Genomic DNA, 115343 nt, shown 5'->3' with positions numbered 1-115343 from the left:
ACGTCGTTTTCAAAAAGTTATGGTAGATGAACCGGATACTGAAAGTGCTATTTCTATTTTACGTGGTATTAAAGACAAATACGAAACACACCATAAAGTGCGTATAAAAGACGAAGCTATTATTGGAGCTGTAGAATTATCACAACGTTACATTACTAATCGTTTTTTACCTGATAAAGCGATTGACTTAATGGATGAAGCTGCTTCTAAATTACGCATGGAAATCAATTCTAAACCAGAAGAATTAGATGTGCTAGATCGTAAAATAATGCAATTAGAGATTGAAATTGAAGCCATTAAACGTGAAAATGATGAAACTAAGTTAAAATCATTAAATGCTGATTTAGCAAACTTAAAAGAAGATCGTAATGAAATCAATGCCAAATGGCAGTCTGAAAAAAGTGTTGTAGATACTATTCAGAATTTAAAAACGGATATTGAAAATTACAAGCATGAAGCTGAGAAAGCTGAACGTAATGGCGACTATGGAAAAGTAGCTGAATTGCGTTATGGTAAAATTAAAGAAGCACAAGAAGCGCTTGACAAACAACAAGAAGTTTTAGCCAATCAACAAGAAAATTCTTTAATTAAAGAAGAAGTAACCTACGACGATATTGCCGAAGTTGTAGCTAAATGGACTGGGGTTCCTGTTACTAAAATGTTACAATCAGAACGTGAAAAACTCTTATTATTAGAAGACGAATTACACAAACGTGTTGTTGGTCAGGAAGAGGCAATAGAAGCCGTTTCTGATGCGGTACGCCGTTCGAGATCTGGACTACAAAATCCTAACAAGCCTATCGGGTCTTTCTTGTTCTTAGGTACAACAGGGGTTGGTAAAACAGAGTTGGCAAAAGCTTTAGCTGAGTATTTATTTGATGATGAAAATGCCATGACACGTATTGATATGAGTGAATATCAAGAGCGCCATTCTGTAAGCAGACTGGTTGGAGCACCTCCAGGATATGTTGGTTACGATGAAGGCGGACAGTTAACAGAAGCCGTTAGAAGAAAACCCTACTCAGTTGTACTGTTAGATGAGATTGAAAAAGCACATCCTGACACCTTTAATATCTTATTACAAGTACTAGATGAAGGTAGGTTAACCGATAACAAAGGGCGTGTTGCTGATTTTAAAAATACCATAATTATCATGACCTCTAATATGGGAAGCCATATTATTCAAGAGAAGTTTGATAATATGAAAGGAGATATCCATACCACTATGGATTTAGCAAAAACAGAAGTGTTAGGTTTATTAAAACAATCTGTAAGACCGGAGTTTCTGAACAGAATTGACGATATTATTATGTTCACTCCATTATCAGAGGCTAACATTAAAGAAATTGTAAAATTACAATTGAATAGTGTTAAAAAGATGATTGCGCAACAAAACATAACTTTTGATGCTACCGATGAAGCTATTGCTTACTTAGCGATAAAAGGATACCAACCAGAATTTGGTGCGCGCCCTGTAAAACGTGTGATTCAAAAAGAGGTTTTAAATCAATTATCTAAAGAAATTTTATCAGGAAGAATAACTACTGATAGCATTATTTTACTAGATGCATTTGATGATAGACTAGTGTTTAGAAATCAATCTGATTTAATTGACGAATAAGAACACATAAACAATTGTAAATCAATAATTAAAGTGTCATTTTTTCATGTAAACAGTGAAAAAATGACACTTTTTTAAATTGGTATTTTTTTTGAATGGTTGTTATAAAAGATTAATGTTTAACTAAAAAAATGCAATGTTATGTTATTAAAAAGTACTGATTTTCCAGCCTTACCAAATGTTTTTAATGATTTTTTTAGAGATTGGTCAACCGCAAATTTCTCAGAGACAAACACGACGCTACCAGCTGTAAATATTAAAGAAAATGAAAATGAGTTTACCGTTGATGTAGCCGTTCCTGGAATGAATAAAGAAGATTTTCAAGTAAATCTTGAAAATGATGTTTTAACCATTTCATCAGAAAAACAAGAGACTACAAAAGAAACAAACGATCGCTATACACGAAAAGAGTATAGTTATAAATCGTTTAAAAGAAGTTTTACCTTACCTAAAGGTATTGTTGATAGTGAAAAAATTAAAGCTAGTTATAAAAATGGTGAGCTAAAAATTAACCTTCCAAAATTAGAAGCCGTAAAACCCAAACCTGCGAAACTAATTACGGTTGAATAACCTTAACCCTATAACTGCTTATTCTAATTAAAAAAGAATAAAAACCCGAGAATTCTTGTATGAATTCTCGGGTTTTTATATCCTTCAGTCAATAATTTGACTAAAAAACACTGACATGTATATCTTCTAAAACGATTTCAGACAGTTTTTTTAGGCTACCTTCTTCGTATAAGCTATCAATTGCATAAAAATCGATATCTGTATCCAAAGGCTTGTAATTGTTATAATCTACAAAACGAATTCCATCAACGATTTTTTCTTGTTTTACATCTCTAAAACGTACTCCTCCTCCATTTGTATGGTACTTATACGCTACATAATCTAATTGAAAGTTATCTTTAGCAAACCAATAAATAAACACATCGTCAAAGTCTTCTCCTCCCCCCTCTTCTGTGAAAGTTATCCTAACTTTATAGTATTCCTTTCCTTTAATTACAACTGACTCTAACAACTTTTTTTGAACTGCTTTATCGTTCAACCCCAAAGGTAATACAGAAAAATAGTGAACCGAGTTTACCGAATTGCTGTAGCGGTTTTTATCCTTTTCCGTTAACTCAACTAAGCGATCATTTACAAAACGCTTAAAACTATCATTTGATAGGATGTCTTGTATTTTTGTAGAATCATTTTGTATAACTCTTACTAGTTCAAAAGTTCCATTTTTTCTGGTTGCTTTGTAATTGTTTTTTCTGAAGTTGAAAGAAATTGTAGCATTTTCTATTTCATTTAATTTAGCATAGTCAATTGACTTATCTATTATTTCTTGAGCCGTAAACTTAGGTTTGCATGAAACAACTAATAAAAGTAGTAAAATGTATAAATATCGCATAAATTTTGGTTTGAGTTCATTTTTAATGTAACAAATTTAGGAGTATTCAAGAACTTAAGTTGTTAAGTTTAACACAAAAAAAATAGAGCTATATAACAATAGCTCTATTTAAAGGGGGATTATAAAGTATTGATTAAAACCTCATACCTATACCAAAACCAATAAGCAAAGGATTGATATCAACTTCGGCTGGTACAGTTGCTACACCTGCATTTACAGATACATCTGTACTTAGTCCTATATATTTAGCATCTACATTTAAAAACCATGTATCGTCTAAGTCGTAATCAAATCCTAATTGAAAAGCATATCCAAAACCATTCTCATAAGTTACATCTACGACCGCTCCTGGGTCTGCATTGTAAAAAATAGTATAGTTAACACCCGCCCCAACATAAGGCTTAAAATCACTTATATTAAAATGGTATTGTAGCGTTAATGTTGGAGGTAACAACCAAACATCTCCTAAGTTTACATTTCCTAACCCCGTATTTACCGCTTTTACATCATGGTTTGTAGTTCCTAAAATTAATTCAGCAGCAATATTTTCAGTAAAGTAGTAGGTAAAATCCAATTCTGGAATAAAACTTTTGCTTATTTCTACATCTCCTCCAATAGTACCAATTGTTGCAGATTCATTTGGTAAAACACTTACCCATCTAAAACGTGCTTGCCACTTTTTAAAGTCGTTTGTTTTAGAGGCTTCTTGTGCATTTACACTGCTAAAAAACAATGTTCCTAATACCATACTTAATATAATTTTTTTCATGACTATAAGTTTAAATTTTAAGCAAAATTACATCCCACTCTTCCCTAAAAACATGACTTAAATCATAGCTTAATAATTTTATTTAACAACTTAAAATTATGGTTATATTTGTGACTTATTTATGCAAAAAAAGATTAACATACAGAACAAAAAAGCTCGTTTTGAATACGAGATACTTGATAAATATACAGCAGGAATTCAACTTACGGGTACTGAAATAAAATCGATACGACAAAGTAAGGCTCGAATTACCGAGAGTTTTTGTGAGTTTAATGATAAAGGGGAACTTTTTGTTGTAAATATGTACATCGAAGAATACGCCTTTGGTCATCATTATAATCACAAACCTAAAAGTGAGCGTCGTTTATTGCTGAACAAACGGGAATTGAAAAAACTTGAAAAAGAAGTTGAAGCCAAAGGTAGTACCATTGTACCATTACGATTATTTATTAATGAAAACGGTTGGGCAAAATTAGATATTGCTTTGGCTAAAGGAAAGAAAACTCATGATAAAAGACAAAGCATTAAAGACCGTGATAATAAACGAGATTTAGCCAGGGTTAAAAAGGCTTATAATTAATGAATGATACTTTTTTAAATATCATACAGTGGAAGAAAATTGTATATTTTATTTTTATTCTATTCTTATTCAAATTTTCTTTTTTACACGGTTATGGTTTTAAAACAACTCTTTCCTTTCTTGACCTAAGTTTGCTATCCATTTCAAGTGCTTTCTTACTCGCTGCTGGTTATTTGACTAGTTTTTTCTTTAGAAATTCTCAAAAGAAAACAAAACTTCCTTTACAAAAAGTAAAAAAACTGGCTATTTATTTAACCTTGGCAGGCGTTGTTGTTGGATTGTGCTTATCTATAAAAGTGAACAAAGCTTGGTACGGACTCATATTTATAGTATGTCCCATAATTGTATACCTCTATTCTAAAAACAATACCCAAAAAACTTTTTTTAGCAATATTGTTACCTCATTTCTAAAACCTTTTGCTTTATTAACTCTTTGGTGGTTTGATTTTCCCCTTAATTTATCTATTGAACAATGGGAATTGTTTTACAACCTTCAACTAATTACCATAGCATATGTAATTATCTCTTTTCTAAGTAATATTGTAATGGAGATTATTATTGATATAACTAACGTAAATCAAGACAACCTTAACAAGCAAAATACATTACCCGTTTTATTGGGTAGAAAAAGAGCAAAAGACATCGCTTTAATGCTGTCTATTATAGGTAGTTTGTTTGTCTTTTCAATAGCTGTTGCCTTTATTAAAAATAAATTTATCTTTTCAACTATTATGTTATTAGGTACCATTCCTGAACTACATTTTATCTATCGATTAATGTTAGCTTCTGAAGCTAAGGACTATCAGCGTTTACGTAACCTTAGTTATGTAAATTTCTTTTTAGCCCTTTTAAGTATCCCTATCATAGCTTATTATATTAAATATGTTATCTACTAAACTGTCAAAATACTCTATTATTCTCGCTTCAAACTCTCCTAGAAGACAAGAACTTATAAAAAGCTTAGATATTCCTTTTACAATTAAAACAAAAGATGTTGAGGAAATTTATCCTGAGGAATTAAATCATACTGAAATAACTGATTTTTTAGCTGACTTAAAAGCTTCTCCATTCAAAGAAGAATTACGAGAGAATGAGTTATTAATAACATCAGATACTATTGTATGGATAAACAATGAGGCCTTAGGAAAACCTAAAAATTATGATGAAGCATTTCAAATGCTTAAAAAACTTTCCAATACCACACACGAAGTTGTCACCTCGATATGCATTACTAATAAATCATTTCAAACAACCGTAAATGATATTACGATTGTTCATTTTAGAGAACTTTTAGACGATGAAATTGATTACTACCTAACAACGTACAAACCATTTGATAAAGCAGGAGCTTATGGTATTCAAGAGTGGATAGGTAAAATAGGAATTGCTAAAATTGAAGGAAGCTATTTTAACGTTATGGGCTTTCCTATTCATAAACTTTACAAAGAATTATCAAAATTGTAGCTTTACATCTATATAAAAGATTATTTTTGACGCGTATTTACACAACACAAACTGATGAAAAAATATACTTACACAGAAAAAAAAGATACCCGATCTGGGTTTGGTGATGGTTTAACAGAATTAGGCCAAAAAAATCCTAATGTTGTAGCCCTATGTGCAGATTTAACGGGTTCATTAAAAATGAATGAATTTGCTGAAAATCATCCTGAGCGTTTTTATCAAGTAGGAATTGCTGAGGCCAATATGATAGGAATTGCTGCTGGGTTAACTATTGGTGGAAAAATTCCTTTTACAGGTACATTCGCTAACTTTTCAACTGGTAGAGTTTATGATCAAATTCGTCAATCAGTTGCTTATTCTGATAAAAATGTAAAAATTTGTGCTTCACACGCAGGATTAACTTTAGGGGAAGATGGAGCTACTCATCAAATTTTAGAAGATATTGGACTAATGAAAATGTTGCCTGGTATGACTGTAATAAATACTTGTGATTACAGTCAAACTAAAGCTGCAACTTTAGCGATTGCAGAATATGAAGGACCTGTATATTTACGTTTTGGACGCCCAAAAGTACCTGTATTTATGACCGATCAGCCTTTTAAAATAGGAAAAGCAATTCAACTTACTGAAGGTACCGATGTTACCATTGTTGCTACTGGTCATTTAGTATGGGAAGCTTTACAGGCTGCTGAACAGTTAGAAGCAAAAGGTGTTTCTGCCGAAGTTATAAACATTCATACAATTAAACCTTTAGATGAAGAAGCGATTTTAAAATCTGTAGCAAAAACAAAATGTATCGTTACAGCTGAAGAACATAACAAATATGGAGGATTAGGAGAAAGTGTGGCTCGTTGCTTAGCGACTCATACACCGACTCCACAAGAATTTGTTGCTGTAAATGACAGCTTTGGAGAATCTGCGACTCCTGATGAATTGATGAAAAAATATGGTTTAAATGATGAAGCCATAGTAACAGCAGTTGAAAAAGTTATTTCTAGAAAATAAAAATATAGATCCTCAAACAATAAATGCATCACTTTTCAGGTTTAAGGTGATGTATTTTTTTATGTAAAAAGTAAAATTTAACCCAATTTATAACAGTGTAAATTAATAACAATGAAAAAAGCAATTTTTATCTTATGCCTTCTAATTGGAGGTTCTCAATTAGCACAAAGCCAAATACAAGGTGGTATTAAAGGTGGTATCAATTACAATTCAGATTCTTTTTCTGACGTAAAAGACGACGTTTTTAGTGGAGCAAAAAGTAAAACAGGTTTTCATGCTGGTGCATGGTTACGTATAAAATTACCTGCTACTGGTTTGTACATTAGACCAGAATTGGTATATACACAATTAAGTAACGAAGTTTCGTATGAACCTACAGGTTTTTCTGCTAAAACAACTACTTATGATATCCAAAAAATTGACATCCCTGTTTTATTAGGATTAAACTTTTTAAAAGTAGGACACGTTTTTGCAGGACCTTCTTTTCAGTACATTTTAGATTCTGATTTTGATATTGAAGATCTTAAACAAGTAAATTCGGATGGTTTTTCTGTTGGTTTACAGTTAGGAGCTGGTGTTGAGCTTGGTAAATTAGGTTTAGATGTACGTTGGGAAAGAGCCTTATCGGATACAGAAGCAGAGTTTGTAGATTCTAATGTAGGGAATGTAAATTTTGACACGCGTGTAAACCAAATTATTGTAGGTTTATCATATAGATTCTAAAACCCTTTTAAGTTTTAAACATAAAAAAACCGAAGTTTTAGACTTCGGTTTTTTTATTATTTATTTTTTTCGAATAGCTCGTTAAAAAATGTCCCTATTCAAATAATCAGGCACTGTAGGTTTGTTTGGATCACTAAAATCGTTTGCCGGATTTCCGTCTCCATTTTTATCTTCATTTTTCGACAAAACACCATCGCCGTCGTCATCTGTATCTAAATAATTAGGCAAGCCATCTTGATCAGTATCATCATTTCTAGGATTTCCATCGCCATCAGGATCTTCATTAATTGAAGCAACCCCGTCTTGATCATCATCTGTATCTGGAACTAAGTCCCATAATTCAAAATAAAATAATAGAATTGAATTAGGAGGTATTGAAGTTCTACTTGTATTAGCATACGCTAAACCAGAAGGAATAAACAAAATTCCTTTCCCGCCATCTTCATAGGTAATTGGTCCATCAGTGGTAACATTATTTCCTCCTTTAAAGTGAATGAAACTATAAGTCCACCCCCTAATTACACTATTTAAAGAAAACCAAGTTGTATTTTTGTCAAAATTAGGGCTTAAACTATCTCTTCTAACGATTCGTTGTCCTCTATATTTTGAATAAACAGAATCCATCACAGTAGGAAAACCTTTGTCAACATTTGGAGTTCCAACCCTGTTTACATAATAATACAATTTATAATTAATATCGTTTTCAGTTACTTCTTTAGTTACCAATTTGTCATCGTCGAACAACGATGTTTTTCCACTAATTATAGGTTTAATTGAGTCTAGTGCCTCGTCGTAATAATTGTTCTTTAAAAATACAACCAAAGAGTCATTGTCAATAAGTGCTTGAGCTTCATGGTCAAAATTATCAACTGAAGAATTGCTATCACTTCCACATGCATATAAAAGAGCACCTGCGATGGCAGTATAAACTAGATGTTTAAATTTTATCATTTAATTCTGAAATTTTAACGCGCAATTTACCATTTTTATACCTTTGTAAAAAACGAAACGATAAAAATTAACTTTTTATATGAGAATTGACAAATATTTGTGGTGTATTCGCTTATTTAAAACTCGTAGTATTGCCACAGATGCTTGTAAAAAAGGGCATGTTAAAATAGATGGAACGAATTTAAAGCCATCGAAAGAAATATTTGGTGGTGAAGAAATTACTATTCGAAAAAATCAAATTAATTATAAAATAAAAATATTAGATATCCCTCCTAACCGGGTTGGGGCTAAGTTGGTAGATTTATATAGAAAAGATTTGACCCCTAAAGAAGAATTTGAAAAAACAGATTTACTGAAATACGCTAAAGATTATTATCGTAAAAAAGGAACAGGACGTCCTACAAAAAAAGATCGTCGTGATATTGACGATTATTATGAAGATTCTGATAAAAATGATGTTAATTTGTAATCTCAAATTAAGTTAAAGTTAGCTAAAAATGACAGACGTAAATAATATCATTTTAAACAATACTCAAGTTGAACAAAAAATTCGTCGAATCGCTTTTCAAATTTATGAAAGCAATAGTAACGAAAAAGAAATTATTATAGCTGGTATTGCTGATAATGGATATTTTTTAGCTGAAAAAATTTCAACTATTTTAAGTGAAATATCTCCTTTAACTGTAACTTTATGTAAAGTTTTAATCGATAAGAAAAACCCTATAAATCCAATCACTACCTCTATTAACAGTGAAGAATATCAGCATAAAGCGTTGGTTTTGGTCGACGATGTTTTAAATTCAGGAACCACTTTAATATATGGCGTAAAGCACTTCTTAGAAGTTCCTTTAAAAAGATTTAAAACAGCGGTATTAGTAAACAGAAACCATAAAAAGTATCCTGTAAAAGCTGATTTTAAAGGTATTTCTCTATCAACTTCTATCAAAGAACACGTAGTCGTAGAGTTTAAAACCAACGAAACAATTGCTTACTTAACTTAATAAAGATAGTAAGTCTTCCACTACTTCCTCTTTATTTTTGTCATCAATAGTAATCTTATACTGAGCTTGATTGTAATAGTAACTTCGTTCAAATAAATGTTTAGCAACAAACTCTGTTAGTTCTTCTTTATTCAAACGAGCTACTAATGGACGTTGACTTTTTTCATTTGTTAACCTATTTACAATAGTATGGATGCTTGTTTTTAAATACACAGACTTTGCCTTGTTAAAACTTAATAACACCTCCATATTTCCAGCATAGCATGGAGTGCCCCCTCCTAATGATAAAACGAAATCGCCTTCTTTATCTAAAAGCTCCTTTAAATATACATGTTCTTGCTTTCTAAAATAGATTTCTCCTTTCTGTTCAAAAATTTCAGAAACTGTTTTTCTTTCCTTTTTTTCTATATATGCATCTAAATCAATAAATGGAGTTTGCATTTTTTCGGCTAAAATTCGTCCAATTGTCGATTTCCCACTCGCCATATACCCCAATAATACAATTTTCATAAACTAGTAATTAAGCAGTTACAAATATGAGTAAAAATTATTACAAAAAAGCTTTTTTGATTTAAAGAACAGTTGTATATTTGCAACCGCTTTCACAAAGAAGCAATGACCGGGTAGCTCAGTTGGTAGAGCATCTCCCTTTTAAGGAGAGGGTCCTGGGTTCGAGCCCCAGCCCGGTCACAAAAAGTTAAGCAAATGCTTAACTTTTTTAGTTTATGCACGTATGGCGGAATTGGTAGACGCGCAGGCTTGAGGGGCTTGTTTCCAACGGAAGTGCAGGTTCGACTCCTGTTACGTGCACAATAAAAAAGCACCCTACAAAATGTAGGGTGCTTTTTTATTGGTACCGTCAAAGGGGGTAATGCCCCAAAACTTGCTTCGAAAATCAAGAGCTTTTTCCTATAAATACCTCATGAACTTGCTCCGAGATAGTTGACCGCTGTAGATTATTCAAATAAAAAAAGGAGACTAAAAAGCCTCCTTATCGTAAATTTATATCAAATTACTTAGTTTAGTATGTAAGTATCGTAATCTAAATAACAAGTATCTCCCTGGACTATGGTTTTTATACCATTCCATGTTTTATTATGAAGCCCATCTCCTACTGTATAATTATCTACATACGGATTGTGTTTTGTATAATCTACCCATTTTTTTAAACTAAGGTTGTATTCATATTCATTAGAGGCTTTTACTCCATCTCTATAAACATAACACCCAGAATCACATTCTCCTACTACAGAAACTATTCTAAAGCGTTCACCCGCTTTTGCTTTTACCATAAAATCAATAACCTCACCATCAGCTACACTTCTTTTTTGATTGAATTTATAATAATCTAAGCCTACATGACCTTCAATTCCGTATCCCCAGTAAATTTTCCTTCCAGCTAAATACCAGGATCCTAATTCTTGATCATACTTTTCTACATAAAACCTACCAAAAAGCTCTCCTCCACTAGTTCCGTGATCGCTTCCATATAAAGCCACATTAGTTGGATCTACTCTTATTTTATCATAATATACTAAATCACATTCTTTGATAGTATACTCTAAATTTGAACTTACTTTGAATGGTCTATTATCATAGGTATAGTTCACTTTGTATGAAATAGGATATCCAGGATTATTAACTGATACCTCTGCTCCTTCTTTTAGAAATTCAACAACTCTATCTAAATTATTAGCCATGGCAGCTAAAGATGATGCTATTCCTGAAGTTGCATTTCCTCCTAATTGCTTTACTTTAACAGTCGATTCACTGAAAATAGACTTATATCTTGCTTCTATTTCTGCATTCACTTTTGTTCCAACTGCTTTATAAGCAAAATTCAATGCTGCTTCAACTTCTTTAGCACTACTACTCGACTCATAAATTAACGTATATAGTTTACCATAAGTTACAGACTCTATATACGAAGACGGATTTTGTTGCTCTTCACTTACCTCTAAATAATCAGTAACATAGGGTTGTAATCTATCTGGAGAAACATTGTTGGTAAACCACCCATTCTTTCCTATAATTCCTTCTTTAGGAGACACTGAAGCTGTAAAAAAACGTTGCCTCAAAGTAACTGCATATCTTGTTTTTTGACTAGAAAAGTCTAGCCCAAAACTACCAGATACTTTTACACTAGGTCCAGAGTATCCAGCATTTAAAGAAAGTTGAAATTGTTTTTCATCGTGAATTCGTTGAATACTAATATCAAAGCTAGCAGGAAAATTAGCTTCACTTTTATAGTACGCATTTAAAATAGAATTCAAATTGTCTTGTACTTTTCCTGGTGTTGGCGCTTCAATAATTCTTGAAGTAGAAGCAGATGTTCCTGATAACACGTTAACTCTTACCTCTACAGGATTCCTGTCTTCTCCTGAAATAGGTATCGACACTGGAGCTCCTTCTTGTATAGATCTTGCTGCTACTAAATTACCTGGCCATAATAAAGAACTATTGGCATCTAGAATAAAGAAGTCTGAATCTGTTTGAGTAAACGATATTTCTTTATCAACACAGTTTTCTTCCATCGCTAGTCTTTCAGCTTTGGATGACTTGCTATCGTGTAGTTCTTTGATATTTAAATTATGAATACCATCAGGAATATCTGATGTTATAAATTGTGCTATTTGTTCTGTGCTAGAATTTATTTCAGTATTGTGTAATAAATCTTCTTTTTGACATGAAATAATTGAAAAAAGGGTTAATCCAAGTATTTTTAGATTTTTCATTTATTTATTTTTAAAATTTAACATTGTACTAATTAAGACCTCGAGGAGTAATTAAACATCTAAAAATGTGTTTTCCCTACTTTTTTATTTATTTTTTTAAATTATTACACTGTTTTATGGTCTATATTTTACTTTTTACACAAACAAAAACCCCCGAAAGTAAAGAATAGTTAATTTCACAAATTATTAACGAGTATAAAGCCTATTATTCTTATTTTCGCCCTATGCAAAAACAATTATTATTTCTAGTAGCAATAGTATTTAGTATATTGTCTATTCAGGCGCAAGACAAACTAAAAGGGCAAATAATAGACTCAGAATCTAAAAAACCTTTAAGTGCAGCACATATCTTAAACCTCAATAGCGTTGTAGGTACCATTACTAATGAAAATGGGCTCTTTGATCTTGTTGCTCAAGCAAACGATACAGTATTGGTTTCCTATTTAGGTTATGCTTCTATTAAATTAAAAGTTACGAACGACCTTTTAAAAGGGAATGAAGTGGTTATATCTTTAGAAGAAAAGCCTGAAGAGGTAAAAGAAGTGGTTATTAAATCAACCAAACTAATAGGTGTTTTGGAAGTAGATATTAAGCAAGTTCCTAAAGATCGTTTTACAAGGATACATATCAACGGATTACCACAAACATATGAAGTTGGAAGACCTCAAAAAATTTCCTCTCCTATAGCTAAACTGTTGAATCCAGTAGATTTGGTATATAACCTCTTTGGAAGCAAACCGAAACAGCTTAAAAAATTAAAAAAGCTTAAAAAAGAGGATGATTTACGTAAAATGTTAGCTGGTAAATTTGATCGTGAAGTTATGATGGAATATCTTGAAATGGATAGAGCTGAGTTAAACAAACTATTATCTGACTGTAATTACTCTGAATATTTTATAAAAAAAGCTAGTGACTTGCAATTAATAGAAGCAGTTTTAAACTGCTACGAAAATTATAAAACCGTAAAAAAAGGGAAAATAGAACGAAACAGAATACCTGACCAGAAATAAATGAAAGCAGCAAAATTTTGCTGCTTTTTTTATGCTTCTATTTCAACCAAAAGAACTAAATTTACAGCTTTCAAAAACACACACAAACACAACTAATAATGATTCATTTCTTTGGAAACGTAAACAGCAAGGTTTTTGCTGTTCAAACAACAGAAGAATTAACATCTGAAACAATTTCGAAATTAACTTGGTTATTTGGCAACCAACCGAAAATAAATGCGGCGTCTATCGACGCCTTTTTTGTTGGACCCAGAGCAGCAATGATTACTCCTTGGAGTACCAATGCTGTCGAAATTACTCAAAACATGGGAATTTCTGGAATAATTAGAATAGAAGAATTTGAAGCGGTAGCTAATGATTTTTCTGATTTCGATCCGATGATTTCTCAAAAATTTGACGGGTTAAACCAAGCGACTTTTACCATTAATATTCAGCCTGAGCCAATTTTAGAAATTGACAACATTGCTGCTTACAACGAGCAAGAAGGACTAGCTTTAAGCAATGAAGAAATTACTTATTTAGAAGAAGTAGCTACTAAAATAGGAAGAAAATTAACCGATTCTGAAGTATTTGGATTTTCTCAAGTAAATTCAGAACACTGTCGTCATAAAATTTTCAACGGAACTTTTGTTATTGACGGTGAAGAGATGCCTACTTCTTTATTCAAGTTAATTAAAGAAACCTCTAAGCAAAATCCAAACGATATTGTATCTGCTTATAAAGACAATGTAGCTTTTATCCAAGGACCAAAGGTGGAACAATTTGCTCCTAAAAGTGCGGATAAACCCGATTTTTACGAAACAAAAGAATTTGAATCTGTTATTTCTTTAAAAGCAGAAACTCACAATTTCCCTACTACTGTTGAGCCTTTTAATGGTGCTGCAACAGGCTCAGGAGGTGAAATTCGCGATAGATTAGCTGGTGGAAAAGGATCGTTGCCATTAGCAGGTACTGCGGTATACATGACTTCGTATTCTCGTTTAGAAGAGAATCGCCCTTGGGAAAAAGGAATGGATGAACGTACATGGTTATACCAAACTCCTATGGATATTTTAATCAAAGCTTCTAACGGAGCTTCTGATTTTGGTAATAAATTCGGACAACCTTTAATTTGCGGTTCTGTATTAACCTTTGAACATGAGGAAGATGCTCGCAAACTTGGTTTTGATAAAGTCATCATGCAAGCGGGTGGTATTGGATATGGTAAAAAAGAGCAAGCATTAAAAGATACTCCGCAAGAAGGAGATAAAATAGTAATTCTTGGTGGTGAAAACTATCGTATTGGTATGGGAGGGGCTGCTGTTTCTTCTGCTGATACTGGAGAATTTTCAACGGGAATTGAGTTAAATGCAATTCAACGTTCAAACCCAGAAATGCAAAAACGTGCTGCCAATGCGGTTCGTGGTATGGTAGAAAGTGATGAAAACTTTATCGTTTCTATTCACGATCATGGAGCTGGTGGGCACTTAAACTGTTTATCTGAATTAGTAGAAGATACTGGTGGAAAAATCGACTTAGATAAATTACCAGTGGGTGACCCTACCCTATCTGATAAAGAAATTATAGGGAATGAGTCACAAGAGCGTATGGGATTGGTAATTGCTGAAAAGCATATCGATACCCTTCATAAAATAGCTGAACGCGAACGTTCACCAATGTACACGGTAGGTGATGTTACTGGAGATCACCGTTTTACTTTTGAATCTAAAACCAACGGAAACAAACCAATGGATTTAGCTTTAGAAGATATGTTCGGTAGTTCTCCTAAAACAGTTATGACTGATAGCACAGTAAATCGCAATTATGCTAATGTGGAGTATTCTAAAGAAAATTTTACTCATTATTTAGAGCAAGTTTTGCAATTAGAAGCGGTTGCCTGTAAAGATTGGTTGACTAATAAAGTGGACCGTTGTGTTGGTGGAAAAGTAGCAAAACAACAATGTGTTGGTTCATTACAAATCCCCCTAAACAATGTTGGGGTAATGGCATTAGATTATAAAGGTAAAGAAGGAATTGCCACTACAATTGGACACTCTCCTATTTCTGGATTGATTGATCCGGAAGCTGGAAGTAAAAACTCAATCGCTGAAGCCTTAACAAATATTGTATGGGCTCCTTTAAAAGATGGTTTGCAATCGGTTTCATTATCAGCTAACTGGATGTGGCCTTGTAAAAATGAAGGGGAAGATGCTCGTTTATACAAAGCAGTAAAAGCGGTTTCAGATTTTTCTATCGATTTAGGAATCAATGTTCCAACAGGAAAGGATTCTTTATCGATGAAACAAAAATATCCGAATGAAGAAGTAATTTCTCCTGGAACTGTGGTTATTTCTGCCGCAGCTAACTGTAACGATATTACCAAAGTAGTAGAACCTGTTTTACAACCAAATAAAGGAAACATCTATTACATCAACTTATCGCAAGATGATTTTAAATTAGGAGGAAGTTCTTTTGCACAAATCCTAAATAAATTAGGAAACTCTGCTCCTACGATTACCAATAATGAATTCTTTAAATCTGCTTTTACTATTTTACAGAATTTAATTAAAGAAGGAAAAATCGTTGCAGGTCACGATGTGGCGTCTGGAGGATTGATTACTACCTTATTAGAATTGTGTTTTGCAGATGTAAATGTAGGTGCCAACTTAGATTTATCTCCTTTAAATGAAGCTGATAGTATCAAATTGTTATTTGCAGAAAACTCAGGAATTGTTTTCCAAGCAACAGATGCTTCTGTCGAACAAACTTTAGCTGATAATAACATTGAGTTCTTTAAAATTGGTTCGGTTACTGAATCTGATCGATTAAATATTAAAAATGGTTCTGATGTTTTTGCTCTATCAATTGCTGAATTAAGAGACACTTGGTATAAAACGTCATATTTATTAGATCAAAAGCAAACAGCTAATGGTTTGGCTAAAGATCGTTTTGATAATTATAAAAACCAACCATTAAACTATACATTTCCTACATATTTTACAGGGAAGCTTGCTGATACTGTGGGAACTGTAACTAACAGACCTAAAGCTGCTATTATTCGTGAAAAAGGTTCAAACTCTGAACGCGAAATGGCAAATGCTATGTATTTAGCTGGTTTTGATGTAAAGGATGTTCACATGACAGATTTAATTTCTGGTCGTGAAACGCTAGAAGATATTCAATTTATTGGGGCCGTAGGTGGATTTTCAAATTCCGATGTATTAGGATCTGCTAAAGGATGGGCTGGTGCATTTTTATATAATGAAAAAGCAAATACTGCTTTGAAAAATTTCTTTAAAAGAGAAGATACGCTTTCAGTTGGTATATGTAACGGGTGTCAGTTGTTTATGGAATTAGAACTTATTAATCCTGAACATAATGAGCATGGTAAAATGCTTCACAACGATTCTAAGAAACACGAAAGCTCATTTACATCTGTAAAAGTTCAAGAGAATAATTCAGTAATGTTATCTAGTTTAGCTGGAACTGAACTAGGAGTTTGGATTTCTCATGGAGAAGGAAAGTTCCATTTACCGCAAACTGAAAACAAGTATAACATTGTGGCTAAGTATGGATATGAAGGCTATCCTAACAATCCAAACGGTTCAGATTATAACACAGCGATGCTATGTGATAAAACGGGTCGTCATTTAGTTACTATGCCACATATTGAACGTTCTACTTTCCAATGGAACTGGGCAAACTATCCACAAGACAGACAAGATGAAGTTTCTCCTTGGTTAGAAGCTTTTGTGAATGCCAGAAAATGGATAGAGAATAAAAAATAAGTAGAATACCACATTCTCAACTACAAAAAGCACTCTGTAAACAGGGTGCTTTCTTTTTTTTACAAAAGTAAACATACAATTCATGTATTCACAATTGTTAACTGCTTGTTTTTAGTTACAATTGTAATAACTATCCTGAATCATAGCTATTACAACATCTATGTTACACATATAGAAGTATAATTAGTTCTTTTTAATTATCATGCTTATAGGCTTAGTAATTTTAGAGTACTTATATAAGTGAGATGTTATTATGATACTGATTTTAAAGAATTTAAATAGAATTATAAAAAGAAGTCTATTATTTAGATGTATAAAGCGTTATTATTTATTTTAAAAGCATAAAACAAGCTATTAATAAGCGAATAAAGGTATTATAATGATCATTCTTAGACTAATTTACAACATTAAACACCTTATAAACCTATAATTTAATAATTACAATTGTAATTGTACAGATTTAGTTACTCTATAGTATTTGTCTATTATTTACACATAAATAACTGTATTCAAGTAAGTTATGTGCTATTACTTAAAGTTTTATATAGCCCGCATTGTATTAATAGTTTAAAAAAAGTATTTTTTTCTTGTTTACAATTATAAAATAACATATATTCACAACTGTAAACAACCCCTAATGTTTACATAAGTAAACAAATGATAGAAAGACTAAAACAGATATTAGATTATTACAATTTATCGGCGTCAAGTTTTGCAGATAAAATTGATGTTCCTAGATCTAGCATTTCTCACCTATTATCAGGAAGAAATAAACCGAGCTTAGATTTTATTATAAAAGTTGAAACGGCTTTTGATGAAGTAGACTTGAATTGGTTAGTATACGGTAAAGGGAATTTTCCTCCCAATATACAAAACCAGGAGAAAGAAGTTAGAATAGAGAAAAATGAAGCTCCTTCTCTGTTTACTGAAAATGTAGTATTTGAGCAAGAACCCAAAAAAAAATCAAATACGCAATTCTCAGAGAGTACTATGAAACCAAAAGAATCAACCGCTTTTAGAGAAATTAAAAATATTTTGGTTCTATACGATGATGGAACCTTTGAAGATTACAAAAAAAGATAATAGTATAAATGATTCCCTTATAATCCCCAAAGAATTTAATGGGTTGTAAAATTCAAGTAACCCCTCTGTATTTGTATCCCCTAACAAATCGTTTGGATTTTATGAGTCATTAAAAACTAAACTCCCCTAAAACTTACATCCCCTTTAAGTTGAGTTTAGACGAATGTCCCCTAAAGCAAACCCCTCATGCTTGTCCCCTTACAAGCAAATCAACCCCTTAAAATAGAAAAAGCCTGTATTATAAAAATAATACAGGCTTTTTACTTTTTATATGTAAGTTAAATTTTAGGTTAACATCCCTCCGTCAACTGATAATGTTTGACCAGTAATATATGAACTCATATCAGATGCTAAAAATACACAAGCATTTGCAATATCTTCTGGAGTTCCTCCTCTTTTTAAAGGAATTTCGTTTCTCCAACCTTCAACAACTTTTTCGTCTAATTTTGCTGTCATCTCAGTTTCGATAAAACCTGGAGCAACTACGTTACTACGGATATTACGAGAACCTAATTCTAATGCTACCGATTTTGAGAACCCTAAAATTCCTGCTTTTGATGCTGCATAATTTGCTTGACCAGCATTTCCTTTCAATCCAACTACAGAACTCATATTAATAATTGAACCTGCACGTTGTTTCATCATCGGACGAATAACTGCTTTGGTTAAATTGAAAACAGATTTTAAATTTACTTCGATTACTTTATCAAAATCATCTTCAGAAATACGCATTAACAAATTGTCTTTAGTAATACCTGCGTTGTTTACCAATACATCTATAGTTCCAAATTCTGCTAAAACATTTTTTGCCAACTCTTGAGCTGCATCAAATTCTGCCGCATTAGATTGATATCCTTTAGCGTTTACCCCTAATGCTTTCAATTCATTTTCTAAAGCAGTTGCTGCCTCAACAGATGAGTTATACGTAAATGCAACATTACATCCTTGGTTTGCAAACTCTAAGGCAATTCCTCTACCAATTCCTCTGGTAGCTCCTGTAATAATTGCTGTTTTATTTTCTAAAAGTTTCATTTATTAGTTGTTTTAATAGCGTCAAATATAAAAAGAAAATCCTGCTAAAGATTATTTTTTAGCAGGATTTTATTATGTTTTAATACCTAGGCACAATTGAGTATTCACCAATAACAGCTCTTGATTTAGCCAACTCATAACGATTAGTATATTTATCGTTAAACTTCATTCTTATGAATTGATCTTAGCATTTATTGTAACAAAAAAATCCAATATTTATTAAATATTGGATTTAATCAATTTATATTATATTTTCATACTATCCATTAGACCAAGCTTCTCCATCTACATCACCACAAGGATTTTCTGTAAGGGTATCTCCTCCATTTCTAATTTGCCCGCTTCTACCATCAGCACATTGGTAATACCAGGTTCTACCACCCGTTGCTTCTTTTAATTGACTTTTTGTTAATTCTTTTCCTAAATTTTTTACTTGATCTAATTTCATTTTATATATTTTAAATTAATGACTGCTTAAATATATAAAAATCCGTTGAATTTATGAATTCAACGGATTTAAAAATAATTTATGGTAAAATTTTAACAGTTTTTGTTAAAATTCTTTCTTTTAAGATTATGCTAAAACCTTAGCAACCATTTCTCCAATTTTAGCAGGAGATTCTACAACGTGTACTCCGTTTTCTGCTAAAATTTTCATTTTTGCTTGCGCTGTATCATCAGCACCACCAACAATAGCACCTGCATGTCCCATTGTTCTACCAGCTGGAGCAGTTTGCCCTGCAATAAAACCAACTACTGGCTTACGGTTACCGTCAGCTTTAATCCAACGAGCAGCCTCAGCTTCTAAGTTACCTCCAATTTCACCAATCATTACGATTGCTTCAGTTTCATCATCATTCATTAATAACTCAACAGCTTCTTTAGTAGTCGTTCCAATAATTGGATCTCCACCAATACCAATAGCAGTAGTAATTCCGTATCCTTGTTTTACAACTTGATCAGCAGCTTCATAAGTTAAAGTTCCCGATTTAGAAACGATACCTACCTTACCTTTCTTGAAGATAAATCCTGGCATGATTCCTACTTTTGCTTCTTCAGGAGTAATTACTCCTGGACAGTTAGGTCCAACTAAAGTACAATCTAATTGATCAATATAAGCTTTTACTTTTACCATATCAGCTGTTGGAATTCCTTCAGTAATACAAATAATTACTTTGATTCCAGCTTCGGCAGCCTCCATTATAGCGTCAGCAGCAAATGCTGGTGGCACAAAAATAATTGAAGTATCAGCTCCTGCTTTTTGTACAGCTTCATCAACTGTATTAAAAACTGGCTTTCCTAAATGCTCTTGACCTCCTTTGCCTGGCGTTACACCTCCAACTACGTTTGTTCCGTAATCGATCATTTGGCCAGCGTGGAAAGTACCTTCGCTACCTGTAAAACCTTGAACTATAATTTTTGAATCTTTATTTACTAAAACACTCATTGGTTTGCTTTTTATTATTTTTTTAAGACAGACAAAAATAACTTTTTAATTGTGTTTTCACAATTAATTTTAGGTTACTTTTTTTCTTTATTTGTTGCGTTTTTTAAATAGATGACTTCTCTTAGTGTTTGACGGTACTCACGCTGCGGTGTACCAAAATAAACTCCTTTTTTTAAGGATTTTGTCACTCCTGTTTGTGCCATTAAAACAGTTCCTTTTTCTATGGTTAATCCACTAATAATTCCTACTTGTCCCCAAATAGTAACTTCATCTTCAATCACTGTACATCCTGCAATACCAGTTTGAGCAGCTATTAAACATTTTTTACCTATTACCGTATCGTGCCCTATATGAACTTGATTATCAATTTTTGATCCAGCACCTATTAACGTATCTCCAGTTACCCCCCTATCAATTGTACAAGAAGCTCCTAAATCTACATTATCTTCAAGTACTACTCTACCTCCAGAAATTAGTTTATCAAAACCTTCTGGTCTGTTTTTATAATAGAATGCATCTGCTCCTAAAACAGTATTAGCGTGGATTGTTACATTATCTCCTATTATACAGTTATTGTTAATTGACACATTTGCATGTATTAAACAATTTTTACCAATAACTACGTTTTCTCCTATGAAAACATTGGGTTGTATAACCGTATTTTCTCCTATAACAGCAGATTCAGCAATACTGCTTTTTGAAGCTATGAAAGGATTATAATGTTTGGTGATTTTATTAAAATCTCTAAAAGGGTCTTCAGAAATTAGAAGTGATTTTCCTTCTGGGCAAGCTACTTTTTTGTTTATTAGTATGGTAGTAGCTGCTGAGTTTAGTGCTTTATCGTAGTATTTTGGATGATCCACAAACACTATATCTCCCTTTTCTACTACGTGAATTTCATTAATTCCTGAGATTGGAAAATGAGGTTCTCCTACAAATTCTACACTTAATAAAGCTGCTATTTGCTCTAAAGTTTGAGGCTGTTTAAATTTCATTTTTAAAAAGAAATTCCCGCTAACGCGGGAATAGTGTATTTATTCTTTAATACGTTCGGTGTAAGCGCCTTTTTCTGTATCTATTTTTATTTTATCCCCTTCATTAATAAATAAAGGAACATTAATTCTTGCTCCCGTTTCAACGGTTGCAGGTTTAGTTGCATTTGTTGCTGTATTTCCTTTTACTCCTGGTTCAGTATGAGTTACTTCCAAAATAACATGAGAAGGCATTTCTACTGATAACGGCATTCCGTCTTCAGTATTTATTAAAACAGTAACTACTTCTCCTTCTTTCATTAAGTCTGGAGCGTCTAATACTGATTTTTGAAGTGTAATTTGGTTATAATCTTCCGTATTCATGAAATGGTATATATCTCCTTCAGGGTATAAATATTGAAATTTATGCGTTTCTACACGAACGTCTTCAATTTTATGCCCTGCAGAAAAAGTATTATCAATCACTTTTCCAGAAGTAACACTTTTAAGTTTTGTACGTACAAAAGCTGGTCCTTTTCCTGGTTTTACATGTAAAAACTCAATGATTTTAAATATATCGTGATTATACTTTATACACAATCCTTTTTTAATATCTGATGTTGATGCCATTTATTTGATCTTTATAGTTGCTCTTATAAGTGCAATTTTACTAATTAATTTGCTTTAAAATATCCTTTCATGATTCCGCGATGTGAATCTTTGATAAACTGAATAATCTCGTCTCTTTCTGAAGTTGCTTCCATTTCAGCTTCAATTATATCAATCGCTTGTGAATTGTTGTAATTTTTCTGAAATAAAATTCGATATACATCCTGAATTTCTCTAATTTTTTCAGTTGTAAACCCTCTTCTTCTTAAGCCTACTGAGTTAATACCTACATATGATAATGGTTCTCTTGCTGCTTTTACATAAGGAGGAACATCTTTACGTACCAACGATCCACCGGTTACAAAAGCATGGTTTCCTACCGAGGCAAATTGATGTACTGCCACCATACCTGCAAGCACTACATTATCTCCTACAGTTACATGACCTGCTAATGTTGAGTTATTTGAAAAGATGCAATTATCTCCCACTTTACAATCGTGCGCAATATGACAATACGCCATTATTAAACAGTTATCACCAATAACTGTTTTCATTCTATCGGAAGTTCCTCTGTTAATGGTTACACACTCTCTTATGGTAACATTATCGCCTATTTCTACAATTGTATCCTCGTCATTATATTTTAAATCTTGAGGAATTGCTGAAATAACAGCTCCTGGAAAAATTCGACAGTTTTTACCGATGCGCGCACCTTCCATAATGGTTACATTAGAACCTATCCATGTTCCTGAACCTATTTCTACATTTGCATGAATGGTTGTAAAAGGTTCGATAACTACATTACGAGCTATTTTTGCTTGAGGGTGTACGTACGCAAGTGGTTGATTCATATTATTTTACTTTTGAAATTTGTGCCATAAGCTCTGCTTCACACACTAATTTTCCGTTAGCGTATGCATAAGCTTGCATATGGGCAATACCTCTTCTTATAGGTGTAATTAATTCACTTTTAAAGATTAGTGTATCTCCTGGTAATACTTTTTGTTTGAATTTAACATTATCCATTTTCATGAAATATGTTAAGTAGTTTTCTGGATCTGGAACTGTATTTAAGACTAAAACTCCTCCACATTGTGCCATTGCTTCTACTTGAAGAACACCAGGCATTACTGGTGCGCCAGGGAAATGTCCTACAAAGAAATTTTCATTCATCGTAACATTTTTCATCCCAACCACATGCTTATCAGATAACTCTATAATTCTATCGATTAATAAAAATGGAGGTCTGTGAGGTAAAATATCCATTATTTTATGGATGTCCATTAATGGTGGTTGATTTAAATCATAAGAAGGAACATTGTTTCTTTTTTCCTTTTTAATGATTTTAGCTAGTTTCTTAGCAAAAGTAGTATTTACAGAATGTCCTGGTTTGTTTGCTATTACTTTCCCTTTAATTCGAGTACCTGTTAAAGCTAAATCACCAATCACATCTAACAATTTATGACGCGCCGCTTCATTGGCCCAATGCAATGTTAAATTATCTAGTACTCCGTTAGGCTTTACAGTAATATTATCTTTGTTAAAGGCTTTCTTTAACTTTTCCATTGTACTATCAGACAATTCTTTGTCTACATAAACAATAGCGTTGTTTAAATCTCCTCCTTTAATTAAGTCATTTTCTAGCAACATTTCAATTTCATGTAAGAAACTAAATGTTCTTGCTGCTGAGATTTCTTCTTTAAACTCTGAAATTGTATTTAATGTAGCATTTTGAGTTCCTAATATTTTAGTTCCAAAATCTACCATAGTAGTTACCTGATACTCATCAGCAGGCATTAAAATAATTTCACTCCCAGTTACTTCATCTTTATATGAAATAATTTCTTTAACTACGTATTCTTCAATTCCAGCTTCTTGTTCAACAATTCCCGCTTCTTCTAAGGCTTCGATAAAGAACTTAGATGAGCCATCCATAATTGGAGGTTCTGAAGCGTTAATTTCTATCAATAAGTTATCGATGTCTAATCCAACTGCAGCAGCTAAAACGTGTTCAGATGTTTGTATTTGAACGCCATTTTTTTCAAGGTTTGTTCCTCTTTGCGTATTTGTTACATACTCTGCTTTTGCTTCTATTACGGGTTCTCCTTCTAAATCTACTCGCTTAAATGCAAATCCGTGATTTTCTGGGGCTGGTTTAAAAACCATCGTAACCTCATTACCAGTGTGCAATCCTACACCTGATAAGGTAACTTCATTTTGTATTGTTTTTTGTTTCTTACTCATCTTTTACTTTTTGAGCATTCAACTCTTTTTCTATTTTATGTACTGTAGATGCTAATTTTGGTAAATTTTTAAAGTGTACATAAGACTTGCTATAGTCTGAATATCCAAATGCTGGAGATCCTTGCACTACTTCTTCATCTTTTAAGCTTTTTCCAATTCCTGATTGCGCTTGAATTTTTACATTGTTTCCAATAGTAATATGGCCAACAATCCCTACTTGACCTCCAATCATACAATTTTCACCTATTTTAGTTGATCCTGCAATCCCTGTTTGAGAAGCTATCACGGTATTTCTACCGATTTCTACATTGTGGGCTATTTGAATTTGATTGTCTAACTTTACTCCTTTGCGAATTATTGTTGATCCTAAAGTGGCTCTATCGATAGTTGAATTAGACCCCACATCAACATTATCTTCTATAATAACGTTTCCTATTTGGGGAATTGCCTTATACTCTCCATTTTCATCTGGCGCAAACCCAAAACCATCAGCTCCAATTACGGTTCCTGAATGTATTTTACAATTAGTTCCGATAACGGTTTCAGAATATATCTTAACTCCAGCAAAAACAACTGTATTGTCTCCAATTGTAACATTATCTCCTATATAAGAATTAGGATAAATTTTAACATTGTTACCCAATACCACATTTTCTCCAACATAGGCATAAGCTCCAATATATTCGTTGTTACCAATGGTAGCTGAACTTGCTATAAAGTGAGGGTTTTCTCTTCCTTGCTTATTGTTTTTCACTTCATTATAAAACGCTAAAAGTTTTGAAAATGCTTTGTACGCATCTTCAACTTTTATCAAAGTTGTTTCTATTTCCTTTTCAGGAACAAAACTTTTATTTACAATAGCAACAGATGCTTTGGTTGTATATATATATGAGTTATATTTAGGGTTTGATAAAAAGGTTAACGAACCCTCCTTGCCTTCTTCTATCTTAGAAAGTGTAGATACTTCAGCCTCTGGATTCCCTTCAATCTCTCCTTCTAAAATATCGGCTATTTGTTTTGCTGTGAATTTCATTATTTGCAAAAGTAATTATTTTTGTTCAAATACCTCTTGATTAGAATTTGTTTCTAACTATTCACTCACTTCATTGCTTTCGGGTAACACAAATAATATTTCACTACAGGTTTTGTTAATGCTTTCAGGTTTAATTGGTCAGATGCCTTTGCAATGTCTTTTAACTTCCCTTTTTTTGTGTAAATCTTTATGGGTTTATCAGTATTGTAAGCTTGGTGCTTTATAGCATTAGAAAAAACAAAATATTCAAGTTCTTTTTCGCTTAATTCTACTCGTTCCCTGAGCTTTTTACGTATTTTTTCTATATACTCTTCTGTAAATGGTTTTTCTTGAATTTCAACCTTTAACAAGCTTCTGTCAATAATTTTTGTTGCTAATGTAGATAGTATAAAATCTTCGTGATGCTTCCATTCTTTTATCGCCGACAGTACATCGTAATCGTCTAACTCAGAAAAAATCTGTAGTGTTTTGTCTGTAAAATTTTCTTTGTTTATTGGGTTGTATAAGAAGTATGCAAGCGCTCTGCTAGAGGGAAGTTTTACTCCATTGGTAGCCAATTCTTTTGCCCTTTTTAAAATACTTACCAAAAGGTTTTCGGCTACCAATCCTGTTTTGTGTAAATAAACCTGCCAATACATTAGGCGTCTGGCAATGACAAATTTTTCTACGGAATAGATTCCTTTTTGTTCAATAACCAATTCATTGTCTACCACATTCATCATCGTTATTAAACGGTCAGACGATATATTACCTTCTGCTACACCTGTAAAAAAACTATCTCTTTTTAAATAGTCTAATCTGTCAATATCTAACTGACTTGATATTAATTGATATAAAAATTTACGTGGATATTTCCCTTCAAACACCTGAATTGCCAAGCTTAATGCTCCTTCAAACTCTTCGTTTAGAGCTTGCATAAATTTCAATGAAATTTCTTCATGAGTAATTTCATTCACAATACTGTGTTCTAATGCATGTGAATATGCTCCATGCCCGATATCGTGTAACAAAATAGCTATATACAAAGCATTTGCTTCCTCTTCTGAAATTGCAACGTTTTTCATTCGCAACACATGTACCGCTTTTTGCATCAAATGCATACAACCTATTGCATGATGAAAACGAGTGTGATTGGCTCCAGGATATACTAAGTTTGATAGCCCCATTTGTGTTACTCTACGCAACCTTTGAAAATAAGGGTGCTCTATAATATCAAAAATTAGGGAATTTGGTATAGAGATAAATCCATAAATAGGATCATTTATTATCTTTAATTTGTTGGTTTTTGATTTTTTCAAAATGTATAAATCCTTGAATTTTAAACAAAAAAATCATAATTTATCTACAAAAGCAAATTAACCAGCGTTTAATTAACGTATTTTTAGCTTTTAAAAATACAACAAAACTGCTTTTAGCCGTTATTTAGGTAATAAACAAGTTGAAAATTATGATGAGAAACATACACATTCTTTGGGTAGATGACGAAATAGATTTATTGAAACCACATATATTATTTTTAGAAAAAAAAGACTACAAAGTAACAACTTGCACCAATGGTACTGATGCTATTGACTTAGTGAGTGATAATAATTTTGATATTGTTTTTTTAGATGAAAACATGCCAGGTATTACTGGCTTGGAAACACTATCAGATATTAAACAGAAAAACGCGAACCTTCCCATAGTTATGATAACCAAAAGTGAAGAAGAGTATCTTATGGAGGAAGCTATTGGTTCTAAAATTGCAGACTACTTAATTAAGCCTGTAAATCCTAATCAAATTTTATTGAGTTTGAAAAAAAACCTAGACCATTCTCGCTTAATTTCTGAAAAAACAACATCGAGTTACCAACAAGAGTTTAGAAAAATTTCAATGGATTTAGCTATGGTCAATTCTTATGAAGAATGGGCTGAACTTTATAAAAAATTAGTTCACTGGGAACTTGAGTTGGAAAACATCAACGATACGGGAATGTTAGAAATTTTAGAGTCTCAAAAATCTGAAGCCAACTCACAATTTTTTAAGTTTATAAAAAAGAAGTATCAGCACTGGCTTACAAGTGATGATAAACCTACCTTTTCACATACTTTATTTAAAGATTATATAGTTCCTAATTTATCGAAGAACCAAGGGGTTTTATGGGTAATTATTGACAATCTACGTTACGACCAATATCGAATTTTAGAGCCTTTTATTAATAATTATTTTAAAAAAGAAGAAGAATACTCTTATTACAGCATACTGCCCACGGCTACTCAATATGCACGCAATGCTATATTTTCTGGTTTAATGCCATCTGAAATGGAAAAAAGATATCCTAATTATTGGAAAAATGATACTGATGAAGGAGGTAAAAACTTATTTGAAGCTACTTTTTTAGACGAACAAATAAAGCGATTGGGACTGAGTATTACACACGAATATTACAAAATAGTTTCTTTAAAAAGTGGAAAAGATTTAGCTGACAACTATAACGGAACACGACAAAATGATCTTACTGCTGTGGTTTACAACTTTGTTGATATGCTTTCACATGCTAAAACTGAAATGGAAGTTATTAAAGAACTTGCTGGTGATGATAAAGCATATCGTTCTTTAACTGTAAGTTGGTTTAAAAACTCTCCTCTTTACGATATCATTCAAAAAGCCCAAAAGTTAGGTCAGAAATTAATTATCACTACCGATCACGGTACCATTAATTGTAATCATCCTACCAAGGTTATTGGTGATAAAAACATTAGCTCTAACTTACGATATAAAACTGGTAGAAGTTTAAGTTATGAAGATAAAGATGTATACGCGGTTAAAAATCCAAAAGATATTTTCTTGCCCTCAGTAGCTATTAACAGTCCTTTTATATTTACAAAAGAAGATTTGTTTTTTGCTTACCCAAACAATTACAATCATTTTGTAAAGTACTATAAAAACACTTATCAACATGGAGGAATTTCACTGGAAGAAATGATTATTCCTTGTGCTGTTTATAACCCAAAATAGCTTTTTTAAAAATTAGTGTTGATATGAAAATTAAGTTTCTATTATTTTTATCTTTTTTTGCTTACTCCTACTCTTTAGTAGCTCAAGAAAATAAACTTTCTACTGCTGCTTTAGAGCTGACAAAAAATAAAGTTACTTACGATTCTAGTTACTTCTCTATACCTTACCCTAAAGGAGATGTTCCAGAAGACAAAGGAGTTTGTACTGATGTTATTATTCGCGCCTATCGTAAATTAGGAGTAGATTTACAGCAAGAAGTTCATAAAGATATGAAAGCTAACTTTTCATTGTATCCTAAAATATGGGGACTTAAAAATACTGACACTAATATAGACCATAGAAGAGTACCTAATTTAATGACCTTTTTTAAAAGAAAAGGAACTATTAAGAAAACTACTAAAAACCCTAATAATTATTTACCTGGAGGAGGAGGGTTAACTCATATTGGGATAGTTTCATCTAAAAAATCGCCAACCAATAATCAACAATACTTGATAGTACATAACATTGGAGCTGGTCAAGTTTTAGAAGATTGTTTATTCAATTTTAAAATTATTGGTCATTACAGCTATAAGAACAAATAAACTATAGTAATTTACCATCTACTTCTTTATTTTTGCTACTTATGAACAGAGATTATTCACTAAACGAATTAACAGCTGTAGCTGAAGAAATCATAGCTACTGCCCGCCATAAAACACTGCTCTTTTTTGGTGATATGGGCGTTGGTAAAACAACTTTAATTAAAGAGATATGTAATGTTTTAGGAGTGGAAGATATTGCCCACTCTCCTACTTTTTCGTTGGTAAACGAATACAAAACCAACTCAGGTAAAACCGTATACCACTTTGATTTTTACCGTATTGAAAATGAAGAAGAAGCTTATGATATGGGCATTGAAGATTATTTATACAGTAATAACTGGTGTTTGGTTGAATGGCCAGAAAATATTAAAAATTTACTACCTTTAGATACTGTTTCAATATCAATTAGCCTGTTAGAAAATGGGCTACGAAACATTCAATTAAAAACTAACTAAATTTAAATGGGGTCTATTTCACCTTTTACCAAAGAGCAGTTAATGCCACAAACCGAAATGCTTGAAATTAAAAAGCAAAAAGGAGAATTATTTATAGGGTTGCCAAAGGAAACTTATTTTGAAGAAAAACGAATTAGTTTATCTCCTGATGCTGTAGCTGCATTGGTGACTCATGGACATAGAATTGTAATTGAAACTGGTGCTGGAGAGGGTGCCAATTATAGTGATAAAGAATACTCTGATGCGGGTGCCAAAATATCATATGATGTAAAAGAAGCTTTTGCTTGTAATATTGTTTTAAAAGTAGAACCACCCTCATTAGAAGAAATTCAAATGTTAAATCCTCAAACAGTTTTAATTTCTGCTCTACAATTAAAAACACAAAACAAAAAATACTTTGAAGCACTTGCAAAAAAACGAATAACTGCAATTGCTTTTGATTATATTAAAGATGAACACGGTGTTTTTCCTATTGTAAAATCACTAAGTGAAATAGCAGGAATTGCGTCTATGCATATTGCTGCTGAACTTATGACAGCCTCTAATGGTGGTAACGGTTTATTATTAGGAAATATCGGGGGGGTTCCTCCTACCGATGTCGTTATTTTAGGAGCAGGAACCGTTGGTGAGTTTGCCGCTAAAACAGCCATAGGCTTAGGCGCAAGAGTTAAAGTTTTTGATAATTCGATAACAAAACTTCGCAACTTACAATCGTGTGTACAAGCGCCTATTTATACGTCAACCATACAACCTAAAACCCTACAAAAAGCTTTAATGCGCTGTGATGTAGCTATTGGAGCAATTAGAGGTAAAGATCGCTCTCCTGTGGTTGTTACTGAAGATATGATTGAACAAATGAAGGATGGGGCAGTTATTGTTGATGTAAGTATTGATAGAGGTGGGTGTTTTGAGACTTCTCAAGTAACTACGCATAGCAAACCTACTTTTGCCAACCATGGAGTGATTCATTATTGTGTTCCGAATATTCCTTCTAGATACTCAAGAACAGCCTCGGTGTCTATTAGCAATATATTTACACCTTATTTATTAGAAATTGCTGAAGAAGGAGGTTTTGAAAACGCCGCTCGTTTTGATAAAAGCTTGCGTAATGGAATGTATTTTTACCACGGAATTTTAACGAATAAGACTGTAGCTGACTGGTTTGATTTGCCTTATAGAGACATTAATTTATTAATTTTATAATTCGATTTTACTTACTTTTGCATTTCAATTTTTAAATTATGCAGTGGTTAAAACGTGTTGGTTATTATTTAATAGGAATTGCCCTAGGTAGTTTGGTTGTTCTTTTTATTTGGAAAGGTAAAGATGTCTCATTCGATTACGGAATGGATGCCCGCACCTTAAAAACTATCCGAATAAAAAAACGTTTGTTTTCTAACAATGCGCAGCAAATATTGGCTACTTCAAAGGTCGATACTGCTACCATTTCTACTATTTTAAGCCACGGAGATGTAAATTTTGGAAAGAGTAAGCCTCGCTTAAAGCCTTGTGCCGAGTACTTTATAACCGGAAAAGACAGTTTAAATCACATTGACTTATACGTTATACGCTGTGACTCTACAGCAACAATTGATAAGATAACAATTAACAACTAACAATTTTTATACTTGTCGTATAAACCTATTTTATTTACTATCATAGGAATTATCTTTTCTAGTCTCTTTTGTTTGGTTGTTTGTCTTTTTGCCTCAGAAATATAATCTGTAAATTCTCTTTGTTTACTTAAAGTAAATTCGTTAAAAGTTTCTTTTAGCCTATTATTGTTGTCCAATTCCAGCTGTAATTCCTCAGGAATTAGTAAAGGCTTTGTGTTCTTTTTTGCTTTTAATTCTTTTCCTTCTTCAGTATTTCTAATAGCTTCTAATACATATTGTTTAATAAGTACGGTATCAATCTCACCCAATTCATTAAATCGCCATTGACGCATTGCTTGTGTTTTACCTTCTTGGGCATTGATCAACACTTGGTCTTTATCTATTAAAAAACACCCCTGAAAAAACCACAAGCCGCAATAATTTTTAAAAGCCGATAAACCTACGATATTCTTCCCTTTATATACGTATACAGGAGCCCCCCATTTGATACTTTCTTCAAGAGGGAGTTCTAGAAAAACAGAACGCAAGAGGTTTAACTCTTGCGTCCACTTACTTTTATCTTGTATATAGTGTGTTACTTTAGGATTCATTATGCTATTTGCTCTTCTAAAGACACCATCCAGTTTACACCAAACTTATCTCTTAACATACCAAACTTCCCTCCCCAAAAAGCTTCATCAAAAGGCATCATTACGAAAGCTCCATCAGAAGAAAGTCCATTAAAAATAGCCACGGCTTCATCTTCATCTTCCGTATTTATACTTACTGCAAAATTATTCCCTTTGGTAAACGCTTCTTTTTCATTTAAGAAATCTGACCCCATAATAGAGAAATCTCCTGCTTCAACAGTACAATGCATTGTTAATTCCATTGCTTCTTCAGGAACATTTTTACAAACCTCTTCAGGTGCATCTTTAAACTGCATTAACATTGTCATCTCTCCTCCTAAAACATCCGCATAAAAAGTCATTGCTTCTTTGCAGTTTCCATTAAAATGTAAATAAGTACTTGCTTGCATATTATTGAGTTTTTAGTTAGCTATTTCACTAGTAAATTTAATACGCATTAAACGCAATTCTTCATCGTCATAATCTCCATCAAACTCATCCAATGCCTCTTGTATTTTATCGGTTTCAGCATCCATAAAGTACTCGTGAATTTCTTCCTGCTGATCTTCATCAAGTAAATCATCTACTGCATAATCAATATTAAGCTTGGTTCCTGAGAATACAATCGCTTCCATTTCCTTTATCAATTCAGACATTTCTAAACCTTTGGACTTGGCAATATCTTCTAGAGGTAATTTTCTATCAGTATTTTGTATGATATAAAGTTTTAACCCTGAATTAACACCTGTACTCTTCACTATTAAATCATCAGGACGCATAATCTCGTTGTCTTCCACATATTTTGAAATAAGTGCAACGAAATCTTTACCGTATTTTTTAGCTTTTCCCTCTCCAACACCATGAACTTTGGCTAGCTCATCTAATGTAACAGGGTATTTTAATGCCATATCATCTAAAGATGGATCTTGAAAAACAGCAAAAGGCGGAACTCCTAAACGTTTTCCTACAGTTTTCCTTAAATCTTTCAACATCGCTACCAACTTATCATCTACTCCTCCTGCCGATTTTTCATTCGTAATTATGGTACCATCATCCGCTGTTTTATAAACATGATTTTCTGTCATCATAAACGATGATGGATTTTTTATAAATGCTTTACCTTCTTTTGTTAGTTTTAAAACACCGTATTGTTCTATTTCTTTCTTTATGAAATCCGCCACTAAAACTTGACGAATTAAAGCCATCCAATAGTGATTGTCTTTGGCTTTACCAATACCGAAAAAAGGCTGAACATTTGTTCTATGCGACTTTAACAATGCGTTTTCTTTACCAATAATTGTGTTTACAATTTCTTTTGGTTTATACATTTCACTGGTATCTCTTATAACAGAAAGTAAGGTTACTACTTCATCTTTGGCTTCGTGCTTTTTCTTAGGATTTCGCATATTGTCGTCCATATCAGCACCTTCCCCGTTAACTTCATCAAACTCTTCGCCAAAATAGTGTAGTAAATACTTACGTCTATTCATTGAAGTCTCTGCATATCCAACTACTTCTTGTAAAAGTGCATGTCCAACTTCCTGTTCAGCAACAGGTTTGTTCGCCATAAACTTCTCAAGTTTTTCTATATCTTTATACGAATAAAAAGTTAAACAATATCCTTCTCCTCCATCACGTCCTGCTCTACCTGTTTCTTGATAGTAACTCTCTAAACTTTTGGGGATATCATGATGAATGACAAAACGAACATCTGGTTTGTCGATTCCCATACCAAAAGCAATTGTAGCCACTACAACATCGCAATCTTCCATTAAGAACATATCTTGATGTTTTACACGTGTTTTGGCATCTAACCCGGCATGGTAAGGAACTGCATTAATTCCGTTGACTTGTAAAATTTGTGCTATTTCTTCCACTTTTTTACGACTCAAACAATAAATAATACCCGATTTCCCTGGTCGTTGCTTTATAAAACGAATGATATCTTTTTCAACTTCTTTGGTTTTTGGTCGAACCTCATAAAATAAGTTTGACCTGTTAAAAGAAGCCTTAAATACATTCGCATCGGTCATTCCAAGAGTTTTAAGAATGTCCTCTTGTACTTTTTCTGTTGCAGTGGCAGTTAAGCCTATAATTGGCACATTATCAATTTGCTTGATAATGTTTCTTAGATTTCTATACTCAGGTCTAAAATCGTGTCCCCATTCAGATATACAGTGTGCTTCATCAATTGCTACAAATGATATTTTTTGCTTTCTTAAAAACTCCGCATACTCTTCTTTGATTAAAGATTCAGGAGCCACGTACAATAATTTCGTAATTCCCGATTCAATATCTGATTTTACCTGTGCAATTTCCGATTTATTCAACGAAGAATTTAATACATGGGCTATTCCATGGTTTTCAGAAATTCCTCGAATAGCATCTACTTGGTTTTTCATTAAGGCAATTAATGGCGACACCACAATTGCTGTACCCTCCTTCATTAGGGCAGGTAATTGATAACATAGCGATTTACCACCTCCAGTTGGCATAATAACAAATGTATTTTTATTTTCCAATACACTGTTAACTACATCTTCTTGTAGCCCTTTAAACTGGTTAAATCCGAAGATTTTTTTTAATGATCCATATAAATCCGTCTGCTCTTTATTCATCTTCTAATATCAAAAATTAAAAACGAGAACTAATTTACAAAAATTCCCAACAATATATAACGTAAACTTTCTTTTTATTAAAAAAGATTTTCTTCTCAAATATTCCTATTTTTACACTTTAAAAATATACTTAAAACTTTTTTAACTTGAAAGACGCAAACGCTATTCTCTCAACCGCAAAAGAAACTATCCTTTTAGAAAGTAATGCTATTGCTAATTTAGCAAATTTATTAAATAGCTCGTTTACGGACGCTGTTAATTTTATATTTAATTCTAAAGGTCGTGTTATTGTTACTGGTATAGGAAAAAGTGCCAACATTGCGACCAAGATGGTCGCTACTTTTAACTCAACAGGTACGCCAGCTGTTTTTATGCATGCTGCCGATGCCATTCATGGTGACTTAGGAAATGTACAGGAAGATGATATTGTTATTTGTATTTCTAAAAGTGGAAACACTCCGGAAATAAAAGTATTGGTTCCTTTAATTAAAAGTTCTCATAACAAAATTATCGCCATAACAGGAAATCCTGATTCTTTTTTAGGAAAAAATGCTGACTTTTTGTTAAACTCATTTGTTGATAAAGAGGCCTGCCCTAACAACTTAGCGCCTACAACGAGTACTACAGCGCAGTTGGTTTTAGGAGATGCGTTAGCTGTTTGCTTATTAGAGTTAAGAGGTTTTACTAGCAGTGATTTTGCTAAGTATCATCCAGGTGGCGCTTTAGGAAAGCGTTTGTATTTAAGAGTTTCTGATCTTATTAAAAATAACGAATTGCCTAAAGTAAAAAGTACTGATAAAGTTACTCAGGTAATTGTTGAAATTTCAGAAAAACGCTTAGGTGTTACTGCTGTTATTGATGATAATGATAAAATTACAGGAATTATTACTGATGGAGATATTCGAAGAATGTTAAGCAAAACCACTAAAATAGATGAGCTTACTGCTGCTGATATTATGAGTACTACTCCTAAAACAATTGATGTAGATGCAATGGCTGTGGAAGCTTTAGATACTTTAGAAAACAATAATATTACACAAATATTGGTTACCGATACCGATTGTAATTATGTTGGAGTTGTACACTTACATGATTTAATTAAAGAAGGAATATTTTAAGATGGCAGAAAAAGAAATGTCTTTTTTAGACCATCTTGAAGAACTCAGATGGCATCTAGTAAGAAGTTTTGCAGCAATTTTTATTATTGCTATTGTAATTTTTGCTAATATTAATTTTGTTTTTAATGAGATTCTTTTAGCCCATTTGAAACCCGATTTTGCAACCTATCAATTCTTTTGTAGAGTATTTTCTTCTATGGGAATTGACAGTAGTTTTTGTACAATCAAATTCAAACAAACACTACAAGCTTTAAATCCTACTCAGCAATTAATGACAGGAATTTGGTCTTCTCTAATTCTAGGTTTTGTCGTTGCCTTTCCTTATATTTTATGGGAGTTTTGGCGATTTATAGCTCCTGGATTGCACGAAAGCGAAAAGAAAAAATCAAAAGGGTTTATTTTTACTTCTTCTTTCCTATTCTTTTTAGGAATTTTGTTTAGTTATTATGTTATTTTACCTATGTCTGTATATTTCTTTTACAATTTTGAAATATCAGACGCCATACAAAACAACTTTAAATTAGAGGCTTACATTGGTCTTATTACTAACACATTATTAGGTGTTGCTATATTTTTTGAACTCCCTGTAGTTATTTTCTTTTTATCAAAAATAGGATTGATTACCCCAGAATTTTTACGAAAGTATCGCAAACACGCATTAATCGTAGTATTGGTACTGTCTGCAATTATTACGCCTCCAGATGTGGCTAGCCAAGTAATTGTATCGGTACCTATCATGATTTTATATGAAATGAGTATTTACGTTTCAAAATTTGTCATAAAACAACAACAAAAAAATGTCACAAAAAGTCCAAGAGTTTAACGACTATCGTGCTAAAATGAACGAAAAGATTTTAGCGTCAGATAATAAAGTAATCAAACGTATTTTTAATCTAGACACGAATGCTTTTACCGAAGGGCATTTACCTGTTAAAACTAAAGAGTTACTAGGATTGGTAGCATCGGCTGTACTACGCTGTGATGATTGCATTGCGTATCACTTAAAAACAGCTTACGAAAATGGAGTTACCAAAGAAGAAATGATGGAAACCATGAGTATTGCTACATTAGTTGGCGGAACTATTGTAATTCCTCATTTACGAAGAGCTGTAGAGTTTTGGGAAGCTTTAGAAAACGGAGCTTAATTTTGTGTATAAGTTGATTTAAGAAGTTTTTAAGAAACAGTTTTGTTACTTTTATCCCTTAATCAATTCCATCATTAACAATAATAAATGAAGTTAAGAGCAGACAACATACAAAAGATATACGGTAGTAGAAAGGTCGTAAAAGGAATTTCTTTAGAAGTTGAGCAAGGTGAAATTATTGGATTATTAGGCCCTAACGGAGCCGGTAAAACAACCTCTTTCTACATGATTGTAGGTATGATTAAACCTAACGATGGTCATATTTTTTTAGATCATGAAGAAATTACCACCGACGCTATGTACAAACGTTCTCAAAAGGGAATTGGTTATTTAGCACAAGAAGCTTCTGTTTTTAGAAAACTTTCTGTAGAAGACAACATTATGTCGGTTCTTGAATTTACCAATAGAACCAAAGCCGAAAGAAAACAACGCTTAGAAGAATTGATTGATGAATTTAGTTTAGGACATGTGCGTAAAAATCGCGGTGATTTATTATCTGGAGGTGAGCGTCGTAGAACAGAAATAGCCCGTTGTTTGGCTTCCGACCCTAAATTTATTTTATTGGATGAGCCGTTTGCTGGTGTAGACCCAATTGCTGTAGAAGATATTCAAGGGATTGTTGCGCAATTGAAGAATAAAAATATCGGTATTTTAATTACCGATCATGATGTACAAGCAACGTTGGCCATTACAGATAGAACCTACTTAATGTATAATGGAGGGATTTTAAAAGAAGGAACTCCAGAAGAACTTGCTGAAGACGAAACTGTTCGCAGGGTATATCTTGGAAAAGATTTTGAGCTTAAAAAGAAAAAGTTTGATAATCAAGCTGTAACACAAAATCACTTCATAATTGAGAATGCAACAGAAGAAGACCTTTTCTCTTCTTTCTCTAAAGTTTACAATATCCATCATTTAAAAGAAGGCTTTAAACTATATAGAAAAAAAGGAAATGTTAATTCATTTCTTGTTATACCAGCTGATACTATGAGTTTTATAGATTTCTGTAATTTATGCATCGATTTAGAGGGGTTAAATGCAAAAGGAAACATCAAAGTATCCGACCACAACTATAAAAAAATAGCTAATTACAATGATTGGTGTAACTTTGAAATAGCCTCTGATAAGATAATACTAACCAATAGAAACAACGAAAACTGGGATATTTACAAAAAAGGAGCGTTTTCAAAAAATAAACTTATGGATAAAGCCTTTGCTGAAGATAAAATATCTTTAGACAATTATCATTTTATAAGTAACATTTTTGAACCTCAAAAAAACACATAAAATATTTTCTCAATCCAACTAAAAAAAACACGTTAAATCAACGTGTTTTTTGTTTTATGTAAAATGTTTTTTGAATCTATTTTGAAGAAAGTTTTTTATCTGAATTATTTACTATAGATAGCACGATATAAGATAGTATAATCATAGGAATTGCTACTATTTTTAGCGTCACAATTAATATAACTGACAAAACTAAAAACACATACTTAATCACATTATCTTTAAAATAAAAATTTTTAAACTTTAGAGAAAATAACGGAATTTCAGCATTCATTAAGTAGGTGAACAATACTGTAATTAATATTAAAAAATATTGATTTTCAATAAACCCTATTAAAAACGATTCTTTATCAAATTGGGCAATTAATGGCAGTGAAATAACAAACAAACTCATAGCTGGTGTTGGTACACCAATAAAACTATCTGATTGACGTACATCAATATTAAACTTAGCCAGCCTGTACCCCGCTCCTAGCGTTAATAACAGCCCTAAATATGGTAAATTACTACCTGTTGCACCGTACTCATCAACTCCAAAATACCCAACAGCATCTACGTCTAAAGCATTTACCAACATTTGCATCATTACTATTCCTGGCACCACGCCACTCGTTACCATATCAGCTAAACTATCTAGTTGTTTTCCTAACTCGCCTTGCACTTTTAGCATACGAGCGGCAAAACCATCAAAAAAATCAAAAAGTATTCCTAGCATTACCAAGATTGCTGTAGCAAAAAAATCACCTTTTATAGCAAAAATAGTAGCAATAGTACCACATAGTAAGTTTCCTAAAGTTAATAAATTGGGAATATATTTTTTGATATTCATAGTACTCATAATTTACAGCTAAAATAAGAAATCATTCAATGGCTTTTACATTTTAGCTATTTTTTGTCATATTTGTTTAAAAAGCTATCACATAGTATTATGCCAATTATATCAAATACATTTTCTCCTAGTTTTCCTTTTAAAAGTGCTCACTTTAACACTGTTTATCGTCCTTTATTTATGAAAGACACTATTGAGTATCAAAGAAAAAGAATTACAACTTGGGATGCAGATTTTATTGATTTAGACTTTTCTTTGGTCGATTCTAACACACTCGTATTATTAATTCATGGATTAGAAGGGAGCTCTCAATCAAATTATATGATTACAACATCTAATTATTTAAACACTATTGGTTTTGATACAGTTTGTATGAATTTAAGAGGTTGTAGTGGAGAAGATAATTTACTTTTAGAAACTTACCATAGTGGAAAAACTGATGATCTAGAGTTTATTATTAAGTACCTAAAAAACAATTATAACTACGAGAATATTGTTGTTATTGGTTATAGTTTAGGAGGAAATTTGGCTTTGAAATACTTAGGAGAATATAGCAATATTCCTTCAGAGGTAAAAGGAGGTATTGCTGTTTCTGTTCCCGTAGACTTGACTTCTTCTCAAGCCGAATTAAACAAACTCAAAAACAAAATTTACCTAAATGAGTTTTTACGCACTATGAAATTAAAACTCTTACAAAAAGCTGAAAAGTTCCCTGATTTTCAGCTCGACAAAGAGCTTTTATTCAAGGCAAGTAAATTCCGACATTTAGAAAAACAATATACTGTTCCTGTTTTTGGTTTTGATAGTTCAGAAGATTACTGGCAAAAAGCAAGCGCAAAACCTTTTATTCCTGAAATTAAAGTTCCTACGCTACTTATAAATGCTTTAGACGATAGTTTTTTATCACAAGAATGCTATCCAATAAAGGAAGCTAAAGAAATGAAGAACTTCCATTTACTTACTCCTAATTACGGGGGACATGTAGGGTTTATGTCTTCTTTTTCTAACACAGAAAACAGATGGTTAGAGCAACAAATTGGTGTTTTTATCCAAGAAGTTATCGGCATAAGACACGCACACAATATCCATAAAAACCTTTAGTTATGTAAATTGTATTTATGATATTTGTACCATACCAAGTTTTAACTTATGATGATAAAAAAAAACATTTTTTTTCTTTTTGCTTTCCTTACTATAAACACTATAGTTTGTCAAAGAGTTAACACTTTAGAGTTATCTAAATTTTCACAAATCAGTATTATCACCTCAGGTCCTGGTGAAGCCTTATATGAAAAGTTTGGACATACAGCAATTCGAGTAAAAGACCCTGTGTTACAACTAGATTTACTTTATAACTACGGTATTTTTGATTTTGATGATCCTAATTTTTATGTAAACTTTACCAAAGGTTATATGAAATATAAATTAGCACGTTATCCGTTTCATTTATCTTTAAAAAGTGCTCAACAAGACAAACGTTGGGTTAAAGAACAAATTTTAAATTTAACTCAACTTCAAAAAAATAAGTTTTTCCAATTTTTAGAAACAAACGTACTACCAGAGAATGCAAGCTATTTTTACGATCCTTTTTTTAATAATTGTGCTACAAAACCACGTGATATAATTCAAAAGGTTACAGGGGGGCATTTAGTGTTCAAGGAAACTTTTATTACTAAAAAACAATCTCTGAGGCAATTGATGAACAAAGAAATTAATCCGAATACATGGGGAAGTTTAGGAATTAATATCGCATTGGGAAGTAAATTAGATAAAACAGCAACACCTTCAGAATATTTATATCTACCTGATTATGTTTTTGAAGCTTTAAAAGTATCTAGGATAATTAAAGATGAAAAAGAAGAAGATGTAGTACAAAAAACTAATATCTTGCTCGATTTTAAAGAGAAAGAATCAAAAAGTGATGCTCTTAGTCCGTTTTTAATTCTTCTATTATTCTCGCTACTGGGATTATTTGTTACGTATAAAGACATCAAAAACTCTAAAAGAAGTAAATGGCTTGATGTTACTTTATTTTTTATGACAGGGGCTTTGGGTTTACTAATTGTATTCTTATGGTTCTTTACCAATCACTCCACAGCTCCAAATAACTTTAACTTTTTATGGGCGTTTGCTCCAAATATTATTATCGCCTTTTTCTTGTTAAAAAAAGAACCTCCAATTTGGATTCACAAATACTGCCTCGTTCTACTCTTTTTTTTAATAGCGATACCAATTGTGTGGCTCACTAAAATACAGTTATATACCTATCCTATGATTCCTCTATTGGTCTTACTTGGAATTCGTTACTGGTATTTACAAAAAACTTTGAAGCGCTAATTCATACCCTTTCAAGCCAAAACCAAAAATAACTCCTTTGGCATTTGGGGCTATATAGCTTACATGACGAAACTCTTCACGAGCATGTATATTAGAAATGTGCACTTCAACAACAGGAGTATCTATTCCTTTCACTGCATCTCCAATACCAACAGAAGTATGGGTATAAGCAGCTGCATTAAGAATTATCCCCTCATATTCAAAACCAACTTCCTGCAGTTTATCTATTATTTTTCCTTCGATATTTGATTGATAATACTCTAACTGAATATCTACATATTTATTTTTTAATTCTTTCAAATAGTCTTCAAAAGTGCTTGCTCCGTAAATAGTTGGTTCACGTTTCCCTAATAAATTTAAATTAGGTCCGTTGATGATGATGATTTTTTTCATTCTTAATGTTATCTAAAGTAAAAATACTCTTTTTAACTCTTAAGCATAAAAAAAAGGAAGCTAAATTGCTTCCTTTTTTACTTATTATAGAGTTTCTTATTATAAAGAAAAAGAATAAGTTCCTCCAATTCCTACTGTAGAAGCTGTAGCTCCATCAAGAGCAACACCTGTATAATCTACGTGTAAGGTAATTTTTTCACTTACTTGGTAACCTACGATTGGTCTGTAATAAAAACCGCTTTCAGCACCTGAAGGTCTAACTCCAATACCGTACCCTAAATCAGCTCCTACTGAAAATTTATCAGTAAAATTATAACGAGCTGCAGCAGCAACTGGTAAAAAAGCATAATCAGCTCCTTCTCCGTTAAAGTGTAAATAAGATACTGATGGTCCAACTTTAAAGTTTTCAGCAACATTAAATAAATAGTTCGCTTCAATAGCTCCAGTTACATCATATCCATCTGCATCACCTACAGGTAATCCAATAGTTCCACCAACGTTTAATTGTCCTTCTTGTGCATTAACAGCTAAACCTAAAGCCATCATAGCAACTACTAAAAATTTTTTCATAATTTTTGTTTTTATAAGTTTTATTTTGAGCCGGCAAAGATACATCTAAATAAGTTTCCAATAACTCTTTTTTTCAATAAAAATAGGGCGTAAAGCAGGTTTTTTACATAAAACACTAAGGACAAAAAAGTTAGCTAAAAAAAAATAAGGATTAAAAAAAGGGAGGCAAAATTGCCTCCCTTTTTTTATTTTATTGACTCTATTTATACTACAGTCCAAATACAACCCCTAATCCTAAATTAGCTATTGTACCACCTTCAACACTAACTCCAGAATATGAAACTTGAATAGACGTATTATCTGAAACACTATACCCTACTAATGGTCTGTAATGAAATCCACCATCATTTTCATCAGGACTTATACCTACTGCGTAACCCAAATCTAAGCCTACAACGAATTTTTCAGAAGCATTAAAACGTGCCGCCGCCGCGATAGGTAAAAAAGTAGCATCTTTAACATTAAAACCTGCTATCTCGCCACCAAAATAATGAGAGTAAGAAACTGAAGGCCCTAATTGAAAGTTATCAGAAACGCTAAATAAATAATTAGCTTCCAAACCTATTGCAAAATCGTAACCTGTATCTGCATCTGCCACTGGTATACCAATACTTGCTCCTAAATTAAATTTCCCTTCTTGTGCGTTAGCAGTTAATCCTACAGCTACCATAGCAATTACTAATAATAATTTTTTCATAATTTATAATTTTATAATTTTAATTTTGAAGCCGAAAATAATTCTATTTTTTTATTTTCATAACATTTTTTACTAAAAGAACAGTATTTTTTTTAATGAATTGGGAACAAGCTATATCTGATTATATTAATTTTTTAAAAATTGAAAGAGGGCTTTCAAAAAACTCTATCGACAGTTATCAAAGAGATGTAAAAAAACTCGCCTTATTTGTAAATGATTTAGGTACTCCCCTGTCTCCTATTTACATAAGTCATGAAATTTTACAACAGTTTATTTATGAAACAAGCAAACATATCAACGCTCGTAGTCAAGCTCGTTTAATTTCTGGCTTACGTAGTTTTTTTGATTATTTAGTTTTTGAAGATTACCGTAAAGATAATCCTACAGATTTAATTGAAAGTCCTAATATTACAAGAAAACTTCCTGATACTTTAGAAAAAGAAGATGTGGACAAGCTAATTGCTGCTATTGATTTAAGTCATCCTCAAGGAGAACGTAACAAAACTCTTATTGAAACCATTTACAGTTGTGGTCTTCGTGTGAGTGAATTAATTAACTTACAACTTTCAGACTTGTTTTTTAATGACGGTTACATACGTATCCTAGGAAAAGGGAATAAATATCGCTTTGTACCTATACATATCACTACAATTCATAGGCTTACCTTTTATATTAAGGAAATCAGGTCGCAAATTACTCCAAAGAAAGAAGATGAAGATATCGTTTTTTTAAACAGAAGAGGCAAGCGATTAACTCGTCAAATGATTTTTATTATTCTAAAAGAGTTAGCTCAAAAAATACACCTTCAAAAAAGTATTGGACCACACACCCTACGACATTCTTTTGCTACTTACTTACTAAAGCATGGAGCTGATTTACGTGTTATTCAACAATTATTAGGACATGAAAGTATTACAACTACCGAAATTTATGTGCATTTAGATAACAGTTACCTTAAAGAAGTTGTTGAGTTACATCACCCTAGAAGTGATTTTAATCTAAAAGAAGAGGAAGAATAAACGAAACTATTGGGTACAAAAAAAGGCAAGCTACCTACATCACACCGCTACGACCTAATACCCTTGCTGCGTTCCCGCCCTGGGGGATTCAAAGGGAGCTGGTTGTGTAGGACTTGCCGATGCAAATTTACAACCATTTTTTCGTAAAAAACAATAAAATTTCAATAAAAAAACTGTAACATTTCTAAGTTTTTGAATACTAATAGTTTGTTATTTGTTTTTTTGCTTTTACAGCTCTTAAACAAACGTAACATTAAAAAAAGAATATATTTGTATCACTAACTAAATTCACACAATGGAACATCAAGCAAACAGTAAAAACATTATTTTAAACTATGGATTAACCTACGGAGGAGTTATCGTTTTAACCAACCTTATAATTTACGCTTTAGGTATGACCTTCGATACTGTAGGAGGAATAATTAATATGATTGTATTAGCTGCATGTATTATTGCCCTTCCTATTTTAGCTATTAAAAAATTTAAAAAGGACAATGGTTCTTTTTTAACTTGGGGAGAAGCTTTAAAAATAGGTGTAGGTGTTGTTGCTGTTGGCGCTTTAATAAGTATCATCTACAGTCATATTTTTACAGGACTAATTGAGCCCAATTTTTATAGTCAATTAAACGAATTTCAAACTCAAAAATTATTAGATGCCGGATTAACAGACGAACAAGTTGATACGCAATTAGCTATGCAAGCTAAATTTCAAGGTACTCTTATTGGAGATGCATTAGGTTTATTATTTTATATTTTCCTTGGTTTTGTAGTTTCAGCTATTACAGGAGCTGTGATGAAAAAGACAGAAGAAGAACAATACTAAAACATAGTTTAAGTAAGTTAACGTTTTTCATAAAAGTAATACTTCGTAACTTTACCTTTTTAAACTTTGAATAAAAAATATGGATATATCGGTTGTAATACCACTTCTTAATGAAGAAGCGTCTTTACACGAGTTACACGATTGGATTGCAAAAGTTATGCAATCCAATCAGTTTTTATACGAACTCATTTTTATTGATGATGGTAGCACAGATACTTCTTGGAGTGTTATTGAAGAACTATCGGCAAAAAACAAGTCTGTAAAAGGAATTCGTTTTCAAAAAAACTACGGAAAATCACAAGCTTTAGACGCAGGTTTTGGTTTGGCACAAGGCCGTGTAGTTATTACCATGGATGCTGACTTACAAGACAGTCCAGATGAAATTCCAGAACTATATACGCTCATTACAAAAAAAAACTTCGATTTAATTTCTGGATGGAAGAGAAAACGCTACGATAACGTAATTACTAAAAACATTCCATCTAAGCTGTTCAATTGGGCGGCTCGAAAAACATCAGGACTAAAATTACATGATTTTAATTGCGGACTAAAGGCCTATAAAAATGAGGTCGTAAAAGCAGTAAAAGTAAGCGGTGAAATGCATCGATACATTCCTGTTTTAGCTAAAAATGAAGGCTTTAATCGCATTGATGAAAAAGTAGTTCAACACCAAGCTCGTAAATATGGTGTTACCAAATTTGGTATGGATCGTTTTGTGAATGGTTTTTTAGATTTAATTACCATTTCCTTTTTGTCTAAGTTTGGAAAACGACCTATGCATTTCTTCGGTTTATGGGGTACTCTTATGTTCATTTTCGGATTTTTGGCGGCTTTTTTTATTGGTATCGTGAAAATTTACCACCTTTCTAAAGGCATCAAAGCAATATTAGTTACCAACAATCCTTGGTTTTACATCGCGTTAACCTCTATGATTTTAGGGACTCTTTTATTTTTAGCTGGTTTCTTAGGAGAATTAATAATTAAGAGCAATCCGCAACAAAAACATTACAAAATTAAAGAACAACTAAATTTTTAAACCCGTACCTTTGTACGTTTTTTAATTTGATACATGGAAGAGATTTTAAACAGTGCTAAACAGTGGCTTTCTAATACTTTTGATTCAGAAACCCAACAAGAAATTCAACAACTAATAAACACCAATGCTGACGATTTAGCTGATCGTTTTTATAAAAACTTAGAATTTGGAACTGGCGGAATGCGTGGAATTGTTGGTGCTGGAACCAACAGAATTAACAAATATACTTTAGGTAAAGCTACCCAAGGGCTTAGCAATTACTTGCATAAAACACTCCCTAACAAAACCTTACAAGTAGCCATCGGTTACGACTGTCGTCACGACAGTGAGTGGTTAGCTAAAGTAGTTGCCAATGTGTTATCTGCAAACAACATTCGAGTATACTTATTTGAAGATATGCGTCCTACACCAGAGTTATCATTTGCAGTAAATTATTTAGGTTGTGATGCTGGAATTGTCTTAACCGCTTCCCACAATCCACCAGAATATAATGGATACAAAGTGTACTGGAATGATGGCGGGCAAATTGTGCCTCCACAAGACACTGAAATTATCAATGAGGTAAACTCCTTAGCTTTTTCTGAAGTCAATTTCAATGCAAAAGAAGAATTGATAACTTCTATCGGAAGCGAAATTGACGAAGCTTTTTGGAAAGCTTCTTTAGCTAACGGGACTTTTGATATACAAGGTCGTAAAGATTTAAAAATTGTGTTTACTTCCTTACATGGAACCTCTATCAAATTAATTCCTGAAGTTTTAGAACGTGCTGGTTATACTCAAGTTCATATTGTTGAAGAACAAGCCATTCCTGACGGAGATTTCCCTACTGTTGAGTCTCCAAACCCAGAAGAACCTGCAGCTCTTAAAATAGCGGTTGACTTAGCCAATGAACTTGCGGCTGATATCGTATTAGGAACCGATCCTGATTCAGATAGAATAGGTATTGCCGTAAGAGATATGGATGGAAACATGACCTTATTAAACGGAAATCAAACCATGAGTATGATGACCGACTTCTTAATAAACGATTGGAAAAAACAAGGAAAATTGAACGGAAAGCAATTTGTGGGTTCTACCATTGTTTCTACTAATTTAGTCAATGAGATTGCCGATTCTTATGGTGTGGAAACCAAAGTTGGCTTAACTGGTTTTAAATGGATCGCGAAAATGATTAAAGACCACCCTGAACTTAACTTTATTGGTGGTGGAGAAGAAAGTTTTGGCTATATGGTAGGAGATTTTGTACGTGATAAAGACGCGGTTACTTCTGCCCTACTCGCTTGTGAAATTGCTGCCAATGCAAAAGCCAATAACAGTTCTTTTTATGAAGAGTTATTAAATTTATATACACGCCATCATTTTTATAAAGAACATTTAATTTCTCTCGTAAAAAAAGGCATGGACGGTGCACAACAAATCAAACAAATGATGGTTGATTTACGCAACCATCCATTAACTGAAATAGATGGTTCTAAGGTTGAATACTTATTCGATTATCAAGCTTCAACAAGAAAAAATTTAATCACTGGTGAAGAAACAACAATTGATATTCCTAAATCAAACGTATTAATTTACCTTACAGAAGACGGAACTAAAATTGCTGCTCGCCCAAGTGGTACTGAACCAAAAATTAAATTTTACTTTAGTGTTAAACGTAAATTATATGATATTTCCAATGCTAAGGCAGTAGAAGAAGAATTGAATAATAAAATTCAACGAATTATCAAACAACTAAATTTCTAGTGAGTAGTTTTAAAAAAATAGTAAATTTTGCCAAACCGTATAAAAAGTATGCTTTTTTAAACATCTTTTTTAATGTGCTTTATGCGGTATTTAATGTCTTATCAGTATTAGCTTTTATTCCTGTTTTAGGAATTTTATTTGGTAAAGAAGAAATCGTAACAAGCCAACCTAGTTATAATGGAATAACCTCTATATATGATTATGTGCAAGGTAGCCTCAATTATAAAATATCTCAAATGATTGAGAGTGGTGGTTCAGAAAAGGCATTGCTTTTTGTTAGTTTAACAACTTTATTCTTGTTTTTCTTTAAAAACCTTTTTAGATACCTCGCTTCTTATACGTTGGTTTTTTTACAAACAAATACGATAAAAGATATTCAATCTTCTATGTTTGCTAAGTATATTTCACTACCCATTTCATTTTTTTCAGAAAAAAGAAAAGGAGATGCTATAGCGAGAATTACATCAGATGTCCACACAATACAATTCACCTATCTTTCTTCTTTTGAAACTATTGTTAGAGAGCCCTTAACTATTGTTTTTACTTTAATTTCCATGTTTGCTATTAGTGTTAAACTTACACTTTTTGTATTCCTACTATTACCTATTTCTGGTTTTATTATTTCTACAGCTAGTAAAAAACTAAAAGCATCATCTTCTAATTTTCAGAAAGAGAATGGGTATTTTTTATCTATAGTTGATGAAGCTTTGGGGGGATTGAAAATAATTAAAAGTTTTACCGCAGAAAAAGCCATCAACTCAAAAGTAGGAAAATCTATTAATAATCTTTTTGGCTTAATGACAAGCTTGAAACATCGGCAAATGATAGCTTCTCCTTTAAGTGAGTTTTTAGGTACAGTAACTATTGTTGCTATTCTTTGGTTTGGAGGAAAACTTGTTCTTACAAGCGGCAGTACTTTACAGCCTCAAGAATTTTTTGGCTATATCGGTTTGTTTTATTTAATTCTAAACCCTGCTAAAGCTATTTCAACAGCTATGTATGGAATTCAGCAAGGAAGTGCTTCTGCTGATAGAATTTTTGAGATTTTAGAAACCCAAAACCCTATTGAAGATACAGCTAATGCTATAGATAAAATAGCTTTTGATGCAGAAATAGAATTTAAAAATATTTCTTTTAAATATCAAGATGATTACGTTTTGCAAAACTTCTCCTTAACAATACCCAAAGGAAAAACGGTTGCGCTTGTTGGGCAATCAGGAAGTGGAAAATCGACATTAGCTAATTTAATTACTCGTTTTTACGATGTTGATTCTGGAGAAATTCTTATTGATGGAGTTAACATAAAAAACATAAAAAAGGAATCTCTTCGTAACTTAATGGGAATGGTTACACAAGACTCTATTCTCTTTAATGATTCGGTTAAAAATAACATTCTTTTAGGCAAGGAAAATACTACTGAAGAGGAAGTGATTAAGGCTTCAAACGTAGCAAATGCCCATGAGTTTATAAAAGATTTACCGAACAAGTATGACACTAATATTGGTGATGGAGGAAACATGCTTTCTGGTGGGCAAAAACAACGTTTAAGTATTGCTAGGGCTGTATTAAAAAACCCTCCTATTATGATTTTAGATGAGGCCACCTCTGCTTTAGACACTGAAAGCGAACAGTTAGTTCAACAAGCCTTAGATAAAATGATGGAGCACCGTACTTCTTTAGTCATTGCTCATAGACTATCAACCATTCAAAAAGCAGACAATATTGTTGTTCTTAGAAAAGGAAAAATAGTAGAACAAGGAAAACACGAAGAATTACTCGATAAAAATGGAGAGTATTTTAAACTCGTATCCATGCAATCATTAGGATAATAAAAAAAGAGAAGCAATTTTGCTTCTCTTTTTTTATTATTGATTTATTTTTAATCCTAACTGTGCTCCTTTTTCCAACATAAACTGGTAAGAAGCCTCGTGTTCATTAGGTATTTTACCATCTAAAATAGCTTCTTTTATCGCTTCTTTTATCTGACCTATTTCTCTACAAGGCTGCAAATTGAAAGCTTTCATTATTTCTTCTCCTGTAATTGGAGGCTGAAAATTACGCACTCTATCACGTTCTTCTACTTCTTTAATTTTTTGACGAACGATTTCAAAATTTTTGTGATAACGTTTAAATTTCTTCGGATTTTTAGTCGTAATATCTGCTTCACATAAGGTCATCAACGCATCTACATCATCTCCTGCATCAAAAATTAAACGGCGCACAGCTGAATCTGTCACTTCACTTGCCAAAACAATCGGACGAGAGCTTAACAGTACCATTTGCTGAACAAACTTCATCTTATTATTTAACGGCATTTTTAAACGTTTAAATAGCTTATATACCATTTTCGACCCTACAAATTCATGAGAATGAAAGGTCCACCCTATTTTTTTGTGATAACGCTTGGTTGGGGCTTTGCCTATATCGTGCAACAATGCTGCCCAACGAAGCCAAACATCCTCCGTATTTTTAGCGATGTTATCAACTACTTCTAAGGTATGGTAAAAATTATCTTTGTGTTTTTGTCCCTCTACCTCTTCTACCCCTTTTAAAGCGGTTAATTCAGGTATAATTCGATCTAATAAGCCTGTTTTTTCAAGTAATAAGAATCCAGTTGATGGCACTGGGGCTTCCAAAATTTTATTCAGTTCAACCACAATGCGCTCACGAGTAATAATTTCAATTCTCGAAGCATTTTTTGTTATTGCATGTAATGATTGTTCTTCAATTTCAAAGTTCAATTGAGTAGCAAAACGAATGGCACGCATCATGCGTAGTGGATCGTCAGAATAGGTAATATCTGGATCTAAGGGAGTTCTGATAATTTTAGCTTCCAAATCAGCCATCCCTCCAAAAGGATCAAGTAACAATCCGAAATCAGCTTCATTCAAACTTAATGCTAAAGCATTGATTGTAAAATCTCTTCTATTTTGATCGTCTTGTAAGCTTCCTTCAGAAACTTTAGGATTTCTACTTTCTGCTGAATACGACTCTTTACGTGCACCAACAAATTCCACTTCTATTTCTTGAAAACGCAACATAGCGGTTCCATAAGTTTTAAAGACTTGAACTTTTGGTTTATTTGGTAGTAATTCAGCTACTTTTTGGGCTAACTCTATTCCACTTCCCACCGCTACTACATCTACATCTTTGGCGGTACCACGTTGTAAGATAAAATCACGTACGAAGCCACCGATTACATAACTCTCTAGTTGTAATTCTTTAGTGGCTTGGGATATATATTGAAATATTTCTGCAGAAATTGCTTCCTTAAAATATTGTTTTTGCATACAAATTATTCTCTAATCACAATAACATCATCTCCTTCAATTTTTAAAATCGTTGAAGATTTTTCTGCTATTTTCTCTTGATGCAAATCTACCACATAATCTACATTCTTTAAAATTGCTTCGCTTATTTCTGAAAATGATTTTGGTGTGGGCTCTCCACTTACGTTTGCAGAAGTAGAAACAATAGGCTTTCCAAATTCTTTAATTAGCTGAATACAAAACGGATCCTTTGGAATACGAATAGCAATTGTATCATCTACAGCAATGGCGTTAGCGGCTAATTCTTTCGGGTTATTGTAAATAATTGTAGTAGGTTTTACTGATGTCTTTAAAATTTCCAAAGCTTTTTCAGGGATATTTCCTACATGTTTTTGCAACATTTCAATAGAGGCTACCAAAATAATCAGGCTCTTAGATTCTTCTCTATTTTTTAATTGGTAAATTTTCTTAACGGCACTTTCATTAGTAGCGTCACAACCTAATCCCCATACCGTATCAGTTGGATAAAGAATCGTTTTTCCGTTAAGTAAATAGTTCTTTATTTCTATAATCATCGTACAAATTTATACTTTAAACTATTACACTACATCAATAAAAAAAGATATTTTTGCTTTATGAGTAAAAATGCACTTTTAGATTATAAAGCCACAGGAGGTTATTTTAATATTGGAGATTATGTTCAAAGTATCGCTGCCAAACAATACTTTTCGAATATTGACTTACTTCTGAATAGAGAATATTTGAACGATAAAAATATTGAACCTTGTAAATTAATTATGAATGGCTGGTTTATGTATAAAACCAAAAATTGGCCCATATCTCCTAATATTAATCCCTTATTTGTTTCTTTTCATTTAAATGCACATATCGCAGATACGTTATTGAGCAGACAAGAAAATATCACTTATTTAAAACAGTACGAACCTATTGGATGTAGAGACTTTTACACTGTAAATATTTTAAAAAAATATGGTGTAGATTCGTATTATTCTTCTTGTTTAACCACTACTCTTCCTAAGATTGAGGTGCCTAAAACAGACGATATTGTGTTTTTCGATGTCCTTTTTAACTTAGATAAGAAATCTTATTACGAAAGAATTCCTAGGCACTATTACCGTGATTTAATTAAGTTTAAATTACCTAAGCTTCAGGATCACAAAGAGTATTTAAAATCTATATTTCCTGAAGAAATAGTTAACAATGCTAAGTTTGAAACTGCCTTTTATAAAGAAAAAGGAACTACTTCTGAAGATCGGTTTAAAGAAGCGGAACGATTATTAAAAACATTCGCTTCAGCAAAACTGGTAATAACCTCTAGAATTCACTGTGCGCTACCTTGTTTAGCAATGGGAACTCCTGTTATATTTATCATGGGAGGGTTAAACAATTCTTCTGACTTGTCTAGATTGGATGGAATTGTGCAACACTTTAACATGGTTAATCTAGATTCTGGACTTGATTTAAGTTCGTTAAAAAACTTAAACTTAATTACTCTAGATAAAATAAATTGGGAAAATCCAATTCCCAATCCTACCAATCACCTACAGTATACTCAGCACCTAATTGATCGTTGTACTGATTTTACAAAGAATTAATATGGTAAAAATTATTCTTATTGGTTAAGAATTTAATTCTATTCTTAATTAATAAGGGTAATTTAACTGCTTTCCTTTGAAGGCTATCTACTACATACGAAAAGCCTTTTTGTTTATTTCCCCAAGAATCTTCCCACCAGTGAATACAGATTGTCTCTGGTTGAATACACTCTTGCGTAAACTTTTCATTCCACGCAAAAGGAAAGAAATACTTAGTTGGAAGCAATAAAACATTGTTTAAATGCTGTTTTTTATACTCGTTCAATCCGTAATTCAACAATACTTTCGATACTATTGGTGGACCGCCCATTGCATTAAAATGCAAGCGTTGTTTTTCTTCTGTCGCCTTGATACAATCTAAAATAAAATCATTGCCTTTTTCTCCTCCAATAACAGCAGAATTTAAGGGATATTTTTCAGACTCTATTGTTCCTTGAAAACCAACAAATGCTTTTTCGTTTAATAAATGGTCAAAAGTAGTAACCATTTCTATATCTGTATCTACATAAATTCCTCCTTCTTTATATAGAGCATACAACCGAACATAATCGGTAATAAACGACCATTTTTTTTGTTTATACAATAGTTTTAAAAAAGGTAATTTATCAAAAGGTGTATTGGTTTCATCCCATTTCTTTATGGTATAATCAGGTAACTTTTCTTCCCATGAAGCAATACATTTTTTTATTGTTTCATTATACTCCCCTTTTCCATACCAACAGAAATGTATAATTTTTGGAATCATTTAATAATTGTATTTTTGACCGCACAAATCTACAATAATATTTACACATGAATATAAGTGGTCTCGTAATTACTTTTAATGAAGAAGCCAACATTAAAGATTGTATTATTTCTTTAAACAGCGTATGTGATGAAGTAATTATAATTGATTCTTTTAGTTCTGATAAAACTGTTGAAATAGCAGAATCTATGGGAGCTAAAGTTTATTTACAAAAATTCTTAGGAGATGGCCCTCAAAGAGTACACGGACTTCAATTTTGTAAGCATGATTGGATTCTAAACTTAGATGCTGATGAACGCCTAGATAAAGATAGTTTTGAATTTATTAAGAGCGGAAAGTATTTAAATGAACCTTACGATGCTTATAATTTTAGACGTAAAAACTTTTTAAAAGATCAACCTATTGATTTTGCCGGATGGTACCCATCGTACACTTGTAGGTTTTTTAACAAGCAAACTGCTAAACCTGCAACGACCAAAGTTCATCAAAGCATACAAGCCACCAATTTAAAAACAACCAAACTCCATTTATTACACTATGGTTGGAAGGATTTTCATCAAATTATAGGAAAATACAACTTGTATACTACTTGGCAATCGGAAGAATATTTTGAGCAAAATAAAAAAGTAAACTTCTTTACGCCTATAGGACACGGATTATGGTCATTTTTACGTTGTTATATTCTTAAGAAAGGTATTTTTCATGGATTAGACGGAATTACATTTTCTATGATGCAAGCCTTTTTTTCTTATATGAAGTATGCGAAGCTTAGAAAATTATATGAAAACAATAAAAAAGGGAAGATTTAAAACCTTCCCTTTTTTGTACTATTTATACGTTCTTAAACCGCTACATCATACTCTCTAAGAGCATCATTCAACGAAGTCTTTTTGTTGGTACTTTCTTTACGTTTACCAATAATTAAAGCACAAGGAACTTGGTATTCCCCTGCAGCAAACTTCTTGGTATAACTTCCAGGAATTACAACCGAACGAGCTGGTACTACTCCTTTCATTTCAACTGGTTCATCACCTGTAACATCAATAATTTTGGTACTCATCGTTAGTACTACATTTGCTCCTAAAACCGCTTCCTTCTCTACTCGAACCCCTTCAACAACAATACAACGAGACCCTATAAAAGCGCCATCTTCAATAATTACCGGTGCTGCTTGTAAAGGCTCTAAAACCCCTCCAATTCCTACTCCACCAGATAGATGTACGTTTTTACCAATTTGTGCACAAGAACCTACAGTTGCCCAAGTATCAACCATCGTTCCTTCATCAACATACGCTCCAATATTTACATAACTAGGCATTAAAATAGTTCCTGCTGAAATATAAGCTCCGTGGCGTGCTACAGCATTTGGTACTACCCGAATTCCTTTCGCTTCATAACCTCTTTTTAATGGAATTTTATCGTGGTACTCAAAAATACCTGCTTCTAAGGTTTCCATTTTTTGAATTGGAAAATACAACACTACCGCTTTCTTTACCCATTCATTTACTTGCCACCCATTGTTAGTTGGTTGCGCAACACGTAAATCTCCTACATCTAATAAATCTACTACTTTTCTAATAGCATTAATCGTAGCTTCTTCTTGTAGCAACTCGCGGTTATCCCACGATTTTTCTATAATTGATTGTAATTCTGTCATTTTTTCTAAAATATTTTCAGCAAAAATAAAATTGCTTTCCATAATATACTGCGAAGATACATTTTTTAAACAGATATTTCTTCCTTGTTTAATTTAGCTACCTTTGCAAAAACTTATAGAATGGGCCGAATATTAGCCATAGATTTTGGAAAAAAAAGAACAGGAATTGCTGTAACTGATGAACTTCAAATTATTGCTTCAGGATTGACAACTGTGGATACCTCTGAACTTATTTCATTTTTAAAAGACTACACACAAAAAGAAAATGTTGAACTCTTTTTAGTAGGAAAACCAAAGCAGATGGATAATTCTGATAGTGAAAGTGAAGTACTCATAACTCCTTTTCTTCAAAAGCTTGAAAAAGCGATTCCTTCTATCCTCATAAAACGTGTAGATGAGCGTTTTACCTCTAAAATGGCTTTTCAGACTATGATTGATAGTGGTTTGAAGAAAAAACAACGTCAAAACAAAGCTTTGGTAGACGAAATCAGTGCAACAATCATCCTACAATCGTATTTATACAATAAATAATTTTCTAGCCAACGCTTTCTTTGTATTTTTGCATTCCTTAAAATTAAAAAGTAAATGATTTTACCCATTGTAGCATACGGAGATCCCGTTTTACGTAAAGTAGGAAAAGAAATCGATAAAGACTATCCGCAGTTAGATAAATTAATTGCCGATATGAGAGAAACAATGTACAATGCTAACGGACTTGGTTTAGCGGCTCCTCAAATAGGAAAAGACATTCGTTTGTTTGTGATTGATGCTTCTCCTTTTGCTGAAGATGATGATTTAAGTGAAGAAGAAAAAGAAGTTTTCAAAAACTTTAATCGCGTATTTATCAATGCGAAAATCATTGAAGAAGAAGGTAACGAATGGGCTTTTAATGAAGGATGTTTAAGCATTCCTACCATTAATGAGGATGTTTTTCGTCAAGAAAAAGTTACCATTGAATACCAAGATGAGAATTTTGAAAAACACACAGAAACACTAAGCGGATTACCTGCGCGTGTTTTTCAACATGAATACGATCATATTGAAGGAATTTTATTTACAGACAAGCTTTCTTCATTAAAGAAACGAATAATTAAAAAGAAATTAGACAATATTTCAAAAGGGAAAGTAAACGCTGGGTATCGCATGCGTTTTCCTAATGCTAAGAGATAATAGTTATACACTAAAAAAATTAAGACATGGAATTTAACAAAATTATAGCGGTAACAGGTAAACCAGGTTTGTATGAAATTTTATCACAAACTAAAACAGGAGTTATCGTAAAATCTATTGTTGACGGGAAACGTTTTCCTATTACTGCAACTCATAACGTAAGCTTATTAGAAAACATCGCTATTTACACGTACGAAGAAGAAGTGCCTTTAGCACAAGTACTTAAAAATATGGCTGATAAAGAAGAAGGTAAAGAAGCAATTTCTCACAAAGAAAGTGCTAATAAATTAACTACTTATTTTGGTGAAGTATTACCTGGGTTTGATGAAGAGCGTGTATATGCTTCTAACATTAAAAAAGTAATTCAGTGGTACAACATCTTAGCGAAAGCTGAGTTTGACTTTAGCACGTTAGTTGAAACTGAAGAAACAACTACAGAAGAAGCTTAAATCGTGAATACTCGTAAGCAACAGTTAGCCGCCTTTAATCGTTTGTTAGACATCATGGACGACCTTCGTGAGCAATGTCCGTGGGATAAAAAACAAACCTTACAAAGTCTGCGTCATTTAACTATTGAAGAAACCTACGAGTTAGCAGATGCTATTTTAGACAACGATTTACAAGAAATAAAAAAAGAATTAGGCGATGTGCTTTTGCACATCGTCTTTTATGCTAAAATAGGAAGCGAAAAACAAGCTTTCGACATTGCTGATGTTGCCAACGCCATTTCAGATAAACTCATCGACCGTCATCCGCATATTTATGGTGATGTAGTTGTCGAAAACGAAGAAGACGTTAAGAAAAACTGGGAAAAGCTCAAACTAAAAGAAGGGAATACATCCGTTTTAGAAGGTGTTCCTAAAAGTTTACCTGCGGTAGTAAAAGCCAATCGTATTCAAGATAAAGTGGCAGGTGTTGGTTTTGATTGGGAAGAACCCCATCAAGTGTGGGAAAAGGTTCAGGAAGAGCTTTCTGAATTGAACGAAGAAATCAAAAATAACAATCAAGAAAAAATAGAAAAAGAGTTTGGAGATGTCTTATTCTCTATGATTAACTACGCGCGTTTTATTGGGGTAAATCCTGAAAATGCACTGGAAAAAACCAATAAAAAATTCATCAATCGCTTTCAGTTTTTAGAAGAAGCTGCCAAAAAAGAAGGCAAGCAACTTTCTGACATGACCCTCGCTGAAATGGATGTGCATTGGGAGAATTCTAAGGAATTCTTCAAATAATCATAATTGAAAAAATTCGAAAGAATTCTTCAAATAATCATACTTGAGAAAATTCTAAGGAATTTTTCAAATAGCTGCTAACGCTAGCATAAGTATCGCAACACAAGACGACACTACTGCCTTAAGGTTAAAACAACATCTACATAACATAAAAAATATTGTTGATATTCTTTTTCTTGATAAAAAGAAACAAAAATCAAGACTTGCCATAAAATCTTGAGAAAATACTACGACACCTTCTACTGATAAAAAGAATTGTTCGTGTTATCTTTATTTTTTACCAAAGAACTCACGAATCTAACGATTTCGCGACCGCTCAAACAGCTTTTTATCTTACACCCACCGGCTGCTATCTTGATTTTTAAAGATTTTCTTGTAGATCATAATATAAGGCGTTAATATGAGAAGAATAGCAATATCCACGACTATAGTATAATTACAAAAAGTCTTTACACTAACAGCGAAGTGGTCTTTTTTCTTGGTTCTAAGTTATCTAGAGTTTGTATCAACTAAAAGATAGCCACGTCGTTCATTTCGACTTCGCTCAATGACCTCCTCGCTATGACGTTTACTTATATTTCCCTATTTTTACTCTATGAACATAATCATCATCACCGGAGGAAGTAAAGGAATTGGTAGCGCCTTAGCCAAAAAATACGCACAAGAAAATTACAGAGTATACTCACTATCCAGAAGCATTGTAGATTTGGAAAATGTAGTACAGCTTTCTGTAGATTTATCTGATACCAAAGCCACACACAACACATTTAAAATGTTATTAGATGAAATTCAGAAATTGGACGTTTCATCGATTACCTTGGTGAATAATGCCGGTAGACTCGGTACCATAGCGAACCTAGAAAACATTCCTTCGGAAGATATTGCCAAAAGTATTCATTTGAATACCACTACTCCATTGATTTTATCGAGTTTGTTTATTGAAGCTACACAACACCTAAGTTGCAAAAAACAGATTATTAGTATTTCTTCTGGAGCTGCGGTAAAACCGTACGAAGGCTGGAGTATTTACTGTACGTCTAAAGCAGCCATTGATATGATGACCAAAACCATTGCTGCGGAACAAAACGAGCTTAAAAATGGGGTAAAATGCAATGCGATTTACCCTGGTGTGGTAGATACCAATATGCAAACTGATATTAGAAGTACCGATGAAAAAGATTTTAAAAATGTACAACGCTTTATCGATTTAAAAGAAAACGACCAGTTGTACACTCCTGAGTACGTTGCTGAAACCATTTTTACCATAGACACCCAAAACAAACTACAAAATGGGGATATTGTGGATATTCGGAATTTTTGAAAAATAATTTAACTAAATTCCAATACCTTTCGCTAACGTTGAATATAACTCATCGAATGGATTTATATTCTCAAGCGAATTATTGGCAGTTTTAAAACAAACTCCCTAGAATAATAAATTCTTATATGAAAAAAATCTTTTTAGTACTGACTATCATTTTGTCATCAATTCAACTTCAAGCACAGGAGAAAGCCCCGATGATTACAGGAAAAGTAAACATTTCAATAAAAGAAGGAACATTTGAGTGTGATGTAACTTTAAGTGATATTCCTCATTTAAAAGATTATTTTATCAGACTTAATTCAGGAATGAATGTACTTCATTTTAGAAGTAAAGAACCTAATGACTTTTTGATTTATGCAAACAAATCCTGGTCAGACTCAACTTCTACAGGAGAGTCTTTAGCATATTATTTTGCTGGTAATGACGGAAAATTTCTACCCAAATCTTTACAAATAAAATATGTTGGTAAATTTCCGGTAGTGAATGACACCATTGAAAATTACAGCAGAAAAGATTGGAAGGGAAATATTGCTTTTAATCATAATTCTTTAAGAACTGACGGAGTTCAATCGGCTTGGTACCCTGTTCTTTATGATATAAAAAAAGATAAAGCTTTTGAAAAAGTGAGGTACGACATTAAAATTGTTTGTGAGGATTGCAATACAATTTATGTAAACGGAAGTTTACCTGTTAAAAAGCAGTCGGCTCATTTTAAAAGTGAAATTCCACAAGAGTTAACACTTTTCTGTGGTAATTACGAATATTCCAAAATTGATGAAACTTATATTTTGAATTCCGATTTTACCAACGAACAAATAAACGAATTTAGTTCTGTTATCAACGATTACAAGAAATTTTATGAATCCAAACTCAATATTCCGTATGAGCTAGCAACGGTTTTTGTAAATACTACACCAACGTCAATAAAAGACGGCTGGATGTTTGTATCATATCCAACAATTATGAGCATTGGTTGGCAAAATGGATTAGAGAAGGTGATAGAACCAGAATATCAAAATTTTTACCGTCCATTTATCGCTCACGAATTAGGTCATTTTTATTTCGGTACATATAAAGTATTTAATTCCGAACTCGGGGATATGATGAGTGAAGGTTTTGCAGAATATTTAGCTTTACAGCTAACTAAAAATAATATCGGAAAAGATGTTTATGAAAAAATGAGAAATAAAAAGATTGAAAATTTACAAGAATTTAAAAAAGAAGCTATCCCTTTTAGCAAAATAAAATCACAATCAGAGTATTTAAACAGGCAGTTATACGTTTATAATTATGCACCGCTTATTTTTCTTGCTATCGAAAAAGAAATTGGAGAGAAGAAAATGTGGCAATGGTTAAATACTATTTTAAAAACTAAAACCACCTATACAAATTATGACTTTTTAACTACCACACTAAAATCAACAATTAATAACGACCAACTATATGAAAATATTAAATATTTGTATTTTGAAAGTAAGCAATCAATTGATAATGCCGAAAATAAAATTGTGGAAAAATAAAAACTGTTGAAGTACAAACTATAAGATTTCTAAAATTTCAAAAACTAATAATTAAGTTCTATCATACTCAAACTAACTATTCTCTTAAATCATTTTTTCATTAGTTCAATTATTAATTGAAAACTAATACGCATCCACATCAATAATAAAACGGATGGGTCTAAAATCTTTGACCGCTTCAAAGGTATTTTTAATTTTTTGTAATTGCTCTTTGGTTTTTCCTAAGGATTGCTTTGGCGGAATTTTAATTACCAAATTCTTTATATACTGGTTTCGGATACGAGAAACCGCAGGCGCTGTAGGACCTAATACATTTTCATGAAACACATTTTGTAAGGCTTTTGCTAACCAGTTGATACCGTTATCAACACGCGTGTAATCTTTATGTTTTAAAGTTATTTTTATCAAACGATAGTAAGGCGGATAATGAAACTGCCAACGATCTTGCAACTGCTCTTTATACATTTCTGTATAATTGTTAGTAGATACCTGCTGTAAAATCTGATGATACGGATTGTAGGTTTGTATCGCTACATTTCCTTGTTTTTTAGTACGTCCTGCCCTACCCGATACTTGTACCATCAACTGAAAAGCTCGTTCATGTGCTCTAAAATCAGGGAAATTAAGCATCGAATCTGCATTTAAGATTCCTACCAACGATACATTTTCAAAATCCAATCCTTTAGAAAGCATTTGCGTTCCTACCAAAATATCAATTTCTTGTGCTTCAAAAGCCCCAATAATCTTTTGATACCCATATTTACCACGGGTGGTATCCAAGTCCATTCGTCCAATAGTATGATTCGGAAATAGCTCTTTTAACTCGAGTTCAATTTGCTCCGTTCCGAAACCTTTGGTGTCTAAGGTAGCACTTCCACAAGCACCACAACTGTTCGGCATTGCGCGTTGGTAATGGCAATAATGACATTTTAACTCTTTACGGAATTTATGATAGGTTAAACTCACATCGCAATTCGGACATTGAGGAGAAACACCACAAGTTGTACACTCTACTACAGGCGAAAATCCACGTCGATTTTGAAATAAAATAACCTGTTCTTTTTCCTCCAACGCTTCGGTAATCATTTTTAATAAACGATCCGAAAAATGACCGTTCATTTCCTTTTTTCGATGCTTTTCTTTAATGTCTATCAGCTCGATTTTAGGCAACTGAATGTTCCCGAAACGACGCGTTAATGCTATAAATCCGTATTTGTTTTGCTCAGCATTAAAATAACTCTCTATTGATGGTGTTGCAGAACCTAACAATACTTTTGCTTGGTGTAAATGACCCAATACTACCGAAGCATCGCGTGCGTTGTAACGTGGTGACGGTTCAAATTGTTTGTACGACGTTTCGTGCTCTTCATCTACTACAATCAACCCTAAGTTTGAAAACGGTAAAAACAACGAAGAACGCGCTCCTAAAATAACCTGCGCTTTTGGTATGTTTTCTAAGACATTATTCCACACCTCTACCCGTTCGTTCATCGAGTATTTAGAGTGGAATACCGAAATAAAGTTTCCAAAATAGTTTTGTAAACGGGTAATAATTTGGGTTGTTAAAGCGATTTCTGGTAGTAAAAACAATACCTGTTTTCCTTCAGCAATTACTTCTTTAATCAGCTTTACATAAATTTCTGTTTTACCAGAACCTGTAACCCCGTGTAATAAACTTACCTGTTGTGTTTCAAAAGAAGTTTTTATTTGATTGAAGGCTTCTTGTTGAAACTCATTCAACTCTTTTATCTGATTTGTTTCTCCTTGATAGTTAATTCGATCGGTTTGAATATGATAAAATTCAAAAATATCTTTCTCTACCAAGGCTTTTAAAACTGCGGAAGAAGCTCCCGACTGTTCTTCTAAATCTTTTGCTTTTATCGGCTTTTTAGAAGCTGCTAACTGAAAATACGTCAGTACCGCTTCTCGTTGCTTTTTCGCTCTTGAAAGTTCTTCTAAAAGCATTTGTAAGCCTTCATTTGAGGCATACTTATTATGTAATCGAACATACTTAACCAGTTTAGGCTTGTATGTTTCGTAAATTTCTTCTTTGATGTAAATCGCACTCTTCTCTAGCAATCCGTTAATGATAGGAAGTACGGTTTTCTTTCCTAAAATATCAGCAACCTGATGAATGGTTAACTGTGAATGATGTTGTAAAGCTTCAAAAATTAAAAACTCCTCATCGGTTAATATGGCCTCTTCTTCAAAGTTTTCATTTTTATAGATGATGGTTTCACTTTCTAGCAAAAATGCGGATGGTAAGGCAGCCCTATATACATCGCCTAACGAACACATATAATAGCTCGAAATCCACTGCCAGTGTTTTAGTTGTTGTTCCGTTATAATAGGCGTATCATCTAAAATTTGATGAATGTCTTTGGCCTCATATAATTCGGGTGCATTTTGGTGAATATTAAACACCAATGCGGTATATATCTTACTTTTTCCGAAAGAAACCGCTACACGCATTCCTTTTTTTAAAAAAGAAGCTTCTGCTTCGGTTACCGTATAGGTAAACGTTTTTTGCAACGGAATGGGTAATATGACGTCGATGAAATGGATAAAGCTTTCTTTTTAAATTAAATCAAAACTACACAAAAATGAGTACATTGTAAACACCAAAGCTTCTATATTTATGACTTCACTAGAATGGAAAAATAAGGGTGAATTTTACACCATTAATAATCAGCAAGTTTTCGTTATTGATGAAGGAAATGCTGATGAAACTCTTGTGATACTCCACGGGTATCCTACGTCTTCTTTTGATTATTATAAAGCGCTTCCTTTTTTATCAAAAAAATACAGAGTGATTATTCACGATCATTTAGGGTTTGGTTTTTCAGATAAACCTTTAAACTATTCGTATTCTTTAATTGAGCAAGCTGATATAGCCTTACTTTTATGGAAAAAACTAGGTTTACATGAGGTTACAATACTAGCGCATGATTACGGTACCAGTATTGCCACCGAAATTATTGCTAGAAACAATATGAATCACCTGAAAATTTCTATCAAAGAACTGATTTTGTGTAATGGTAGTATGCATATTGAATTAGCCAAACTACGAACTATTCAAAAGTTATTAAAGAATAAAATTACAGGAAAATGGGTTGCTAAATTGGCGAATCAAGCTATTTTCAACAGGAATATTCGCAAAATTTATGTTGATGCTTCTAAAGTTTCTCAGGAAGAGTTAAACGAAATGTGGTTTCAGCTAAATTATAATAATGGTCGGAATGTTATTCATTTATTGAGCAATTATATTAATGAGCGTTACTTTTTTTGGCATCGTTGGATTGGTGGATTAACACAAACACAAATTCCTACAAAAATAGTTTGGACTACCCACGATCCTATTGCTGTAAGGGCTATTGGAGAGCAATTACACAAAGAAATTCCTAATAATGAATTACGATGGCTTGAAAACACAGGGCATTTCCCTATGCTTGAAAACTCTAAAGAGTGGAGTAATTTAGTACTAAGCTAACCTTAATAACCTGACATTTGCAGGTACAGCTTTTCTACTTTAGCTCTTGCCCAAGGGGTTGTTCTTAAAAACTTTAAACTCGATGTATAGGTTGGGTTCTTTTTAAAAGCATTTATATTCAATATTTCTCCCATTTCTTCCCAACCATACTCTAAGTATAATTCTTCTAACATGGTGGCTAATTTTATTCCGTGAAGCGGATTGTTTGGTTGTTCTTGACTCATGCTACAAAGGTAAATATTCTATTGTAGTAATTCGTCTAACAAAATTCTAATTTTATCACTATTCCAGTCAGCAGGTCCTTTTTTGTCTACGACAATAGTTCCGTTTTTATCCATAATAAACGTCGCAGGAATTGAGTTGCTTACTAATTGGTCTGGTACTTTTGATAGAATATTATACGTTGGTAAATCATAGCCTTTGTCTTTATAAAAAGCATCAATAGTCGTCCAATCTTCATTACTAACAAATACAAACTCAACTTTATCTTTATAATCATTATATAACTTTTGAATACTTGGCATTTCTGCTATACATGGCGGACACCAAGTTGCCCAAAAGTTTACAAAAACAACTTTGTTCTTGGTGTCGTTAAAATCTATATTCGTAGTGTTTAACCCTTTTAAATTCCAGTCGTAATCGTTTAATACTTCTCTTTTTTCTTCTGTAATAGTAGAAGGTGAAAACGAAACCAATCGAATAAAATAGACTTTGGTTGGCGGATATAGTAACAAGCCTATAATAACGACAAATACAATGTTTGAGATTGTCTTTCTGTTGAATTTCATGTAGTTTTTTTTTAGGTTAAAGGTTGTTATCTGTCGTTATGAATATTATGGTATTACAAATTATTTTTGTTTTTTATATCAATCTAAATTAGGCAGTAAAAAATCGTTTAAAACGCTTTTTTTAGCCATCATTTTCTCAATATGTTCAACCGTTCTTGGAGCTTCTGCTGATAGGTTTACAGGTCCGTTTTTTGTAATTAAAATATCGTCTTCTATTCTAACTGCAATTCCCCACCATTTTTTATCACAAGGACTTCCTTCTGGAATATAAATACCAGGTTCTACGGTAATAACCATATTTTCTTTAAAAGCGCCATAGGTTCCCGGATCATGAACATCTAAGCCTATATGATGAGAAGTACCATGCGGAAAATAGTTATGCTCTGCTGAAGGAGCACTAATAATACCCAAAGCTGCTAATCCTTCATTAATAATCTGTTTTGTTGCCTCTCCTGGCTTCCAAAATTGATTTCCAGGTTTACATACCTTGATTCCTGCATCTTGTGCTTTTAATACCAATTCGTAAATAGCTTTTTGTTCTGGAGAAAACTTACCGTTTGCTGGTATGGTTCTGGTTACGTCAGCTGTATACCCTCTATACTCCGCTCCTAAATCCATTAAAACTAGCTCATTTCCAAGTTTTGTTTTGTTGTTTTCAATGTAATGTAAAACACAGCCATTGTTTCCTGCCCCCACTATAGATGGATAGCCTTCATACTCTGCTCCGTATTTTTTATACACAAACTCATGAACTCCTTGAATCTCTGTTTCAGACATGTGTGGTTTCATAGCTTTCATCACTTCTACTTGTCCTATTGCCGAAATTCGTATTGCCTTAGTTAACAGTTTTAATTCTTCTGGTGTTTTTACTTCCCGCATTTCAGCAAGTGCTGTGGGTAAAAAAGTAATGTCTATATTCGATTCACCATTTTTTTGAAGTTTAATTTTTATTTTTTGTTTGAGTTCTCTTCGTAATCCATCATCTGTAGCGGAGATATACTCTTTTATTATCGGGTCTTTTTTATACTCTGGATAACTCTCTAAACTTTTAGAAAGCTCTTTAGCCACCTCTTCTAATTTCGCATCAGGTACATTTGCTATAGCCTTATGAATATACGCTATATTTGGGTCTTTTAACACACTATCATTATATCCAGATTGCTTTTTAAACGATTTTACTAAATCGTAAATCTCTCCTTTATCTCTTTCTGAGTTTCTATAATCATCATTAAACTTTAATATGTTTACTTTATTGAAGCTTTTAAAATTAATAGCATCTGTAACAAATGCTTCTGATGTTTTTGCCATCGCAAACCCTAACTCTTTTTTTGCTCCTTCAACTCCTAAACGTTTACCATTCCACATTTCAAATCGAGGATCTTTTTTAGGCACATATAGTATTTCGTTATAACTATTCCCTTCAGCGTCTTTTTGATTTTCAGAAAATAGTACCAAAACCGCATTGGGCTCTCTAAACCCAGTTAAATAGTAAAAATTAGGATCTTGATGAAATACATAATCTACATCATTCGCTCTATTTCGGGTAGGATTCGCAAAAACAACTGCTACGGCATTTTTAGGCATTTTTGATCGTAAAATTGCTCTTCGCTCTTTATGAAAATCGGCTGATAAATAATCTGTAGGGGCTTGTGCTGATACAACAACACATATATTTAGTAAGAAAAGAGGAAATAATAGTTTTTTTAGCATCGTGATAAAATTTGTTACTCTCAAATTTAGTATTCTATTGTAGAATAAGGAAAATATTAACAAACATTTAGGTAATATCCTCTTATAATATTACACAGATTCGCCTGTATTGTTTGCTAATTTTTCAATACTTTAGCATCACTTTTTTAAAACAAACAATACACAATAATGAAACCTACATAAATAAAATATACCCTATAACGGTTGTTTTATTTACCAAAGGTTACATGCGTTAATACAAATAATAAAAAACAAACACATGAAAAATACAGCTTTATCACATGTACATGAAGCTTTAGGAGCTAAAATGGTTCCTTTTGCAGGTTATAACATGCCTGTACAATACGAAGGAGTAACTGCTGAACACGAAACTGTTAGAAAAGGAGTTGGTGTTTTTGATGTAAGTCATATGGGAGAGTTCTTTTTAAAAGGAGAAAATGCATTGGCTTTGATTCAAAAAATATCTTCTAACGACGCTTCTAAATTAGTTCCTGGTAAAGCACAATATAGCTGTATGCCTAATGCTGATGGAGGAATTGTAGATGATTTAATTATTTACATGATTGCCGAAAATGAGTATATGTTAGTGGTTAATGCCTCTAATATTGAAAAAGATTGGAACTGGATTTCTCAGCACAACGATTTAAACGTTGAAATGGAAAACCGTTCTGAAGAATGGTCGTTATTAGCTATTCAAGGTCCAAAAGCTGCAGAGGCAATGCAATCGTTAACTTCGGTAGACTTATCTACTATTAAGTTTTACACGTTTGAAATCACTGATTTTGCAGGGATTCCGAATGTCGTAGTTTCTGCTACTGGATATACAGGTTCTGGTGGATTTGAGGTATATGTAAAAAATGAAGATGTTGAACAACTTTGGAACAACGTTTTTGAAGCTGGTAAAGATTGGGGAATTAAACCTATTGGTTTGGCTGCTCGTGATACCTTACGTTTAGAAATGGGATATTGTTTATATGGCAACGATATTGATGATACAACTTCTCCTTTAGAAGCTGGCTTAGGTTGGATTACTAAGTTTACAAAAGACTTTGTAAATGCTGAGGCTTTAAAAGCTCAAAAAGAAGCAGGTGTTACTCGTAAATTAGTTGCTTTTGAATTAACAGAGCGTGGTGTTCCTCGTCATGATTATGAAATTGTTGATGCTAATGGAAACAATATTGGTCGTGTTACTTCCGGTACAATGAGTCCGTCATTAGGAAAAGGAATTGGATTAGGATATGTTACTATTGAAAACTCTAAAGTTGATAGTGATATATTTATCCAAGTTCGTAAGAAACAAATTCCTGCTAAAGTAGTGAAGTTACCTTTTTATAAAGGTTAAAAAATATATCTAAAAAAAAGCAGCTTTTAAAAAAGCTGCTTTTTACCCCTTATTTAAATAATTTAATTTTCCCCAATAAATTAAATTAAGTACTCTGTAGTTTGAGCACTCCAAATATCTACAACAAAAGTCCCTTTTCCACCTTTACTTCCCTGAATGACACCTTTTTGGATATGAGTGTGTTATATTATACCATAAAAGTAAAAAGCAGCTCTTAAAAGAACTGCTTTCCAACTATTAATCAATACTTTATCTAAATAGTATTAATTTTTCTTTTCGTCATCTTTCGATGCTTTGTTCCATATTTTAATTTCGTCATTAGCGGTTACCCCTTCTAGTACTTCAATATTTACACCATCAGAAACTCCTAGTTTTAACTCGCGTTTTTCAAACTCATCTTCTCCTTTTTTAATCTCTACATATGGTTCTTCTGTTTTTTTATCAAAACGCAATAACGATTCTTTGATCGATAAAACACTGTCCTTTTTCTCTAAAACGATATCTGCATTGGCACTATAACCGGCTCTTACAAAATAATTTTCATCAAGTGTTACATCTGCTTTAATTTTAAATTGGACCGCTCCGTTTTCTTCGGTTCCTTTTGGAGCTATAAAGTTCAAAACTGCTGGAAACTTCTTACTTTCAATCGCCCCTAATGAAACTTGAATGTTTGAGCCTTTTACCAATTTACCTACTTCTGATTCGTCAACTTGCCCTTCAAAAATCATTTTCTCCATATCTGCAATGGTAGCAATGGTAGTCCCTGCATTAAAATTGTTAGATTGAATTACTTGATATCCTTTTTTAACAGGAATTTCTACTACCATACCAGAGGTGGTAGCTCTAATATTTGTATTAGCTCCAGCAGAACCTACAGATCCTTTTTTAATGATTTGGTAATCATTTTGAGCATTGGTTAAGTCGTTTTTTGCTTGGTTATACGACAATTGAGAGGCTTCAAATTCTTGACTAGAAATGACTCCATTATCAAAAAGTTTCTTGTTTCTATCGTATTGAGTTTTTGCATTGTTTAATTGAATTTGCACTGAGTTTATTCTTCCTCTAGCACTTTGTAATGATTGTTCGTTTGGCACAACTCTTACCGTTGCTAATAAATCTCCTGCTTTAACAATAGCTCCCTCTTCAACAACAATTTTGTCTATAATTCCTGCAATTTGAGGTTTGATTTCAACTTCTTCTAAGGGAACCACTTTTCCGGTAGCTACCGCTTTTTTTACGATTGTGGTTTTAAATGGTTTTTCTGTTTCATAGGTTACCACACTTTTTTGATTTTTCTTCCCTAACCAAATTAGGATGACTACAAATAATAGTGCTACTATTCCTAAGATAATTTTTGCTCTTTTGCTCATGATTAATTGATTGTTTCTTTTTTTATTCTTCTCTTAATGCTTCGATTGGTTTTACTACTGTTGCCATATATGCTGGTATTAATCCTATTAAGGTTCCTAAAACTACTAAGATTAAAAAAGCCAACATTACTATGGGTATATTTACGGTTGGATTTACGAGTGTTGGATCGTCTCCACTTCCTACTAAACGGTCTAGTAAGAATAAAACAAATCCTCCAAAAATAATTCCTAACATGCCTGCTACGGTGGTTAAGAATACAGATTCTAATACTATTTGTCTTCTTATACTTTTGGGAGTTGCTCCTAAAGCTCTTCTGATTCCAATTTCTTTCGTACGCTCTTTTACGGTTATTAACAAGATATTACCGATGGCAAAAACCCCTGCTATTAAGGTTGCAATTCCTACAAACCAAGTTAGAAACTGCATTCCTGTTAAAAAGCCCATTAACTTATCTATTTGGTCTCCTAAGTTTACACTACCGAAAGCTCTTTTATCGTCTGGATGTACTTTGTGTAAGTTTTTTAAGGTTAACAGAATGTCTTTTTCCATCTGCTTGATATCTACTCCTTCATTGGCTGTAATCATCATCCAATCTACTTTATTGGATGTGTTGTATACTTTTTGAAAGGTAGTAAATGGAATATACGCTGTGTCTCCATCGATGTTGATTGTATTAGAAACCTTATATACTCCTACAACCTTATAGTTTACGTTGCTAATCTTCACATACTGTCCAATAGGTATTTCCTTTTTATCGAACAGTTGTTTGTACATATCTTCAGAAATAACACAAACTTTGGAATTGTTCTTAATGTCGTTTTGATTGAGAAATCTTCCGTAGATTAAATCTTTCTTTTGTACACGATCTAGCACTGGATAATCACCACTTACCTGAAAATCACCTGATTTAAAATCTTTAACAACAGTACCGTTAGTTTGATTTCTAGGTGCTAATAGCTTTATTTCATTGGCGTATTCTTTTTCAAGTACCTCAATGTCTTTAAAGGTTAAATTAAATCTTCTTCCTTTTTGAAACCCTTTAAAAGGCATATCAGTTCTCTGCGTCCACATAAAAACACTATTGGTTGCAAAGTCTCCAAAAATTCTTTTAAAATTGTTTTCCATACCACGCGCAGCCCCTAACAAGACAACTAATATGAAAATTCCCCATAGCACACCTACAATGGTGATACCCGTTCTTAATTTGTTTTTACGAATACTTCCGTAAATTTCTTGCCAAGTGTCTGAATCAAATAAAAACTTCATAATTAGTCTGCTCTTAGTGCTACAATTGGTTTAATTTGTGCTGCCTTTTTTGCTGGTAAATACCCTGCAATTAATCCTGATAAGATTAAAATAATGGTAGCTCCTATTACAATTCCCGGACTTACACTTGGATCTTTGATAAAGTATTTTTCTAAACTATCTCCAATAGCACTTAAAATATAGGTTCCTAAACTCAGTCCTAAATACCCCGCGATAGTGGTTATTAAAATAGACTCTTGAATTACCATACCAATAATTGAAGAAGGTTTTGCTCCTAATGCTTTACGGATTCCGAACTCTTTGGTACGCTCTTTAATCACAAAAATCATAATATTACTAATACCAATAATTCCTGCAATTAAGGTACCTGAACCTACAAAAATGACAATAAAGTACAATGCAAACATAAATTGGTTGATTCCTTTATTTGCTTCTGCCATATTTCTTACAGATAACGCACTTTGATCATCAGGATGAATATCTAGCTTATTACGTAAATCTCTTTCTAGTCGATTCCCAAATGTAATGGCTTGATCAAGGTTTAGTTTAGGGTCATATCCTATATTAATTTGACTGATGTAATCGTTGTTTCCATATAATTTCTGAGCTGTTGTAACAGGCATATAGGTCAATCGTTCTTCATTATCTCCTCCTTTATCTGAAAATATTCCGACTACTTTATACGAAATCCCATCAACATTTACTCTTTTTCCTAACGCTGGCTTTTCTCCAAATAAATCTTGCTTTACAAGCCTACCAATTACAATTACTTTAGATTTATTTTTTAAGTCTAAGTCGTTAATATACCTTCCTTCATCAATAATTGTTTTTTCTAAAAATTGATGATCAGGATGAACTGCTCTTAACTGGTAGTTATTTTGATTGTTTTTATAAGTAATATTTACGCTCTTATATATTCTTGCTGTTAAATGTTGAATTTTGTTATCGTAGGTATCTTTTACGTAGTCAAAATCTTTATTTTTAAGTTGAATTCTTCTTCCTGTTTGTAATCCTTTATAAGGTTTGGATGTTTTCCATACTCTTACAAACATAGCATTGGTTGCATCGTCTACAAAAGCTGTTTTAAACTGATTTTGCAATCCTGACACAATTCCGAATAATAAGGTAAATAGTAAAATTGCAAAGGCTACGGTGAATCCTGATAAAACCGAACGCAGCTTATTTTTACCAATACTTTGAAATATTTCTCTCCAGCGATCTAAATCAAACATAATTAAATTGCTTTTGCTTTATTTGTTGCCGCTTCTGTTAACTCATCACTAATGATAACTCCATCTTTTAAACGAACAACTCTATTGGTTTGAGCAGCTACTTCTTCTTCGTGTGTAATTACAAAAACAGTCATCCCTTCATCGTTAATTTCTTTTAGTAAATCCATTACCGAATCGGTTGTAGTTGAATCTAATGCTCCTGTTGGTTCATCTGCTAACACTACTTTTGGTTTGGTGGCTAAAGCTCTTGCAATTGCTACTCGTTGCTTTTGACCTCCAGAAAGCTCGTTTGGCAAGTGATTAGCCCATTCTTTTAATCCTACTTTTTCAAGGTACTCTAAAGCTATTTCTAATCGTTCTTTCCTAGAAACTCCTTTGTAGTATAACGGTAATGCAACATTCTCTAAAGCGGTTTTGTAAGAAATTAAGTTAAATGACTGGAAAACGAATCCTAAAAACTTGTTACGCAATACCGCAGCTTTCTTTTCATTTAAGTTTTCTATTAACTGTCCGTTTAAGTAATAGTTTCCTTCATCGTGCGTATCTAATAATCCTACAATATTTAATAAGGTAGATTTTCCAGACCCTGAAGATCCCATAATAGACACAAATTCGCCTTCTTTTATATGTAAATCTAGCCCTTTTAAAACATGAAGTGAGTCTTTTCCTATAGGGTAAGATTTGTGAAGATTTTCTATTCGAATCATAGTGTTAGTTAATTTTTAAATAAAAATAAATACTGATCTTTCTAATCTACTGATAAATTATTGTTAAATCGTTATTTACTTTCTTACAAGACGCTTAATTTTGATTAATGTTACAAGTTAGCGCTTAATTTTTTACAAAAAATTAAATATGAACAATTTACCTAGTGATAAAAAAGTGATTTTGTTTGATGGTGTGTGTAATTTTTGCAACAATAGTGTGCTAAAAGTTATAAAATATGACGTGAAAAATCAGTTTGTTTTTACTTCTCTTCAGTCTGATATAGGAAAAGAAATTACACAATATTTAGGAATAGACACTTCAAAGGTTGATTCTATTATACTATATGATCCAAATGTTGCTTATGATATCAAATCTACGGCTGCGTTAAAAATTATGAATGGTTTTGGTGGAATCTGGAAATTAACACAAGTTTTTTGGGTATTTCCAGAGGGGCTTAGAAATATTGTATACGATTATATTGCTAAAAATCGTTACAAATGGTTTGGTAAAAAAGATGCCTGTATGATTCCTTCTAAAGAAATACAAGAAAAGTTTTTATAAAAAATAAGCTCACCAAATTGGTGAGCTTATGCATAGCAATATTTCCCTGTTTATTTTGGGGGACGCTCTATAAATTAAAAGGATAAACGAACTCCCAATTTATAATTTCTTCCAAGAGTTGTATATCCTAAAGTTTCTTGATAATCTTCATTTAAAATGTTAGTTACTCCTAAAAATAACTTTACATTATCGTTCAACTTATGATTAGCTGAAAAATCTAACAACGAATATGATTCTAGTGAAACATTCTCATAAGGGAATCCTCTAAAATCTGTATCATCTCTATCACTAACATATTGGTAATTTAACGACAAATTAGTAGCTTTAATTTCATAATTTACTCCTGCGTTAATTTTATGTTTTGGAATTCTAATGGCTGTTTCTTCATTATTTGTGTAGGTATAATTAGTATTCAAACCTAAACTTTCTAATAATTTATAATTTACATTAAACTCAACCCCATTTACAACAGCATCACCAATATTGTCCATTGTATACGTTGTAGGATTGTATGCAATTATATTTTCTATATCTCTATTAAAATAAACAGCATTAAGCACTAATGAGTTTAGCTTGTACTCTACTCCTCCTTCATAGGTTATACTCTCTTGTGGTTCTAAATCAACATTCCCCCAAGAAGCATATAAATCTTGAACAGAAGGAGCTATAAAAGCTGTACTGTATGATGCTAAAAATTTAACATACCCATTTTCTTGTTTAATTCTATAAGATGGATTTACGTTATATACAAAGTGGTTACCATATTTATTATGGTTATTCAATCGAACTCCAGCATTAACGTTCAATCCAAAATCTGATACATAAACAGCGTTCACGTATGGATCTATCAATTTTGTTGTTGGTTCCTCTGAATACTCTGTCTTCGTTAACTCGGTTTCTCCATAAGGAATAGCATACGTTTCAATTGTATTATGTTGAAAATTAACCCCAGCTAAAAAGTATATTTTATCAAATTCATGCTTTAAAAATGCATCAGCTATATAGTTTTCACCTTTGCTTATTCCTGGATACTGAGTATTAACTCTATTAGAATCGTACTTACTGTAGGCCATATTTATTTGTACACTTCCATTTCCGTATTCGTATTTAGGAGATAAACTTACTCTATAGCTTTTATCTAACGAAACGTTATCAGCATCTGCGAAAGAACCTCCATCATAACTATTGGTAAATTCACTATAACTCCCTAGAGTATTGATAGAAAACTTATCATTAAACTTATAACCTAACTTCACATTTGTAGAAATACGTTGGAAAGGATCTGCTTTGAAAGTCTCTCCCCCTTCTGCTCTTGCTGCAGATGTTCCTTTTGTATCTAGAGAAGAAAAGCTTACTAAATAGTTAAAATCATTGATTTTCCCATTCACATTTGCTGAACTTTGAATGCTTGTGCCACTCTTCGTATTTTGGTCATTATTTGTTCCACCAAACAACGATAACGCTACATTGGTTTTATTTGATTTTGCTTCTTTTAACTTAATATTTATTACAGCTGTTGCTGCTCCTGTTCCATATAAAGTACTGGCTGCTCCTTTAATAACCTCTATAGATTCAACATCATTTAAGTCTAATAATCTTAAATCAAAACTTCCAGAGCTACTTGATGGATTAGACACCTGAATTCCATCAATTAAAACGACTACTTCTTTAGTACTTCCTCCTCTAACAAAAACTCCTAAAGTTTGTCCTGGTGAACTTGTGTTTCCGTTTATTTCAATTCCTGAAATACTATTAATTAAATCAACAACATTTTTACCACTGTTTCTTTCAATAGTTTCTGCTGTTATTTTATGAATAACTTTTCCAGAATTTTCCTTTTTTAATTTGAATTTAGAATCTGAAATTACAACTTCATCTAGTTGTATTGTTTTGTCTTGTTCTTGCGCATTGATATTAAACGCAAAAAATGATGTTAAAACACTTAAGTAAAGTACTTTTTTTTTCATTACTACTTAATCATTAAAGTTTAAAATCAGGAAAAATATAAGCGTAGAAAAACCACACCCAAACTTTTATCCCGAAAGTTCGAATTACATGTTGAATCTTGGCAGGTCTCCTGGCTTGCGTCTTGCAACATACCTTCCCATTTTAAAAACAGTGGTTTGAGTAATTGTTACAAGCTTAGTAGCTTACAGTTGCGGGAACAGCTTCGGTTTTGCACCGAATTCCCTTTTAATTCTCTTTAATAGGTGATTAAAGAAAAACCAAAAATCACGGCAAATGTATAGTATTCTTATAAATTAGCAACCATCAAATCATGATAATTTGCGAATTTTGTTTGTAAGTTTTCTGGAAGGGTATAATAAGCTGGATGAATCATTTTTGCCAAACATTCAATTCCTTCTACTAAAGTTCCTGCAGAAGATTGTGTAAACATGGCAAAGTCGGCAATATACACTTGTTTGTTTTTTACCGCTCTTAAAGACGTCCATTCCTCTCTTTCTTCTAAAAATTTCATATCCTCAAGAGTTCTGTCAATTCCGTATCCGCAAGGAGCGATAATCAATACCTCTGGATCGTATTTTACGATTTTATCCCAAGAAATTACAATGCTATCTCCTGATGGATGCGATAACAAATCGATTCCACCTGCATATCCTATTTGATGAGGAATCCAGTGTCCGCAGTTAAACAACGGATCAATCCATTCTAACAACATTACACTTTTAGACTGGATTCTATGTTCACGTTGCACATCTACAATATCATAAATACGTTTTTTCAATCCACTTACATACGCTTCTCCTATTGCTTCCTGCTTCATAGCTTTTGCAATGGTTAATGCATTCTCAAAAACATCTTCTAACGAATTAGGAGTAATCGAAATTAATTCTGGAACCTTTGGTAGTTTATACGCCGATTTTGCCACAGATTCTGTATCTATCTGGCAAACATCACATACATCTTGTGTAAAAACAATGTCGGGTGCGATACGTTCCAAAACAGGTTCATCAACATAATACAAGGTCTTCCCTTCTGCCTTGGTTTTAGAAAAAATAGCTGTTATTTCTTTACTCGTTAACACTTTTCCTTCCAACTTATATCGAACAGCTACTTCTTTTTCTTGTAAAGCTACTTCTGGACACTCAAAAGTAATTCCGTTTAAATAGTTCTGTAAGCCCATGTCATAAATCATCTGAGTTACTGCTGGCATAAAAGAAGATACTGTCATAATTCGTGGTTTTAGTTCAGCAAAAATAAACAGTTCTCTATTTTAATTTGTTTTTTATTAAAAATCTTTCCAATCTTTGTGTCAACAAAAAATGCGATTTCATGATATATTATATCTCAGGAGGTGAACGCTCAGGTAAAAGTAGCTATGCTCAAAAGCTAGCCGAATCTTTATCTGACACCCCTATTTACCTAGCCACTTCTCGTATTTGGGATGACAATTTTCAGCAACGAGTTGACAGACATGTTGCTGATAGAGATGAACGCTGGACCACTGTTGAAGAGGAAAAATGGTTAAGCAACGTGATTGCTGAAAAACAAACGGTGGTTGTTGATTGTGTTACATTATGGCTAACAAACTTCTTTGTAGATACAAAATATGATATTGAAAAAGCACTAGAAATCGCCAAAGAAGAAATCAATAAACTGGTTGAAATAGACGCCAATATTATCATCATTTCTAATGAAATTGGTATGGGATTACATGCCAACTCCGAATCTGGTAGAAAATTTACACAACTACAAGGCTGGACGAACCAACACATAGCAAAGTTAGCTGATAAAGCTACTTTTATGGTATCTGGACTTCCTTTAACTTTAAAATAACACATGACAACAACAATAACTCCCCTATCAAAAGATTTACAGAACGAACTTCAAGAAGAAATCAACTTCAAAACCAAGCCAATTGGTGCTTTAGGGAGTTTAGAAAAAATCGCCATGCAAATTGGTTTAATTCAAAATACCACTACACCTGTACTCTCAAAACCTACTATTATGGTTTTTGCAGGAGATCATGGAATTGCTACCACAGGAAAAGTGAGTCCGTACCCACAAGAGGTTACGCAACAAATGGTGTTTAACTTTTTGCATGGAGGTGCTGCTATTAATGTGTTTTGCAAACAGAATAACATTCATTTAAACATTATAGATGCTGGTGTAAATGCTGATTTTGAAGAGCATCCACAACTTACCAATGCCAAAATAGCAAAAGGGACACAAGATTATAGCACTACCAAAGCCATGACGCTAGAACAATGCCAAGAAGCTTTAGAAAAAGGGAGACAATTGGTAAGAAAGGTGTATAGCGAAGGTTGCAATGTTATTGGTTTTGGTGAAATGGGGATTAGCAACACATCATCTGCGGCTTTGTTAATGAGTTATTTTACCAATACACCTATTGAAAACTGTGTGGGTAGAGGTACTGGAGTGGATGACAAAGGACTACAAACAAAAGTCGACACATTATGTGAGGTTTATAAGTTACACGCCGATTCTATTTCAACTCCTATAGAAACCTTAACTGCTTTTGGCGGATTTGAAATTGTAATGATGTGTGGAGCCATGTTAGAAGCTGCTTCTTTAAAAATGACTTTACTTATTGATGGTTTTATTGTGACTGCTGCCCTATTAGCGGGGCATGCCATGGAATCTGATATTCTGGACTATTGTATTTTTTGTCATAATTCAGGGGAGCAAGGACATCAAAAAATGTTAGCCTTCTTAAAGGCTGAACCGCTTTTAAATTTAGGCTTACGCTTAGGGGAAGGAACAGGTTGTGCAGTTGCCTTTCCTATTATTCAATCGAGTGTGAACTTTTTAAACGAAATGGCGACTTTTAAAAGTGCCAATGTTAGCGAAGCTTAGTTATGATAAAAAGACAAATCCATTATTTTTTAACTGCTATATTGTTTTTTACACGAATTCCGTGTCCTAAATGGGTAAATCATTCTCCTGAAATACTCAATAAAAGCAGTCGTTATTTTTCTTTAGTAGGAATTGTAGTTGGAAGTATTGCAGCACTGGCTTATTTTGCCTCTTCTTATATTTTTCCTACGAATATTGCGATTGTAATAAGCATGATTAGTTCTATTTGGATTACAGGAGCTTTTCACGAAGATGGATTTGCCGATGTTTGCGATGGTTTTGGTGGTGGATGGACCAAAGAAAAGATTTTAACCATTATGAAAGATTCCAGACTCGGAACTTTCGGAGTGAGTGGTTTGGTCTTTATCCTAGCGATAAAGTTTTTAGCTTTATATCATTTACAAAGCCTATCCGTCGATCTAATTTTAGTTATTATTTCAGGACACAGTATTAGCCGATTTATCGCAACGGTTTTATTGTATACACATGACTATGTAAGAGATATTGACAGTTCTAAAATAAAGCCAACCACCCAACAAATGAGTAGTAAATCGCTACTCATATCAGCTATTTTTGGAATAGCACCCTTATTTTTCTTTCAAAAACCAATGGTATTTTTAGTATTACTTCCCTTATTACTCACCTATTTGTACATGGGGCACTTTTTTAAAAAATGGATTGGTGGTCAAACAGGAGATTGCGCGGGTGCTTTGCAACAAGTAGCTGAAATTGTTTTTTATCTAAGCCTACTCGCCTTATGGAAGTTATTTTAGTACGACATACCACACCTGATATTGCCAAAGGTATATGCTATGGTCAAGCAGATATAGGGGTTGCTACTACTTTTGAAGAAGAAGTGAGTAGTATTCTAAAAAAAGTTCCTGTGAACGATGCTGATGTAACGTATTACAGCAGTCCCTTACAACGCTGTAAGCTTTTGGCTGAAAAACTTTCAGCTAACGTAATTTTTGACAATCGATTAAAAGAACTTGATTTTGGTGATTGGGAACTCCAAAAATGGAACGATATTGATAAAAAAGAGCTCGATATTTGGATGAACGATTTTGTAAAAACTCCTGCTAAAAACGGAGAATCCTATATCGATTTACACCATAGAACTACCAGTTTTTTAACCGAATTAACAACCAAAAACCATCAAAAAGTAGTGCTTATTACCCATGCGGGAGTTATGAGAAGTCTTTGGGCATATATGAATGAAATTCCGTTGGAAAAATCATTTGAATTAAAACTAAACTACGGAGATACGTTAACTCTCCATCTATAAAAACATCTTACTATGAAACGCTATTTACTTATTTTTTCTTTATTACTTCTGTTCACACAGTGTCAACAAGAAACTAAAAAAACTACTGAAAAAACACCTGCTAAAAGCACTGTAAAATACGCCAAGGGATTTGATATTATCTTAGAAAACGGAGCAAAAAAATTAGTCATCAAAAAAGCTTTTCAAAGCTCACACGAATATTTTTCTTACACACTTACTAATAAAACCAACCTTTCTAAAAATGAAATTAAAGTTCCTATCGAAAAAATAGTGGTTACCAGTACTACACATGTTCCGATGTTGGAACTTTTGAATGCTGAAAACACTATTGTTGGTTTTCCGCATACCAAATATGTTTCTTCAAAAAGGACAAGAAAAAGAATTGACGAAGGTAAGATTATTGAATTAGGTTTGGAACAAGATATGAATACCGAAAAGTTGATTGATATTGAACCAGAATTGGTGGTTGGTTTTGCGCTTCATCCAAATACGAAACTATACCAAAACATCAAAAAAACGGGAATTCCTGTCATTTTTAATGGCGATTGGCTGGAAGAAACGCCTTTAGGAAGAGCGGAATGGATTAAGTTTTTTGGGGCTTTATACGGCAAAGAAAAGGAAGCAGACAGTATTTTCAACAACATAGAAAAGGAATACCTAAAAGCGAAAGAAATTGCTAAAAACAGCGATAAACAGCCTACCATTTTATCTGGAAGCATGTTTAAAGATGTATGGAATGTTCCTGCGGGTGAAAGCTTTATTGCGACGTTTTATAACGATGCGAACTTACATTACTTATGGAAAGACACGAAAGGAACGGGTAGTTTGCCACTAAGTTTTGAAAGCGTATTGGAAAAAGGACAACATGCCGCTTTTTGGTTTAACTGTGGCTTGTACGCTACCAAAGAACAGTTAACTACCGCAAATATTCATTACAAAGAGTTTGATGCCTTTACCAATAACAAGATATTTTCTATCGGGCACAACAAAGGAGAAACCGGTGGTTTAATTTACTTTGAACTCTCTCCTGTACGACCAGATTTGGTGTTAAAAGATTTGATAAAAATTACACACCCTAATTTGTTGCCAGATTATGAATTGACTTTTTATAAAGAGGTGGAGTAAGTTTTTAATTACGAATTTTGAATTGACTAAAAAAGAATTGGCTGCATGTTTATTTTTACTAACAAAAAACACCTTTAAATATTATAATCAATTCAAACTTAACATATAACTAATGAACCTTTTTATAGATACTAATATTTTATATCCAGACCCCTATTGGAAAAATAATTTCGCTACTGAAATTATTAAACTTGCTACCGAAAAAAAAATACAAATTTTTATTTGTGATGTAGTTGTAGAAGAATTGAAAGAAAATTTCCGTAAAAATTTAAAGGAAAAGATAACTAAACTTGAAAAAATAAATTTAGAAATTGGAAAATTACTTTTTTCCTATTCAAAAATAGAAGCACCTAATTTGGAAATAGAATTGAATAATCTTGAAAATTTCATTCAAAAACTAGTTGAATTAGAAAACATAACTTTATTGAAAGCTGATAAAAATGATTTTTATGAGATACTTGAAAAAGCTATAAAAAAAACAAAGCCATTTACTGAAAAAAGAGGTGAATTTAAAGATGCTGTAATATGGTCTACCTATTCTAAATATGTAAATAAAAACAATTTAAAAAATTGTTTTTTCTTATCTCAAAATACAGCAGACTTTTATGACAAAGAAGCAGAAAGAATACATCCAGAGTTAGAAAAAGAATGTAATAGTTTCACTCCATTTAAGTCTTTAAATCATTTTTACAAACATTATTCCAGTGAATTTAAAAATAACTTTAACTGGCTTTCATCAAAATATCTAGACCCTAAAATTCTTATTAATATACTTATAAAAAATGATCAAATAAGAGATGCCATATTTGAAAAAACATCAAACGAGATATCATTAAATAAGCTAAGAGTGTTTGCAGAATTATTTAAAGGAATACCTAATTTTTTCAATTATGATATAGATAGTTTATCTTGGAATTTAATAAAAAATATTACATCTGAAAATTTTAAAGATTATGCAATCATATCAGGTATATTAAATGTTACTAGTGACATTAATATATATCAAAAAAATTATTTGACTAACGAAACGTTAGATGACAAAAGTATTATGGCTGATATCGACATAGACTTTAACTTCAAAATATCCAAAACAAATGAAATTATGAAGTTTGAAATCAACAATATAAAGATTAAAGGTATAACTGGTTATAATAATATACAACTGTAATCACTTCGAGTTTATACTTTCTTATAAAACTAAAGAAACTTTTTAATCCAATTAAATATCAATTATAAACTACCTCTCAATCGTTCTAAACGTTAAGTTCACTCGTGGTCGGTGGACTTTTTTTGTAGGTGGTAATCGGTGTAACCAATGAGTTTGGGTTTCGTCTTTCATGACCAATAACGAACCGTGCTCTAATACTTTGTACACCGTTTCTTTGGTTTGTTTGTGTTTAAAGCCAAAGCGTCGTTCTGCTCCAAAGCTCAACGAAGCAATCGCTCCGTTCTTTTTCAGGTCTTTTTCCCCATCACTATGCCACGCCATTCCTTCAGAACCATCGTGGTATAAGTTCAGTAAACAAGAGTTGTAGGTTTCACCTGTTTCTTTTTCAACTAATTCTTTTAACGCTAACAATTCTTTCGTAAATGGTAAGGCTGTTTTCGTAATATTAGAATAGGAATATTCAAAAGGCTGTTCGGCATACCAAGCTACTTTACGTTTGGTTACCATTCGTTTTCCAAAAATAATAGCTTCGTCGTTACGCCATTCAATAGAATTCAATAAAACTTCGTAATAATGGTCTGCTAGTTCCTTAGACAAAACTATTCCGTAGTAGTTTACTGTTCCGTCTTTTGGAAGTAAGTTTTTCGGAGCATCGTCAAATTGTGAGAATAAATCCACTTATATAAAAAAATAACCTGAAAAAGGAGATGGACACGGAAGCATACAACACCAACCTGGTGTATACTCTCTTTTGAAAACATCTATCAATTCGTGCAAGGGATTCAAAAGAAAGATTAAGATTAAAACTATACTCAACAACCTAAAAACTAAACTAGTTTTAGTTGTTTTATGATATTCAAAAGTTATGATGTTTAAATCCTTTTCCATAACTCAAATATAATAAAAAAAACTCCTGTAGATTACAGGAGCTTTAGTACTTTAATTTCTAAACTTATTTCGTGTGATGATATGTTTGAGTTTCTGTTTCAAGTCGGTACCCGTATCGTATACCATTTGCTCGTTCGAAGGAAACGCAACCGAAGTTTCATCGAGTAATTCTATAAATGATTCATCTAATGCTCTTCTATCTCCGTCATAATCTGCATAAATATGTTCAAAAACAAATTCGCTTTGTATAGGAAATCGTTGTAGTAACTGATTTGTTCTATTATCAATATACTTTACCTCTCCCGTTACTTTACTACTCTTAAATTGTGTAAACTGATAAAACGTACAACGTATTCTTTTAAACTTATCTACTTTTATTTTGTTTCCTAAACTATCTTTTACATAGTTTCCGTTATTGTCTCGTAAATACTTAAATCCATCTTTGATGCGTCGTTCTTTAATAACTTCCTTTTCGTGTACTTGTTCAGGAGAAATCATAATATCTCTAAAATCTAACTCTAAATCAAAATCATACCGAATATTTCTATCCTTTTTAACGTGGTATTGTGTCCATAAATCATTCAATCCATAGGTATCAATCGCTAATAAATCTCTTTCTAATCTTCTAGGAATTATCTGATCTGTTCTATTTCTAACAGAAACATGTACATAATCAATTCCTTTAGCATGTGCCTCATCTAGTAAGTTTCTTGTATCTCTGTAATTAGGACTAATGTTGTCTAAGTGTCTTAATTCGTCAAAAGCTCTTCTGTAGTTAATCTTATTGCTACCGCCTTCATTTAGCAAGGCTACACCATTTTCGTACAAGTAAGCAGCATAGTTTTCCTTTGCCGCAAGAATTCTATCAGAATAATTAACAAGTTTAAACTTGGCATTTTTGCCTGTAGAGAAAACTCGTAAGGGTAATAAGGGTTTTATTTGCTCTTGTCGGTTATGAAGACGTTGATACAAGGTATAAATCGTCTCATAGTTCTCAGGATTTTGCTCTTTCTCTAAAAAAGAAATTCTGTCTACATCTCTTTCTGTTGCTTTTTTAAAAGCTTCCTGAAGCATCAACACATGCGGCTGATTTTTTTCTTTGGTTTTGTTTTTGGCTAACTTTTCAATAGATAATGAAATTGCCTTATCATAATTACCAGTATTAAGGGCTTTCTCTGTAGTTTTTACACTGCTACAAGAGGTTAATACTAACACCGATAAAATAAGTAGTAACGTAGTTTTTCTCATAAAGTTTAAGTTTCGCAAGAAAATTCAATTATTGTGCCAAAACTAAGTATTCTTTTTAACTTAAACTTTATGAAATATACTATTTATTCAAGTAGCTTTGCCATAGCTATTTGAATAATTTTAAGGTGCTTCTCTTTATTTGATGGCTTACTTGTTTTTTGCATTTGAGCCATTTGACGTAACAAGTTAACTCCTACCTGATCAAAATTATATTGTTTGTACTGAAGTCCTTTCGCTACAATATCGTCTGATAGGTTTTGAATTGCCTCAGTATTATTACTTTTTCCAATCTTATCGAATGCTTTTTTATACAGTGATTGGATTTTTTTATTCGGACTTAAAAACATTCCAGCCATTACATTACTAGCAATAAAATGTAACTCTTCGTCGTCGTTTTCTTCTAAATAAATACGTGTTAATGGTGTTGCAATGATCTTTTTTACTGCTAATGGTAAGGTTTTTGATTTTTGAATGGCTAACTGCTTATCGATATAATACATTCCTACCAACGACTTTCCTAATACTGAATACGATTTGCTCTGCAAGCCTTTTTCAAACACTGGTTTTAGTGCTGGATCTGTTAACTTCCCTAATGTTTCAATCGCAGCTGCTTGTACCAATGTTTTTGGATCGTTCTGAGCGATTCTCATAATTTGATCAATCACATTCTTTTTTGAATATTTATTGATTAAATTAATGTTTTCCAAGGCTAAAATCCTAATTTTATAAAACTCATGATTCAGAGCATCAGCTACTGCATTAAACGCTTTTTTATCATCTTGGTGTTTTGCTACTTCTAACAATGCTTCTCTCCTATGCACGTAATTTTCAGCATATGTTAACTGATGAATATAATCGCTCAACACTTTATTTTCTGATATATCACACAGCAGCACACCATCAGCATTTACCTGAATTAAATCTGGATGTTTGGTAAAAGGAAAGGTAAACGAAGCATCTCTACCTTCTACAAACACAGTATGACGTGTACGCTTACTTCCTTCAAATACATCAATCGCAAACGGAAATGCAAATTCATTTATTTGAGTCTGCATAATATTTACGGTTACTGTTTTTCTTAGTTTATTAAAGTCATACGAAATAGATAACTTTGGATGACCGCTGTTAAAATACCACTGATTGAAAAACCAGTTTAAGTCTTTACCACTTACTTTTTCTAAAGCTAAACGCAATTGATGCGCTTCTCCTGTTCCGTATTTATTATCTGTTAAATACCTGTTCAATCCTTCGTAAAAAGCTTCGTCACCTAAATAGTTACGCAACATATGTAAAATAGCACCTCCTTTGTTATAACTAACCGCATCAAACATATCTTCTTTATCCTCATAATAAAAACGCACTAAATGTTTCTCAAAATTTTGTCCGCTTTTATACCCTTGAATATCTTCAAACAAGTGTGCGTCTGCTTCGTCTTTCCCATATTTATGTTCTAACCATAAATACTCACTGTAATTAGCAAAACTCTCGTTTACTGTTAAGTTACTCCAACTTTCGGTAGTTACTAAATCACCAAACCAATGATGAAATGCTTCATGTGCAATGGTGTTTTCTTGTACGTTTTCATCAATTAATTGTCCCGGAGTTTGATACGCTCTTTCTCCGTGAATTACTGCTGTGGTATTCTCCATTGCACCACTTACATAATCACGCCCTACAATTTGTGCATATTTATTCCACGGATATTCAATTCCTGTAATTTTTGAAAAGAACGCTAACATTTCAGGTGTATTCCCAAAAATATCTTTTGCATACGGAGCATATTCCTTCTCTACATAATAATCTACAGGAATATCTTTGTATTTATCTTTAATAACCTCATACGCTCCTACTCCCATAAAAAATAAATACGGAGCGTGTTTTTGAGTAAAATTCCAATAATCGGTACGAGTTCCATTAGCATTGGTCGTTTGCTTTTCTAATTTCCCGTTAGAAAGTGTTACATACTTTTGTGGAACCGTCATATAAATCTCTTGTGATGTCTTTTGATTTGGAGCATCAATTGTTGGAAACCAACAACTACTAGCTTCGGTTTCCCCTTGCGTCCAAATTTGGGTTGGTTTGTTTTTATCAAATCCTGTTGGATTGATAAAGTACAGTCCTTTTGCAGATGTAATAGCGGCACTTCCTTTTTGCTTTACTCTTTCTGGTCGCGCCGTATATTTAATATATAGTGTAAACTCTTCGTTTCGCTTATAGGTACGAGGTAAATTGATGATTAACTCATAATCGTCGTAATTATACTCTAGTGGTTGATTATTCATTGTTACCTTATGAATAACCATTGCTTTAGCATCTAACGTAACCTTATCTGTTTCATAAAAATGAGGTGTTAAGGTTACCCATTCTTCCCCATTCATTTCTTTTTCTTGAAAGTTAAAATCTACTTTTAACTTCGTATGAACTAAATTATGAACTTTATCTCTTTCTGCTCTATATACTTTAGTTGATTGAGAAAACAGGGTTGCTGTAAAGAAAACAGCGATAAAAACAAGGAGTTTGTTAAATTTCATATGTTTTTGTTTAGAGTTCAAAAATATGAAATTCTATTGGGAGGCTTGTTAATGAGCCGTTAAAAAGAAAAAGCCACCAGATAATCTGATGGCTTCTCTATATTCTCTACACTAATTTTTATTCTGTTTCTTCTGAAGCACGGTGCTTTTCGTCAAAAATCATTTTAAATTGCTTTAAATCTAAATTTCCTGCATCCATCTTAGCTTTTTGCATCATTTCCATAATCTTTCCTACATTCATATTTTCTCCTAGAACACGGGCAACTCCCACTCCTAGTTCTTTACCATAACCAAAAGCTACGATTTCGTCAATAGCATCAGCATCTCCTGTGTAGTAAATTGCTGCATTGGCTCCATCTTTTTTAAACTTCATTAATTCTTTATAGCTAGACTTTTTAAAGATAGCTTTCAACTTCTCTTTCTCTGCCTCATAACTAGTTTCGTCTAAGTTCTTATAAGGAACTCCTGTTATGTTTATTTTTTTAATACTTTCATATGCTTGCTTATCTTCTTCAGATGCCTTATCCATACTTAACTGTAATACACTAGCAGGTACATCAAACGTAATAAAGCCTTCCTTATCTTGACTTTCTACCAAATAGCTTTGTAAAGATTCTGTTTTACAAGAAACGGCTACGAAAGCTACTAGTAACATTGAGTATATAAATAGTTTTTTCATTGTTTTTTAGTTTTTGATTAAAAGCAGCGTTAATTTGTTAACGCTGCCTTATATGTTTTTATTTGTTCTTCTTTCCGTCTTTAGAAAACGTCTCTGCTAATTTTGACATTTTGTTGATGTCGATATTACCAGTTAACGAAACGATGACAGATTCTGGTGAGTTCTCATTAGAATTTTTGTCTTTTACAAACATTAATACTTCGCTTACAAAGTCTTTGTTTTTTGTAGACTTCACATAGATTTTAACACGAGAATCTTTGTCTTTTACACGCATTAACTCTATTAAATTACTTTTTTTAATGGCAGACTTTACCATGTTTTCCATTTCAGCAGACACTTTTGCACTTTCTGTTGAAAACACTTTTAATTCTTGTAAGTCTTGAATCATTTTAAAAACCTCCATTGCTTCGTTATCTTCTGACTCTACTTTGAATTTAGATAAAATCTCAAAAGCATCTTTATTTACTACCACTGATGATACCTCATCTAGGTCTTCTAATTTATCGAACATTGATTGCCCGAAACTAACATTAGCTATAAATACGAATGCGAATAATAATATTACTTTTTTCATGATTTTCTTGGTTTATAAGTACTTGGTTTTACTTTCTTAATTAATTTACGGTGTTTATTACTTTGTTTACTGTTTCTTCGTAGGCTCCTAATTGTTCAATAGCATCATTCCCTTTTTTTAGGTTGTTTGAAACTGCATATAATGCATCGTTTCCTTTGTTTAGATTGACCGAAACTAGTTGCAACGCTTCTTTAATTTGTGCAAACTGTTTACGTTGTTGATACTTTTTGTACTCTTCATTGCCCATGAATACACTAAATAGTAAGACTACTGACGCTGCTACTGATAACCATTTCCAGTTCTTCTTAGTTTTCTCAGGTTTTAACTGAATGGTTTTCGTAAAGGTTTCGTCTTTACTTTGTTTAAAATAACCAAATAGCATACTATATTCTTGCAAATGCGGTGCCACGTTGTTTGAAGTAAAATACTCTTGTAACGTTTGCTCTTCTTGCAGTGTTGTTTCTGCCTCTAGGTATTTATCTAATAACTTTTCTATGTTAGCTAACTCCATAGTTGTGTTGTTTTATTAATTCTTCTCTTATTGCTTTTCTTGCTCTTGATAATGCTACTCTTACAGCTGTCGGTTTCATATCGACCATTTTACATATTTCATCAAAATCATATTGTTCAATATCTCTTAATTGTATGATTATTTTTTGCTGCTCTGGTAACTTTTCTATTAGCTGATGTACTCGGTTTACACTGTCGTTGTGCTCTACTCTCTTTTCTAAAGGAGTATCTTTCTCTTTATAATTACTATGAACCAATGTTAAATTACTCGCTTGTTTGGACTTTAATCTGTCATAACAATAATTCTTGGTCATGGTCATTGCAAATGCCTCTACATTTTTATAATTAGAGAGCTTCTCTCTATTTCTCCACAATTTAAAGTACAACTCTTGTGTAGCGTCCTCAGCTTCTTCGGTAGAAACCAATAATCTTTTCGCTAAACGAAAGACTTTGTCTTTAAATGGTAATACAACTTTTAAAAAGTCCGATTGGTTCATGGTTTGGTTAATTAGTTTTGTAAGCCTGCTTATAAAATTGCGTCTTATTTAACAGGTTTACATATCTACGACGACACAGTTTCAAGTTTGTTACATCCATAATAAAAAAAATAATATTATTCAGTAAATTGCGTTGTTGTTACAACTAATACATTCATATGAAATTACTAAAAACATTCCTAATCGTCTTATTTTCAATAGTACTTGTTTCATGCAGTGATAAAGATGATGCTCCCCAAAACATTGAAGTTCAGAACTTTGTTTGGAAAGGTTTAAACGCCTACTACTTATGGCAAGACTTGGTTCCTGATTTAGCAGACAGACGTTTTAATAACGATAATGAACTGTATAGCTATTTATCAGGATATGACGATCCTGCTAATTTATTTTACAGTTTATTATACATGCCTAACGAATACCCTAAAGATCCTAACAGAACCTATTCATGGATTGTGGATGATTATATTGCATTAGAAGAAGCTTTTGCAGGAATACGTCTTACAAGTGGAATGAAATTAGAAGGAGCTGACTATGCTGATGGTTCTGGAGGCTACTACATATACGTATACGATGTTGTAAATGGTTCTGATGCCGATGCTCAAGGAGTTACTCGTGGAATGATTATTACTGAAATTAATGGAACAACTGTAACTAGAGCGAATGTAAATGACTTATTAGGTAACAACTCTTTTACCGTCCATTTAGCCGATTACAACGGAGGGAATCCTGTTAGTAACGGAACAACGATTACGGTAACGAAATCTCAAGTAACAGAAAACCCGATAAAAACTACCAATGTAATTACTAGTGGTAGCCATACCATTGGATATTTAATGTACAGTCAATTTTCTAGAAACTTTGATGGAGAGTTAAATGCTGAATTTACCAAGTTTCAATCAGCAGGTCTTACCGACTTAATCATCGACTTACGTTATAACGGAGGAGGTTCTGTGCAAACAGCTACTTATTTAGGAAGTATGATTACCGGACAGTTTACTGGTGAATTATTTGCGAAACAAGTATGGAATCATAAAGTAATGGAGGTAACAAACCCAGATTTATTCATCAATAACTTTACGAATCAAATTTTAAATAAAGACCAACAAGGAAATGTAGTATTGAATGAAGCAATTAATAGTTTAAACCTAAATACTATTTACTTTATCGTTTCTGATGATTCTGCTTCTGCTTCAGAGCTGGTGATTAATGCTCTAAAGCCTTATATTGATGTAAAGTTAGTAGGAACTCAAACTTACGGAAAACATGTGGGTTCTATTACCTTATACGATTCTGACGATTATACTCGTAATGGCGATAACTTAAAGAGTCATACTTGGGCAATGCAACCTATCGTATTAGAAATTCAAAATAAAGATGGTGAAAATGCTCCAGAAGGGTTTATTCCTGAAGTTATTATGGAAGAAGACCCAGGTAATTTAGGTGTTTTAGGAGATCCTAACGAACCTTTATTACAAAGAACCATTCAATACATTACTACGGGAGCAAAAGGCCTACCTACCATGAAAAAAGGAGTTCAATTCTCTCCATCATGGAATTCAAACATGATGCGTCCTGATTATAACAATATGTACGTGGAGTTGAAATAGAGAACTACATGATATAAAAAAAATCCAGCTTATTCAGCTGGATTTTTTTTATTACAACAAACTCATTTGTTGATTATTCTCTTCATTAGGAATCTTTAAGTCAACTCCTAACTCCTTGTTTAGCTTTTTTATAAAATACCCTGCCAACAATGGTGATTCTACTTCTAAATTTTGATGTATAAAAAAGTGAATATTTTCTAAGCCTAAATCATTCCATTCTTTTAAACGAACCACCCAATCATCCAAGCGTGTATAATCAGACGGGTGATTTGCTCCAACATAACGAACAAAAGCTTCGTTATTCGTTAAGCGCATATGCATCATATCTCTTCTACCTGCTGTATCTACTAACACATTGGCTATGTTATGTTCTTCAAACAACTGTGTAAACTCATCAAACACCGTTGTGTCTTCAAACCAATCTGGGTGACGAACCTCAATAGCTAATGGTATACCTTTAGGCCAGCTCACTACAAAGTTTTGTAATCTGTCAAAGTTTTTATTTCCAAAATTAGCGTGTAACTGTAAAAAGATAGTGCCTAACTTTTCTTGTAAATGCGAAGCATTGTCTAAATAAACATTCACCACATCTTGTACGCCTTGTAAACGCTTCCAGTGGCTTATCTCCTGCCCTAGTTTTGGGAAAAACTTAAAATTTTTAGGAGTTTTAGTTTTCCACTTTTCAAACTGTACTGCTGGAAACTGCCGGTAAAAAGTAGCATTGAGCTCTATCGAGTTAAACTGTTTCGAATAATACTCCAATTCATCTTTAGTTCCTCTCGGATAAAATCCTTTTAAATCTGCTTTATTCCATTTTGCACAACCCACATACACCTTAGGCGTACCACTCTTTTCAAAGGTGCTTAACAGCTCTATTGTTTTAGGGTGTGTTTCTGGTAATGTAAAATCTATCAACTCTGGTTGTGCTACTTTTCCAAACTTCATACTTCACTATTTTCGATTCCTTCCTCTATTTCTTGATTATCTACCATCTCTGGTCTAAACTCTGTCATTCTATCATCATCCAGTTTTTTTGCATACTTATAGCCCGACTTCCACCATTTTTTCATTTTTTCTTTATCAAAAACCAAGGAATTCGTTGTTAATACCGTTGGCGTATAGTATAAGTTCAGCTTTACATTGTGTTGTTTGGCAGAAAGCTTTCCTATCGTAATATTATGTCGCTCTACGTTTTCTAACATAAAATCAAAGGTATCCATCATCAGTGAAAAAGGGTTCTTAGCAGGCAGTCTGTTCATTTGAGTTACTTCCGTTGCTAAAATAATGGCATCTACCTCCGTAGCACCTCTTGCTATGGCTTCACGTATAGGGATTAAGCTTCCAAAACCACCATCTGCATACTGACAGTGATCTTTTTCCAACAAACTCATAAAAGGCACATAATTGCACGAACCCCAAATCCAATCACAAAAATCTTCATATTCACATTCTAAGATAGACTTATACTCTATTTGATTTGCTGTTAAATTAGATACTGTTACCACGACCTCTTTGTTCAACTTTCTAATTTCATCGTACATTTCCTTGGTTATGCTATTGCTTATGAGTTTTCGTAAATTTTTACTCTCTCCAAATGTTTTACGACCGTTTAAAAAGTTCCAAAAAGTATTTCTATGCCGAATGGAAACCACTTTTTCTCCATGTACCGATTTTATTTTAAAGGGGCTATTACTAAAAATAGCCTTTTGATCTACAGAAGTATATAACTCTTTTAATTCATCAACCATCCCTAAAGCCAAATGCGAAACCATTAAACTCCCTGTTGATGTTCCTAAAAGCATATCGTAATCTTTACTTTTATACCTCATTAGGTACTCTGCAACACCGCCTGCAAAGGCTCCTTTACTTCCTCCTCCTGAAATTACTAAGGCTTTTTTCATTGATTTAAGTTTGGTTTTCCTATTTTTAGTTCTGTAAAAATATCAAAAATATAAAACCAACATAGGTAAAGTAAACTTTCTCTATATGTTTGCTTATTATTTTAAATTCCTAGCGTTGCATATTCCATTTAAAAACGCCTAAAACAAACACATGAAACAATTATCTCTCCTTTTTTTTCTCTCTTTAACAATACTAGCTTGTAAACAAGAAAAGAAAGCTCCAAGAACTTTTGATACTATTAAAATTACCGAGTTTAAACAAGATAGCACAAGCATTAGAGCCATACTAGCAATTAGTAACAATGAATTGATTTATGCAGGCTCTAAAGGTGATATTACAACAACAAAAGATGGTGGTAGAACGTGGAAAACACAAAGCTTACAGTATAACGATACTATTATACCGCACTTTAGAAGCATTGCGAAGAATGGTGAAAACATATTTGCCTTATCGGTAGCAAATCCTGCACTATTATATAAAGGAAGTAAAAGCAAGTATGAATTAGTATATACTGAAGAGCACGAAAAGGTTTTTTACGACTGTATGCAATTCTTTGCCGACGGGAAACATGGTATTGCCGTTGGAGATCCTACAGACGATTGTCCCTCGATTATTCTTACCTCAGACGGCGGAAATACGTGGACAAAACTACCTTGCTCTCAACTCCCTATTTTTGAAGAAGGAGAAGCCTTCTTTGCAGCTAGTAACACCAATATTGCTATTGTAAACAATACCGTATGGATAGGTTCTGGAGGAACCAAAGCGCGTATTTTAAAATCTACCGACTTTGGGAACACTTGGGAGATTTTTGATACTCCCATTGTACAGGGTGACGGACCACAGGGAATTTACTCTATTGATTTTTATGATGAAAACCATGGAATTGCTATTGGAGGAAACTATTCGAAGCCAGAAGACAATAACGCTAATAAAGCAATTACTACCGATGGTGGTAAAACATGGACACTCGTAGCTAATAATATGAATCCTAATTATAAAAGCTGCGTACAGTACGTACCTAACACAAACGGAAAAGAAGTTTTTGCTGTTGGAAAAACTGGAATCTCCTTTTCTAACGATGGTGGGCATACTTGGAAACAAATAAGCAAGGAAAGCTACTATGCTATTCAGTTTATTGACAGTAATACAGCCTGGTTATCTGGTCATGAAAAGATTGGAAAACTAGTTCTTAACTAAACTATCGTAGGGCAAATAAACAAAGAACTATAAGAAAACCCATTTTAAGTTTATTAGGTAAGCCTTGGTGGATTAAATTCTTGGCTATCACAATGTGATTAATTCTTAATGTTTTGTTAAAAGGAATTGTTTTCCTTTTTAACTCTATATTTTTATAAGCTAATCAACTCAATTTTAAATGAAAAAAATACTATTCTTACTCTTATCCCTGTGTATTAGTAGCTCTTTTGCACAAGAGTACTTTCCTACTAACACAGGAGTAAAGTCATCCAAAAACAAGGTATATGCATTTACCAATGCTACTGTTTATGTTACCCCAACCCAAGTAGTAAAAAAAGGAATACTACTTATTAAAGACGGTAAAGTTGTTGCTGTAGGTAAATCGGTTACCATCCCTAACGAAGCACAAGTAATTAACCTAGACGGAAAATCTATATATCCCTCGTTTGTTGATGCTTATTCAACCTTTGGTATTGCAACTCCTAAACGTGAAAGCGGTCGTGGTAAAAGACCACAATACGATGCTGGCAGAAAAGGATATTATTGGAACGACCATATTCGTCCTGATGTAGACGCTGCTGCTGAGTTTAACTTTGATGCTAAAAAAGCCAAAGAATTATTGTCTTTAGGTTTTGGTGCTGTTAATACACACCTAGAAGACGGTATTATGCAAGGAAACGGAGTTTTAGTTGCTTTAAACCCTTATAGTTCTGATGCTTACAGAATATTGGACAAAGAATCAGGAAATTACTTATCGTTTTCTAAAAGCGCTAAAACACGTCAAAGCTACCCTACTTCACGTATGGGAGCCATGGCACTATTACGTCAAACATATTTAGACGCTGATTGGTATGCTAAAGGAAATGCAAAAAATACCGATTTGGCTTTAGAAGCTCTAAACAATAAAAAAGAGTTACCTCAAATATTTAATGCTGGTGGATATTTAGACAATGTACGTGCGGATAAAATTGGTGACGAATTTGGAATTCAATACACCATTGTAGGTGGAGGAAATGAATATGAAAGAATTAATGATATTAAAGCAACCAATGCTACTTACATTCTTCCTATTAATTTTAGAAAGGCATACGATGTATCAAACCCTTTTTTAGCAAATAAAATTGCGTTAAGCGATATGCGCTCTTGGAATCAAGAACCGGCAAACCCATCAATTTTAGCAAAAAACAAGGTTCCTTTTGCGTTAACTACCTATAAATTAAAAAAAGTAAAAGAGTTTAATAGCAATCTTCAAAAAGCAATTACTTACGGATTAGATAAAACTACAGCTTTAGAAGCGTTAACCACAGTACCTGCCCAAATTTTAAAGAATGATAAAATAGGGAATTTGAAAGCGGGTAGTTATGCCAATTTCTTAATTACTTCTGGTGATATTTTTGACAAACAAACTACTTTATATGAAAACTGGGTACAGGGTGATAAAAACACCATTAACTCAATGGATATTAAAGACATTACAGGTAAGTACACATTAACAGTTAACGGGAAATCGTACGATATGACCATTACTGGTAAAGGAGCTAAACAAACAGCTGCTTTAAAAAGTGGAGATAAAAAGGTAAACAGTAAATCGTCTTTTAGCAACGACTGGTTGCATATAACTCTTAAAGATGGTGACAACTACACTCGCTTAACAGCATTTGTTAAAAACAAACAACAAATTACAGGTACAGCTACCGACAATAACGGAAACGAAAGTACATGGAATGCTACTTATACTGGAAAAGCTGATGCTAAAAAGAAAGACGACAAGAAAAAAGAGACCACTCCTGAAGTAGTAGCTGTTTCATACCCTAATATCGGATTAGGAAACCCTACAGCTCCACAAAAAGAGACTATTTTAATTAAAAATGCTACGGTTTGGACTTCTGAAAACAACGAAGTACTAAACAATACCGATGTATTAATTAAAGATGGAAAAATAGCCAAAATAGGCACTAACCTATCTTCAAGAGGAGCTACAACTATTGACGGAACTGGTAAGTATCTAACCGCAGGTATTATTGATGAGCATTCACATATTGCTACTTCAGCAGTAAACGAATCAGGACATAACTCAACAGCTGAGGTTACTATTGAAGATGTTATCAACCCTAACGATGTAAATATTTACAGAAACATTGCGGGTGGGGTTACTTCTATTCAAGTATTACACGGTTCTGCAAACCCTATCGGTGGACGTTCGGCAATTATCAAACTAAAATGGGGAGAGAATGCAGACGGAATGTTATACAACAACACACCTAAGTTTATCAAATTCGCCTTAGGTGAAAACGTAAAACAATCTAACTGGGGAGATTTAAATACCATTCGTTTCCCTCAAACACGTATGGGAGTTGAGCAAGTATATATTGACTACTTCCAAAGAGCGAAAGAATACGATGCTAAAAAGAAAAGCGGACAACCATATCGTAAGGATATTGAGTTAGAAACCTTAGCTGAAATTATTAATAAAGAACGTTTTATTTCTTGTCACTCTTACGTACAATCAGAAATTAATATGTTGATGAAGGTTGCAGAACAATTCAACTTTAACATCAATACCTTTACCCACATTTTAGAAGGATACAAACTAGCCGATAAAATGAAAGAACACGGAGTTGGTGGTTCTACTTTTGCTGACTGGTGGGCATATAAATACGAGGTTAACGACGCAATTCCTTACAACGCAGCTATTATGCACAACCAAGGAGTTACTGTTGCTATTAATTCTGATGATGCAGAAATGTCTCGTAGACTGAACCAAGAAGCTGCTAAATTAATTAAATACGGGGGGTTAAGCGAACAAGAAGCTTGGGCTACTGTAACTATCAATCCTGCAAAACTATTACACTTAAACGACCGTACAGGTAGTATTAAAGAAGGTAAAGATGCTGATGTTGTAGTATGGAGCGGAAATCCACTTTCAGTATATTCTAAAGCAGAAAAAACAATTATTGACGGAGCTGTTTATTTTGATATTGAAAAAGACTTAGAAAAGCGTAAAGCTATTAAAGCAGAGCGTGCTAAGCTAATCAATATGATGTTACAAGAGAAGATTAAAGGAGGTAAAACACAAGCTCCTAAAAATAGAACTCAGAAATTATTTCACTGTGACACAGAGTAATCCTCACAGAGAAATTTAGTAAGATTAACTACTAAGTATAAACTAATAGTAACAAAAATATAAAACGTGAAAATTAAATATATATACAACATAATATGCTTCTTATGTATAGGAAACATAATAGCGCAACAAACACCAGCACCCAAGCAAACTGAAGCTTATAGTATTGAAGGTGCTACAGCGCATTTAGGAAACGGAGAAGTAATTGAAAATTCCTTAATCATGTTTTCTAACGGTAAAATAGCTCATGTAGGAAATGCTAATAGCAGAATTGCTCGTATGGGAACTGTTATCAATGCCAAAGGAAAACACGTATACCCAGGTTTTATTGCAGCAAACACCTCTTTAGGTTTAGCTGAAATTGATGCTGTACGTGCAACAAGAGACTTTGATGAGGTAGGTTCAATGTTACCACACATTCGTAGTATTATTGCTTATAATGCAGAAAGTAAAGTAGTAGAAACCATGCGTCCTAACGGCGTATTAATGGCACAAATTGCTCCACGTGGTGGTGTTATTTCTGGTACCTCTTCGGTAGTACAATTAGATGCTTGGAACTGGGAAGATGCAACTATAAAAACCGATGATGGTGTTCACATGAACTGGCCTCAGGTATTCTCGAGAGGTCGTTGGTGGATGGGGGAAGATCCAGGCTTAAAGCCTAATCAGAACTATCAAAAAAGCATTGATAAACTTACAGAATTTTTCGCCAATGCAAAAAGCTACCTAGCAGGTAACAAAACACCTAAAAACTTACCATACGAGGCTTTACAAGGCATTTTAAACGGTACACAAAGAATGTTTATACACGTATCAGGTGAAAAAGGAATTACTGATGCTGTAAATATTTGTAAAGAATTAGGCGTTAAAAACATCGTGATTGTTCGCGGACAAGAGGCTGAAAAAGTTGCTGACTTATTAAAAGCAAACAATGTACCTGTTATTTTAGAACGCGCTCACCGTTTGCCTAATGGTGAAGATGCAGATTATGACAGGCCTTTTAGAGCGGCTAAGATATTAACCGATGCAGGTATTTTAGTTGGTTTGGGTATGGAAGGAGATATGGAACGTATGAGCACACGTAACTTGCCATTTTATGCAGGAACGTATGCTGCTTACGGGTTAGGTAAAGAAAAAGCCTTGCAATTAATTACTCAAAACAATGCTAAAATTTTAGGTATTGACAACAATGTAGGAACCTTAGAAGTTGGTAAAGATGCTACCCTATTTATTTCTGAAGGCGATGCTTTAGATATGCGTACCAATATTTTAAAAGACGCTTTTATACAAGGAAGAAAAATCAGCCTAGAATCGCATCAAACAAAATTATGGAAGCGTTATGCTAATAAGTATAAAAACCAATAAACACCATCCTTAACGAAGGAGATAGCAAAATCTCATCAGTAGAACTTAAAAACATCATTCCGTAAAAAGAATGATGTTTTTTTATGCACGAATAGTACACTACTTCGGAACAAACTCACGAAGCATTTATAGAAAAAAAGTTCTTGATTTTCGAGGCAAGCCTCGGAGTAATAAACCCTTTGGCGGTGCCCATAAGCATGCGCTGCTGTACGAAACTTAATACAAGCTAGTACACCCCAAATTTTGGTTTTATTGAAGGTTCAAACGGTAGCATCTGGTGTGAAACAACAGTGGTGTTTGGTGTTGGGCAACAGTACTGTTGTTTGCCTAACAACAGCTATAGCTAGTAATTATTTCTTTTAGTAAGATGGTCTTTTATTATAAAACAGAATAGTACTTTTGTATTCAGATATCATAGCAAATGAAACAGATTAGTAGTACACAAAACGCCTATATAAAAGAACTTTTAAAGCTTCAAGAGAAATCTAGAGAACGTAAGAAAAAAGGATTGTTTTTAGTAGAAGGACAACGCGAAATTTCGTTAGTTGTTAAAGGAGGTTATGAAATAGACACCCTGCTGTTTGTTGCTGATATGTTTACCGAAGAAAGTGTAAACAAAATTCTAAATAAGGCTGCTAATTGTATAGAAATAACAAAAGAGGTATATCAAAAACTAGCCTATCGTGATACTACCGAAGGTATTATTGCTGTAGTAAAAGCTAAAAACTTCGATTTAGACGCTATTGAATTCAATACCTCTACCCCACTCGTATTGGTTATGGTAGGTATTGAAAAACCAGGGAATATTGGTGCTATGTTACGTACCGCCGATGCTGCTAAGGTAGATGCTGTTTTTATTGCCAACCCTAAAACGGATTTATTCAATCCTAATATCATACGTTCTAGTGTGGGTTGTGTGTTTACCAATCAGATAGCTACAGGTACTTCTGAAGATATTATAGCGTACTTACAAGAGCATAACATTCATATTTACAGTGCTACCCTACAAAATTCAAACGAATACCATAAAAACGACTATACAAAGGCTACTGCTTTGGTAGTAGGTACCGAAGCTACAGGATTAACGCAAGTTTGGCGAGACGAAGCTACTCAGAATATCAACATCCCTATGCAAGGAGAAATAGATTCTATGAATGTATCGGTTGCCGCAGCTATCTTAACTTTTGAGGCGAAACGTCAACGTAATTTTGTACAGTAAGGGTACTTATCGATATTGAAAACATCATTTTAACCGTACATTTTTGTACGGTTTTTTATTTTGTTTTATCTTGGCTAGCGCTTAATAAAGAGAATAAAAAATTGCTAAAAACTTCCGTTTATCACCTGTAATACTCCGGATAAAAGTAGTTTTTATTCTCTTATAACGAGTTGTGTGTAATTTGAGAAATTTTCAAATCATAAAATTTAGAAACTGTCAATAATACAAAAATGAGCAAAAGGAAATATTTCGCAATAGGCAGTTTCAATTTCGGTGTACAGAAAAAACCGCCATTTAAATTTTCAGGTTCAGAATACATATCGGAATTGGAAAAGCAATTATCTAATATTCCTAATTTAACTGAATTGATTATACAAACCGATGATGAGTTCCCTACCTATAATGAACAGATAACAAAAAAGACTGTTAATATTCAAAAAGACAAAGGTTCTTTTCCAGGAGCATTAATTCTTGATATTAGCTTTAATTTACACATTCCGTTTAAAAAACAAGCAAAATTAAAAGGAGTAAAAAAGAGACGTTTAAGAACATACACAGAAGATTTTAATATAAAAATATCAAGTAATTTTTATGTTCCAGTTGCAATAATTGAAAGTTTAAATCCAACAGAAAACACAGACCCATCAACCGCAGTTCAACTTGTTCGAGAATATCTAAAAAAGGAATTTAAAAAATCCAAACACGAATATATCCGCTTTGAATATTTAGGACCAAGTCCATTTCATTTAGACTGCTTTTTAATTCCTAAAAAAGACGATGAAAGAGATTGGTTTTTTGAAACGGATGAATTTATCCAGAAAGGATATAATAAACTAACCGTTTACTATAACAAAAAAGAATTTCAAAATGCTGATGAAGCAATGGAATTCTTTTCCGAATCAATTGTTGACGAGTTTGGCTTTTATTATGCATACCAACAAGGAAGAGTTAGTAAAATGCGTGAATGGCACAAAATACAAAAGAATGTTCATAAGCTATTAAAAATTGAAAAATCTAAAGGCATTGTTGGAGTTTATAAAAAGTTTTTCCAAAGACAAGGATTGATAGGAAAACTCTTTATTGGATTAGCAACATTCGAGGGACAAAGTATTTTCGATAATAATTTTTACCATAACAACTATAGCCAAACTTTTTTGATAGACGAGGATGTCTATTTTAAAAAGTTCATAGACAAAGAAATGGAAGAAAATCAAGATTATCCAATTAAGCAAACTACCGAATTGTTGAATTTTTTGGAATCAAGAAGAGTGAAAAGTGTAGAATTAACAATGGCAATTATCGCTGCAATTGTTGGAGGAGCAATAGGTTCATTAATAACAATCTATTTTCAGTAAAACTACGCACAACACCGTGTATAATTAATTGCGGCTTAATTTCCTCGGCGGAAATTCAATCTTATTAATTATCTTTCCGCAATATCGGAAAAGGACTTCCCTCCTTTTCCCACAAAAAAATCATACACAAAACCGTTAGCAATAACTAAAAAAACATGAATAAGACAGATATTTTCGCTGCTGCTTTAGTAGATGATGTTGCTAAAATTTATTCAGCACATATGAAAATTGCCATTGATACGCAACAAGAATTTGCGAACATTGGAAGTGATAAAGAAAAATATCTAAAAGAGGTATTTGTCAATTATATGACAATTAAAAATGCCATTGATAATTTGAAATTTATTGAAACTTATTTAAGTATTGACCCTATCCCTGAACATTACTTAGAAAATGGAATAAGTGAAATCGAATATTATAGACATCACATAGAAAGTTTTCATATAAAATGTGCATCAATCATTGATTACATAACTCTTTTACTAAATCATACACTAAGACTAGGGATACCTAAAAGAAAATGTAATGTATATAGTATAACTGAAAACACAATTTTAAAAGAGTCTGAATTAATTACCAAACTAAAGGCATTAGAAAATGAGTTTAAAGAATTAAAATCCAATAGAAATAAAATAATTCATCAAGGAGATTTTGAATCTGAATCTATAAAAGATATTGACTCTACTTTAATTAACGGAGATGGATTATTTGATTTTGGAGAAGTATTAACTGAATACTTAAAAAATGAGAAAAAAGAAAAAATACTCAAAACAATTGAAAATTTGAATGAACAAATTTCTAAAATTGAATTTCATTTAGGCGAAATTCTTGAACAACTAACTCCATATATTCAAGAAAAGATTTCTCACTTTGAAATTAATGAAAAATAAACTATTGCTAACAATGTATAACCACAATTACGGCGGATTCGACTACCCTTCGACTTCGCTCAGGGCAGGCTAAATCCACTCGGAAATTGCTAACATCAGTGCTTAACCGAAAATTAACGTATATTAACCCTAACTGACAGTTATACCAGACCGTTGACGTGCATTAGAAAATGAATAAAACCTTAAAGAAATTTTTGATTTGGACTGCTTCAATTATCGGAATTGGAATTATTGGATATGTTGGATTTGTAGGCTTTGTTATTTACACTTTCAGTAATGGCTGCGGAATGGGTGATGGACCTTTTGAAGCTATTCATATTGACCAAATTAAATTAACTGAAAATGCGGAGCAATTTGACCTTTCAGACAATGGCAAACTGATTTTAGAGAATCGAAATGACACACTTTCTCCAATTATTACCTTAATAGAAAATGGAAAAATCAAGTGGACTTTGGATACAGATACAAGAAACACAAAAGGGTATGAATCGACAAGAATTTGGGAAATAAGCAATATGACAATAACAAAAGATTCTGACCCAATAAAGCTTAGATTTACGGGACATTGGACATATGGAGCGGAAACAGGTTCTATGGAAATTGATAGAGAAGACGGAAAAAATAGCTTCTGTTTGAGTTGGTAGAAAAGTAAAAACGTTTGTTTTCGCTTGATGGCAACCGAAAGTGAAGTGCTTCCCTACTCCCGCACTAATCATATCGAAGCCTTTAGGTTCAAATCGAAAAACTGATATGAAAAAAAACAAAGACAGAAAACATATTGAATGGACACCTATTTTCGACATAAAAAATAGCGGATATTTTGCTGGAGTTGATAATGACGGAAATTGGTTTGCCGATACAGCCGAAGGGCTAAAACCACTCGATGAAGGTGGCGGAATTGGAATTCTACCAATACTCGAAATGACAAGAGCTAATTTTAACTCATATATTAACCATAAAATCAAGTCGGCTGATTTAAAAGCTGATTTAAAACTATCGGATTTAGTGAATAAAATAATACGACTGAGTTTCGGAATTTCTACCTATTGGGCTGAACTCGGAATTGAATGGCTGGACGAAAATGAAATTGATAATGACTTAAAAAGCAAACTGAATTATTTGATTGAAAATAAAAAACACAGTCAAAATTTCAGACATAAAGCATATACAAAAATAAAGCGATACGAAAGAAAAAGAACCAACACCTAACAATATATAACCATAATTCCGAATGAATTTATAACTTACTTATTGAAAGCTAAAAAACAAACTACTTTAAACCGTACATTTTTTTTTATTTTGTTTTATCTTGGCTAGCGCTTAACAAAAAAAGAATAAAATTGCTGTAGACTTCCTTTTTTTTCAAAACAAGTAAGCTTAGCAATAAATATAAAAGAACAGTAAAGTACTCTTATAACTCCTTTTTGGTTGTATAACGATGTATTTTACATCTATATAAACAAGTTATGTGCAAGCAAGAAAAAAATCCGAACCAATAAGAATATGAGTTTTTTAAAATCAATATTTAGTGTAAAAGAGAAACCTATAAACTCATACTCTGACTTTTGGAATTGGTTTGAGCAGAACGAAAAGAAATTTCATAAAGTTCTTAAGGAACAAGGCAATATCAACAAAGTGTTTTTTGACAAACTCGCACCAAAACTCAATGAATTGAAAGATGGATTTTGGTTTCTTGCAGGAATGTATGATGACAACAAAGCGGAGTTAATATTGACAGCCGATGGAATAATCAAAAATATTGTATTTGTTGAGGAATTGGTTCAGTCAGCACCGAAAATGAATAATTGGAAAATTACTGCACTCAAACAACCGTCTGACCTAAATCAATACGGAATTGAAATGGACGGATATAAATTTGACGAAACTAAAATGGACTTTTATTCAACTGACCATAAACAAATGCCAGACGAGATTGACATTACGATTACTCACAAAGATTTCAGCGAAGAAAACAGAGCTGTAATGACAAATGGCGTTTATCTTGCTTTAGATAATTCTCTTGGTGAATTGAATTCAGTTACCACGATTGACAACGTGAATATAATTAATCCGAAAGATGCCACTTCGGACTTAATCCCATTAGAAAAACTAAAAGAGTTTTTGACTTGGCGAGAAAAAGAGTTTGTTGAAAAATATAAAGGCTTTAGACACAACACAGAAAACGATAACTATTCTGGACTCGAAGCGACTTTAAAAAACGGACTTCCATTAGTTGCGGTAATCAACACAGATTTATTGAATTGGGACAGTAAAGCTTCTCATCCTTGGATTGCAGTAATGGAAATAAAATATGATGGAAAAAATAACAACGGAATGCCTTCCGATTCCGCTTATCAACTTCTCAACGAAATTGAGGATAAAATAATGGACGAATTAAAAGATTCTGACGGTTATTTAAACATTGGAAGACAAACTGCAGATTCTATTCGAGAAGTATATTTCGCCTGTATCGAATTCAGAAAGCCATCAAAAGTATTACACAAAATAAAAAAAGAATATATAACTAAAATCGAACTGGACTTTGACATTTATAAGGACAAATATTGGCAATCATTTAACCGATTTAGTCCGAATTAAAAAAGCCCAGCACATAACAAAGGGTATATTGCATAGCTTCCTAACGTCAGTAACGACAACATACCCGGAACGTTAGGTAACATATGAAAAAACTGATATTCACATATTTGACTTTTGGAATTTTTACAATTTCCTGCAATTCTCAAACATTGAGAGTTGAAGACAAATTAATGAATTGTATTTATCAAAATTACGAGGATAATGGAACAAAATTCAAAAAAGCACTAACTGGATTTGAGCAACTACTTATAAATGAAAAAATATTAAAAGATAGTAGTGGTAAAAGCTATGTTGCAATCTTTGAAAAGATAATTGAGGAAAACGATTTTAACTATAATCCATCCAAATCATTTTTGGACAAAATAATTGATATCGGAATGCCTCAATTGGAATCCTTTATTAAATGCCAATCGGAATTGAAAGAAAGTGAGTTCATTAAAAGTAATGAATTGCAAAAAGTATTTGATTCACTTAAAAAGTCTGATAATTTTTCACCTTCGACAGTAGCAAAAGGAATTTTAACTGTATTGAATTCTGAGGACTTTGAACTTGACTATTATAAAATGAGTGTGTTTTTCTTATTCGACACCATTTCTTATGTCAACGATGATGGATTAATTAGGAAACTTCCAGAAATTCAAGAAAACGATACCAAATACGATTTAAGTAAAGCTATAAACATATACATCGATGGAAACAATCAAATTTTTGCAAATAAAAAGAAAGTAGATATTGACGAACTGAAAATTGTAATAAAAGAATACGAAGAAAAGAATAAATCGGAATCAATTATAAGCTTAAAGGCAGAAAGGGAAACTATGTATAAAACTTACATTGATGTTCAAAACGCAATCGTAGGTGAAATCAAAAAATTAAGATCTCAACTTGCAAAGAAAATATATAGCAAAGAATTGGATAGTCTGACTAAAGAAGAAATGCTTGAAATTAGAAAAGTTTATCCTCAAAAATTAATCGAATAAAATACGTGCCTAACAATGGCTATAAACAATTGCTATTACAAGCCTATCCTGAAAATCCGCAAGGATTTTCAGTTTGGTGTGTACTTGCAAAGTTTCGTGCTAATCCACGAAACTACTCATAGCCGGAGCTGTTGACAAACAAAATATCGAATGAAAAAACATACAATCTTAATTACAATATTTCTTGTTACCGTAATAAAAACCAATGCGCAAGAATTGACTTGTGAGGATTTTAAAATTGGAAAATTTTATATTCCACAAACTCAAGAAATAAGTAAATATACAATTGAAGTAAGTGACAGTATAATAGAAATGACTGATAAACGAGATTTATCTATCAAGAAATGGATTGTAGTTAGAGAAAAAAACACTCAAACCGAATGGAAAAACGGAATCGGAAATGGTGTTCCTGAGCATGAAGTAATTGAGTGGATTGACGATTGTACTTATCGATTGACTTATGATTCTTCAAAAATGGAATTGAGCGAGAATAAAAAGTGGGTAAATGAAAATAAGGGAATTGTTGTAACTAAAACAAAAATTGAAAATAACTGTTTGTATTACAAAGCAACAATGACGACAAACGAAGGGCAAAAAATTTCGCAAAACGGAATAATATGCAAAGAATAAAAATACTATATACAATAACATATAACCGCTATTACGATGGTTTCGACTACCTTTCGACTTCGCTCAGGGTAAACTGAATCCACTTGGAATTACTAAAGCCTATGTAAAACAGTAATTTTAATGAAAATCAAATCTGTAATTAACGGCCATATAAAACAATTCTAGGCAATTAAAACCAACCAAATCATGTAATGAATGAATATTTAATAATTACTTTAATCTTTCTAGTTTATTTCTCACCTGTTTTCTATCAATTATATCTTGCTATAAAGGAAAATAAAGGGGGAAATACAATTCCGCTAAAGAAGTTTAAAAAATTCTTGAAGTATAGTGTTATGATAATCATTCCTGTAATAATCGGATTTGGACTTTTAAGCCACACGAACTATCTGAATTATGAAAAACCATTGACTTTTGACAAATACGAACAGATTTCCTTTGAAAACTTCAGAGGTCTTGAGTTTTTCAAAAAATCACTTTACGGCAATGAAAGATTTGCATACGTTGTTACTTCAATAGAAAGCGAAATTGATGATAAAACCGTAACTATCCAGTCATTTTTTCACCCTTCACGCTCATTTGTTTACAAAAAGAATACGAATAGTAAAGAGCTTCTAGCACATGAAAAATACCATATTAAAATAACCGAATTGTTCACAAGAAAAGCGAAAGAAAAAATATCTAAACTAAATAAGTTTAATGGAAAAAAAATCGAGGAAATAATTCGACAAGCTGAACAAGACGAAAGAAATTTCCAAAGACAATATGATTATGACACTTTTCATAGTTATGTTTTGAGCGAACAAAAAAGGTATGAAAAAGAAGTTGACAGTTTATTAAATTTGCTCACTGAATATAAAGAACCCAAAATAGAATTTAATGATTAGAATTATCCTTTTTGCTATAATCAGCATAACATTTACTAATTGCAATACTGAAAAACACAAATTTCCACTTGACAAACGCTACTGGGACTTAAATGACTACGATGATGCAGTTTTAGAACTTAACTATGGATATGAAGCTGATGAAAAACTGCCAACTTTTGACGACCCACAAACAAGAATAATCGTAGAAAAACTAACTGACCAACAGAATTTCAATATTGTACTTGATGACAATGAATTAGGGTTAAAACATAGAAATAACGTTGCAGAAAAGTTCTTCAACGAATGGAAAGATATGAATAACATCTACGATGCACTTAACAGAAAAGACCAATATTTATATGATAAAGAGATGCTTGCTGTTTGGCACTTTGGTTTAGAACTTCAACTAAAATATTTCAAATTAGGAAATGACCAAATTAAGGAAAATGCAGACGACCCAAATTCATCAAGAGTTAAGAACAATATTAACTCAAACATTAAAACACTAATAAACAACTATCTAATTTATTTAGACGAGATAAATAACGAAAAGGCATTTACAGAAAGTGGAAAAAATAAACTTGCAGATGGAATTGACAAATACTTTCCAGCCTTGATTGAACGTTATTCAAATGCAAATTACAGCGGAATGAAAAATAAAGCGGAATTGATGTTAAAAAAATCGGATTCGGACAAAATTAAAGCATCGTTGAATAATTTAATTGAACTGATTGACTCGAAAAGCAAAAAAGAAACTGAATTCTAATAAAATTTAAAACCACACTCAACTATATATAATTACAATTGCGGTATCCTCATAACTTATCTTATATGAGCTAAAAAACAAACTACTTTCAACCGTACATTTTTGTACGGTTTTTTATTTTGTTTTATCTTGGTTAACGCTTAACAAAAAAGAATAAAATAGCTATAGAATTCCGTTTATCACCTGTAATACTCCGGATAAAAGTAGTTTTAGTTCTTTTATAATGAGTTAGCTTGCATTAATAACAGATATGGAAAAAAAGATATACCCAAATAATCCACTAGGAATAATTGCAATTTTCGTTTTCTTTATAGAAGCAATTACTGCTGCATCATTAGGTTTTTTAAAAGACAATGATGAACTATTAAAAATGATTGTCATATTTATAATATCTTTTCCTTCGATTATAGCTTTACTATTTTTTTCCATTTTAATTTTCAAAAGAGAAATTCTTTTTGCGCCAAGTGATTATAAAGACGAGGGTAATTTTATGCAAATTATTTCTCAAAAATTTGACAAGTTAGAAACTCAACAAAAAGTAAATCAAACAGTTAATCATCCCCCAACGAAAGTAGACGATGTCTATATTCTTGTAGATAAGTTGTTAGATCAAAAAGAATATAAAAACATAGTTCGAATTGGCAGAGCATACCTAAAACTTGATGAAAATAAAAAGTGTTTTAGTTTTTTTGAATACGTATCCAAGAAAATGCCAAAATCAGATGATTTTTATTATACGGTCATAGCCAATTGTGCATACAGCAAAATAAGATTAAAAGAATTTGACAAGGCAATAATGTATTTAGATGAAGTTGAGAGTATTTTAGGAAAAAAAATGGAAGTATGGCATCTTACCGCTATGGCATACTCATTATATATGCTTGGAAGAGAGGCTTCGTTTAATGAATATATGGATAGAGCTAAAAAGCACATTGGATTTAATGATGAACTGAAAACATCAAGAGAGTTATATCCTGAGTTGTTAGACCATTTAATAGAAGTTGAACAAAAATAAACGCAAGCTAACAATGGCCATAAACAATTGCTATTACAGGCTTATCCTGAAAATTCCTACGGAATTTTCAGCTTGTCGTGTACTTGCAAAAGTCCGCGCTAACCCACGCAACTGTTCATAGCCGAGACCGTAAGCAAGTAAAAACCAAGAACACACATTTAAAATCGAAAAATAAAATATGAAATATTTAATCTGCTTTGGACTTTTTATAAGTAGTTTGTTATGTATTGGTCAAACGAGAGAAAAAGGAAATATCGAGTTAACACCAATAGTTGGATATAGTGCATCTTATCAATTAGACTCTTTCCTGTTTGGCTCATCATCTGTTTCTGGAATTCAGTTGGGAATTTATGGAAACTATTTTTTTAACAGCCGATGGAGTTTGCGTACTGGATTAGTATACCAAAAAATGGGGACTAACGATGTTGACCTTGTAATTTTCAACAATGAATATTCAGAAAGAACAAATTATATTACCGTTCCATTGACTGTAAATTATCATTTCGGAACAAAGCGCAACTGGTATGTGAATTATGGAATAGGCATCGGATTTTTGACTAACGCGGAAGGAGATTATAATGATGGAAATGGATTTGTTGATATTAATAACTTGGCGAATTCAACACTATTTGGAATTAACGGGGGAATTGGGTATAAGTTCAAAATATCTCCAAAATTTCTAATGGTAATTGAAAATTCTAATTTAATTGGATTAACAGACTCTACCGAACAGAAAAGTGGAAAGAATTTTTACATGAGTTTTAATATTGGTGCTATTTTTAAAATCTAAAATATTAATAATACCAGCTACCAACAATGTATAACCGTAATTACGGCGGATTCATAAACTTAGCATGAAAACTAAAAAACAAGCTACTTTCAACCGTACATTTTTGTACGGTTTTTTATTTTGTTCTATCTTGGTCAACATTAATGAAAAAACAAATGAAAAAGACGAAAGTATTCCTAACCATTTTTATAACACTAGTATTAACTGTGTCTATATTCTTATTTATAAACAGAGACAAATTTGCTTACGTTGGCTCTGTTGACTATATAGAAGTAGACTGCAATAAAAAAAGTGAAATTCTCAGTGAGGTCTATAAAAGTGACCAAAAAATTAGACGAGAAGGTGAGTTAATTAAGTACGCTAAAGAAGACCACAGAAATCAAGAATTAATTATAAGTATAATTGAAAAATGCGGAATGCCAACTTTAAATGAAGTAACGCAGGAACAAATGAATGCAATCTGGTTAGGATTGCAACATAACGCTGAAAATAAATATAGAATAAAATATTTTCCTCTTATTGAAAAAGCTGTAAAAAATGGTGATTTGAGCAAAGAGCAATATGCCCTAATGAAAGATAGAATCTTAATGCATGAGGGGAAACCTCAAATATTTGGAAGTCAAATTAAGAACGGTAAATTATATGACTTAGAATCGCCAGAAACTGTTAATAAAAGAAGACAAGAGATGGGACTAGAACCAATAGAAGACTATTTAAAAAGATTTGGCATTTCGTACAATACTACCCATAACATTGATTATAAATAATTAATTGTTCTTACCTACTTTTCTATTTTTTTTTCGGACCTTCAATTTGGTTTGTATTTGCTACAATTAAGTACCTAAACACATTTACATCAAACTGAAAAATGAGGTTTATATTATTTATATCATAAAAAAGCTATTATGAAATACGGATACACTATACTTTATGTTGAAAATGTAAAAGAAACAAGTAACTTTTACGAAAAAGCTTTCGGTTTTACCCCTAAATTTATCACGCCTGAAAATGATTATGGTGAGTTAATTTCAGGAGAAACAACCATTGCTTTTGCCTCTTATGAATTAGGAAAATCTAACTTTAAAAAAGAACTCATCAAAGCAAATACATCTAGTAAACCTTTTGGAATAGAAATGGTTTTTGTGTCTGAAAATATAGAAGCCGATTTTAAAAAAGCGATTGATATGGGAGCTATTGAATTTGAACCAATCAAAGAAAAGCCTTGGGGACAAAAAGTAGGCTATGTAAGAGACATTAATGGTTTTTTAATAGAAATTTGTTCGCCTATGAAGGCTTGAGCGCTATAAGCGACTTAATACACGTATATTTATTTTGAAGTCTGATATTCACTCGGATTTTTACCCGCGTACTTTTTAAATGTTTTATTAAAATGACTTGAGTCTGTAAAACCTGTTTTCTCAGCAATTTCACCTATGCTTAAACTACTTTGTTTTAACAAGCTTTCTGCCATTTTTATTTTGGTTTCCATTATATAACGCTGTAAGGATATACCTGTATGTTTCTTTACAAAAATACCGACATAGTTTGGTGATAAATGAAACGTTTCTGCAATAACATCAACCTTAATAAGCTCTTTATTTTGTACATTTTGTCGTATATACGTCAATATTAAATCAACCTTATTCTTATCGTAAACATGTCCGCTATTTTTTAATGTAGACTTTAAGTTTCTCGACAGTATAATCAACAAAGCTCCAAACAACTCAGATAATACATTACGACTATAGGTTAACGGACTATGCAATTCACTTTTTATCAAATGATAAAGCCTAAAGAGTTGCTCTTTATCTGTTGCGCAACTAATTACACTTTTAGCAACAATATTCTGATGAAAAATTACTGCTTCTAAATTCTTTCTCCAATAAGTACTTGTAGAAAATGTAGCCTTTTCTAAAAACATCTGTTCTGTAAATTTTAGCACCCCAAACCTTGTTGGTTCTCCAATAATAAACTCATGTTCATCCTTTGGAGTTAAAAAAAACAAATCTCCCTCCTTATAATCAATAACACTTTCGTTTAAAACATGTTTTCCACTTCCCTTTAAAACAAAAGTTAACTCAAAAAAATGGTGCTTATGCTTTGGATAGCCCCACTCCTTTTCTGCATCGAACTCAAATACATCTAAATTCTTGGTAATATAAAATCGTTGCGTCATCAGAATGTTTTTATACAAATATACAATGTATTCATACAACAATATAGCTTAAAATAGCTATTAATTTTGCTGTCACAACAGTCAATTAAACAATATAAAATGAAAAATAATAGCATTATAGCACTAGTTATCATCGCAGTAAGCTTAACATTAAATGCCTGTAAAAAAGAGCAAAAAAAGACACGTAAAATAAGTTCTACTTCAACAAAAACTGTAGCAAAAAAAAGCTATTGGCCTAACGGAGCACAATTAGTTATTTCTTTTTCAATGCAGTTTGAAACAGGAGGACAGCCTGAAGGAGCTGAAAGCCCTTTTTCAGGAAACCCATTACCTAAAGGAAATCCTGATTTACCTGCTGAAAGTTGGTTTCGTTATGGAGCAAGAGAAGGAATGTGGCGAATGATGGATTTATGGGATAAACATAACATAAAAGTAACCTCTCATGTGGTAGGTGAAGCTGCAATAAAATACCCTGAAATAGCTAAAGCTATGGCTAACAAAGGACACGAAATAGCTGCTCACGGAATTGCTTGGGACGATCAATGGAATTTAAGCTACGAGGAGGAACTTGCCTTTGTTAAAAAAGGAATTGACACAGTAGAAGCAATTACAGGAAAAAGAGGACGTGGATACAATGCCAACTGGTTACGTAGAAGTCCCAACACTCTTAAAGTTTTACAAGAACTTGACTTTTTATATCATATTGATGATGTAAGTCGTGATGAACCGTTCATTACTAAAGTAAGAGGTAAAAACTTTGTTGTAATGCCTTATACGTTGCGTAATAACGACATTGTAAATATTGCAGGTAAAAACTGGTCGCCAGATCAATTCTTATTCCAACTAAAAACAGAATTCAATCAGCTTTATAAAGAAAGTGCCTCTAAAAGAAGAATGATGAGTGTGAGTTTACACGACAGAATTGGAGGTACTCCAGCAGTAGTGAATGTAGTCGATCAGTTTATTGAGTATGCAAAACAACATGAAGGTGTCGTGTTTATGCGTAAAGATGATATTGCTAAAATGGTGATAAACGATCCAAATACCCCAATTGATAACGCCGAATTAAAATTTAACAAATAAGAGTACCAACATGAAACATGCAATCTATTTATACCTTGTACTTAGTACACTAACGATTATTAATGCACAAAACAAATTACCTTTTCAATTAGAAAAAGACTGGGAACTAGAAGGCTTAAAAAATCCTGAAAGTGTAGTTTTTGATAAAACAAACCAAGTATTATATGTATCTAATGTAAACGGTGCCCCTACTGATAAAGATGGTAATGGTTTTATCTCTAAAATAAGTTTAGATGGAGAAATAATAGAACTAGAATGGCTTAAAGGACTGGATGCTCCTAAAGGACTTATTATTCACAAAGGAAAATTATACGTTACGGATATTAATACTATTGTTGAAGTTGATATAGCGAGTAAACAAGTCCAGCGATTTACAGCCAAAGATGCTACGTTTCTCAATGATATTATTGCTGATAAAAAAGGAAATATTTATGCTTCTAACACTTTTGGATTTAGTGCTATTTACAAACTCCCAATTAAAGGAACAAGAAAAGTTGAACTATGGCTAAAAGATGATAAATTAAACATGCCTAATGGCTTATCTCTATCAAAAAATAATCTAATAACTGCTGGCTGGGGAGTAGATTTAGATGCTAAAACATTTGCTACTAAAACACCAGGGCATTTGGTTAAAATCAATTTAAAAACAAAAAAAATCAAACCCATAAGCCAACCATTTGGAAACTTAGATGGACTGAGCGAAACCTTACACGGTTTTTTCATTACTGATTGGTTAGCTGGAAGCCTATTCTACTTAAAAAAAGGAAATGATACAGGGCAGTTTGTAATTGATTTACCTCAAGGAAGTGCTGATACCTACTTTGACAAAGCTACCAAATCATTATACATCCCTTTAATGTTGAATCATAAATTATTGAAGTATCACTTTAAAAAGTAACATCATGAACATAAAACTAATATTCTTAGGTAGTTTCTTAACTTTTTTCGGACAAATAGCTGCACAAGAAACTACTACACTTCTAGGTAAAAAAGTAGAAAATATTCAAGTTATAAACTTTGAATCCATGCCACATGATACCATTAGCGAAGGAATTACACGACAATGGTTTCATGGTGCCAAAGGGCAAATGGCCTATTTTCATTTAAAAAAAGGTGCGCATATTCCTATGCACAAACATCCCAATGAGCAAATTACCTATATCCTTAAAGGAAAAGTGAAAATTAACACTATTGATAAAGGAAAAAGAAAAACCTATATCATCTCTGCTGGTCAAGTAATTGTTTTTCCAGAAAATGTATCTCACGAATTTTTTGCACTGGAAAACACACTTGATTTAGATGTACATGTACCCGTAAGACAAGATTGGTTGACTAATGAACTACCAGCATATTTAAAGAAAAGTAAATAAATGAAAACCACACCTAAACAAACAGCATATACATTGCTACGTATTACCATGGGGATCAATTTTTTCGGACATGGATTAGCAAGATTGCCAAAAATCCCTTCATTCCGTGACTGGATGCTAAGTCAATTTCAAGAAAGCATACTTCCAGAGTCTCTTGTGTATGCTTGGGCTACCGTACTCCCCTTTATTGAGTTTTTTATAGGGTTCCTATTAATCATTGGTCTATTTACTTACAGAGCAGCTATAATAGGCGCTATTGTCATTGTAATATTGATTCTTGGCTCGTGTTTAACAGAGCACTGGGAATGGGCAGGTGGTCAAATGTTATATGCCTTGTTTTATTTCTTTATTATAAGTCAAGTATCAGAAAATAAATGGTCTCTCGATAATAAATTGTTAGCACCCAAAAGTTACACCCCGTAAATAATCAAAATAAATGAGTTCACAATATCAAACTGAGAGGTTAATCATACGACCAACAACTACCGAAGATGCTGACTTTATTTTCAATTTATTTAACTCTCCTAAATGGATTGAAAACATTGGAGATAGAAACATAACTTCAACGACTCATGCAAAGCTATATATTGAAACAGTTATGCTTAAACAACTCAAGCAATTAGGATATTCTAGCTATACTGTAATTAGACAATCTGATAATGAAAAAATAGGAACTGTGGGACTTTATGATCGTGAGGGAATTGATGGAATTGATTTTGGTTTTGCCTTTTTACCTCAATTTGAAGGTAAAGGGTATGCCTTTGAAAGTGCTTCAAAAATAAAAGAAGTAGCTCTAAATAAATTCAAAATTCAAAACCTAGTGGCTATTACACGTCCTAGTAATGCTGGCTCTCAAAAATTACTCAATAAATTAGGTTTCAGCTTTAAAAAAGACATCATTCTTCCTAAGCATGAGTTTCAAGAATGGTTATTATATGCTATAAATTAATATCCTCCTTATGAAAGTAGAAACCATAAACACCGCTGGAAATTGGTCTGTACATTGGACAGAATCCTTAAAAAAAGCCATTCAATTAGGAGTTAATAGTCATAAAATTGGACAACAATTATTATTAGAAAATAAACGTGTTAAAATATGGCATATTGAATTGGAACCCGGAAAAACTCTTCCGTTTCATAAACATGATAAACCTTATTTTTATGTTTGTCATACAAGGGGTAGCTCTCGTTCCTATTTTTCTAATGGTGCTGTAATTGAAACATCCTATGAACCTAATGATGTTAAGTACTTTAACAATTTAAATACTAAAAATTTCTTTATACATAATCTAGAAAACATAGGTACTACCACCCTACATTTTACAACTGTAGAGTTTGCGGAATAACACAATGTGTTTTCACAAATAAAACATAAAATTATACAACAACAACATTTTAAAACCATAGTAAATTTGTACTATTAAACAATTAAAACTTTGTAAATCATGGCTTTTAAAAAATTATATCAACCCTATAATAAAAATGGCTTGACATTAAAAAACAGGTTTTTAATGGCTCCCATGACACGTTCTAGAAGTTCACAGCCTGGTGATGTTCCTAATGAATTAATGGCTGAATATTATGGACAAAGAGTTTCCGCAGGAATAATTATATCTGAAGCTACTCAAGTTTCATTACAAGGAAAAGGCTACGCTAAAACACCCGGAATTTACACCCAGGAACAAATGGAAGGTTGGAAATTAATTACTGACGAAGTCCATAAAAAAGGAAGTAAAATATTTTTACAACTATGGCATGTTGGTCGCGTATCTAGTTCAAAAGTAAACGGACTGCAGCCTATTGCTCCTTCTAAAAAAGCAGCCAAAGACACCAATGTTTATATTTTTGATGGAGCACCTAATGGTGATGCTACTTTTGTACCTGTAGAAGAACCTAGAGCAATGACAAAAGCAGACATCAATCAAGTAATTGAAGAATTTAAAACAGGGGCAAAAAATGCTATTAAAGCAGGTTTTGACGGTGTTGAAATTCACGGAGCCAATGGATATTTGATAGATCAGTTTTTAAGAAGTAATTCTAACCAACGAACTGACGAATATGGGGGAACTAAAGATAATAGAGTTCGATTACTAACCGAAATCACTCAAGCAGTTGCTCAGGAAATAGGTAATGAAAAAACCGGAGTTCGCCTCTCCCCTTTTATTAGTTTTAAAGACATGAACGATCCTGAAATATTAGACACTATAATGATTGCTACTCAAGAACTTGAAAACATTGGAATTACCTATTTACATCTAAGCGAAGCAGATTGGGATGATGCTCCTGAAATTCCTAATGATTTTAGACAGAACCTACGCAAAACATTTAACAAAACTATCATTGCTACAGGAAATAAAACACCTGAACAAGGGGAAGATTTATTAGAAAAAGGACTGGTTGATTTAATTGGATTTGGACGCAATTTTTTAACCAACCCCGATTATCCTAAGCGAGTAAAACTTAATGCTCCATTAAACAAAATAAGTGACACACATACCCTATTTGGTGGCGGGAATGCGAGAGGTTATACAGATTATCCGTTTTTAAAATAAGTAAACTATGAATATTATTGAAGAAAAAATAAAAGTATTAGGTCTGAAACTACCAACTCCCAAACCTGGAGTTGGAGCTTATAAAGCTTGGACTATTTTCTCAAATAATATTGTTTGTACATCAGGACAAATTCCATGGGAAGAAGACAAAATAGCTTTTACAGGCAGATTAGGAGATCAAGTAACGACA

The 115343-nt window shown here is 32.7% G+C and carries 115 protein-coding genes, 2 tRNA genes, 1 other RNA gene, 1 pseudogene and 1 riboswitch (2 of these 120 cut by a window edge); of the genes and pseudogenes, 73 read left to right on the top strand and 46 right to left on the bottom strand.

The annotated features are described in order from the left end of the window. Together clpB and V1T75_RS01070 are read left to right on the top strand one after the other, a co-directional pair. On the top strand, nucleotides 1-1621 hold the 3' portion of the coding sequence (gene clpB / locus V1T75_RS01075) for an ATP-dependent chaperone ClpB (protein ID WP_330486708.1). The gene continues 983 nt to the left of window position 1, outside the view; 1621 of the gene's 2604 nt are visible here — the last part of the coding sequence; the start codon falls outside the window, past its left edge; the stop codon is at nucleotides 1619-1621. Nucleotides 1622-1762: 141 nt separating this feature from the next. Next, entirely contained in the window at nucleotides 1763-2191 is a 429-nt protein-coding gene (locus V1T75_RS01070; RefSeq protein ID WP_330486707.1) for an Hsp20/alpha crystallin family protein, read from the top strand. 100 nt (nucleotides 2192-2291) lie between these two features. On the opposite strand, the gene V1T75_RS01065 is transcribed toward V1T75_RS01070, so the two are convergent. Together V1T75_RS01065 and V1T75_RS01060 are read right to left on the bottom strand one after the other, a co-directional pair. Continuing rightward, nucleotides 2292-3020, bottom strand: coding sequence for a DUF6503 family protein (locus V1T75_RS01065; protein ID WP_330486706.1), 729 nt, complete (start codon nucleotides 3018-3020; stop codon nucleotides 2292-2294). A 133-nt stretch (nucleotides 3021-3153) separates the two neighbouring features. Beyond that, nucleotides 3154-3789: an OmpW/AlkL family protein gene (locus V1T75_RS01060; protein WP_330486705.1), complete on the bottom strand. Its 636-nt coding sequence runs from the start codon at nucleotides 3787-3789 to the stop codon at nucleotides 3154-3156. 121 nt (nucleotides 3790-3910) lie between these two features. Between V1T75_RS01060 and smpB the strand changes: the two genes are divergently transcribed. From smpB to V1T75_RS01035, 5 genes are all read left to right on the top strand, one after another. Continuing rightward, nucleotides 3911-4369, top strand: coding sequence for an SsrA-binding protein SmpB (gene smpB, locus V1T75_RS01055; protein ID WP_330486704.1), 459 nt, complete (start codon nucleotides 3911-3913; stop codon nucleotides 4367-4369). After that, nucleotides 4369-5265, top strand: a complete 897-nt coding sequence (locus V1T75_RS01050) for a hypothetical protein (protein WP_330486703.1) — start codon at nucleotides 4369-4371, stop codon at nucleotides 5263-5265. Before smpB ends, V1T75_RS01050 begins: the two co-directional genes overlap by 1 nt. Then, a complete protein-coding gene (locus tag V1T75_RS01045; protein ID WP_330486702.1) occupies nucleotides 5252-5833 on the top strand; it encodes a Maf-like protein in 582 nt (193 codons plus the stop codon). Before V1T75_RS01050 ends, V1T75_RS01045 begins: the two co-directional genes overlap by 14 nt. A gap of 54 nt (nucleotides 5834-5887) precedes the next feature. Beyond that, nucleotides 5888-6838: a transketolase family protein gene (locus V1T75_RS01040; protein WP_330486701.1), complete on the top strand. Its 951-nt coding sequence runs from the start codon at nucleotides 5888-5890 to the stop codon at nucleotides 6836-6838. Between the two features lie 111 nt (nucleotides 6839-6949). Beyond that, on the top strand, nucleotides 6950-7561 hold the full coding sequence (locus V1T75_RS01035) for a porin family protein (protein WP_330486700.1): 612 nt from the start codon (nucleotides 6950-6952) through the stop codon (nucleotides 7559-7561). Between the two features lie 81 nt (nucleotides 7562-7642). Here the strand turns inward: V1T75_RS01035 and V1T75_RS01030 are convergent, their stop codons facing one another. After that, complete coding sequence (locus tag V1T75_RS01030; RefSeq protein ID WP_330486699.1) at nucleotides 7643-8512, bottom strand: FKBP-type peptidyl-prolyl cis-trans isomerase; 870 nt, start codon at nucleotides 8510-8512, stop codon at nucleotides 7643-7645. Between the two features lie 79 nt (nucleotides 8513-8591). On the opposite strand from V1T75_RS01030, the gene V1T75_RS01025 reads away from it, so the two are divergent. Further along, nucleotides 8592-8981 carry an RNA-binding S4 domain-containing protein gene (locus V1T75_RS01025; RefSeq protein WP_330486698.1) on the top strand — a complete coding sequence of 130 codons (390 nt, stop codon included), beginning with the start codon at nucleotides 8592-8594 and terminating at the stop codon, nucleotides 8979-8981. Between the two features lie 28 nt (nucleotides 8982-9009). Further along, on the top strand, nucleotides 9010-9513 hold the full coding sequence (locus tag V1T75_RS01020) for a phosphoribosyltransferase domain-containing protein (RefSeq protein ID WP_330486697.1): 504 nt from the start codon (nucleotides 9010-9012) through the stop codon (nucleotides 9511-9513). Here the strand turns inward: V1T75_RS01020 and V1T75_RS01015 are convergent. Continuing rightward, the gene (locus V1T75_RS01015; RefSeq protein WP_330486696.1) at nucleotides 9505-10023 is read right to left on the bottom strand and encodes a shikimate kinase; all 519 of its coding nucleotides are present in this window, start codon (nucleotides 10021-10023) and stop codon (nucleotides 9505-9507) included. The genes V1T75_RS01020 and V1T75_RS01015 overlap by 9 nt on opposite strands. A 107-nt stretch (nucleotides 10024-10130) precedes the next feature. Here V1T75_RS01015 and V1T75_RS01010 point away from each other — a divergent pair. After that, nucleotides 10131-10203: transfer RNA gene (locus V1T75_RS01010), tRNA-Lys, on the top strand. Between the two features lie 37 nt (nucleotides 10204-10240). Further along, a tRNA-Leu gene (locus tag V1T75_RS01005) sits at nucleotides 10241-10323 on the top strand. A 206-nt stretch (nucleotides 10324-10529) separates the two neighbouring features. Here V1T75_RS01005 and V1T75_RS01000 read toward each other — a convergent pair. Continuing rightward, on the bottom strand, nucleotides 10530-12248 hold the full coding sequence (locus V1T75_RS01000) for a thiol-activated cytolysin family protein (RefSeq protein ID WP_330486695.1): 1719 nt from the start codon (nucleotides 12246-12248) through the stop codon (nucleotides 10530-10532). A 224-nt stretch (nucleotides 12249-12472) separates the two neighbouring features. On the opposite strand from V1T75_RS01000, the gene V1T75_RS00995 reads away from it, so the two are divergent. The 3 genes from V1T75_RS00995 (at nucleotide 12473) to V1T75_RS00985 (ending at nucleotide 18108) form a co-directional block, all read left to right on the top strand. Continuing rightward, nucleotides 12473-13258: a carboxypeptidase-like regulatory domain-containing protein gene (locus tag V1T75_RS00995; RefSeq protein WP_330486694.1), complete on the top strand. Its 786-nt coding sequence runs from the start codon at nucleotides 12473-12475 to the stop codon at nucleotides 13256-13258. A 98-nt stretch (nucleotides 13259-13356) separates the two neighbouring features. Continuing rightward, nucleotides 13357-17025 (top strand): phosphoribosylformylglycinamidine synthase, encoded by a 3669-nt coding sequence (gene purL, locus V1T75_RS00990; RefSeq protein ID WP_330486693.1) that lies wholly within the window; start codon nucleotides 13357-13359, stop codon nucleotides 17023-17025. A 657-nt stretch (nucleotides 17026-17682) separates the two neighbouring features. Beyond that, complete coding sequence (locus V1T75_RS00985) at nucleotides 17683-18108, top strand: helix-turn-helix domain-containing protein (RefSeq protein WP_330486692.1); 426 nt, start codon at nucleotides 17683-17685, stop codon at nucleotides 18106-18108. A 285-nt stretch (nucleotides 18109-18393) separates the two neighbouring features. On the opposite strand, the gene fabG is transcribed toward V1T75_RS00985, so the two are convergent. From fabG to V1T75_RS00940, 9 genes are all read right to left on the bottom strand, one after another. Next, nucleotides 18394-19140, bottom strand: a complete 747-nt coding sequence (fabG, locus tag V1T75_RS00980; protein WP_330486691.1) for a 3-oxoacyl-[acyl-carrier-protein] reductase — start codon at nucleotides 19138-19140, stop codon at nucleotides 18394-18396. 259 nt (nucleotides 19141-19399) lie between these two features. Beyond that, a complete protein-coding gene (locus tag V1T75_RS00975; protein WP_330486690.1) occupies nucleotides 19400-19588 on the bottom strand; it encodes a hypothetical protein in 189 nt (62 codons plus the stop codon). A 126-nt stretch (nucleotides 19589-19714) separates the two neighbouring features. After that, nucleotides 19715-20587, bottom strand: coding sequence for a succinate--CoA ligase subunit alpha (gene sucD, locus V1T75_RS00970; RefSeq protein WP_099214339.1), 873 nt, complete (start codon nucleotides 20585-20587; stop codon nucleotides 19715-19717). A 74-nt stretch (nucleotides 20588-20661) separates the two neighbouring features. After that, nucleotides 20662-21582: a UDP-3-O-(3-hydroxymyristoyl)glucosamine N-acyltransferase gene (locus tag V1T75_RS00965; protein WP_330486689.1), complete on the bottom strand. Its 921-nt coding sequence runs from the start codon at nucleotides 21580-21582 to the stop codon at nucleotides 20662-20664. Nucleotides 21583-21621: 39 nt separating this feature from the next. Further along, a complete protein-coding gene (gene efp, locus V1T75_RS00960) occupies nucleotides 21622-22188 on the bottom strand; it encodes an elongation factor P (protein WP_330486688.1) in 567 nt (188 codons plus the stop codon). 44 nt (nucleotides 22189-22232) lie between these two features. Next, nucleotides 22233-23018 (bottom strand): acyl-ACP--UDP-N-acetylglucosamine O-acyltransferase, encoded by a 786-nt coding sequence (lpxA, locus tag V1T75_RS00955; protein ID WP_330486687.1) that lies wholly within the window; start codon nucleotides 23016-23018, stop codon nucleotides 22233-22235. Nucleotide 23019: 1 nt separating this feature from the next. Next, nucleotides 23020-24411, bottom strand: a complete 1392-nt coding sequence (locus tag V1T75_RS00950; RefSeq protein WP_330486686.1) for a bifunctional UDP-3-O-[3-hydroxymyristoyl] N-acetylglucosamine deacetylase/3-hydroxyacyl-ACP dehydratase — start codon at nucleotides 24409-24411, stop codon at nucleotides 23020-23022. Beyond that, entirely contained in the window at nucleotides 24404-25444 is a 1041-nt protein-coding gene (lpxD, locus tag V1T75_RS00945; protein ID WP_330486685.1) for a UDP-3-O-(3-hydroxymyristoyl)glucosamine N-acyltransferase, read from the bottom strand. Before lpxD ends, V1T75_RS00950 begins: the two co-directional genes overlap by 8 nt. 65 nt (nucleotides 25445-25509) lie before the next feature. Continuing rightward, complete coding sequence (locus V1T75_RS00940; protein ID WP_330486684.1) at nucleotides 25510-26742, bottom strand: HD domain-containing protein; 1233 nt, start codon at nucleotides 26740-26742, stop codon at nucleotides 25510-25512. A gap of 152 nt (nucleotides 26743-26894) precedes the next feature. On the opposite strand from V1T75_RS00940, the gene V1T75_RS00935 reads away from it, so the two are divergent. The 5 genes from V1T75_RS00935 to V1T75_RS00915 are packed head-to-tail and all read left to right on the top strand — an operon-like array spanning nucleotide 26895 to nucleotide 31097. Then, the gene (locus V1T75_RS00935; protein WP_330486954.1) at nucleotides 26895-28442 is read left to right on the top strand and encodes a T9SS response regulator signal transducer PorX; all 1548 of its coding nucleotides are present in this window, start codon (nucleotides 26895-26897) and stop codon (nucleotides 28440-28442) included. 23 nt (nucleotides 28443-28465) lie between these two features. After that, the gene (locus V1T75_RS00930) at nucleotides 28466-29026 is read left to right on the top strand and encodes a DUF1287 domain-containing protein (RefSeq protein WP_330486683.1); all 561 of its coding nucleotides are present in this window, start codon (nucleotides 28466-28468) and stop codon (nucleotides 29024-29026) included. Between the two features lie 41 nt (nucleotides 29027-29067). Beyond that, nucleotides 29068-29481, top strand: coding sequence for a tRNA (adenosine(37)-N6)-threonylcarbamoyltransferase complex ATPase subunit type 1 TsaE (gene tsaE, locus V1T75_RS00925; protein ID WP_330486682.1), 414 nt, complete (start codon nucleotides 29068-29070; stop codon nucleotides 29479-29481). Between the two features lie 6 nt (nucleotides 29482-29487). Next, a complete protein-coding gene (locus V1T75_RS00920; RefSeq protein ID WP_330486681.1) occupies nucleotides 29488-30684 on the top strand; it encodes an alanine dehydrogenase in 1197 nt (398 codons plus the stop codon). A gap of 38 nt (nucleotides 30685-30722) precedes the next feature. Further along, nucleotides 30723-31097, top strand: a complete 375-nt coding sequence (locus V1T75_RS00915; RefSeq protein WP_330486680.1) for a DUF4258 domain-containing protein — start codon at nucleotides 30723-30725, stop codon at nucleotides 31095-31097. Here V1T75_RS00915 and V1T75_RS00910 read toward each other — a convergent pair. Genes V1T75_RS00910 through V1T75_RS00900 form a run of 3 tightly spaced genes read right to left on the bottom strand, consistent with a single transcriptional unit; the run spans nucleotide 31094 to nucleotide 34323 of the window. Further along, complete coding sequence (locus tag V1T75_RS00910) at nucleotides 31094-31687, bottom strand: YdeI/OmpD-associated family protein (protein WP_330486679.1); 594 nt, start codon at nucleotides 31685-31687, stop codon at nucleotides 31094-31096. The genes V1T75_RS00915 and V1T75_RS00910 overlap by 4 nt on opposite strands. Further along, nucleotides 31687-32115: a VOC family protein gene (locus V1T75_RS00905; RefSeq protein ID WP_330486678.1), complete on the bottom strand. Its 429-nt coding sequence runs from the start codon at nucleotides 32113-32115 to the stop codon at nucleotides 31687-31689. The genes V1T75_RS00910 and V1T75_RS00905 overlap by 1 nt, the downstream gene beginning before the upstream one ends. Before the next feature lie 12 nt (nucleotides 32116-32127). Continuing rightward, nucleotides 32128-34323: a RecQ family ATP-dependent DNA helicase gene (locus tag V1T75_RS00900; RefSeq protein WP_330486677.1), complete on the bottom strand. Its 2196-nt coding sequence runs from the start codon at nucleotides 34321-34323 to the stop codon at nucleotides 32128-32130. 146 nt (nucleotides 34324-34469) lie between these two features. Here V1T75_RS00900 and V1T75_RS00895 point away from each other — a divergent pair, with 146 nt between their 5' ends. The 4 genes and pseudogenes from V1T75_RS00895 to lptB form a co-directional block, all read left to right on the top strand. Beyond that, on the top strand, nucleotides 34470-35441 hold the full coding sequence (locus V1T75_RS00895; RefSeq protein ID WP_330486676.1) for a KpsF/GutQ family sugar-phosphate isomerase: 972 nt from the start codon (nucleotides 34470-34472) through the stop codon (nucleotides 35439-35441). Between the two features lies 1 nt (nucleotide 35442). After that, nucleotides 35443-36264, top strand: coding sequence for a twin-arginine translocase subunit TatC (gene tatC, locus V1T75_RS00890; protein ID WP_330486675.1), 822 nt, complete (start codon nucleotides 35443-35445; stop codon nucleotides 36262-36264). Next, nucleotides 36239-36586, top strand: a complete 348-nt coding sequence (locus V1T75_RS00885) for a carboxymuconolactone decarboxylase family protein (RefSeq protein WP_330486674.1) — start codon at nucleotides 36239-36241, stop codon at nucleotides 36584-36586. Before tatC ends, V1T75_RS00885 begins: the two co-directional genes overlap by 26 nt. A gap of 87 nt (nucleotides 36587-36673) precedes the next feature. Continuing rightward, nucleotides 36674-37408 (top strand): annotated as a pseudogene (gene lptB / locus V1T75_RS00880) (LPS export ABC transporter ATP-binding protein); the annotation flags it as partial. 541 nt (nucleotides 37409-37949) lie between these two features. Here the strand turns inward: lptB and V1T75_RS00875 are convergent. After that, nucleotides 37950-38696: a CDP-alcohol phosphatidyltransferase family protein gene (locus V1T75_RS00875; RefSeq protein WP_330486953.1), complete on the bottom strand. Its 747-nt coding sequence runs from the start codon at nucleotides 38694-38696 to the stop codon at nucleotides 37950-37952. Nucleotides 38697-38801: 105 nt separating this feature from the next. On the opposite strand from V1T75_RS00875, the gene V1T75_RS00870 reads away from it, so the two are divergent. After that, on the top strand, nucleotides 38802-39803 hold the full coding sequence (locus tag V1T75_RS00870) for a YheT family hydrolase (protein ID WP_330486673.1): 1002 nt from the start codon (nucleotides 38802-38804) through the stop codon (nucleotides 39801-39803). Nucleotides 39804-39851: 48 nt separating this feature from the next. Then, a complete protein-coding gene (locus tag V1T75_RS00865) occupies nucleotides 39852-41039 on the top strand; it encodes a lipoprotein N-acyltransferase Lnb domain-containing protein (RefSeq protein ID WP_330486672.1) in 1188 nt (395 codons plus the stop codon). Here the strand turns inward: V1T75_RS00865 and aroQ are convergent. The 3 genes from aroQ to V1T75_RS00850 form a co-directional block, all read right to left on the bottom strand. Next, on the bottom strand, nucleotides 41016-41432 hold the full coding sequence (aroQ, locus tag V1T75_RS00860; RefSeq protein WP_330486671.1) for a type II 3-dehydroquinate dehydratase: 417 nt from the start codon (nucleotides 41430-41432) through the stop codon (nucleotides 41016-41018). The two genes, V1T75_RS00865 and aroQ, sit on opposite strands and share 24 nt — an antisense overlap. A 99-nt stretch (nucleotides 41433-41531) precedes the next feature. After that, nucleotides 41532-42002 carry an outer membrane beta-barrel protein gene (locus tag V1T75_RS00855; RefSeq protein ID WP_330486670.1) on the bottom strand — a complete coding sequence of 157 codons (471 nt, stop codon included), beginning with the start codon at nucleotides 42000-42002 and terminating at the stop codon, nucleotides 41532-41534. Nucleotides 42003-42210: 208 nt separating this feature from the next. Next, on the bottom strand, nucleotides 42211-42699 hold the full coding sequence (locus V1T75_RS00850) for an outer membrane beta-barrel protein (RefSeq protein WP_330486669.1): 489 nt from the start codon (nucleotides 42697-42699) through the stop codon (nucleotides 42211-42213). 95 nt (nucleotides 42700-42794) lie between these two features. Between V1T75_RS00850 and V1T75_RS00845 the strand changes: the two genes are divergently transcribed. Then, nucleotides 42795-43718: a tyrosine recombinase gene (locus tag V1T75_RS00845; RefSeq protein ID WP_330486668.1), complete on the top strand. Its 924-nt coding sequence runs from the start codon at nucleotides 42795-42797 to the stop codon at nucleotides 43716-43718. A 20-nt stretch (nucleotides 43719-43738) separates the two neighbouring features. Here the strand turns inward: V1T75_RS00845 and ffs are convergent. Beyond that, nucleotides 43739-43837: signal recognition particle sRNA small type (ffs, locus tag V1T75_RS00840), an RNA gene on the bottom strand. Between the two features lie 176 nt (nucleotides 43838-44013). Between ffs and V1T75_RS00835 the strand changes: the two genes are divergently transcribed. The 4 genes from V1T75_RS00835 to V1T75_RS00820 all read left to right on the top strand — a co-directional run bounded on the left by V1T75_RS00835 (nucleotide 44014) and on the right by V1T75_RS00820 (nucleotide 49149). Then, nucleotides 44014-44541 carry a DUF4199 domain-containing protein gene (locus V1T75_RS00835; protein WP_330486667.1) on the top strand — a complete coding sequence of 176 codons (528 nt, stop codon included), beginning with the start codon at nucleotides 44014-44016 and terminating at the stop codon, nucleotides 44539-44541. Nucleotides 44542-44620: 79 nt separating this feature from the next. Beyond that, entirely contained in the window at nucleotides 44621-45577 is a 957-nt protein-coding gene (locus V1T75_RS00830) for a glycosyltransferase family 2 protein (protein ID WP_330486666.1), read from the top strand. Nucleotides 45578-45610: 33 nt separating this feature from the next. Next, the gene (locus V1T75_RS00825; protein ID WP_330486665.1) at nucleotides 45611-47320 is read left to right on the top strand and encodes a phospho-sugar mutase; all 1710 of its coding nucleotides are present in this window, start codon (nucleotides 45611-45613) and stop codon (nucleotides 47318-47320) included. Continuing rightward, the gene (locus V1T75_RS00820; protein ID WP_330486664.1) at nucleotides 47320-49149 is read left to right on the top strand and encodes an ABC transporter ATP-binding protein; all 1830 of its coding nucleotides are present in this window, start codon (nucleotides 47320-47322) and stop codon (nucleotides 49147-49149) included. The genes V1T75_RS00825 and V1T75_RS00820 overlap by 1 nt, the downstream gene beginning before the upstream one ends. Before the next feature lie 36 nt (nucleotides 49150-49185). Here V1T75_RS00820 and V1T75_RS00815 read toward each other — a convergent pair whose 3' ends face one another. Beyond that, entirely contained in the window at nucleotides 49186-50610 is a 1425-nt protein-coding gene (locus tag V1T75_RS00815; protein WP_330486663.1) for a CCA tRNA nucleotidyltransferase, read from the bottom strand. A 5-nt stretch (nucleotides 50611-50615) separates the two neighbouring features. After that, nucleotides 50616-51164, bottom strand: a complete 549-nt coding sequence (locus V1T75_RS00810; protein WP_330486662.1) for an L-threonylcarbamoyladenylate synthase — start codon at nucleotides 51162-51164, stop codon at nucleotides 50616-50618. Nucleotides 51165-51224: 60 nt separating this feature from the next. Between V1T75_RS00810 and V1T75_RS00805 the strand changes: the two genes are divergently transcribed. Beyond that, on the top strand, nucleotides 51225-52205 hold the full coding sequence (locus V1T75_RS00805; RefSeq protein WP_330486661.1) for a polysaccharide pyruvyl transferase family protein: 981 nt from the start codon (nucleotides 51225-51227) through the stop codon (nucleotides 52203-52205). On the opposite strand, the gene V1T75_RS00800 is transcribed toward V1T75_RS00805, so the two are convergent. Then, nucleotides 52192-52950, bottom strand: a complete 759-nt coding sequence (locus V1T75_RS00800) for a glycosyltransferase family 32 protein (RefSeq protein WP_330486660.1) — start codon at nucleotides 52948-52950, stop codon at nucleotides 52192-52194. The two genes, V1T75_RS00805 and V1T75_RS00800, sit on opposite strands and share 14 nt — an antisense overlap. A 47-nt stretch (nucleotides 52951-52997) precedes the next feature. Here V1T75_RS00800 and V1T75_RS00795 point away from each other — a divergent pair, with 47 nt between their 5' ends. Next, nucleotides 52998-53759 carry a glycosyltransferase family 2 protein gene (locus tag V1T75_RS00795; RefSeq protein WP_330486659.1) on the top strand — a complete coding sequence of 254 codons (762 nt, stop codon included), beginning with the start codon at nucleotides 52998-53000 and terminating at the stop codon, nucleotides 53757-53759. Between the two features lie 32 nt (nucleotides 53760-53791). Here the strand turns inward: V1T75_RS00795 and V1T75_RS00790 are convergent, their stop codons facing one another. Continuing rightward, entirely contained in the window at nucleotides 53792-54607 is an 816-nt protein-coding gene (locus tag V1T75_RS00790) for a 2,3,4,5-tetrahydropyridine-2,6-dicarboxylate N-succinyltransferase (RefSeq protein WP_330486952.1), read from the bottom strand. A 120-nt stretch (nucleotides 54608-54727) separates the two neighbouring features. Between V1T75_RS00790 and ruvX the strand changes: the two genes are divergently transcribed. From ruvX to V1T75_RS00760, 6 genes are all read left to right on the top strand, one after another. Continuing rightward, the gene (gene ruvX, locus V1T75_RS00785; protein ID WP_330486658.1) at nucleotides 54728-55138 is read left to right on the top strand and encodes a Holliday junction resolvase RuvX; all 411 of its coding nucleotides are present in this window, start codon (nucleotides 54728-54730) and stop codon (nucleotides 55136-55138) included. Nucleotides 55139-55192: 54 nt separating this feature from the next. Next, the gene (gene def, locus V1T75_RS00780; RefSeq protein WP_330486657.1) at nucleotides 55193-55777 is read left to right on the top strand and encodes a peptide deformylase; all 585 of its coding nucleotides are present in this window, start codon (nucleotides 55193-55195) and stop codon (nucleotides 55775-55777) included. Between the two features lie 26 nt (nucleotides 55778-55803). Then, entirely contained in the window at nucleotides 55804-56226 is a 423-nt protein-coding gene (locus V1T75_RS00775; protein ID WP_330486656.1) for a DUF5606 family protein, read from the top strand. Nucleotides 56227-56229: 3 nt separating this feature from the next. Continuing rightward, the gene (gene mazG / locus V1T75_RS00770) at nucleotides 56230-57009 is read left to right on the top strand and encodes a nucleoside triphosphate pyrophosphohydrolase (RefSeq protein WP_330486655.1); all 780 of its coding nucleotides are present in this window, start codon (nucleotides 56230-56232) and stop codon (nucleotides 57007-57009) included. Nucleotides 57010-57604: 595 nt separating this feature from the next. Further along, entirely contained in the window at nucleotides 57605-58330 is a 726-nt protein-coding gene (locus V1T75_RS00765) for a (S)-benzoin forming benzil reductase (RefSeq protein WP_330486654.1), read from the top strand. 125 nt (nucleotides 58331-58455) lie between these two features. Beyond that, nucleotides 58456-59853 carry a hypothetical protein gene (locus tag V1T75_RS00760; protein WP_330486653.1) on the top strand — a complete coding sequence of 466 codons (1398 nt, stop codon included), beginning with the start codon at nucleotides 58456-58458 and terminating at the stop codon, nucleotides 59851-59853. Nucleotides 59854-59976: 123 nt separating this feature from the next. Here the strand turns inward: V1T75_RS00760 and priA are convergent, their stop codons facing one another. Then, a complete protein-coding gene (gene priA / locus V1T75_RS00755) occupies nucleotides 59977-62400 on the bottom strand; it encodes a replication restart helicase PriA (RefSeq protein WP_330486951.1) in 2424 nt (807 codons plus the stop codon). A gap of 91 nt (nucleotides 62401-62491) precedes the next feature. On the opposite strand from priA, the gene V1T75_RS00750 reads away from it, so the two are divergent. After that, a complete protein-coding gene (locus V1T75_RS00750; RefSeq protein WP_330486652.1) occupies nucleotides 62492-63343 on the top strand; it encodes an alpha/beta fold hydrolase in 852 nt (283 codons plus the stop codon). 2 nt (nucleotides 63344-63345) lie between these two features. Here V1T75_RS00750 and V1T75_RS00745 read toward each other — a convergent pair whose 3' ends face one another. The 3 genes from V1T75_RS00745 to V1T75_RS00735 all read right to left on the bottom strand — a co-directional run bounded on the left by V1T75_RS00745 (nucleotide 63346) and on the right by V1T75_RS00735 (nucleotide 65841). Next, the gene (locus V1T75_RS00745; RefSeq protein ID WP_330486651.1) at nucleotides 63346-63567 is read right to left on the bottom strand and encodes a VF530 family protein; all 222 of its coding nucleotides are present in this window, start codon (nucleotides 63565-63567) and stop codon (nucleotides 63346-63348) included. Between the two features lie 18 nt (nucleotides 63568-63585). Then, the gene (locus V1T75_RS00740) at nucleotides 63586-64131 is read right to left on the bottom strand and encodes a TlpA family protein disulfide reductase (protein WP_330486650.1); all 546 of its coding nucleotides are present in this window, start codon (nucleotides 64129-64131) and stop codon (nucleotides 63586-63588) included. Nucleotides 64132-64209: 78 nt separating this feature from the next. Next, on the bottom strand, nucleotides 64210-65841 hold the full coding sequence (locus tag V1T75_RS00735) for an aminopeptidase P family protein (RefSeq protein ID WP_330486649.1): 1632 nt from the start codon (nucleotides 65839-65841) through the stop codon (nucleotides 64210-64212). A 259-nt stretch (nucleotides 65842-66100) separates the two neighbouring features. Here V1T75_RS00735 and gcvT point away from each other — a divergent pair, with 259 nt between their 5' ends. Next, nucleotides 66101-67183, top strand: a complete 1083-nt coding sequence (gene gcvT / locus V1T75_RS00730) for a glycine cleavage system aminomethyltransferase GcvT (protein WP_330486648.1) — start codon at nucleotides 66101-66103, stop codon at nucleotides 67181-67183. A gap of 263 nt (nucleotides 67184-67446) precedes the next feature. On the opposite strand, the gene V1T75_RS00725 is transcribed toward gcvT, so the two are convergent. Genes V1T75_RS00725 through V1T75_RS00710 form a run of 4 tightly spaced genes read right to left on the bottom strand, consistent with a single transcriptional unit; the run spans nucleotide 67447 to nucleotide 71759 of the window. Next, nucleotides 67447-68553 (bottom strand): efflux RND transporter periplasmic adaptor subunit, encoded by a 1107-nt coding sequence (locus V1T75_RS00725; protein WP_330486647.1) that lies wholly within the window; start codon nucleotides 68551-68553, stop codon nucleotides 67447-67449. A 22-nt stretch (nucleotides 68554-68575) separates the two neighbouring features. Continuing rightward, on the bottom strand, nucleotides 68576-69820 hold the full coding sequence (locus tag V1T75_RS00720) for an ABC transporter permease (RefSeq protein ID WP_330486646.1): 1245 nt from the start codon (nucleotides 69818-69820) through the stop codon (nucleotides 68576-68578). Between the two features lie 2 nt (nucleotides 69821-69822). Further along, nucleotides 69823-71052 carry an ABC transporter permease gene (locus tag V1T75_RS00715; protein WP_330486645.1) on the bottom strand — a complete coding sequence of 410 codons (1230 nt, stop codon included), beginning with the start codon at nucleotides 71050-71052 and terminating at the stop codon, nucleotides 69823-69825. Between the two features lie 2 nt (nucleotides 71053-71054). Then, nucleotides 71055-71759: an ABC transporter ATP-binding protein gene (locus tag V1T75_RS00710; RefSeq protein WP_330486644.1), complete on the bottom strand. Its 705-nt coding sequence runs from the start codon at nucleotides 71757-71759 to the stop codon at nucleotides 71055-71057. Between the two features lie 148 nt (nucleotides 71760-71907). On the opposite strand from V1T75_RS00710, the gene V1T75_RS00705 reads away from it, so the two are divergent. Then, nucleotides 71908-72321: a thiol-disulfide oxidoreductase DCC family protein gene (locus V1T75_RS00705; protein ID WP_330486643.1), complete on the top strand. Its 414-nt coding sequence runs from the start codon at nucleotides 71908-71910 to the stop codon at nucleotides 72319-72321. Nucleotides 72322-72395: 74 nt separating this feature from the next. On the opposite strand, the gene V1T75_RS00700 is transcribed toward V1T75_RS00705, so the two are convergent. Together V1T75_RS00700 and V1T75_RS00695 are read right to left on the bottom strand one after the other, a co-directional pair. Further along, nucleotides 72396-74288 carry a TonB-dependent receptor plug domain-containing protein gene (locus tag V1T75_RS00700; protein WP_330486642.1) on the bottom strand — a complete coding sequence of 631 codons (1893 nt, stop codon included), beginning with the start codon at nucleotides 74286-74288 and terminating at the stop codon, nucleotides 72396-72398. Nucleotides 74289-74371: 83 nt separating this feature from the next. Then, nucleotides 74372-74566: riboswitch (cobalamin riboswitch) on the bottom strand. A gap of 9 nt (nucleotides 74567-74575) precedes the next feature. Continuing rightward, entirely contained in the window at nucleotides 74576-75514 is a 939-nt protein-coding gene (locus V1T75_RS00695; RefSeq protein WP_330486641.1) for an ABC transporter substrate-binding protein, read from the bottom strand. 101 nt (nucleotides 75515-75615) lie between these two features. Here V1T75_RS00695 and V1T75_RS00690 point away from each other — a divergent pair, with 101 nt between their 5' ends. From V1T75_RS00690 to V1T75_RS00665, 6 genes are all read left to right on the top strand, one after another. After that, complete coding sequence (locus tag V1T75_RS00690) at nucleotides 75616-76119, top strand: bifunctional adenosylcobinamide kinase/adenosylcobinamide-phosphate guanylyltransferase (protein WP_330486640.1); 504 nt, start codon at nucleotides 75616-75618, stop codon at nucleotides 76117-76119. A 3-nt stretch (nucleotides 76120-76122) separates the two neighbouring features. Further along, nucleotides 76123-77160, top strand: a complete 1038-nt coding sequence (gene cobT, locus V1T75_RS00685) for a nicotinate-nucleotide--dimethylbenzimidazole phosphoribosyltransferase (RefSeq protein ID WP_330486639.1) — start codon at nucleotides 76123-76125, stop codon at nucleotides 77158-77160. A 2-nt stretch (nucleotides 77161-77162) separates the two neighbouring features. Continuing rightward, nucleotides 77163-77933 carry an adenosylcobinamide-GDP ribazoletransferase gene (locus V1T75_RS00680; RefSeq protein ID WP_330486638.1) on the top strand — a complete coding sequence of 257 codons (771 nt, stop codon included), beginning with the start codon at nucleotides 77163-77165 and terminating at the stop codon, nucleotides 77931-77933. Next, a complete protein-coding gene (gene cobC, locus V1T75_RS00675) occupies nucleotides 77918-78445 on the top strand; it encodes an alpha-ribazole phosphatase (protein ID WP_330486637.1) in 528 nt (175 codons plus the stop codon). The genes V1T75_RS00680 and cobC overlap by 16 nt, the downstream gene beginning before the upstream one ends. Nucleotides 78446-78457: 12 nt before the next feature. Further along, nucleotides 78458-79570, top strand: a complete 1113-nt coding sequence (locus V1T75_RS00670; RefSeq protein WP_330486636.1) for an ABC transporter substrate-binding protein — start codon at nucleotides 78458-78460, stop codon at nucleotides 79568-79570. A gap of 112 nt (nucleotides 79571-79682) precedes the next feature. Further along, nucleotides 79683-80738, top strand: coding sequence for a PIN domain-containing protein (locus V1T75_RS00665; protein ID WP_330486635.1), 1056 nt, complete (start codon nucleotides 79683-79685; stop codon nucleotides 80736-80738). A gap of 69 nt (nucleotides 80739-80807) precedes the next feature. Here the strand turns inward: V1T75_RS00665 and V1T75_RS00660 are convergent, their stop codons facing one another. The 7 genes from V1T75_RS00660 to V1T75_RS00630 form a co-directional block, all read right to left on the bottom strand. Continuing rightward, a complete protein-coding gene (locus V1T75_RS00660; protein ID WP_330486634.1) occupies nucleotides 80808-81416 on the bottom strand; it encodes an alpha-ketoglutarate-dependent dioxygenase AlkB family protein in 609 nt (202 codons plus the stop codon). 261 nt (nucleotides 81417-81677) lie between these two features. Then, entirely contained in the window at nucleotides 81678-82874 is a 1197-nt protein-coding gene (locus tag V1T75_RS00655) for a hypothetical protein (protein WP_330486633.1), read from the bottom strand. A gap of 83 nt (nucleotides 82875-82957) precedes the next feature. Continuing rightward, complete coding sequence (locus tag V1T75_RS00650) at nucleotides 82958-85405, bottom strand: M1 family metallopeptidase (RefSeq protein ID WP_330486632.1); 2448 nt, start codon at nucleotides 85403-85405, stop codon at nucleotides 82958-82960. A 118-nt stretch (nucleotides 85406-85523) separates the two neighbouring features. Beyond that, the gene (locus tag V1T75_RS00645) at nucleotides 85524-86084 is read right to left on the bottom strand and encodes a DUF4252 domain-containing protein (RefSeq protein ID WP_330486631.1); all 561 of its coding nucleotides are present in this window, start codon (nucleotides 86082-86084) and stop codon (nucleotides 85524-85526) included. Between the two features lie 58 nt (nucleotides 86085-86142). Continuing rightward, nucleotides 86143-86658: a DUF4252 domain-containing protein gene (locus V1T75_RS00640; RefSeq protein WP_330486630.1), complete on the bottom strand. Its 516-nt coding sequence runs from the start codon at nucleotides 86656-86658 to the stop codon at nucleotides 86143-86145. 40 nt (nucleotides 86659-86698) lie between these two features. Further along, a complete protein-coding gene (locus tag V1T75_RS00635) occupies nucleotides 86699-87169 on the bottom strand; it encodes a hypothetical protein (protein ID WP_330486629.1) in 471 nt (156 codons plus the stop codon). Next, the gene (locus V1T75_RS00630) at nucleotides 87156-87665 is read right to left on the bottom strand and encodes an RNA polymerase sigma factor (RefSeq protein ID WP_330486628.1); all 510 of its coding nucleotides are present in this window, start codon (nucleotides 87663-87665) and stop codon (nucleotides 87156-87158) included. Before V1T75_RS00630 ends, V1T75_RS00635 begins: the two co-directional genes overlap by 14 nt. Nucleotides 87666-87823: 158 nt before the next feature. Between V1T75_RS00630 and V1T75_RS00625 the strand changes: the two genes are divergently transcribed. Continuing rightward, nucleotides 87824-89272, top strand: a complete 1449-nt coding sequence (locus V1T75_RS00625) for a S41 family peptidase (RefSeq protein ID WP_330486627.1) — start codon at nucleotides 87824-87826, stop codon at nucleotides 89270-89272. Between the two features lie 51 nt (nucleotides 89273-89323). On the opposite strand, the gene V1T75_RS00620 is transcribed toward V1T75_RS00625, so the two are convergent. Further along, nucleotides 89324-90217 carry a DUF72 domain-containing protein gene (locus tag V1T75_RS00620; RefSeq protein WP_330486626.1) on the bottom strand — a complete coding sequence of 298 codons (894 nt, stop codon included), beginning with the start codon at nucleotides 90215-90217 and terminating at the stop codon, nucleotides 89324-89326. Next, nucleotides 90214-91173: a patatin-like phospholipase family protein gene (locus V1T75_RS00615; RefSeq protein WP_330486625.1), complete on the bottom strand. Its 960-nt coding sequence runs from the start codon at nucleotides 91171-91173 to the stop codon at nucleotides 90214-90216. The genes V1T75_RS00620 and V1T75_RS00615 overlap by 4 nt, the downstream gene beginning before the upstream one ends. 151 nt (nucleotides 91174-91324) lie before the next feature. Here V1T75_RS00615 and V1T75_RS00610 point away from each other — a divergent pair, with 151 nt between their 5' ends. The 17 genes from V1T75_RS00610 to V1T75_RS00530 all read left to right on the top strand — a co-directional run bounded on the left by V1T75_RS00610 (nucleotide 91325) and on the right by V1T75_RS00530 (nucleotide 109270). After that, nucleotides 91325-92371: a WD40/YVTN/BNR-like repeat-containing protein gene (locus V1T75_RS00610; protein WP_330486624.1), complete on the top strand. Its 1047-nt coding sequence runs from the start codon at nucleotides 91325-91327 to the stop codon at nucleotides 92369-92371. A 178-nt stretch (nucleotides 92372-92549) separates the two neighbouring features. Beyond that, on the top strand, nucleotides 92550-95495 hold the full coding sequence (locus tag V1T75_RS00605) for an amidohydrolase family protein (RefSeq protein ID WP_330486623.1): 2946 nt from the start codon (nucleotides 92550-92552) through the stop codon (nucleotides 95493-95495). A gap of 72 nt (nucleotides 95496-95567) precedes the next feature. After that, a complete protein-coding gene (locus tag V1T75_RS00600; protein ID WP_443082038.1) occupies nucleotides 95568-96860 on the top strand; it encodes an amidohydrolase family protein in 1293 nt (430 codons plus the stop codon). Nucleotides 96861-97281: 421 nt separating this feature from the next. Further along, nucleotides 97282-98079, top strand: a complete 798-nt coding sequence (locus V1T75_RS00595) for a TrmH family RNA methyltransferase (protein ID WP_330486621.1) — start codon at nucleotides 97282-97284, stop codon at nucleotides 98077-98079. 230 nt (nucleotides 98080-98309) lie between these two features. Continuing rightward, the gene (locus V1T75_RS00590; RefSeq protein ID WP_330486620.1) at nucleotides 98310-99434 is read left to right on the top strand and encodes a hypothetical protein; all 1125 of its coding nucleotides are present in this window, start codon (nucleotides 98310-98312) and stop codon (nucleotides 99432-99434) included. A 155-nt stretch (nucleotides 99435-99589) separates the two neighbouring features. Next, on the top strand, nucleotides 99590-100324 hold the full coding sequence (locus V1T75_RS00585) for a Cthe_2314 family HEPN domain-containing protein (RefSeq protein ID WP_330486619.1): 735 nt from the start codon (nucleotides 99590-99592) through the stop codon (nucleotides 100322-100324). Between the two features lie 194 nt (nucleotides 100325-100518). Further along, the gene (locus tag V1T75_RS00580; protein WP_330486618.1) at nucleotides 100519-100968 is read left to right on the top strand and encodes a hypothetical protein; all 450 of its coding nucleotides are present in this window, start codon (nucleotides 100519-100521) and stop codon (nucleotides 100966-100968) included. A gap of 106 nt (nucleotides 100969-101074) precedes the next feature. Next, entirely contained in the window at nucleotides 101075-101533 is a 459-nt protein-coding gene (locus V1T75_RS00575; RefSeq protein WP_330486617.1) for a hypothetical protein, read from the top strand. 294 nt (nucleotides 101534-101827) lie between these two features. Further along, entirely contained in the window at nucleotides 101828-102922 is a 1095-nt protein-coding gene (locus V1T75_RS00570) for a DUF695 domain-containing protein (RefSeq protein ID WP_330486616.1), read from the top strand. A gap of 83 nt (nucleotides 102923-103005) precedes the next feature. Continuing rightward, nucleotides 103006-103902 (top strand): ExbD/TolR family protein, encoded by an 897-nt coding sequence (locus tag V1T75_RS00565; RefSeq protein ID WP_330486615.1) that lies wholly within the window; start codon nucleotides 103006-103008, stop codon nucleotides 103900-103902. 150 nt (nucleotides 103903-104052) lie between these two features. Continuing rightward, nucleotides 104053-104532, top strand: coding sequence for a hypothetical protein (locus V1T75_RS00560; RefSeq protein WP_330486614.1), 480 nt, complete (start codon nucleotides 104053-104055; stop codon nucleotides 104530-104532). A gap of 191 nt (nucleotides 104533-104723) precedes the next feature. Further along, nucleotides 104724-105419 (top strand): hypothetical protein, encoded by a 696-nt coding sequence (locus tag V1T75_RS00555; protein ID WP_330486613.1) that lies wholly within the window; start codon nucleotides 104724-104726, stop codon nucleotides 105417-105419. Further along, complete coding sequence (locus V1T75_RS00550; protein ID WP_330486612.1) at nucleotides 105412-106167, top strand: hypothetical protein; 756 nt, start codon at nucleotides 105412-105414, stop codon at nucleotides 106165-106167. Before V1T75_RS00555 ends, V1T75_RS00550 begins: the two co-directional genes overlap by 8 nt. A 250-nt stretch (nucleotides 106168-106417) precedes the next feature. Further along, on the top strand, nucleotides 106418-107182 hold the full coding sequence (locus V1T75_RS00545) for a hypothetical protein (protein ID WP_330486611.1): 765 nt from the start codon (nucleotides 106418-106420) through the stop codon (nucleotides 107180-107182). Between the two features lie 178 nt (nucleotides 107183-107360). Further along, on the top strand, nucleotides 107361-107972 hold the full coding sequence (locus V1T75_RS00540; RefSeq protein WP_330486610.1) for an outer membrane beta-barrel protein: 612 nt from the start codon (nucleotides 107361-107363) through the stop codon (nucleotides 107970-107972). A 155-nt stretch (nucleotides 107973-108127) separates the two neighbouring features. After that, nucleotides 108128-108739 carry a DUF6624 domain-containing protein gene (locus V1T75_RS00535; protein ID WP_330486609.1) on the top strand — a complete coding sequence of 204 codons (612 nt, stop codon included), beginning with the start codon at nucleotides 108128-108130 and terminating at the stop codon, nucleotides 108737-108739. 138 nt (nucleotides 108740-108877) lie between these two features. Further along, complete coding sequence (locus V1T75_RS00530) at nucleotides 108878-109270, top strand: VOC family protein (protein WP_330486608.1); 393 nt, start codon at nucleotides 108878-108880, stop codon at nucleotides 109268-109270. Nucleotides 109271-109299: 29 nt separating this feature from the next. On the opposite strand, the gene V1T75_RS00525 is transcribed toward V1T75_RS00530, so the two are convergent. Then, nucleotides 109300-110148: an AraC family transcriptional regulator gene (locus V1T75_RS00525; RefSeq protein ID WP_330486607.1), complete on the bottom strand. Its 849-nt coding sequence runs from the start codon at nucleotides 110146-110148 to the stop codon at nucleotides 109300-109302. 99 nt (nucleotides 110149-110247) lie between these two features. Between V1T75_RS00525 and V1T75_RS00520 the strand changes: the two genes are divergently transcribed. The 8 genes from V1T75_RS00520 to V1T75_RS00485 form a co-directional block, all read left to right on the top strand. Next, nucleotides 110248-111231, top strand: coding sequence for a polysaccharide deacetylase family protein (locus V1T75_RS00520; protein WP_330486606.1), 984 nt, complete (start codon nucleotides 110248-110250; stop codon nucleotides 111229-111231). Between the two features lie 10 nt (nucleotides 111232-111241). Then, nucleotides 111242-112129, top strand: a complete 888-nt coding sequence (locus tag V1T75_RS00515; protein ID WP_330486605.1) for a hypothetical protein — start codon at nucleotides 111242-111244, stop codon at nucleotides 112127-112129. Nucleotides 112130-112133: 4 nt separating this feature from the next. Continuing rightward, nucleotides 112134-112601, top strand: coding sequence for a cupin domain-containing protein (locus V1T75_RS00510; protein ID WP_330486604.1), 468 nt, complete (start codon nucleotides 112134-112136; stop codon nucleotides 112599-112601). Continuing rightward, nucleotides 112602-113024: a DoxX family protein gene (locus tag V1T75_RS00505; protein ID WP_330486603.1), complete on the top strand. Its 423-nt coding sequence runs from the start codon at nucleotides 112602-112604 to the stop codon at nucleotides 113022-113024. It abuts the gene before it with no gap. 13 nt (nucleotides 113025-113037) lie between these two features. After that, entirely contained in the window at nucleotides 113038-113550 is a 513-nt protein-coding gene (locus V1T75_RS00500; RefSeq protein WP_330486602.1) for a GNAT family N-acetyltransferase, read from the top strand. A gap of 10 nt (nucleotides 113551-113560) precedes the next feature. Then, nucleotides 113561-113947, top strand: a complete 387-nt coding sequence (locus tag V1T75_RS00495) for a hypothetical protein (RefSeq protein WP_330486601.1) — start codon at nucleotides 113561-113563, stop codon at nucleotides 113945-113947. 99 nt (nucleotides 113948-114046) lie between these two features. Continuing rightward, nucleotides 114047-115153, top strand: a complete 1107-nt coding sequence (locus V1T75_RS00490; RefSeq protein WP_330486600.1) for an alkene reductase — start codon at nucleotides 114047-114049, stop codon at nucleotides 115151-115153. A 7-nt stretch (nucleotides 115154-115160) separates the two neighbouring features. Beyond that, on the top strand, nucleotides 115161-115343 hold the start of the coding sequence (locus V1T75_RS00485; protein WP_330486599.1) for a RidA family protein. 285 nt of this gene lie beyond the right edge of the window; the window shows 183 of its 468 coding nt (coding positions 1-183); it begins with the start codon at nucleotides 115161-115163; its stop codon lies beyond the right edge, outside the window.

This window comes from Tenacibaculum sp. FZY0031, from assembly GCF_036350695.1.
Taxonomy (GTDB): Bacteria; Bacteroidota; Bacteroidia; order Flavobacteriales; family Flavobacteriaceae; genus Polaribacter.
Note: the sequence above shows the minus strand (reverse complement) of the source record. Positions and strands in the feature narration are given on the sequence as shown.

What these genes read in the sequence shown, in the direction of transcription:
- V1T75_RS01070 (WP_330486707.1), top strand. Translation starts at nt 1,763, where the DNA reads ATGTTATTAAAAAGTACTGATTTTCCAGCCTTACCAAATGTTTTTAAT.
- V1T75_RS01065 (WP_330486706.1), bottom strand. Translation starts at nt 3,020, where the DNA reads ATGCGATATTTATACATTTTACTACTTTTATTAGTTGTTTCATGCAAA.
- V1T75_RS01060 (WP_330486705.1), bottom strand. Translation starts at nt 3,789, where the DNA reads ATGAAAAAAATTATATTAAGTATGGTATTAGGAACATTGTTTTTTAGC.
- smpB (WP_330486704.1), top strand. Translation starts at nt 3,911, where the DNA reads ATGCAAAAAAAGATTAACATACAGAACAAAAAAGCTCGTTTTGAATAC.
- V1T75_RS01050 (WP_330486703.1), top strand. Translation starts at nt 4,369, where the DNA reads ATGAATGATACTTTTTTAAATATCATACAGTGGAAGAAAATTGTATAT.
- V1T75_RS01045 (WP_330486702.1), top strand. Translation starts at nt 5,252, where the DNA reads ATGTTATCTACTAAACTGTCAAAATACTCTATTATTCTCGCTTCAAAC.
- V1T75_RS01040 (WP_330486701.1), top strand. Translation starts at nt 5,888, where the DNA reads ATGAAAAAATATACTTACACAGAAAAAAAAGATACCCGATCTGGGTTT.
- V1T75_RS01035 (WP_330486700.1), top strand. Translation starts at nt 6,950, where the DNA reads ATGAAAAAAGCAATTTTTATCTTATGCCTTCTAATTGGAGGTTCTCAA.
- V1T75_RS01030 (WP_330486699.1), bottom strand. Translation starts at nt 8,512, where the DNA reads ATGATAAAATTTAAACATCTAGTTTATACTGCCATCGCAGGTGCTCTT.
- V1T75_RS01025 (WP_330486698.1), top strand. Translation starts at nt 8,592, where the DNA reads ATGAGAATTGACAAATATTTGTGGTGTATTCGCTTATTTAAAACTCGT.
- V1T75_RS01020 (WP_330486697.1), top strand. Translation starts at nt 9,010, where the DNA reads ATGACAGACGTAAATAATATCATTTTAAACAATACTCAAGTTGAACAA.
- V1T75_RS01015 (WP_330486696.1), bottom strand. Translation starts at nt 10,023, where the DNA reads ATGAAAATTGTATTATTGGGGTATATGGCGAGTGGGAAATCGACAATT.
- V1T75_RS01000 (WP_330486695.1), bottom strand. Translation starts at nt 12,248, where the DNA reads ATGAAAAATCTAAAAATACTTGGATTAACCCTTTTTTCAATTATTTCA.
- V1T75_RS00995 (WP_330486694.1), top strand. Translation starts at nt 12,473, where the DNA reads ATGCAAAAACAATTATTATTTCTAGTAGCAATAGTATTTAGTATATTG.
- purL (WP_330486693.1), top strand. Translation starts at nt 13,357, where the DNA reads ATGATTCATTTCTTTGGAAACGTAAACAGCAAGGTTTTTGCTGTTCAA.
- V1T75_RS00985 (WP_330486692.1), top strand. Translation starts at nt 17,683, where the DNA reads ATGATAGAAAGACTAAAACAGATATTAGATTATTACAATTTATCGGCG.
- fabG (WP_330486691.1), bottom strand. Translation starts at nt 19,140, where the DNA reads ATGAAACTTTTAGAAAATAAAACAGCAATTATTACAGGAGCTACCAGA.
- V1T75_RS00975 (WP_330486690.1), bottom strand. Translation starts at nt 19,588, where the DNA reads ATGAAATTAGATCAAGTAAAAAATTTAGGAAAAGAATTAACAAAAAGT.
- sucD (WP_099214339.1), bottom strand. Translation starts at nt 20,587, where the DNA reads ATGAGTGTTTTAGTAAATAAAGATTCAAAAATTATAGTTCAAGGTTTT.
- V1T75_RS00965 (WP_330486689.1), bottom strand. Translation starts at nt 21,582, where the DNA reads ATGAAATTTAAACAGCCTCAAACTTTAGAGCAAATAGCAGCTTTATTA.
- efp (WP_330486688.1), bottom strand. Translation starts at nt 22,188, where the DNA reads ATGGCATCAACATCAGATATTAAAAAAGGATTGTGTATAAAGTATAAT.
- lpxA (WP_330486687.1), bottom strand. Translation starts at nt 23,018, where the DNA reads ATGAATCAACCACTTGCGTACGTACACCCTCAAGCAAAAATAGCTCGT.
- V1T75_RS00950 (WP_330486686.1), bottom strand. Translation starts at nt 24,411, where the DNA reads ATGAGTAAGAAACAAAAAACAATACAAAATGAAGTTACCTTATCAGGT.
- lpxD (WP_330486685.1), bottom strand. Translation starts at nt 25,444, where the DNA reads ATGAAATTCACAGCAAAACAAATAGCCGATATTTTAGAAGGAGAGATT.
- V1T75_RS00935 (WP_330486954.1), top strand. Translation starts at nt 26,895, where the DNA reads ATGAGAAACATACACATTCTTTGGGTAGATGACGAAATAGATTTATTG.
- V1T75_RS00930 (WP_330486683.1), top strand. Translation starts at nt 28,466, where the DNA reads ATGAAAATTAAGTTTCTATTATTTTTATCTTTTTTTGCTTACTCCTAC.
- tsaE (WP_330486682.1), top strand. Translation starts at nt 29,068, where the DNA reads ATGAACAGAGATTATTCACTAAACGAATTAACAGCTGTAGCTGAAGAA.
- V1T75_RS00920 (WP_330486681.1), top strand. Translation starts at nt 29,488, where the DNA reads ATGGGGTCTATTTCACCTTTTACCAAAGAGCAGTTAATGCCACAAACC.
- V1T75_RS00915 (WP_330486680.1), top strand. Translation starts at nt 30,723, where the DNA reads ATGCAGTGGTTAAAACGTGTTGGTTATTATTTAATAGGAATTGCCCTA.
- V1T75_RS00910 (WP_330486679.1), bottom strand. Translation starts at nt 31,687, where the DNA reads ATGAATCCTAAAGTAACACACTATATACAAGATAAAAGTAAGTGGACG.
- V1T75_RS00905 (WP_330486678.1), bottom strand. Translation starts at nt 32,115, where the DNA reads ATGCAAGCAAGTACTTATTTACATTTTAATGGAAACTGCAAAGAAGCA.
- V1T75_RS00900 (WP_330486677.1), bottom strand. Translation starts at nt 34,323, where the DNA reads ATGAATAAAGAGCAGACGGATTTATATGGATCATTAAAAAAAATCTTC.
- tatC (WP_330486675.1), top strand. Translation starts at nt 35,443, where the DNA reads ATGGCAGAAAAAGAAATGTCTTTTTTAGACCATCTTGAAGAACTCAGA.
- V1T75_RS00885 (WP_330486674.1), top strand. Translation starts at nt 36,239, where the DNA reads ATGTCACAAAAAGTCCAAGAGTTTAACGACTATCGTGCTAAAATGAAC.
- V1T75_RS00870 (WP_330486673.1), top strand. Translation starts at nt 38,802, where the DNA reads ATGCCAATTATATCAAATACATTTTCTCCTAGTTTTCCTTTTAAAAGT.
- V1T75_RS00865 (WP_330486672.1), top strand. Translation starts at nt 39,852, where the DNA reads ATGATGATAAAAAAAAACATTTTTTTTCTTTTTGCTTTCCTTACTATA.
- aroQ (WP_330486671.1), bottom strand. Translation starts at nt 41,432, where the DNA reads ATGAAAAAAATCATCATCATCAACGGACCTAATTTAAATTTATTAGGG.
- V1T75_RS00855 (WP_330486670.1), bottom strand. Translation starts at nt 42,002, where the DNA reads ATGAAAAAATTTTTAGTAGTTGCTATGATGGCTTTAGGTTTAGCTGTT.
- V1T75_RS00850 (WP_330486669.1), bottom strand. Translation starts at nt 42,699, where the DNA reads ATGAAAAAATTATTATTAGTAATTGCTATGGTAGCTGTAGGATTAACT.
- V1T75_RS00845 (WP_330486668.1), top strand. Translation starts at nt 42,795, where the DNA reads ATGAATTGGGAACAAGCTATATCTGATTATATTAATTTTTTAAAAATT.
- V1T75_RS00835 (WP_330486667.1), top strand. Translation starts at nt 44,014, where the DNA reads ATGGAACATCAAGCAAACAGTAAAAACATTATTTTAAACTATGGATTA.
- V1T75_RS00830 (WP_330486666.1), top strand. Translation starts at nt 44,621, where the DNA reads ATGGATATATCGGTTGTAATACCACTTCTTAATGAAGAAGCGTCTTTA.
- V1T75_RS00825 (WP_330486665.1), top strand. Translation starts at nt 45,611, where the DNA reads ATGGAAGAGATTTTAAACAGTGCTAAACAGTGGCTTTCTAATACTTTT.
- V1T75_RS00815 (WP_330486663.1), bottom strand. Translation starts at nt 50,610, where the DNA reads ATGCAAAAACAATATTTTAAGGAAGCAATTTCTGCAGAAATATTTCAA.
- V1T75_RS00810 (WP_330486662.1), bottom strand. Translation starts at nt 51,164, where the DNA reads ATGATTATAGAAATAAAGAACTATTTACTTAACGGAAAAACGATTCTT.
- V1T75_RS00805 (WP_330486661.1), top strand. Translation starts at nt 51,225, where the DNA reads ATGAGTAAAAATGCACTTTTAGATTATAAAGCCACAGGAGGTTATTTT.
- V1T75_RS00800 (WP_330486660.1), bottom strand. Translation starts at nt 52,950, where the DNA reads ATGATTCCAAAAATTATACATTTCTGTTGGTATGGAAAAGGGGAGTAT.
- V1T75_RS00795 (WP_330486659.1), top strand. Translation starts at nt 52,998, where the DNA reads ATGAATATAAGTGGTCTCGTAATTACTTTTAATGAAGAAGCCAACATT.
- V1T75_RS00790 (WP_330486952.1), bottom strand. Translation starts at nt 54,607, where the DNA reads ATGACAGAATTACAATCAATTATAGAAAAATCGTGGGATAACCGCGAG.
- ruvX (WP_330486658.1), top strand. Translation starts at nt 54,728, where the DNA reads ATGGGCCGAATATTAGCCATAGATTTTGGAAAAAAAAGAACAGGAATT.
- def (WP_330486657.1), top strand. Translation starts at nt 55,193, where the DNA reads ATGATTTTACCCATTGTAGCATACGGAGATCCCGTTTTACGTAAAGTA.
- V1T75_RS00775 (WP_330486656.1), top strand. Translation starts at nt 55,804, where the DNA reads ATGGAATTTAACAAAATTATAGCGGTAACAGGTAAACCAGGTTTGTAT.
- V1T75_RS00765 (WP_330486654.1), top strand. Translation starts at nt 57,605, where the DNA reads ATGAACATAATCATCATCACCGGAGGAAGTAAAGGAATTGGTAGCGCC.
- V1T75_RS00760 (WP_330486653.1), top strand. Translation starts at nt 58,456, where the DNA reads ATGAAAAAAATCTTTTTAGTACTGACTATCATTTTGTCATCAATTCAA.
- V1T75_RS00750 (WP_330486652.1), top strand. Translation starts at nt 62,492, where the DNA reads ATGACTTCACTAGAATGGAAAAATAAGGGTGAATTTTACACCATTAAT.
- V1T75_RS00745 (WP_330486651.1), bottom strand. Translation starts at nt 63,567, where the DNA reads ATGAGTCAAGAACAACCAAACAATCCGCTTCACGGAATAAAATTAGCC.
- V1T75_RS00740 (WP_330486650.1), bottom strand. Translation starts at nt 64,131, where the DNA reads ATGAAATTCAACAGAAAGACAATCTCAAACATTGTATTTGTCGTTATT.
- V1T75_RS00735 (WP_330486649.1), bottom strand. Translation starts at nt 65,841, where the DNA reads ATGCTAAAAAAACTATTATTTCCTCTTTTCTTACTAAATATATGTGTT.
- gcvT (WP_330486648.1), top strand. Translation starts at nt 66,101, where the DNA reads ATGAAAAATACAGCTTTATCACATGTACATGAAGCTTTAGGAGCTAAA.
- V1T75_RS00725 (WP_330486647.1), bottom strand. Translation starts at nt 68,553, where the DNA reads ATGAGCAAAAGAGCAAAAATTATCTTAGGAATAGTAGCACTATTATTT.
- V1T75_RS00720 (WP_330486646.1), bottom strand. Translation starts at nt 69,820, where the DNA reads ATGAAGTTTTTATTTGATTCAGACACTTGGCAAGAAATTTACGGAAGT.
- V1T75_RS00715 (WP_330486645.1), bottom strand. Translation starts at nt 71,052, where the DNA reads ATGTTTGATTTAGATCGCTGGAGAGAAATATTTCAAAGTATTGGTAAA.
- V1T75_RS00710 (WP_330486644.1), bottom strand. Translation starts at nt 71,759, where the DNA reads ATGATTCGAATAGAAAATCTTCACAAATCTTACCCTATAGGAAAAGAC.
- V1T75_RS00705 (WP_330486643.1), top strand. Translation starts at nt 71,908, where the DNA reads ATGAACAATTTACCTAGTGATAAAAAAGTGATTTTGTTTGATGGTGTG.
- V1T75_RS00700 (WP_330486642.1), bottom strand. Translation starts at nt 74,288, where the DNA reads ATGAAAAAAAAAGTACTTTACTTAAGTGTTTTAACATCATTTTTTGCG.
- V1T75_RS00695 (WP_330486641.1), bottom strand. Translation starts at nt 75,514, where the DNA reads ATGACAGTATCTTCTTTTATGCCAGCAGTAACTCAGATGATTTATGAC.
- V1T75_RS00690 (WP_330486640.1), top strand. Translation starts at nt 75,616, where the DNA reads ATGATATATTATATCTCAGGAGGTGAACGCTCAGGTAAAAGTAGCTAT.
- cobT (WP_330486639.1), top strand. Translation starts at nt 76,123, where the DNA reads ATGACAACAACAATAACTCCCCTATCAAAAGATTTACAGAACGAACTT.
- V1T75_RS00680 (WP_330486638.1), top strand. Translation starts at nt 77,163, where the DNA reads ATGATAAAAAGACAAATCCATTATTTTTTAACTGCTATATTGTTTTTT.
- cobC (WP_330486637.1), top strand. Translation starts at nt 77,918, where the DNA reads ATGGAAGTTATTTTAGTACGACATACCACACCTGATATTGCCAAAGGT.
- V1T75_RS00670 (WP_330486636.1), top strand. Translation starts at nt 78,458, where the DNA reads ATGAAACGCTATTTACTTATTTTTTCTTTATTACTTCTGTTCACACAG.
- V1T75_RS00665 (WP_330486635.1), top strand. Translation starts at nt 79,683, where the DNA reads ATGAACCTTTTTATAGATACTAATATTTTATATCCAGACCCCTATTGG.
- V1T75_RS00655 (WP_330486633.1), bottom strand. Translation starts at nt 82,874, where the DNA reads ATGAGAAAAACTACGTTACTACTTATTTTATCGGTGTTAGTATTAACC.
- V1T75_RS00650 (WP_330486632.1), bottom strand. Translation starts at nt 85,405, where the DNA reads ATGAAATTTAACAAACTCCTTGTTTTTATCGCTGTTTTCTTTACAGCA.
- V1T75_RS00645 (WP_330486631.1), bottom strand. Translation starts at nt 86,084, where the DNA reads ATGAAAAAACTATTTATATACTCAATGTTACTAGTAGCTTTCGTAGCC.
- V1T75_RS00640 (WP_330486630.1), bottom strand. Translation starts at nt 86,658, where the DNA reads ATGAAAAAAGTAATATTATTATTCGCATTCGTATTTATAGCTAATGTT.
- V1T75_RS00635 (WP_330486629.1), bottom strand. Translation starts at nt 87,169, where the DNA reads ATGGAGTTAGCTAACATAGAAAAGTTATTAGATAAATACCTAGAGGCA.
- V1T75_RS00630 (WP_330486628.1), bottom strand. Translation starts at nt 87,665, where the DNA reads ATGAACCAATCGGACTTTTTAAAAGTTGTATTACCATTTAAAGACAAA.
- V1T75_RS00625 (WP_330486627.1), top strand. Translation starts at nt 87,824, where the DNA reads ATGAAATTACTAAAAACATTCCTAATCGTCTTATTTTCAATAGTACTT.
- V1T75_RS00620 (WP_330486626.1), bottom strand. Translation starts at nt 90,217, where the DNA reads ATGAAGTTTGGAAAAGTAGCACAACCAGAGTTGATAGATTTTACATTA.
- V1T75_RS00615 (WP_330486625.1), bottom strand. Translation starts at nt 91,173, where the DNA reads ATGAAAAAAGCCTTAGTAATTTCAGGAGGAGGAAGTAAAGGAGCCTTT.
- V1T75_RS00610 (WP_330486624.1), top strand. Translation starts at nt 91,325, where the DNA reads ATGAAACAATTATCTCTCCTTTTTTTTCTCTCTTTAACAATACTAGCT.
- V1T75_RS00605 (WP_330486623.1), top strand. Translation starts at nt 92,550, where the DNA reads ATGAAAAAAATACTATTCTTACTCTTATCCCTGTGTATTAGTAGCTCT.
- V1T75_RS00595 (WP_330486621.1), top strand. Translation starts at nt 97,282, where the DNA reads ATGAAACAGATTAGTAGTACACAAAACGCCTATATAAAAGAACTTTTA.
- V1T75_RS00590 (WP_330486620.1), top strand. Translation starts at nt 98,310, where the DNA reads ATGAGCAAAAGGAAATATTTCGCAATAGGCAGTTTCAATTTCGGTGTA.
- V1T75_RS00585 (WP_330486619.1), top strand. Translation starts at nt 99,590, where the DNA reads ATGAATAAGACAGATATTTTCGCTGCTGCTTTAGTAGATGATGTTGCT.
- V1T75_RS00575 (WP_330486617.1), top strand. Translation starts at nt 101,075, where the DNA reads ATGAAAAAAAACAAAGACAGAAAACATATTGAATGGACACCTATTTTC.
- V1T75_RS00570 (WP_330486616.1), top strand. Translation starts at nt 101,828, where the DNA reads ATGAGTTTTTTAAAATCAATATTTAGTGTAAAAGAGAAACCTATAAAC.
- V1T75_RS00565 (WP_330486615.1), top strand. Translation starts at nt 103,006, where the DNA reads ATGAAAAAACTGATATTCACATATTTGACTTTTGGAATTTTTACAATT.
- V1T75_RS00560 (WP_330486614.1), top strand. Translation starts at nt 104,053, where the DNA reads ATGAAAAAACATACAATCTTAATTACAATATTTCTTGTTACCGTAATA.
- V1T75_RS00555 (WP_330486613.1), top strand. Translation starts at nt 104,724, where the DNA reads ATGAATGAATATTTAATAATTACTTTAATCTTTCTAGTTTATTTCTCA.
- V1T75_RS00550 (WP_330486612.1), top strand. Translation starts at nt 105,412, where the DNA reads ATGATTAGAATTATCCTTTTTGCTATAATCAGCATAACATTTACTAAT.
- V1T75_RS00545 (WP_330486611.1), top strand. Translation starts at nt 106,418, where the DNA reads ATGGAAAAAAAGATATACCCAAATAATCCACTAGGAATAATTGCAATT.
- V1T75_RS00540 (WP_330486610.1), top strand. Translation starts at nt 107,361, where the DNA reads ATGAAATATTTAATCTGCTTTGGACTTTTTATAAGTAGTTTGTTATGT.
- V1T75_RS00535 (WP_330486609.1), top strand. Translation starts at nt 108,128, where the DNA reads ATGAAAAAGACGAAAGTATTCCTAACCATTTTTATAACACTAGTATTA.
- V1T75_RS00530 (WP_330486608.1), top strand. Translation starts at nt 108,878, where the DNA reads ATGAAATACGGATACACTATACTTTATGTTGAAAATGTAAAAGAAACA.
- V1T75_RS00525 (WP_330486607.1), bottom strand. Translation starts at nt 110,148, where the DNA reads ATGACGCAACGATTTTATATTACCAAGAATTTAGATGTATTTGAGTTC.
- V1T75_RS00520 (WP_330486606.1), top strand. Translation starts at nt 110,248, where the DNA reads ATGAAAAATAATAGCATTATAGCACTAGTTATCATCGCAGTAAGCTTA.
- V1T75_RS00515 (WP_330486605.1), top strand. Translation starts at nt 111,242, where the DNA reads ATGAAACATGCAATCTATTTATACCTTGTACTTAGTACACTAACGATT.
- V1T75_RS00510 (WP_330486604.1), top strand. Translation starts at nt 112,134, where the DNA reads ATGAACATAAAACTAATATTCTTAGGTAGTTTCTTAACTTTTTTCGGA.
- V1T75_RS00505 (WP_330486603.1), top strand. Translation starts at nt 112,602, where the DNA reads ATGAAAACCACACCTAAACAAACAGCATATACATTGCTACGTATTACC.
- V1T75_RS00500 (WP_330486602.1), top strand. Translation starts at nt 113,038, where the DNA reads ATGAGTTCACAATATCAAACTGAGAGGTTAATCATACGACCAACAACT.
- V1T75_RS00495 (WP_330486601.1), top strand. Translation starts at nt 113,561, where the DNA reads ATGAAAGTAGAAACCATAAACACCGCTGGAAATTGGTCTGTACATTGG.
- V1T75_RS00490 (WP_330486600.1), top strand. Translation starts at nt 114,047, where the DNA reads ATGGCTTTTAAAAAATTATATCAACCCTATAATAAAAATGGCTTGACA.